General features: G+C 33.2%; 113 protein-coding genes (1 of these 113 running past the window's edge). 33 read left to right on the plus strand and 80 right to left on the minus strand.

Annotated features, from left to right (window positions below; translation table 11 throughout):
* From hemC to hemF, 5 genes are all read left to right on the plus strand, one after another.
* Positions 1-283, plus strand: partial view of a hydroxymethylbilane synthase gene (hemC, locus tag P7122_RS04495; RefSeq protein ID WP_278004583.1) — the end only. It extends 1,310 nt beyond the left edge of the window; 283 of the gene's 1,593 nt are visible here — the last part of the coding sequence; its start codon lies beyond the left edge, outside the window; it ends in the stop codon at positions 281-283.
* Between the two features lie 53 nt (positions 284-336).
* Positions 337-1,362 carry a uroporphyrinogen decarboxylase gene (gene hemE, locus P7122_RS04500; protein WP_278004584.1) on the plus strand — a complete coding sequence of 342 codons (1,026 nt, stop codon included), beginning with the start codon at positions 337-339 and terminating at the stop codon, positions 1,360-1,362.
* A 181-nt stretch (positions 1,363-1,543) separates the two neighbouring features.
* Complete coding sequence (locus tag P7122_RS04505) at positions 1,544-2,326, plus strand: EI24 domain-containing protein (RefSeq protein WP_278004585.1); 783 nt, start codon at positions 1,544-1,546, stop codon at positions 2,324-2,326.
* Positions 2,326-2,862 (plus strand): GNAT family N-acetyltransferase, encoded by a 537-nt coding sequence (locus P7122_RS04510; protein WP_278004586.1) that lies wholly within the window; start codon positions 2,326-2,328, stop codon positions 2,860-2,862. The genes P7122_RS04505 and P7122_RS04510 overlap by 1 nt, the downstream gene beginning before the upstream one ends.
* A 3-nt stretch (positions 2,863-2,865) precedes the next feature.
* Positions 2,866-3,768, plus strand: a complete 903-nt coding sequence (gene hemF / locus P7122_RS04515; protein WP_278004587.1) for an oxygen-dependent coproporphyrinogen oxidase — start codon at positions 2,866-2,868, stop codon at positions 3,766-3,768.
* A 2-nt stretch (positions 3,769-3,770) separates the two neighbouring features.
* On the opposite strand, the gene P7122_RS04520 is transcribed toward hemF, so the two are convergent.
* Positions 3,771-6,407 carry a DEAD/DEAH box helicase family protein gene (locus P7122_RS04520; RefSeq protein WP_278004588.1) on the minus strand — a complete coding sequence of 879 codons (2,637 nt, stop codon included), beginning with the start codon at positions 6,405-6,407 and terminating at the stop codon, positions 3,771-3,773.
* A gap of 77 nt (positions 6,408-6,484) precedes the next feature.
* On the opposite strand from P7122_RS04520, the gene hemB reads away from it, so the two are divergent.
* From hemB to P7122_RS04555, 7 genes are read left to right on the plus strand one after another with little or no spacing between them, the layout of a single operon-like run.
* Complete coding sequence (gene hemB / locus P7122_RS04525; RefSeq protein WP_278004589.1) at positions 6,485-7,474, plus strand: porphobilinogen synthase; 990 nt, start codon at positions 6,485-6,487, stop codon at positions 7,472-7,474.
* 3 nt (positions 7,475-7,477) lie between these two features.
* A complete protein-coding gene (locus tag P7122_RS04530) occupies positions 7,478-7,867 on the plus strand; it encodes a c-type cytochrome (protein ID WP_278004590.1) in 390 nt (129 codons plus the stop codon).
* A 50-nt stretch (positions 7,868-7,917) separates the two neighbouring features.
* Positions 7,918-9,036, plus strand: coding sequence for a CNNM domain-containing protein (locus P7122_RS04535; protein ID WP_278004591.1), 1,119 nt, complete (start codon positions 7,918-7,920; stop codon positions 9,034-9,036).
* Entirely contained in the window at positions 9,036-9,509 is a 474-nt protein-coding gene (locus P7122_RS04540) for a methylated-DNA--[protein]-cysteine S-methyltransferase (protein ID WP_278004592.1), read from the plus strand. Before P7122_RS04535 ends, P7122_RS04540 begins: the two co-directional genes overlap by 1 nt.
* Positions 9,509-10,036 carry a PaaI family thioesterase gene (locus P7122_RS04545; RefSeq protein WP_278004593.1) on the plus strand — a complete coding sequence of 176 codons (528 nt, stop codon included), beginning with the start codon at positions 9,509-9,511 and terminating at the stop codon, positions 10,034-10,036. Before P7122_RS04540 ends, P7122_RS04545 begins: the two co-directional genes overlap by 1 nt.
* Positions 10,037-10,040: 4 nt before the next feature.
* Positions 10,041-11,195, plus strand: a complete 1,155-nt coding sequence (locus tag P7122_RS04550) for a serine hydrolase domain-containing protein (RefSeq protein ID WP_278004594.1) — start codon at positions 10,041-10,043, stop codon at positions 11,193-11,195.
* Complete coding sequence (locus P7122_RS04555; RefSeq protein ID WP_278004595.1) at positions 11,192-11,905, plus strand: 3'-5' exonuclease; 714 nt, start codon at positions 11,192-11,194, stop codon at positions 11,903-11,905. Before P7122_RS04550 ends, P7122_RS04555 begins: the two co-directional genes overlap by 4 nt.
* Positions 11,906-11,958: 53 nt before the next feature.
* On the opposite strand, the gene P7122_RS04560 is transcribed toward P7122_RS04555, so the two are convergent.
* Positions 11,959-14,100, minus strand: a complete 2,142-nt coding sequence (locus P7122_RS04560) for a M43 family zinc metalloprotease (protein ID WP_278004596.1) — start codon at positions 14,098-14,100, stop codon at positions 11,959-11,961.
* Between the two features lie 248 nt (positions 14,101-14,348).
* Between P7122_RS04560 and P7122_RS04565 the strand changes: the two genes are divergently transcribed.
* Positions 14,349-16,040, plus strand: a complete 1,692-nt coding sequence (locus P7122_RS04565; RefSeq protein WP_278004597.1) for an ABC transporter ATP-binding protein — start codon at positions 14,349-14,351, stop codon at positions 16,038-16,040.
* Here P7122_RS04565 and P7122_RS04570 read toward each other — a convergent pair.
* The 9 genes from P7122_RS04570 to trhO all read right to left on the minus strand — a co-directional run bounded on the left by P7122_RS04570 (position 16,035) and on the right by trhO (position 24,991).
* Complete coding sequence (locus P7122_RS04570) at positions 16,035-16,160, minus strand: hypothetical protein (RefSeq protein ID WP_278004598.1); 126 nt, start codon at positions 16,158-16,160, stop codon at positions 16,035-16,037. The two genes, P7122_RS04565 and P7122_RS04570, sit on opposite strands and share 6 nt — an antisense overlap.
* 173 nt (positions 16,161-16,333) lie before the next feature.
* Positions 16,334-17,224, minus strand: a complete 891-nt coding sequence (locus P7122_RS04575) for an alpha/beta hydrolase (RefSeq protein WP_278004599.1) — start codon at positions 17,222-17,224, stop codon at positions 16,334-16,336.
* A gap of 3 nt (positions 17,225-17,227) precedes the next feature.
* Complete coding sequence (locus P7122_RS04580; protein WP_278004600.1) at positions 17,228-17,881, minus strand: 3-oxoacid CoA-transferase subunit B; 654 nt, start codon at positions 17,879-17,881, stop codon at positions 17,228-17,230.
* 2 nt (positions 17,882-17,883) lie between these two features.
* Positions 17,884-18,585: a CoA transferase subunit A gene (locus P7122_RS04585; protein ID WP_278004601.1), complete on the minus strand. Its 702-nt coding sequence runs from the start codon at positions 18,583-18,585 to the stop codon at positions 17,884-17,886.
* A 91-nt stretch (positions 18,586-18,676) separates the two neighbouring features.
* Entirely contained in the window at positions 18,677-21,034 is a 2,358-nt protein-coding gene (locus P7122_RS04590) for a penicillin-binding protein 1A (protein ID WP_278004602.1), read from the minus strand.
* A gap of 98 nt (positions 21,035-21,132) precedes the next feature.
* Positions 21,133-21,636 (minus strand): gliding motility lipoprotein GldH, encoded by a 504-nt coding sequence (locus P7122_RS04595; protein WP_278004603.1) that lies wholly within the window; start codon positions 21,634-21,636, stop codon positions 21,133-21,135.
* Complete coding sequence (locus tag P7122_RS04600) at positions 21,620-22,804, minus strand: PSP1 domain-containing protein (RefSeq protein ID WP_278004604.1); 1,185 nt, start codon at positions 22,802-22,804, stop codon at positions 21,620-21,622. The genes P7122_RS04595 and P7122_RS04600 overlap by 17 nt, the downstream gene beginning before the upstream one ends.
* Before the next feature lie 108 nt (positions 22,805-22,912).
* Complete coding sequence (locus P7122_RS04605; protein ID WP_278004605.1) at positions 22,913-23,917, minus strand: radical SAM protein; 1,005 nt, start codon at positions 23,915-23,917, stop codon at positions 22,913-22,915.
* Complete coding sequence (gene trhO / locus P7122_RS04610; RefSeq protein ID WP_278004606.1) at positions 23,918-24,991, minus strand: oxygen-dependent tRNA uridine(34) hydroxylase TrhO; 1,074 nt, start codon at positions 24,989-24,991, stop codon at positions 23,918-23,920.
* A 411-nt stretch (positions 24,992-25,402) separates the two neighbouring features.
* Here trhO and recA point away from each other — a divergent pair, with 411 nt between their 5' ends.
* The 4 genes from recA to P7122_RS04630 all read left to right on the plus strand — a co-directional run bounded on the left by recA (position 25,403) and on the right by P7122_RS04630 (position 29,075).
* Positions 25,403-26,407 (plus strand): recombinase RecA, encoded by a 1,005-nt coding sequence (gene recA / locus P7122_RS04615; RefSeq protein ID WP_278004607.1) that lies wholly within the window; start codon positions 25,403-25,405, stop codon positions 26,405-26,407.
* A gap of 99 nt (positions 26,408-26,506) precedes the next feature.
* Positions 26,507-26,944, plus strand: coding sequence for a hypothetical protein (locus P7122_RS04620; protein WP_278004608.1), 438 nt, complete (start codon positions 26,507-26,509; stop codon positions 26,942-26,944).
* 24 nt (positions 26,945-26,968) lie between these two features.
* Positions 26,969-27,514, plus strand: a complete 546-nt coding sequence (locus P7122_RS04625) for an RNA polymerase sigma factor (RefSeq protein WP_278004609.1) — start codon at positions 26,969-26,971, stop codon at positions 27,512-27,514.
* A 1-nt stretch (position 27,515) separates the two neighbouring features.
* Entirely contained in the window at positions 27,516-29,075 is a 1,560-nt protein-coding gene (locus P7122_RS04630; protein WP_278004610.1) for a hypothetical protein, read from the plus strand.
* A 99-nt stretch (positions 29,076-29,174) separates the two neighbouring features.
* Here the strand turns inward: P7122_RS04630 and P7122_RS04635 are convergent, their stop codons facing one another.
* Positions 29,175-29,921 (minus strand): lysophospholipid acyltransferase family protein, encoded by a 747-nt coding sequence (locus tag P7122_RS04635; RefSeq protein ID WP_278004611.1) that lies wholly within the window; start codon positions 29,919-29,921, stop codon positions 29,175-29,177.
* Between the two features lie 192 nt (positions 29,922-30,113).
* On the opposite strand from P7122_RS04635, the gene trpS reads away from it, so the two are divergent.
* A complete protein-coding gene (gene trpS, locus P7122_RS04640) occupies positions 30,114-31,082 on the plus strand; it encodes a tryptophan--tRNA ligase (RefSeq protein ID WP_278004612.1) in 969 nt (322 codons plus the stop codon).
* Here trpS and dprA read toward each other — a convergent pair.
* Positions 31,079-32,182 (minus strand): DNA-processing protein DprA, encoded by a 1,104-nt coding sequence (dprA, locus tag P7122_RS04645; protein ID WP_278004613.1) that lies wholly within the window; start codon positions 32,180-32,182, stop codon positions 31,079-31,081. The two genes, trpS and dprA, sit on opposite strands and share 4 nt — an antisense overlap.
* A 107-nt stretch (positions 32,183-32,289) precedes the next feature.
* On the opposite strand from dprA, the gene P7122_RS04650 reads away from it, so the two are divergent.
* From P7122_RS04650 to P7122_RS04660, 3 genes are all read left to right on the plus strand, one after another.
* Positions 32,290-33,228 carry an HU domain-containing protein gene (locus tag P7122_RS04650; RefSeq protein ID WP_278004614.1) on the plus strand — a complete coding sequence of 313 codons (939 nt, stop codon included), beginning with the start codon at positions 32,290-32,292 and terminating at the stop codon, positions 33,226-33,228.
* A gap of 122 nt (positions 33,229-33,350) precedes the next feature.
* On the plus strand, positions 33,351-33,860 hold the full coding sequence (locus tag P7122_RS04655) for an acyl-CoA thioesterase (RefSeq protein ID WP_278004615.1): 510 nt from the start codon (positions 33,351-33,353) through the stop codon (positions 33,858-33,860).
* 141 nt (positions 33,861-34,001) lie between these two features.
* A complete protein-coding gene (locus P7122_RS04660; protein WP_278004616.1) occupies positions 34,002-34,220 on the plus strand; it encodes a DUF6515 family protein in 219 nt (72 codons plus the stop codon).
* Here the strand turns inward: P7122_RS04660 and P7122_RS04665 are convergent.
* The 9 genes from P7122_RS04665 to P7122_RS04705 form a co-directional block, all read right to left on the minus strand.
* A complete protein-coding gene (locus P7122_RS04665) occupies positions 34,217-35,437 on the minus strand; it encodes a murein hydrolase activator EnvC family protein (RefSeq protein WP_278004617.1) in 1,221 nt (406 codons plus the stop codon). The two genes, P7122_RS04660 and P7122_RS04665, sit on opposite strands and share 4 nt — an antisense overlap.
* A gap of 5 nt (positions 35,438-35,442) precedes the next feature.
* Positions 35,443-36,240 carry a lipoprotein insertase outer membrane protein LolB1 gene (lolB1, locus tag P7122_RS04670; protein WP_278004618.1) on the minus strand — a complete coding sequence of 266 codons (798 nt, stop codon included), beginning with the start codon at positions 36,238-36,240 and terminating at the stop codon, positions 35,443-35,445.
* 32 nt (positions 36,241-36,272) lie between these two features.
* On the minus strand, positions 36,273-37,634 hold the full coding sequence (locus P7122_RS04675) for a tetratricopeptide repeat protein (RefSeq protein WP_278004619.1): 1,362 nt from the start codon (positions 37,632-37,634) through the stop codon (positions 36,273-36,275).
* A 161-nt stretch (positions 37,635-37,795) separates the two neighbouring features.
* Positions 37,796-38,413, minus strand: coding sequence for a hypothetical protein (locus tag P7122_RS04680; protein ID WP_278004620.1), 618 nt, complete (start codon positions 38,411-38,413; stop codon positions 37,796-37,798).
* Positions 38,414-38,470: 57 nt separating this feature from the next.
* Positions 38,471-39,490, minus strand: coding sequence for a sugar phosphate nucleotidyltransferase (locus P7122_RS04685; protein WP_278004621.1), 1,020 nt, complete (start codon positions 39,488-39,490; stop codon positions 38,471-38,473).
* Between the two features lie 19 nt (positions 39,491-39,509).
* Complete coding sequence (locus P7122_RS04690) at positions 39,510-40,691, minus strand: tetratricopeptide repeat protein (RefSeq protein WP_278004622.1); 1,182 nt, start codon at positions 40,689-40,691, stop codon at positions 39,510-39,512.
* Between the two features lie 9 nt (positions 40,692-40,700).
* A complete protein-coding gene (dut, locus tag P7122_RS04695; protein WP_138432478.1) occupies positions 40,701-41,135 on the minus strand; it encodes a dUTP diphosphatase in 435 nt (144 codons plus the stop codon).
* The gene (locus tag P7122_RS04700; protein ID WP_278004623.1) at positions 41,132-42,562 is read right to left on the minus strand and encodes an oligosaccharide flippase family protein; all 1,431 of its coding nucleotides are present in this window, start codon (positions 42,560-42,562) and stop codon (positions 41,132-41,134) included. Before P7122_RS04700 ends, dut begins: the two co-directional genes overlap by 4 nt.
* A gap of 110 nt (positions 42,563-42,672) precedes the next feature.
* Positions 42,673-43,206 carry a hypothetical protein gene (locus tag P7122_RS04705; RefSeq protein WP_278004624.1) on the minus strand — a complete coding sequence of 178 codons (534 nt, stop codon included), beginning with the start codon at positions 43,204-43,206 and terminating at the stop codon, positions 42,673-42,675.
* A gap of 174 nt (positions 43,207-43,380) precedes the next feature.
* Here P7122_RS04705 and P7122_RS04710 point away from each other — a divergent pair, with 174 nt between their 5' ends.
* On the plus strand, positions 43,381-43,704 hold the full coding sequence (locus P7122_RS04710) for a hypothetical protein (RefSeq protein WP_278004625.1): 324 nt from the start codon (positions 43,381-43,383) through the stop codon (positions 43,702-43,704).
* A gap of 52 nt (positions 43,705-43,756) precedes the next feature.
* On the opposite strand, the gene P7122_RS04715 is transcribed toward P7122_RS04710, so the two are convergent.
* From P7122_RS04715 to P7122_RS04790, 16 genes are all read right to left on the minus strand, one after another.
* Positions 43,757-45,400 carry a hypothetical protein gene (locus P7122_RS04715; RefSeq protein WP_278004626.1) on the minus strand — a complete coding sequence of 548 codons (1,644 nt, stop codon included), beginning with the start codon at positions 45,398-45,400 and terminating at the stop codon, positions 43,757-43,759.
* Between the two features lie 164 nt (positions 45,401-45,564).
* Entirely contained in the window at positions 45,565-46,425 is an 861-nt protein-coding gene (atpG, locus tag P7122_RS04720; RefSeq protein ID WP_278004627.1) for an ATP synthase F1 subunit gamma, read from the minus strand.
* 90 nt (positions 46,426-46,515) lie between these two features.
* On the minus strand, positions 46,516-48,096 hold the full coding sequence (atpA, locus tag P7122_RS04725) for a F0F1 ATP synthase subunit alpha (RefSeq protein ID WP_278004628.1): 1,581 nt from the start codon (positions 48,094-48,096) through the stop codon (positions 46,516-46,518).
* Between the two features lie 33 nt (positions 48,097-48,129).
* On the minus strand, positions 48,130-48,666 hold the full coding sequence (gene atpH, locus P7122_RS04730; RefSeq protein ID WP_278004629.1) for an ATP synthase F1 subunit delta: 537 nt from the start codon (positions 48,664-48,666) through the stop codon (positions 48,130-48,132).
* A gap of 6 nt (positions 48,667-48,672) precedes the next feature.
* Positions 48,673-49,173: a F0F1 ATP synthase subunit B gene (locus P7122_RS04735; protein ID WP_278004630.1), complete on the minus strand. Its 501-nt coding sequence runs from the start codon at positions 49,171-49,173 to the stop codon at positions 48,673-48,675.
* Between the two features lie 103 nt (positions 49,174-49,276).
* Positions 49,277-49,465 (minus strand): ATP synthase F0 subunit C, encoded by a 189-nt coding sequence (gene atpE / locus P7122_RS04740; RefSeq protein WP_004569351.1) that lies wholly within the window; start codon positions 49,463-49,465, stop codon positions 49,277-49,279.
* Positions 49,466-49,505: 40 nt separating this feature from the next.
* Entirely contained in the window at positions 49,506-50,624 is a 1,119-nt protein-coding gene (gene atpB / locus P7122_RS04745) for a F0F1 ATP synthase subunit A (RefSeq protein WP_278004631.1), read from the minus strand.
* Positions 50,625-50,713: 89 nt separating this feature from the next.
* A complete protein-coding gene (locus P7122_RS04750) occupies positions 50,714-51,106 on the minus strand; it encodes a DUF6168 family protein (RefSeq protein ID WP_278004632.1) in 393 nt (130 codons plus the stop codon).
* Positions 51,103-51,351 carry an AtpZ/AtpI family protein gene (locus P7122_RS04755; RefSeq protein ID WP_278004633.1) on the minus strand — a complete coding sequence of 83 codons (249 nt, stop codon included), beginning with the start codon at positions 51,349-51,351 and terminating at the stop codon, positions 51,103-51,105. The genes P7122_RS04750 and P7122_RS04755 overlap by 4 nt, the downstream gene beginning before the upstream one ends.
* On the minus strand, positions 51,305-51,736 hold the full coding sequence (locus P7122_RS04760; protein WP_278004634.1) for a bactofilin family protein: 432 nt from the start codon (positions 51,734-51,736) through the stop codon (positions 51,305-51,307). The genes P7122_RS04755 and P7122_RS04760 overlap by 47 nt, the downstream gene beginning before the upstream one ends.
* Before the next feature lie 18 nt (positions 51,737-51,754).
* A complete protein-coding gene (gene porW / locus P7122_RS04765) occupies positions 51,755-54,367 on the minus strand; it encodes a type IX secretion system periplasmic lipoprotein PorW/SprE (RefSeq protein ID WP_278004635.1) in 2,613 nt (870 codons plus the stop codon).
* A gap of 192 nt (positions 54,368-54,559) precedes the next feature.
* Positions 54,560-55,279: an ABC transporter ATP-binding protein gene (locus P7122_RS04770; RefSeq protein ID WP_278004636.1), complete on the minus strand. Its 720-nt coding sequence runs from the start codon at positions 55,277-55,279 to the stop codon at positions 54,560-54,562.
* A 15-nt stretch (positions 55,280-55,294) separates the two neighbouring features.
* Positions 55,295-56,773 (minus strand): DUF5687 family protein, encoded by a 1,479-nt coding sequence (locus P7122_RS04775; protein ID WP_278004637.1) that lies wholly within the window; start codon positions 56,771-56,773, stop codon positions 55,295-55,297.
* 51 nt (positions 56,774-56,824) lie between these two features.
* Positions 56,825-57,517: a hypothetical protein gene (locus P7122_RS04780; protein ID WP_278004638.1), complete on the minus strand. Its 693-nt coding sequence runs from the start codon at positions 57,515-57,517 to the stop codon at positions 56,825-56,827.
* On the minus strand, positions 57,517-58,152 hold the full coding sequence (locus P7122_RS04785; protein ID WP_278004639.1) for a hypothetical protein: 636 nt from the start codon (positions 58,150-58,152) through the stop codon (positions 57,517-57,519). Before P7122_RS04785 ends, P7122_RS04780 begins: the two co-directional genes overlap by 1 nt.
* 2 nt (positions 58,153-58,154) lie before the next feature.
* Positions 58,155-58,487: a PadR family transcriptional regulator gene (locus P7122_RS04790; protein ID WP_278004640.1), complete on the minus strand. Its 333-nt coding sequence runs from the start codon at positions 58,485-58,487 to the stop codon at positions 58,155-58,157.
* Between the two features lie 114 nt (positions 58,488-58,601).
* On the opposite strand from P7122_RS04790, the gene P7122_RS04795 reads away from it, so the two are divergent.
* Positions 58,602-59,660 carry a ferredoxin--NADP reductase gene (locus P7122_RS04795; protein ID WP_278004641.1) on the plus strand — a complete coding sequence of 353 codons (1,059 nt, stop codon included), beginning with the start codon at positions 58,602-58,604 and terminating at the stop codon, positions 59,658-59,660.
* A 34-nt stretch (positions 59,661-59,694) separates the two neighbouring features.
* On the opposite strand, the gene P7122_RS04800 is transcribed toward P7122_RS04795, so the two are convergent.
* Positions 59,695-60,729, minus strand: coding sequence for a glycosyltransferase family 9 protein (locus P7122_RS04800; RefSeq protein ID WP_278004642.1), 1,035 nt, complete (start codon positions 60,727-60,729; stop codon positions 59,695-59,697).
* Between the two features lie 43 nt (positions 60,730-60,772).
* Positions 60,773-61,381, minus strand: a complete 609-nt coding sequence (locus P7122_RS04805; protein WP_278004643.1) for a DUF4254 domain-containing protein — start codon at positions 61,379-61,381, stop codon at positions 60,773-60,775.
* Between the two features lie 74 nt (positions 61,382-61,455).
* On the opposite strand from P7122_RS04805, the gene upp reads away from it, so the two are divergent.
* Positions 61,456-62,115 (plus strand): uracil phosphoribosyltransferase, encoded by a 660-nt coding sequence (upp, locus tag P7122_RS04810; protein WP_278004644.1) that lies wholly within the window; start codon positions 61,456-61,458, stop codon positions 62,113-62,115.
* Here the strand turns inward: upp and P7122_RS04815 are convergent.
* A complete protein-coding gene (locus tag P7122_RS04815) occupies positions 62,104-63,021 on the minus strand; it encodes a DUF6427 family protein (protein WP_278004645.1) in 918 nt (305 codons plus the stop codon). The two genes, upp and P7122_RS04815, sit on opposite strands and share 12 nt — an antisense overlap.
* A 116-nt stretch (positions 63,022-63,137) precedes the next feature.
* On the opposite strand from P7122_RS04815, the gene P7122_RS04820 reads away from it, so the two are divergent.
* Positions 63,138-63,365: a DUF6341 family protein gene (locus P7122_RS04820; protein WP_278004646.1), complete on the plus strand. Its 228-nt coding sequence runs from the start codon at positions 63,138-63,140 to the stop codon at positions 63,363-63,365.
* Here the strand turns inward: P7122_RS04820 and purD are convergent.
* Positions 63,360-64,631, minus strand: a complete 1,272-nt coding sequence (gene purD, locus P7122_RS04825) for a phosphoribosylamine--glycine ligase (RefSeq protein ID WP_278004647.1) — start codon at positions 64,629-64,631, stop codon at positions 63,360-63,362. The two genes, P7122_RS04820 and purD, sit on opposite strands and share 6 nt — an antisense overlap.
* An 84-nt stretch (positions 64,632-64,715) precedes the next feature.
* Between purD and P7122_RS04830 the strand changes: the two genes are divergently transcribed.
* A complete protein-coding gene (locus P7122_RS04830; protein WP_278004648.1) occupies positions 64,716-66,026 on the plus strand; it encodes a phenylacetate--CoA ligase family protein in 1,311 nt (436 codons plus the stop codon).
* A gap of 4 nt (positions 66,027-66,030) precedes the next feature.
* A complete protein-coding gene (locus P7122_RS04835) occupies positions 66,031-67,191 on the plus strand; it encodes a glycosyltransferase family 4 protein (RefSeq protein WP_278004649.1) in 1,161 nt (386 codons plus the stop codon).
* On the opposite strand, the gene P7122_RS04840 is transcribed toward P7122_RS04835, so the two are convergent.
* Together P7122_RS04840 and P7122_RS04845 are read right to left on the minus strand one after the other, a co-directional pair.
* Positions 67,188-68,543, minus strand: a complete 1,356-nt coding sequence (locus P7122_RS04840) for an exopolysaccharide biosynthesis polyprenyl glycosylphosphotransferase (RefSeq protein WP_278004650.1) — start codon at positions 68,541-68,543, stop codon at positions 67,188-67,190. The two genes, P7122_RS04835 and P7122_RS04840, sit on opposite strands and share 4 nt — an antisense overlap.
* Positions 68,544-68,655: 112 nt before the next feature.
* The gene (locus P7122_RS04845) at positions 68,656-69,159 is read right to left on the minus strand and encodes a hypothetical protein (RefSeq protein WP_278004651.1); all 504 of its coding nucleotides are present in this window, start codon (positions 69,157-69,159) and stop codon (positions 68,656-68,658) included.
* 91 nt (positions 69,160-69,250) lie between these two features.
* On the opposite strand from P7122_RS04845, the gene P7122_RS04850 reads away from it, so the two are divergent.
* Together P7122_RS04850 and P7122_RS04855 are read left to right on the plus strand one after the other, a co-directional pair.
* Entirely contained in the window at positions 69,251-70,336 is a 1,086-nt protein-coding gene (locus tag P7122_RS04850; protein ID WP_278004652.1) for a glycosyltransferase family 4 protein, read from the plus strand.
* A gap of 6 nt (positions 70,337-70,342) precedes the next feature.
* On the plus strand, positions 70,343-71,146 hold the full coding sequence (locus P7122_RS04855) for a glycosyltransferase family 2 protein (RefSeq protein WP_278004653.1): 804 nt from the start codon (positions 70,343-70,345) through the stop codon (positions 71,144-71,146).
* A 196-nt stretch (positions 71,147-71,342) separates the two neighbouring features.
* On the opposite strand, the gene P7122_RS04860 is transcribed toward P7122_RS04855, so the two are convergent.
* The 22 genes from P7122_RS04860 to P7122_RS04965 form a co-directional block, all read right to left on the minus strand.
* Positions 71,343-71,615 carry a hypothetical protein gene (locus P7122_RS04860; RefSeq protein ID WP_278004654.1) on the minus strand — a complete coding sequence of 91 codons (273 nt, stop codon included), beginning with the start codon at positions 71,613-71,615 and terminating at the stop codon, positions 71,343-71,345.
* A gap of 53 nt (positions 71,616-71,668) precedes the next feature.
* Positions 71,669-72,001, minus strand: a complete 333-nt coding sequence (locus P7122_RS04865) for a sulfotransferase domain-containing protein (RefSeq protein ID WP_278004785.1) — start codon at positions 71,999-72,001, stop codon at positions 71,669-71,671.
* A 62-nt stretch (positions 72,002-72,063) separates the two neighbouring features.
* Positions 72,064-73,287 carry an O-antigen ligase family protein gene (locus tag P7122_RS04870; RefSeq protein WP_278004655.1) on the minus strand — a complete coding sequence of 408 codons (1,224 nt, stop codon included), beginning with the start codon at positions 73,285-73,287 and terminating at the stop codon, positions 72,064-72,066.
* Positions 73,271-74,374 (minus strand): DUF1972 domain-containing protein, encoded by a 1,104-nt coding sequence (locus P7122_RS04875; RefSeq protein WP_278004656.1) that lies wholly within the window; start codon positions 74,372-74,374, stop codon positions 73,271-73,273. The genes P7122_RS04870 and P7122_RS04875 overlap by 17 nt, the downstream gene beginning before the upstream one ends.
* Complete coding sequence (locus P7122_RS04880) at positions 74,371-75,657, minus strand: O-antigen ligase family protein (RefSeq protein WP_278004657.1); 1,287 nt, start codon at positions 75,655-75,657, stop codon at positions 74,371-74,373. Before P7122_RS04880 ends, P7122_RS04875 begins: the two co-directional genes overlap by 4 nt.
* On the minus strand, positions 75,645-76,511 hold the full coding sequence (locus P7122_RS04885; protein WP_278004658.1) for a sulfotransferase family protein: 867 nt from the start codon (positions 76,509-76,511) through the stop codon (positions 75,645-75,647). The genes P7122_RS04880 and P7122_RS04885 overlap by 13 nt, the downstream gene beginning before the upstream one ends.
* Complete coding sequence (locus P7122_RS04890) at positions 76,498-77,070, minus strand: acyltransferase (protein WP_278004659.1); 573 nt, start codon at positions 77,068-77,070, stop codon at positions 76,498-76,500. The genes P7122_RS04885 and P7122_RS04890 overlap by 14 nt, the downstream gene beginning before the upstream one ends.
* Positions 77,067-78,380 (minus strand): flippase, encoded by a 1,314-nt coding sequence (locus P7122_RS04895; protein WP_278004660.1) that lies wholly within the window; start codon positions 78,378-78,380, stop codon positions 77,067-77,069. Before P7122_RS04895 ends, P7122_RS04890 begins: the two co-directional genes overlap by 4 nt.
* 24 nt (positions 78,381-78,404) lie before the next feature.
* A complete protein-coding gene (locus P7122_RS04900; RefSeq protein ID WP_278004661.1) occupies positions 78,405-78,956 on the minus strand; it encodes a hypothetical protein in 552 nt (183 codons plus the stop codon).
* 18 nt (positions 78,957-78,974) lie between these two features.
* Positions 78,975-80,228: a sulfate adenylyltransferase subunit CysN gene (cysN, locus tag P7122_RS04905; RefSeq protein WP_278004662.1), complete on the minus strand. Its 1,254-nt coding sequence runs from the start codon at positions 80,226-80,228 to the stop codon at positions 78,975-78,977.
* A 63-nt stretch (positions 80,229-80,291) separates the two neighbouring features.
* Positions 80,292-81,197, minus strand: a complete 906-nt coding sequence (cysD, locus tag P7122_RS04910) for a sulfate adenylyltransferase subunit CysD (RefSeq protein WP_129759766.1) — start codon at positions 81,195-81,197, stop codon at positions 80,292-80,294.
* Positions 81,190-81,792 carry an adenylyl-sulfate kinase gene (cysC, locus tag P7122_RS04915; protein WP_278004663.1) on the minus strand — a complete coding sequence of 201 codons (603 nt, stop codon included), beginning with the start codon at positions 81,790-81,792 and terminating at the stop codon, positions 81,190-81,192. Before cysC ends, cysD begins: the two co-directional genes overlap by 8 nt.
* 1 nt (position 81,793) lies before the next feature.
* Entirely contained in the window at positions 81,794-82,222 is a 429-nt protein-coding gene (locus tag P7122_RS04920; protein WP_278004664.1) for a DUF2061 domain-containing protein, read from the minus strand.
* Between the two features lies 1 nt (position 82,223).
* Positions 82,224-83,018: a 3'(2'),5'-bisphosphate nucleotidase CysQ gene (gene cysQ / locus P7122_RS04925; RefSeq protein WP_278004665.1), complete on the minus strand. Its 795-nt coding sequence runs from the start codon at positions 83,016-83,018 to the stop codon at positions 82,224-82,226.
* On the minus strand, positions 83,011-83,868 hold the full coding sequence (gene rfbD, locus P7122_RS04930; protein WP_278004666.1) for a dTDP-4-dehydrorhamnose reductase: 858 nt from the start codon (positions 83,866-83,868) through the stop codon (positions 83,011-83,013). The genes cysQ and rfbD overlap by 8 nt, the downstream gene beginning before the upstream one ends.
* Positions 83,865-84,410, minus strand: coding sequence for a dTDP-4-dehydrorhamnose 3,5-epimerase (gene rfbC / locus P7122_RS04935; protein ID WP_278004667.1), 546 nt, complete (start codon positions 84,408-84,410; stop codon positions 83,865-83,867). Before rfbC ends, rfbD begins: the two co-directional genes overlap by 4 nt.
* A 3-nt stretch (positions 84,411-84,413) precedes the next feature.
* The gene (rfbA, locus tag P7122_RS04940; RefSeq protein ID WP_278004668.1) at positions 84,414-85,274 is read right to left on the minus strand and encodes a glucose-1-phosphate thymidylyltransferase RfbA; all 861 of its coding nucleotides are present in this window, start codon (positions 85,272-85,274) and stop codon (positions 84,414-84,416) included.
* Positions 85,271-86,323 carry a dTDP-glucose 4,6-dehydratase gene (rfbB, locus tag P7122_RS04945; RefSeq protein ID WP_278004669.1) on the minus strand — a complete coding sequence of 351 codons (1,053 nt, stop codon included), beginning with the start codon at positions 86,321-86,323 and terminating at the stop codon, positions 85,271-85,273. Before rfbB ends, rfbA begins: the two co-directional genes overlap by 4 nt.
* Positions 86,313-87,368, minus strand: coding sequence for a YveK family protein (locus tag P7122_RS04950; RefSeq protein WP_278004670.1), 1,056 nt, complete (start codon positions 87,366-87,368; stop codon positions 86,313-86,315). The genes rfbB and P7122_RS04950 overlap by 11 nt, the downstream gene beginning before the upstream one ends.
* Before the next feature lie 4 nt (positions 87,369-87,372).
* Positions 87,373-89,064, minus strand: a complete 1,692-nt coding sequence (locus P7122_RS04955; RefSeq protein WP_278004671.1) for a DUF6909 family protein — start codon at positions 89,062-89,064, stop codon at positions 87,373-87,375.
* A 26-nt stretch (positions 89,065-89,090) separates the two neighbouring features.
* Positions 89,091-90,593: a GH3 auxin-responsive promoter family protein gene (locus tag P7122_RS04960; RefSeq protein WP_278004672.1), complete on the minus strand. Its 1,503-nt coding sequence runs from the start codon at positions 90,591-90,593 to the stop codon at positions 89,091-89,093.
* Positions 90,593-91,462: a M23 family metallopeptidase gene (locus P7122_RS04965; RefSeq protein WP_278004673.1), complete on the minus strand. Its 870-nt coding sequence runs from the start codon at positions 91,460-91,462 to the stop codon at positions 90,593-90,595. Before P7122_RS04965 ends, P7122_RS04960 begins: the two co-directional genes overlap by 1 nt.
* 113 nt (positions 91,463-91,575) lie before the next feature.
* Between P7122_RS04965 and tatA the strand changes: the two genes are divergently transcribed.
* Positions 91,576-91,761, plus strand: coding sequence for a twin-arginine translocase TatA/TatE family subunit (gene tatA / locus P7122_RS04970; RefSeq protein ID WP_278004674.1), 186 nt, complete (start codon positions 91,576-91,578; stop codon positions 91,759-91,761).
* A gap of 54 nt (positions 91,762-91,815) precedes the next feature.
* Here the strand turns inward: tatA and P7122_RS04975 are convergent, their stop codons facing one another.
* The 5 genes from P7122_RS04975 to P7122_RS04995 all read right to left on the minus strand — a co-directional run bounded on the left by P7122_RS04975 (position 91,816) and on the right by P7122_RS04995 (position 98,989).
* Positions 91,816-92,796, minus strand: coding sequence for a DUF4837 family protein (locus tag P7122_RS04975; RefSeq protein ID WP_278004675.1), 981 nt, complete (start codon positions 92,794-92,796; stop codon positions 91,816-91,818).
* 24 nt (positions 92,797-92,820) lie between these two features.
* Positions 92,821-94,347, minus strand: a complete 1,527-nt coding sequence (locus tag P7122_RS04980) for a lytic transglycosylase domain-containing protein (RefSeq protein ID WP_278004676.1) — start codon at positions 94,345-94,347, stop codon at positions 92,821-92,823.
* A gap of 80 nt (positions 94,348-94,427) precedes the next feature.
* The gene (locus P7122_RS04985) at positions 94,428-96,800 is read right to left on the minus strand and encodes a hypothetical protein (protein ID WP_278004677.1); all 2,373 of its coding nucleotides are present in this window, start codon (positions 96,798-96,800) and stop codon (positions 94,428-94,430) included.
* Positions 96,772-97,806: a hypothetical protein gene (locus P7122_RS04990; RefSeq protein WP_278004678.1), complete on the minus strand. Its 1,035-nt coding sequence runs from the start codon at positions 97,804-97,806 to the stop codon at positions 96,772-96,774. The genes P7122_RS04985 and P7122_RS04990 overlap by 29 nt, the downstream gene beginning before the upstream one ends.
* Entirely contained in the window at positions 97,799-98,989 is a 1,191-nt protein-coding gene (locus P7122_RS04995; protein ID WP_278004679.1) for a phosphoglycerate kinase, read from the minus strand. The genes P7122_RS04990 and P7122_RS04995 overlap by 8 nt, the downstream gene beginning before the upstream one ends.
* Before the next feature lie 154 nt (positions 98,990-99,143).
* On the opposite strand from P7122_RS04995, the gene P7122_RS05000 reads away from it, so the two are divergent.
* The gene (locus tag P7122_RS05000; protein WP_278004680.1) at positions 99,144-100,301 is read left to right on the plus strand and encodes a DNA polymerase III subunit; all 1,158 of its coding nucleotides are present in this window, start codon (positions 99,144-99,146) and stop codon (positions 100,299-100,301) included.
* 13 nt (positions 100,302-100,314) lie between these two features.
* Here the strand turns inward: P7122_RS05000 and P7122_RS05005 are convergent, their stop codons facing one another.
* The 9 genes from P7122_RS05005 to P7122_RS05045 form a co-directional block, all read right to left on the minus strand.
* Complete coding sequence (locus P7122_RS05005; protein WP_278004681.1) at positions 100,315-101,160, minus strand: DUF4249 domain-containing protein; 846 nt, start codon at positions 101,158-101,160, stop codon at positions 100,315-100,317.
* A 4-nt stretch (positions 101,161-101,164) separates the two neighbouring features.
* Complete coding sequence (locus P7122_RS05010; RefSeq protein ID WP_278004682.1) at positions 101,165-103,540, minus strand: TonB-dependent receptor; 2,376 nt, start codon at positions 103,538-103,540, stop codon at positions 101,165-101,167.
* Between the two features lie 206 nt (positions 103,541-103,746).
* Positions 103,747-104,310, minus strand: coding sequence for a LytTR family DNA-binding domain-containing protein (locus P7122_RS05015; protein WP_278004683.1), 564 nt, complete (start codon positions 104,308-104,310; stop codon positions 103,747-103,749).
* A 79-nt stretch (positions 104,311-104,389) separates the two neighbouring features.
* Positions 104,390-104,641: a hypothetical protein gene (locus P7122_RS05020; protein WP_278004684.1), complete on the minus strand. Its 252-nt coding sequence runs from the start codon at positions 104,639-104,641 to the stop codon at positions 104,390-104,392.
* Positions 104,642-104,733: 92 nt separating this feature from the next.
* Positions 104,734-105,264 (minus strand): OmpH/Skp family outer membrane protein, encoded by a 531-nt coding sequence (locus tag P7122_RS05025; RefSeq protein WP_278004685.1) that lies wholly within the window; start codon positions 105,262-105,264, stop codon positions 104,734-104,736.
* Between the two features lie 214 nt (positions 105,265-105,478).
* On the minus strand, positions 105,479-106,339 hold the full coding sequence (locus P7122_RS05030; RefSeq protein ID WP_278004686.1) for a class I SAM-dependent methyltransferase: 861 nt from the start codon (positions 106,337-106,339) through the stop codon (positions 105,479-105,481).
* 122 nt (positions 106,340-106,461) lie between these two features.
* The gene (gene mnmG / locus P7122_RS05035) at positions 106,462-108,333 is read right to left on the minus strand and encodes a tRNA uridine-5-carboxymethylaminomethyl(34) synthesis enzyme MnmG (protein WP_278004687.1); all 1,872 of its coding nucleotides are present in this window, start codon (positions 108,331-108,333) and stop codon (positions 106,462-106,464) included.
* Between the two features lie 83 nt (positions 108,334-108,416).
* Positions 108,417-108,827, minus strand: coding sequence for an rRNA maturation RNase YbeY (gene ybeY, locus P7122_RS05040; RefSeq protein WP_278004688.1), 411 nt, complete (start codon positions 108,825-108,827; stop codon positions 108,417-108,419).
* Positions 108,820-112,458 carry a succinate dehydrogenase/fumarate reductase transmembrane subunit gene (locus P7122_RS05045; RefSeq protein WP_278004689.1) on the minus strand — a complete coding sequence of 1,213 codons (3,639 nt, stop codon included), beginning with the start codon at positions 112,456-112,458 and terminating at the stop codon, positions 108,820-108,822. Before P7122_RS05045 ends, ybeY begins: the two co-directional genes overlap by 8 nt.
* 156 nt (positions 112,459-112,614) lie before the next feature.
* Between P7122_RS05045 and P7122_RS05050 the strand changes: the two genes are divergently transcribed.
* Both P7122_RS05050 and gltX read left to right on the plus strand, forming a co-directional pair.
* Entirely contained in the window at positions 112,615-113,658 is a 1,044-nt protein-coding gene (locus P7122_RS05050) for an alkane 1-monooxygenase (RefSeq protein WP_278004690.1), read from the plus strand.
* Between the two features lie 160 nt (positions 113,659-113,818).
* Positions 113,819-115,336, plus strand: a complete 1,518-nt coding sequence (gene gltX, locus P7122_RS05055) for a glutamate--tRNA ligase (RefSeq protein ID WP_278004691.1) — start codon at positions 113,819-113,821, stop codon at positions 115,334-115,336.
* The last annotated feature ends 7 nt before the right edge of the window (positions 115,337-115,343 follow it).

The following is a 115,343-nucleotide window of genomic DNA, read 5'->3' on the forward strand; positions in this document are numbered from 1 at the left end:
ATCTGAAAATAACATTACAGTTAACGAAGTTGAAGCCTACCAAACCAAGTTTGATGCTGATAAAGTTGAAGCTAATGTAGATGGAGTCATGTTTTATAGTCCTTCAACAGTAGAAAGCTATTTAAAACAGAATAAAGCCACTTGTATTGCTTTTTGTATAGGAGAAACCTCCGCAAAAGCGGCAAGTCAGTATTTTGAAGATGTTCGCATTGCAAAAGCACCGACTGTTGAGAGTGTTATTGAGTTGGTGAATGATTATTTCCTGCAAAAGCAGGAATCTTAAAAAATTAAGTTACAATTAAACCAAATTCCTTCCATATAAGGAATGACAGAACTATGATAAAGAACGACCTATACCTAAGAGCATTAAAAGGAGAAACTGTAGAACGTCCACCAGTTTGGATGATGCGTCAAGCTGGTAGATACCTTCCTGAGTTTATGGAAATTAAGGCTAAATACGACTTTTTTACGCGTTGTCGCACTCCAGAATTGGCAAGTGAGATTACCGTACAACCTATTCGTCGTTATGGTATGGATGCTGCTATTTTGTTCAGCGATATTTTGGTGATTCCACAAGCCATGAATATTGAGGTAGAAATGAAACCTAATTTTGGTCCTTATTTACCAAATCCTGTGCGTTCTCAGAAAGATGTGGATAATGTTATTGTTCCAGATGTTCATGTTGAGCTAGATTATGTAATGCAAGCTATAAAAGCTACCAAAGAATTACTTAACGACGAAATTCCACTTATTGGTTTTGCAGGTTCGCCATGGACAATTTTATGCTACTGCGTACAAGGACAAGGTTCTAAAAACTTTGATAAAGCTAAAGAGTTTTGTTTTACAAATCCTGTTGCGGCTCATAATTTACTTCAAAAAATAACAGACACTACTATTGCTTACTTAAAAGCGAAAGTAGCTGCTGGTTGTAATGCCGTTCAGATTTTTGATTCTTGGGGAGGCATGCTTTCTCCTGTGGATTATCAGGAATTTTCTTGGCAATACATTAACCAAATCATTGAAGCTTTAAAAGACGATGCTCCTGTAATCGCTTTTGGTAAAGGCTGTTGGTTTGCTCTAGGTGAAATGGCAAACTCTAATGCGTCTGCTTTAGGAATTGACTGGACATGTTCTGCTAAAAACGCACGTTACTTAACTGGTGGAAATATTACATTACAAGGTAATTTTGACCCAACACGTTTATTTTCACCTCCTAGTGAAATTAAGAAAATGGTGCACCAAATGATTGATGAGTTTGGAAAAGATAAATACATTGTAAATTTAGGCCATGGAATTTTACCAAATATTCCGCTAGATAACGCCAAGGCTTTTATTGATGCTGTGAAGGAATATAGAAGCTAACCCATAACCTTCCCTAAAGGAAGGAAAAGAAATGCACCTTAGCTTGGTAAGTTGCTTTAATGTAACAAATTAGGTAAAAAAACGTCTATTGTTTTGAGATTAAAATCAATTGAAAATTAATATCTTCATTTAAACAATCAACAAATTCCCTTTCCGAAGGAAAGGGTTAGGGATAGGCTTTATGATACAAGACATATTTAGAGGACTTCAGGTTTATACAGGAGCTTACGGATTAATTTCAAAATTAAAATTGTGGAAATACTTCGTTATTCCTGTAATAATAAGTGTTGTTGTATTTGCTATGATTTTTATTTCGGCTTACGGATTGTCAGATAATCTTGGAGAATGGATGGCTGGCATTTGGATTTGGGAAACCGGAAAAGTAACATTTAAAGCCATTTCAACATTTATTGGTGGCATTGTCATTTTTGCAATAGGCCTAATCCTCTACAAGCACATTATAATGGCATTGTCTTCGCCTTTTATGAGTCCTGTTTCAGAAAAGATTGAAGCTTACTTTACTGGCAAACCTGCCAAGAATTATGTGAGTACTAATTTTAGCAAACAGCTTGTTAGAGGTATTAGAATTGGTTTACGAAACCTATCTAAAGAACTGCTTTATACACTGCCAATATTAATACTTAAGCTTATTCCTGTTGTAAATATTTTTTCAACCGTTTTACTCTTTTTAGTTCAGGCGTATTATGCCGGTTTTGCCAATATGGATTACACACTCGAACGTCATTTTAAGTATAAAGAAAGCGTTGCATTTATAAGACAGCATAGAGGTTTAGCTATTGGCAATGGTATTGGGTTTTTACTATTATTACTCATTCCTGTGGTTGGTGTTATTTTAGTGCTGCCTTTGAGCGTAACCTCAGCGTCAGTTATTGCAGTAGATTTATTGTTTGATGATGACGAAGAGATTGGTTTTGAACCTTTTGACAAAATAGATCTTAGCTAATGATATTACGTTTTAACGATTTTGAAATTAGTGCTGTACACGAAGGTGATGCCTGGAAGATTTGCGACTTTTGCGTTACAAATTCAGATCGATTAAAACACTTTTTTCCATTAACGTTGCAACAGAATTTAAACCCAACTTTATCACAATTATTCGTAGATAAAAAGGTGAAACAATTCAGAAATAACGAAGAGTTTTTATTCACCTTAAAGCATTCTGAAAGCCGAAAACTAACAGGTCTTATCTATATTAAAGAGCTCAACTGGGACACAAAACAAGGAGAATATGCTTATTGCATCGACTACAACCTAAAAGGCAAAGGATTGATGTCAGAAGCCATTGCAGAACTCAATAAATACGCGTTTAACACACTAGGTTTAAAAACCCTTCAAATTATAACGCACAAAGACAATATTGCCAGTGCAAATGTTGCTATAAACAATAATTTTGTGTGGCAAAAAACACTCATAAATGAATATACTCCTCCTGGTGAACAACCTTTAAATATGGAGTTATATGAATTATATAAATCATAGATTTTGAAAGACAAATTTTACAACTACATACAAGAATTACAAGATACCATAACCTCTAAACTTGAAGCTATTGATAGCAAAGCAAAATTTCATGAAGATCTTTGGAAACGACCAGAAGGAGGTGGCGGCAGAACTCGTGTGATAGAAAATGGTAATGTATTTGAAAAAGGAGGAGTTAATATTTCTGCTGTTCATGGTGCGTTACCAAAAAGTATGCAAGCCTATTTTGGTGTAAAAGATGCTGATTTTTTTGCTTGCGGATTGAGTTTAGTCTTACATCCAAAAAACCCTATGGTGCCAACAGTACATGCTAATTGGCGCTATTTTGAAATGTACGACCAAGACGGCAATATTGTAGATCAGTGGTTTGGTGGTGGTCAAGATTTAACGCCTTACTATTTGTTTGAAGAAGATGCCAAACACTTTCATCAAACCTGCAAAACTGCCTGTGATAAGCACAACACAGACTTCTACCCAAAATACAAAGCACGTTGCGATGAGTACTTCCATAATGCACACCGAAATGAAGCTCGAGGCATAGGTGGATTATTTTTCGATTATTGTAAAGCAACTAATGAGATGACCATGGAAAATTGGTACGATTTCGTTACTGAAGTTGGTGATAGTTTCTTAGAAGCTTATGTCCCAATTGTTGAAAAGCGTAAAGATTTACCATACACTCAAGAACAACGCGATTGGCAAGAAATACGTCGTGGTCGTTATGTGGAATTCAATTTAGTACACGACAAAGGCACACTTTTCGGACTTAAAACCAACGGACGAATTGAAAGTATTTTGATGAGTTTGCCACCACATGTACAATGGGTTTATGACCATCACCCTGAAAAAGGAAGCGAGGAAGAAAAATTGATTGATGTTTTACAAAATCCTAAAGAGTGGGTTTAGTTCTACTGCCAAACTGTAGAAGTATCTAAATTATTTTTTAGTTCGTTAGATCTATGAAATAATCTGGCTTTTAATAGCAATCGCCTACCTTCAGGTTGCCTTGTGTAAACCAGTTTGGTTTTTCCCATATGTTTTACCCAATGCTTCAGAAAACACTTTGCGTCCTCTTTGTTTTTACCAAAGACTTCTGGAACTGGATAGAAATTTTCAATATTAAATCCCTTTTTGAAAAAATTGGTGTTGATAATAATATATCTTGGTGATGCTACTGGCTCTAAAAGTTCAGTTAAGGTCTTAACAAAAAAGGCTTCTTCATAATTACTAGCACCTTTTAAATTACAAACCACAGCATTAGAGACTAATTTGTGCGTGTAAACTTTAATCCTATTTCGATCTGTATTCAAGAGTTGCATCTCATTCATGGTATCTACAATTGCTAATCCTATATTTTTGATTTTTCTGTGCAAAAATCCATGTCTTAAATAGTAAACTGTAGCCTTGTAAAGTTTATAACCAAAGTATGCCAAGGCGATACAACCAACAACCTTTAATCCTGAAATGACCTTTGGCGGAGCTATAAGATTAAACGCCAACAAAATACTACCAGAAAAGAATATTATTAAGGCCAAAGCCATTTCTATAGCTATTAACTGTGATGCTTTTGCAAAATAGAATTGTCGTTGTGCTTTAAACTGAGGTGTTTTAAAATCTTGAAGTTGTACTTGTCGAGTTAATTTATTGCCTTCACCTATGGAGTTTTTCCAATTCAAAAAGGTCTGCGCTCTTCCCACAGAATTGGTTACACTTGATGCATTTAAAGTCTCTAAATCTTCCTCAGATATTTCATTTGGTATACCCAAACGTTCAAAACCATTTGTGATGTATGGTAATTTTGTGTTGGTAATACCAACAAAGGCCTCAAACCTTCGTTTTAATAATTCTAACTCTTTTCCTCCATATTTATCCGTAGGATCAATGCAAGCCAAATGCCAAATGTTGCTGGTTTTTTGAGGGTTATTTGCATCTCTTCTAATGGCTCTTCCTCGCATTTGGTTAGACGACACAAAAGACCCAACAAAGGAAGCCAATATTAAACTGTTTATAGATGGTGCATCCCAACCTTCTCCAAGCAAGGCTTTTGTGCCTATTAAAACTTTAAAAACACCATCTTCAAAAAGCTTGGTAATGATGCCTACAAGGGCTTTTCTCGCTTTATCAGAACCTGATACTAAGACAAAATTATCGTCTCCTTTTAAGGTTGTAAACACATACGAATTTTCATTGCCATAGGCTTCAATAGCGTGCATTTTTGAGTAATGAATTACAACAATAGTACCTGTAAGCACTGCCAAATCTTTATTATCTACAGAGCTCGTTCTCAGATAATGAAAAATAGGAACAACACCTATCTTATTAATTTGCTCAAAATCCTGATCTGAAGTGTTTAAGAATTCTTTCCGAACATAGTCCGTTAACACCACACAGCGTAAATCATCTTTAAGCGATAGTCGTTCTGAGTTTACAATTTCTACAATACTTTCAATCTTACTAGGACTAAAAGCTAATGATTTGTAAACTGTATCATTACCTGATAAATTAACCTTGTTTTTTTCTAAAAGATTAAGTTGTCTTAATTGTTTTTCGAGTTTTGAAAGATATTCTTCATAATCTTCAAGTTGCTCTCTGTCTTCAACTAAAAGGTTTTGCAACAGAATTTCTAACCATTCAATATCTAACTGTGGAAAACTAACATTATCCGTTTTACTCAATCCTAAAATGCTCAACCTATAATTATCTACAGGAATATTAACCGCATTAAGCGTTATTAGTAGTGATGAAAAAAACGTGGTATTGGTATAAACGGCATCTTCATAATCTTCTGGATTGGTGTAAAACCGATGATTTTCAATAAGCGAAATAAACCTCTCATCGCTTAACAAATCTGCTCTTAGCGTTTCAATATTATCTCTATATTCCTGAATGTGATGCAATTCAGAATCATACGGTTTTGAGAAGTAAACAAAATCTTGATGTGGACTCAAATCCTTTTCCCTTATAAGACTTGGTACTGAGATTTCATCATCTACATCACCACAAAGCGTAAAATATTTACTCACCTCTAAACTCGAACTATCATAAGGTGGTGTTGCTGTTAATGCCACAATAAAATAAGGTTTGCTCTTTTTTAGAGCAATTAAACAGTTCCACCACGCATTTTTTAAATGATGTGCCTCGTCTAAAACGAGTGTTTCAATATTGTGCGTTTTAAAAAATTCAAGAAAGTCCGTTTTATCCTCAAATGATTTGTAAAATGAATGTAGAGACTGGTAGGTAGAGAAAGTAATATCACTTGGATTTTTCACATCAAACGAAAAGGCTTCAAACGCCTTTTTATCTGTAAAAAACGACTGCAGTCTATCTTGCCATTGATCTCTAATGGTTAATGTTGGCGCAAGCACAAGCGTCTTTTTTCCTATTCGCCTTAAAATTTCAATACCTAAAATAGTCTTACCGGAACCTGGTGGCGCAATAACATGAAAATGCTGATCTGAAATGTGTGTCTCAAAATTATCTAATAGTTGCTTTTGGTAGCTTCGCCAAGGAAATTGAAATTGTAAAAGACTGAGACGTTCTGACACTCTTAAATGGGTTATATTGATTAACTTTGTATTTGCTAAAAATAAGCATATTCACTTTTATATTCAGAATAACAATTATGTTCCCAATACGAAGAAACCGAAGATTAAGAACAAGCGAAGCCATTAGAAGTTTAGTTAGAGAAACCTATATAACACCAAATGATTTTCTGGTACCGCTTTTTGTGGTTGAAGGCAATGGTGTAAAAGAAGAAATTGCTTCTATGCCTAATTACTATCGTTTTAGTCTGGACTTACTTAAAGACGAAGTAAAAACACTTTGGAGTTTAGGATTAAAATCGGTTTTATTATTCGTAAAAGTTGATGATAAATTAAAAGACAATAAAGGTACTGAAGCATTAAACCCAAATGGATTGATGCAACGTGCCATACAAACTGTAAAAGCCGTTTGCCCAGACATGTTGGTAATGACAGATGTGGCTTTAGATCCGTTTTCATCTTATGGACACGATGGTATTGTAGAAAATGGAAAAATTATCAATGACGCAACCGTTGAAGTTTTAGCCGAAATGAGCATTTCTCATGCTGAAGCTGGAGCCAATTTTGTAGCACCAAGCGATATGATGGATGGTCGTATTCTTGGTATTCGTGAGGCATTAGATCAATCTAACCTAATCGATGTTGGGATTATGAGCTATTCTGCAAAATACGCCTCAGCTTTTTATGGGCCTTTTAGAGATGCTTTAGATTCTGCTCCTGTAGATATGGTAGATGTGCCAAAGGATAAAAAGACGTATCAAATGGATTTTGCTAATCGTGAAGAAGCGCTTAGGGAAACCGAAATGGATATTAACGAAGGAGCAGATATTGTTATGGTAAAACCAGGACTTTGCTACTTAGATATTGTAAGAGATATTAAGAATAATTTTGACGTGCCATTAGCTGTATACCAAGTATCTGGAGAATATGCTATGCTAAAAGCCGCAGCAGAAAAAGGCTGGTTAGACCATGATGCTGTAATGCTAGAACAAGTTACTTCAATAAAGCGTGCTGGTGCTGATATTATAGCAAGCTATTTTGCTAAAGATGTTGTGAAATTAATACAATAAAACTTGAAACGGTTTGCCTTCATATCAATTTTTATAATCGTTGGAGGTTTATTTGTTTTATTTTTTTCTTTAACCACTTCTTATCAACAACCTGGTTGTGGCGTAAAAGAGTTTGAACCATTTTGCGGTACTACAAATCCATCTGAAAATGCTTCTAAAGGCAAACAAATATTTAACACCAACTGTGCTGTTTGCCATAAACTAAATAAGGATATGACTGGACCAGCTTTATCCAAAAAGGCTAAATTTTATGATTCTATAAGTTTTAGTTCATTTATAAAACAAAATACTCGCGTTCATCCTATTGATAGTTTATATAATTCAAATTGTATGAAATTTCCAAATTTATCAAATGAAGATAGCTATAGGCTATTCGAGTATATTTCTAAGTAAATTTCTTATTTCATTTCGTAACTTAGCATTAACTTAAACCAAAAAAATTAATGGGCTTACTCATATTCTACGCTATAATTTCTATTTTCTTTTCCTTTTTGTGTTCTATTCTCGAGGCTGTTTTACTCAGTATAACACCAACATTTATTAATGTAAAAAAGAAAGAAGGCAAAGCTTATGCTGCAGATTTAGAAGAGTTAAAAAAAGATGTAGACCGTCCGTTAATTGCCATTTTAACACTAAATACTATTGCGCATACAGTAGGCGCAATATTAGTAGGTGTGCAAGCTAAAGTGGCCTATGCAGAACTCTACGGAAACACCAAAAGAAGTATTCTTGGTATCGAATTAACTGAAGATGTTATGGTAGGTTTGGTATCTACGGTAATGACGATACTAATTTTAGTAGCTTCAGAAATTATTCCAAAAACCATTGGAGCAACCTTTTGGAAACAACTTGCCAACTTTACAGCAAAAGCGCTTAATGTCCTAATATTTCCATTAAAATGGACTGGGATTTTGTGGGTATTACAACTTACCACAAAACTAATTGGAGGCAAAGGTCACGGCAGTGTTTTGAGTCGCGAAGGATTTGTTGCCATGGCAGATATTGCTCACGAAGAAGGTGTTTTTGAAGAAAACGAAAGCAAAGTCATTAAAAACCTGCTTAACTTTAAAGAAGTACAAGCTAAAGACATTATGACGCCTCGTACGGTCTTAAAAACTGAAAACGAAACCATGACAGTTAGAGACTTTTTTGAAGCCAACTCTAATATTCGTTTTTCAAGAATTCCTGTGTACACTGAAAATCCTGATAATATTACTGGTTTAGTTTTAAAGGATGAAGTGTTTAAAGAAATGGGATTGGGTAATGGTGATAAATTACTGTCTGAAATTAAGCGAAGCATCATCATTGTAAACCGAAGTTTGCCAATTCCAACATTGTTTGAACAGCTTGTTGAAAGCCGAAACCACATGGCTCTTGTAGTAGATGAATATGGCTCTGTAAGCGGCATCGTAACTATGGAAGATGTTATTGAAACACTTCTAGGACTAGAGATTATGGACGAAAGTGATAACGTATCTGACTTACAAATGCTTGCCAGAAAAAGTTGGGAAAGCAGAGCAAAGCGTCTTGGCTTAATAGACAACGAGAATCCTGAAAATTAATGGACACCTGCTATATTGAAACTCCGCTTGGTATTGCCAAAATTGTTGGTGACAAAGATGGCATTACTCACGTTTCAATATTAGATAACTCTGAAAACACTTCCGATAGTATTCCTGAATCGCTTTTAGAATGCGTAACTCAGCTTAAAGCGTATTTCAACAGTCAGCTTAAATCTTTCGATTTAAAATTAAATCCTGAAGGCACAGATTTTCAGAAAAAAGTCTGGAAACAACTCTCTAAAATCCCTTACGGAAAAACCATTTCTTACCTCGACCTCGCCAAACAGCTTGGTGATGCCAAAACCATACGTGCTGCAGCAAGTGCAAACGGCAAAAATCCGCTTTGGATTATTGTGCCTTGCCATCGTGTTATTGGTACAGACGGAAGTCTAACGGGTTATGCTGGTGGTCTGCACCGCAAACAATGGCTACTAAACCATGAGAGCGAATACAAGCAACAATCTCTATTTTAATGTATAAATCTGGCACAAAATTTTTAAAACGCTTTTTTAAAGTTTCAACCATTTATAAATATGGTTTTAATTGGTCTCCAATGTATCGCAGATCAACAGCTAAACTTATTGAAGTAAGCGACGATTTGCATTATGTAAAAATTAGGATAAAACTCAACTGGAAAAACAGAAATTACGCAGGTACTATTTTTGGAGGTAGTATGTTATCTGCTACAGATCCGATTTATATGATTCAGCTAATTCAGATTCTTGGTGAAGATTATGTTGTTTGGGATAAAGCTGTAGAAGCACGCTACAAAAGACCAGCAAAAACAACTATATACGGAGAGTTTAAGTTTACTAAAACCGAAATAGAAATACTAAAAACTAATGTTAACAGAGATAAAGAAGTTGATATTGCAAAAACCATGCATCTTGTTGATGATAAGCAAAATATAATCGCTACTTTTAATAAAACACTGTACATCGCAGAAAAAGCATATTACAAACAAAAACTAAAAAATCGCAAACAAAACACCAACTTATAACCACATGAAATTCTTTAAAAAATTACTCAAATTCCTTGTCATATTTTTTGGGCTACTTATTGCCATACTATACATTACAGATACCGATTACTTACTAAAAGCTGTACGCACTATTTATTTAAATGGCCATAGCACAGCCTTCCTTGAAGACTACAAGTACTTTGATAATAAAGAAGTAAAAGCCAGCGATAATCCAGAGCCTTGGCCAAACCACAAAGATTATAATTCTATAAAGCCAACAGATGAACTCTCTAAAGCCAACAAAGATTGGGGAACTATAGCGTATGTGATCATTAAAAATGATAGTATTTGGTTTGAAGAGTACTACGATGGTTTTGGCGAAGACTCTAAATCTAACTCATTCTCTATGGCAAAAAGCTATGTGTCTGGCTTGCTCGGCAAAGCTATAATAGATGGTTATATTAAAAGTTTAGATCAGCCTGTTTGTGATTTTCTTCCTGCATTTTGCGATGATAAAGCAAAAAAAATGACTGTCGGAGACTTAAGCAGTATGGCATCTGGCACTAACTGGGATGAAGCATATTATTCACCATTATCTATTACAACTCGCGCCTATTTTGATGATGATTTAGCCAAAGTAATGAATGGCCTAAAAATGGATACAGAACCAGGACAAGCCTTTAAATATGCTAGTGGTGACACACAAATGTTAGCTATGGTGATAGAAAAAGCTACAGGCAAAAAACTATACAAATATTTAGAAGAAAGCTTCTGGAAACCTCTGGGAAGCGAAAACGATGTACTATGGCAAGTTGATAGCGAAGACCACGATTTGGTAAAAGCCTATTGCTGTATTGCCGGAAATGCAAAAGATTTTGCGCGTTTTGGAAAGCTATATAAAGACCATGGCAAATGGAATGGAAAACAAATCTTAGACTCAGCCTTTGTGGCTAAATCCATTACTCCTCGTTTTGCTGAAAGCCCAGAATATGGTTACGGATGGTGGATAAAAGATGTTGATGGAAAAAGTTTTAAAATGATGCGTGGTCACTTAGGGCAGTATGTTATCGTACAACCAGAAGACAATGTAATTATTGTAAGACTAGGACACCAAAAATCACCAGATGCAGGTGTTGGTGCGTTTACATCAGACATTAGCTTATATATTGATGAGGCTTATGAAATGTTAGGTTTATGATTTCAAAACTCAATCTTGAAAACATATTATTCTTAGATATTGAAACCGTTCCAGAGACGGAACACTTTTCAGATTTAGACACTACCAAACAAAGTCTTTGGGAAGCTAAATCTAGATACCAACGTAAAGAAGAGTTCTCGGCAGAAGAATTTTATGACAGAGCTGGCATTTGGGCAGAGTTTGGTAAAATCATTTGTATTTCGGTTGGTTATTTTAAAATGGAAGGTGATATCCGAAATTTTAGAGTGACTTCTTTCTATGGTGAAGAAGATAAGATTCTTAAGGACTTTAAAAACCTTATCATTTCTCATTTCAGCCAAAACAAGCATATGCTATGTGCTCATAATGGAAAGGAATTCGACTTTCCTTACATAGCAAGACGTATGATTATTCACAATATAGAATTACCATACAAACTCAATTTATTTGGCAAAAAACCTTGGGAAGTACCTCATCTAGATACTCTAGAGTTATGGAAGTTTGGTGATTATAAAACCTACACTTCTCTAAAACTACTAACCAATGTATTGGGCATTCCTTCACCTAAAGATGATATTGATGGTAGCGAAGTTTACCGCGTATATTATGAGGAAAATGACATTGACCGCATCATTACTTATTGCGAAAAAGACACTGTTGCCGTGGCACAAATTTTCTTGCGCTTAAGAGGTGATGAGTTGCTTCATGACAATGAGATAAAGCATATATAAAAAAAGCTCTGATTTTTATCAGAGCTTTTCTTTACATTAATTTATGAATACCACTATTCTTTTATAAACTTTCTTGTCATTACATCTTCACCATCATTTACTTCTAAGAAGTACATTCCTGATTTTAATTCTGAAACATTAATTTCAGAAGATGTTTTACCAGAAGATACAATTTGTCCTAACATATTTATTACCTTATAAGAAACCGCAGAATTCTCGTTAAAAGTCTTGATATAAAGCGTACTTCCTTTTACAGGATTAGGATACATTAAGAAATCATATTCAGAATCTAACGTTTCCTCACTAAGAGTTCTAAGAGGTCTTATACTATTCTCAGTGGTTCTTGTCCCAACGCCTATTCCAGTAATTGTAACTTGATCTATATATATATGATCTGCATTAGCGCTGGCATCACACTGAAATCTAAATTGAGAGTTGCTCGCAAAATTATACTGATTAGCATCTAAAGTTACTGTAGCAGTATAGAATGTATTATTATTAAAATTAGTACCTCTTGCGTAGGTTGCTACTGTTGTCCATGAAGATCCGTTGTAAAAACGTAACCAGAAATCTTCACCATTTTCCATACTATACGCATAGAAATAGAATTCAACTTCTACTTGGTTATAGCCAGTTAGATTAAATGTTGGTGAAGTCATCGCTGATGCTGTACCAGAGTTGTCTCTGATTCTTATAGAGTAATTACCTTCATAAGAACGCGATCCTGAGTAACGTGCACAATCACTTCCTCCATCAGACCAGCCATCCCAGCCAGTTTCAAAATAACCTTCATGTAATATCTCTGTTCCACCTGTAGAGCAAGGCGCACAAGATCCTCCACAATCTATTCCGGTTTCATCTCCATTTTGAATACCATCTGTACAAGTTGGCTCTGGAGTAGTATTACCAAGACATATTTCTGTTGACTCAGAACCACTAAAAGAACCACCTGACGCTAGCACACCTGAAGCATCTGTAACAGAATAAGAACCGTTGCCATAAGAACAACAAATACCATCACCATAAGCATCGGTTATTGTAAATGTATAACAGCCATCTGGTAAACATAAATCTTCAGATATAGTAGAACCGTCTGCTTGAGAACCGTAGGTACCACCAGAAGCTACCGTTTGACCACTACTGTTAGTAACTGTCCATGCAGTTTCCTCTGGATAGTTATCTAAAGTAATAGAAACATTAACTAAATTATCGCTACACTCTGTTTGGCATGGTGCGCAAGATCCACCACAGTCTACTCCAGTTTCATCTCCATTTTGAATACCATCTGTACAGCTTGGCGTAGTACCACCACCTCCATCGCATTTATCTGACAATGCAAGGCTTCTTCTTACACCTCCTGGCTCTAATACTGCGCGCATTCTATCTTTTTGTCCTTGAGTAAACAAGTTCATACAAGAGTCATCACTATAATCCATGTAGTTTTGAACCATATCTGTACTTCCGCATGACACATGACCTGTAGCACATCCATAGTTAGCACCATCAGATGTTGGTGTATCGCTAACAAAATCATCTACAGAGCAGCCACCATCTCCCCAAATATGTCTAAGATTTAGATAATGCCCTACTTCGTGTGTTGTTGTTCTTCCTAAGTCAAAAGGTGCAGACAAATAAAATCCTGAACCTCCAGCACTACTTCCAAAGTATTGCGGACTCATTACTACTCCATCTGTAGCTGCACTACCACCAGGAAACTGAGCATAACCTAAAATTCCGCCACCAATATTACACACCCACATATTAAGATATTGTGAAGTATCCCAAGGGTCTACACCACCTTGAGATGAACTCTTCATAGCATCATTAGTTCCCCAAGATGTTCTGGTAGATGATTTTCTTGTAATACCATTGGTTGCATTTCCATTAGGATCTACACTAGCCATACAAAACTGAATTTGAGTATCTGCTGCCTGAGACCAAGTATTATCTGCATCTGAATTTAGTCTTCTAAAATCATCATTCAGTACTTGTATTTGAGACAAAATCTGAGCGTCGCTGATATTCTCATTAGAATTTCTGTAAATGACATGCACCACTACAGGTATGGTAATAATATCCCCCTCTACTCTATTTTGAGTCATTTGAGATACTTTGTTTTGAGTATATTGCTCAATTTCTTGCATTCTTTCTTCAAGATCTGGATCTAATTGTTTTCGGTATTCCAGGTTTTCCATGGTTGAACATTCCCTTTGTTGGGCTAACAAGCTTCCAAATAATAAGAAGCACACAAAAACTAATGTAATTTTGCTTTTCATGTTAATAATTTAAATAGTTAGTAATTTTTTAGTTAAAAACTGAACGAAACTATTAATTTTTTGTTAAAATAAAAATATTACGAAAACGTTTTCGATAAAAAACGATGAGTTTAAATATTATTACGTTTTTACCGTAAAGCCTTTAGAGAAAATGACTACATTTACTTATGGCAAATAAAAAATTGTTGAGTGTAAAAGACTTAAACATTTCTGCTTTTAAGTCTAATCTAGAGCATAAGATTATCCACAACATATCTTATGACTTATTTGAAAATGAAATTGTAGCGGTTGTTGGTGAGTCTGGCTCAGGAAAATCGGTTTCTTCTCTAGCTGTAATGGGCTTATTGCCAAAACAAATCCTAAAAATAACATCGGGTTCTATCACTTTTGAAAATGAAGAAATATCACAACTATCGGATAAACATTTTCAAAAAATTAGAGGCAATAAAATTGCAATGATATTTCAGGAACCCATGAGTTCTCTAAATCCATCTATGCAATGTGGTATACAGGTCGAAGAAATTTTACAACAGCACACAAACCTTTCAAAATCTGAAATTAAGACCGAAATTCTTTCACTATTTGAAAAAGTAAAACTGCCTAATCCTAAACGGATATATAAGTCTTATCCGCATGAAATCTCTGGCGGCCAAAAACAACGTGTTATGATTGCCATGGCTATAGCATGTAAGCCCAAAATACTCATTGCTGATGAGCCTACAACAGCATTAGATGTTACTGTACAAAAAGAGATTTTATTGCTTTTGAAAGAAATACAAAAAGAGACTAAAATGAGTATTTTATTTATTTCTCATGATTTATCTCTTGTTTCTGAACTTGCAGACAGCGTTGTAGTAATGTATAAAGGTGAAATTGTTGAACAAGGTAAAACGTCTTCAATTTTTAAAGAACCAAAACACATCTATACCAAAGCACTTATTAACGCAAGACCGTCTACAAAAATAAGACTCAAAAAACTACCTACAATTTCTAACTTTATGAAGGGAGAAATTGATAACAACATTATTACTAAAGAAGAGCGATCTGCAAATCATAAAAACTTATATAGCCAAAACCCTTTGCTAGAAGTTATTGATGTAAAAAAAACCTATCTTTCTAAAAAAGGTTTTTTTTCTAAAAACATCGTATTTAAAGCTGTAGATGGTGTTAGCTTTAAGGTATATCCTGGCGAAACTATTGGTTTGGTAGGTGAGTCTGGTTGTGGCAAATCTACTCTAGGAAATGCTATTCTTCAGCTAGACAAAGCCACTTCTGGAAGTATTAAATACAAAGGAAAGGACATAACCAATTTAAAAAAATCTGAATTAAGAGCATTGCGAAAAGACATTCAAATTATATTTCAAGATCCCTTTGCTTCTCTAAACCCGAGGATGACTGTCGGCAATGCCATAATAGAACCCATGACAGTTCATAATATTGGTGATTCTTTTGAAGAAAGAAAGGAAAAGGTTATGGACATCTTAACAAAAGTTGGACTAGATACTTCTAGCTTTTATAAATATCCTCATGAGTTTTCTGGAGGCCAAAGACAACGTGTTGGTATTGCCAGAACTATTGCTCTACAACCTCAACTCATTATATGTGACGAATCGGTTTCTGCCTTAGACATTTCTGTACAGGCACAGGTACTTAATCTATTAAATGATCTAAAAGCTCAGTTTGGGTTTACTTACATATTTATATCTCATGATCTTGCTGTTGTTAAATACATGGCAGACCAATTGCTGGTAATGAATAAAGGTAAAATTGAAGAAATTGGAGATGCTGATAAGATTTATGCTTCTCCTGAAAGAGAGTACACTAAAAAATTAATTCATGCTATCCCAAAAGGGTTATAGCATGAATATTTTCTTAGTTAACTTTAACACACCCGAAATAACTCTTAGTGTGTTTTTTAAGTTTGAAAACAATAAGTTTTCATTAAAAGTAGGTTCTGGTAGATTTGATTTGGTTTTCATAAGCTTTAGTTTATGCTAGATTTGGGGCAAAATCTGTAAATTAAGTTTATGGTAAATTAGGGTTAACTTGGTTGTTTTGATTTGGGATTACTAATATCTAAAAACAAAACGAATTAATCTGCTAAAATGCATTATAAATCGCTGAAATGCATTTAATTTTAACATTTAAGAGTTTATTCGCTCATTTTTAGAAGGAATCCAAACAATTTTTCAGCATATTTTTTACCTCCTGTTTCAAACAATCCATAATGTCCTCCTCCTTGTACAACAACAAATTCTTTTTCATTTGATGCTAAATTTGAAAATAAAGCTTCACCATATTCAAAACTGATATTTTTATCTGCATTACCATGAGCAATAAGCACTGGTTGCTTAATACGTTTTACAGATTCTAAAGGCTTAACTTTATTGGGATTGAAGTCTGTAAGCTCACTTGCTTTATCTAAGGTTAAATCGCAGATCCACTTTAATCCAATTCCAAAACAATATCTTGCTTGATAGTCATATACAATTTGTCTTAAATCGGTAAAGGTACTTTCTATAACACCAAATTCTAGCCTTTTATCATACTCCATAGTCTGTAAAGCTATTGCGCCTCCTAAAGAATTTCCCCATATACCAACTTTTGTATCGTGCCTTACTTTTTTAATTTCATCAATTATTATTGAAATGTCTTTCTTTTCTAAATATCCGTAAGTAGAAAATTTCCCTTCACTTTTGCCATGAGCTCTATTATCAAAAATCCAACTTTCAAATCCCAACTCAGCAAGGGAAATAGCTAAACTTGTAAAGTGCTCTTTGCAACCTCCTATTCCATGTACTAATATGATTGATGCTCTTGTAGAATCTGTTAAAGATGGCACACGATAACCCTTTAAATTAATACCATCAAAAGATTTTATATTAACTACTTCGTAAGGTATGTTATTAGAGTCTAAGTGATTTTCGCTATTTACTCTTTGAGGTTGTAAAATAGCATAAGGCAGGACATGTTGTGTTATAACATAAATAGATATGCCTATAAAAATTACGAGTCCAATTAGTATTTTGTTACGTCTTTTCAAACGTTAAATAGCCATCTCAGGAATCTCTCCTTCTATAATTAAATGTCCTTCTGTGGCTTTTTGGATCTCTTCTACTGAAACACCAGGTGCACGCTCTAGCAACTTAAAACCTTCAGCTGTAACCTCTATTACAGCAAGATTGGTTACTATTTTCTTTACACAACCAACACCAGTTAAAGGTAGAGTACAAGATTTTAAAAGTTTAGAATCACCAGCTCTATTGGTATGCATCATAGCTACAATGATATTTTCTGCACTTGCTACCAAATCCATAGCACCTCCCATACCTTTTACCATTTTTCCTGGTATTTTCCAGTTGGCAATATCTCCATTTTCAGCAACTTCCATTGCTCCAAGAATTGTTAAATCTACATGCTGTCCTCTAATCATTGAAAAACTCGTTGCTGAATCAAAAAAAGAGGCTCCAGGTAATGTTGTTATGGTCTGTTTTCCTGCATTAATAACATCTGCGTCTTCGTCGCCTTCAAAAGGAAATGGTCCCATACCAAGTACACCATTTTCACTTTGAAACTCTACTTCTATATCATCTCTTACAAAGTTAGCCACCAAAGTTGGTATGCCTATACCAAGGTTAACGTAGTAACCATCTTTTACTTCTTTTGCAATGCGCTTTGCTATTCCGTTTTTATCTAACATAACTAACTTCTTTGTCTTACCGTTCTTTGCTCTATTCTTTTTTCGTAGTGTGCTCCTTCAAATATTCTTTGCACAAATATGCCAGGAATATGAATTTGATTAGGGTCTAATTCTCCAACAGGAACAAGCTCTTCTACCTCAGCTACTGTAATATTAGCTGCTCCGCACATATTAGGATTAAAATTGCGTGCTGTACCCTTAAAAACAAGATTACCTGCGGCATCTCCTTTCCATGCTTTAATAAACCCAAAATCAGCTTTAAAAGCATGTTCTAACACATACATTTTACCATTAAACTCTCTTGTTTCTTTGCCTTCTGCTACTTCGGTACCATAACCTGCAGGAGTATAAAACGCAGGAAAACCAGCCTGAGCTGCTCTTGCACGTTCTGCCAATGTACCTTGAGGTATTAATTCTACTTCAAGCTCTCCTGAAAGCATTTGGCGTTCAAATTCGTCATTTTCTCCTACATATGACGATATCATTTTTTTGATTTGTTTTTGCTGAAGTAATAAGCCTAAACCAAAATCGTCTACACCTGCATTATTAGAGATACAGGTTAGACCTTTTACATTTAATTTTACGAGCTCTGCTATTGCATTTTCGGGTATACCAGATAAGCCAAAACCTCCAAACATAAAGGTCATATTGTCCCTTACACCTTGAATAGCTTCGGTAACATTAGCTACTTTTTTATTAATCATGATTGTTTATTTTTCCTTTCGGAAAAATACAAAACAATGCCTTAAATTAATAGCTTCTAACGAAATAAATAAGAGTGTGATTTTGGAATATTTAATCGAAATCTATGTTAATTTCTTCACCATCACTATGATCTGTCTTATCATCTAAATCGCCTTCATCTTTTGCTTTACAATCGATATTTATTGATAATTCTGAAGGTTTTTCAAATTCATCCTTAGATACATTAAGTGTTTTATCGTTATAACACGCTTTCATATACAATCCCCAAATTGGTAATGCCATTGATGCTCCTTGACCATATCTAATAGACTTAAAATGTGCAGCTCTATCCTCTGCTCCAACCCAAACACCTGTTACTAAATTTGGCACCATTCCCATAAACCATCCGTCACTTTGGTTTTGTGTAGTTCCTGTTTTACCTGCAATTGGATTGTTAAATTCATAAGGATAACCTGTCATTATTTCTCGATACATTTGGTTGTATTTATCGACTCCTTTGTGTCTTAAACGCTTACCTGAACCAGCCTGCGTTACACCTTCCATGAGGTTAACAGTAACGTAAGCCACCTCCTCACTTAATACATCTTTACTTTCTGGCGCTACTTGGTAAAGTACTGTACCGTTTTTATCCTCAATACGTGTAACCATTACTGGTGTATTATAAACGCCTTTATTAGCAAAGGTTGAATATGCTGCAACCATCTCGTATACACTAATATCTGGTGTACCTAAAGCTATTGCTGGTACTGGTAAAATATCTTGCTCTACACCCAATTTTTTAGCCATTTCTGCAACTGGTTGTGGACCAATTTCATTCATTAAACGCGCTGTAATGGTATTGGTAGAGCTTGCTAAAGCATCCTTTAAGGTTTGCTTTCCTGAGTAATTTCCATCAGAGTTTTTGGTCGTCCAAGGTTCTGGATTTCCAAATTTATTAGCCTCAATGGTGATAGGTGTTCTTGGGAAAGAATCGCAAGGTGATACTTGTAACTGGTCTATGGCTGTAGCATAAACAAATGGCTTAAAGGTAGAACCAACCTGTCGCTTTCCTTGTTTTACCATATCGTACTTAAAATGCTTGTAATTCATACCACCAACCCAAGCTTTTACATGGCCATTAGATGGATCCATAGACATCATACCAGGACGTAAAAAGGATTTATAGTATCGCATAGAATCTATTGGTTTCATTACGGTATCCACTTCACTTGGCTGACCATCAACCCATTTAAACACCGTCATTTCAACAGGTTTATGAAATGAAGCCTCGATTTCTTTATCTGATTTGCCTTGTTCTTTTAGAATTCTCCAGCGCTCACCTCTTCGCATTCCTGCTTTTAGTAAACTATTGACTTCGGATTTTGACAACTCTAAAAATGGAGCTGTAGGATTTCTATCTGGTGTGTTTTGGTGATCAAACTCTGCTTGTAATCTAGGCATGTGCAGAGCAATGGCTTCTTCAGCATATTTTTGCATGCGCGAATCAATGGTTACAAACACTTTTAATCCATCACTATACAAGTCGTATTTAGAACCATCTGGTTTTCTATTACCCTCTTCTTTAGCCCAATCTTTCATGAAAGCTCTGAGGTATTCTCTAAAATAGGTTGCTATACCTTGACTATGTGTTTCTGGAGTATAATTAAGATCTAATTCTGTGGCCTGTAAAGAGTCTTTAACCTCTTCTGTAATGTAGCCGTACTTATGCATTTGAGCTAAAACCACATTACGTCTATTTTTTACACCAACAGGATTTCTTCTAGGGTTGTATAATGAAGAGTTTTTGAACATCCCAACCAACATCGCAGATTCTTTAAGCTCTAAATCCTTTGGTTCTTTACCAAAATAAATTCTGGATGCCGAACGAATGCCATCTCCATTGTTTCCAAAATCATAGATATTGAAATACATGGCCATGATCTCTTCCTTAGTATATTGTCTTTCTAATCGGGTAGCTATGACCCACTCTTTGGCTTTTTGAATAATTCTTTTAACTATATTTCCTGAGGCTTGTTTGGTAAATAATAATTTTGCCAATTGCTGTGTTATAGTACTTGCACCACCTTTACCTCCAAGATATACAGCTGCCCTTAGTGTACCTCTTCCATCTATACCTGAGTGATCATAATATCTCGCATCTTCTGTAGCAACTAAAGCATCAACCAGATTTTTTGGCAAATCATCATAACCAACAGGTGTTCTGTTATCATTAAAATAAAACTTACCTAGTGTAACACCATCTGAAGAAATAATTTCTGTTGCAAGATTAGTTTCTGGATTTTCTAATCTTGTATGGTCTGGCATTTCACCTAGAAATCCCCAAGACGCAAAAAGAAATAACAACACTACAGCAAGAATTCCTCCTGAAAATAGTATCCAAAACCATCTTATATATTTTGAAAAATCTACTGCTTCTGTTTTAGATTTTGTTGCTTTCTTCTTTGCCATAATACGCACTCGATAATCGAGATTTATATTTTTCGACATTAATGCCGAAAGATTATTATTGTTCTAGGTTGTTCCTTGTGATTTCACTCCAAGGTGACTTAATTTTTAGCTTGCTCTACTCTAAAGCCTATATCCGTAATTCCTTCTAAATTTTCAACACCATTGACCTCTCCGTTCTTTCGCATAGCATGTTGAATATTTACGCTATAATCTCCGTTTTCTGTAAACTTAAAAGGAGATTTATAGCCTCTATACCAAAGTTTATTTTCTTTAACATCTGTAAAACCAGAACCCAAAAGCTCTCCATTTTTTGCAGCCATTTTATATTCTAAGGTATCTGTTACTGCTTTACCGTTTGGGTAATTTAATTCTACAATTAGAAACAAATTACTATACGCGTAGTCATTATTGTTTCTTAGATTAACGTAAAGATTATAATTATTTGTGGTATCTGGTGCTTTAAAATTAAAGGCTGCTATTGAATCTTTGTGCCACTGATCTGGAACAGATTTATACTCATCAAATACTGCTTTAGAATCGCAACTTGTAGCCAAAAACAAACCTACTAGCGCCAATAGTAAACAATTAGTTTTTCTTTGCATTTTGCTTTTGATTGCGATTTTTGTTTCTGTTTTTGTTTCTGTTCCTATTGTTTTTACGTTTCTTTTTAGGTTTTGGATTATCGAAGCGTGTTAAACTATCCTGACCTACAACGTTTTCAAATTCTGCTTTAGTATCTTGTATATGCTCTGCCGCGTATTCTTCCAGGCTAGCTACTTTCTCTTTTTTCTTGTTTTTAGCTATAATTTCATTGGCTTGTTCTGTAGTAATAACGTGCCAGTTCATCCATTCGCCTTCGTAAGCATACCACATAAGACCTTTAAAGATGTCTGTCTTTTGGCAAACTGCTGTTCCTTTTTCGGTATATAGCTTTGTATCGTTTTTAGGAAATGCTTTTAAGGCATCTAAATAAGCATCTAGTTCGTAATTAAGACAGCATTTTAGTTTTCCGCATTGTCCTGCTAACTTTAATGGATTTAAGGACAATTGCTGGTATCTTGCCGCTGAAGTACTCACAGATCTAAAATCGGTTAACCACGTAGAGCAACACAATTCTCTTCCGCAAGAACCAATACCTCCAAGTCTTGCTGCTTCTTGCCTAAAGCCTACTTGGCGCATTTCAATTCTGGTTTTAAACTCTCTAGCAAACACTTTAATTAGCTCTCTAAAATCTACGCGCTCTTCTGCAGTATAGTAAAACGTAGCCTTACTACCATCTCCTTGATATTCTATATCAGAGATTTTCATCTTAAGGTTTAGGTCTATCGCAAACTGACGTGCTTTAACCTTCATTGGTTCTTCTTTATCTCTGGCACTAGACCAAATATCTATGTCTTTTTGAGATGCTTTGCGGTATATCTTTAATACATTCTCTGAATCTTCGAGATTAATTTTTTTGCGTTTCATCTGTACGCGCACCAACTCACCTGTTAGTGTTACCATACCAACATCGTGACCAGATTTTGCTTGAGTGGCAACAATATCGCCAATACTCAACGTAAGGTTCTCTGTGTTTTTATAATATTGTTTTCTTCCGTTTTTATAACGTACCTCAACACCTATAAAAGGCTCTTGTCCGTTTGGAAGCGACATATTAGCCAACCAGTCAAAAACAGTGAGCTTGTTGCAGCTATCTGTGCCACAAGTTCCGTTGTTTTTACATCCTTTTGGTTGACCGTCTTTACCAGTTGCGCAACTGTTACAAGCCATATTGAACTATATATTGAATTTAAGCTATACGAGCTTAAATAAAGGATTCATAAAAATTATTTAATGAGTAAAGATACTATTATTTCTTTAGTAAACTTATTACCAAGATTAGTTAAACTCAATTTCGTAATTAAGCTTATTTGACAGCGATCTTAATTGCGATTTTGATTTAAAGATATTAGAAAATAACAGCTTACTCCAACCTATTTTCTTAGAAAAATTATTGAAGGACTCTTCTCGCCAGTTAAAACCTTCTTTCCAAAATTTATTTGGTGAGATATAGCAAAAGGTATAATCGAAAACAAAACTAGAGTCATTTTTTCCTTTTAACACAGACAGATTGTTTGGAGCCATTAGTGTAATATGATGATTAGAACACTGTTGTCTCACATTTTTTATAAGATTTATGTAATCACTTTCTAATGAAGAAACATCAAAATCATTGTACTCTGTATTTCCTATCTTTTGGATAGGTCTTAACTGAAGTATATCGAAACTTTTACCATTAAAATGCCTGAAAAAATCTTTAAGCTCGTAAAAGTTGTCTTTATTAAAGGTGTAGTTAATTCTTACTTTAAAATCGTAATCTTTTTTTAGTTCTACAAAAGCATTTAAAGCATTCTGAAATTTTTCATAGCTCGCTTTTTTCATAAAGCTCTCGTAACTTTCTTTGGTTACACCATGAAGCGAAATGGTAAACTCATTTATTCCTGCTTTTAGTAGTGGCTCAATTTTTTCTTTTGTAAGCAGATTGGCATTGGTTGTAATAGAAATATATGGCACTTTGTGCTGCTTGCCAAGCGCTACTATTTTTTCTAAATTCTTGTACAACGTTGGCTCTGTACCACAACCTATTTGCAACTTTAGAGCACGATGAAAAATAGCATTAGCTACACGCTCTAAATCGTCTTCTTTAAACTGCCCTTTTAAGGTTTTTACATAATCTGCATCTGTAAAATAGCACATTTTGCAGCGTAAATTACAAGCTAATACAGGGTCTAAATTCACAGCTAAATAACGCTTATTGAACTTATGTAATAGAAAAAGCCCTAGAAATTTAATTCTATGGCTTTTAATTTTTCTATTGAGTTGTAATAGCTTGTATATATTCATCTATTGGGTTGAGTTACCTTGATTTTCAAAAATATTTCGTAAATCTTTTTTATAAGGCAAATGATCTGCTCTACCTTTCTTAAAAATATCATTACTATTACCTTGTCCTTTTCGTAACGCTTTTTGCTCTTCGTAAGGCAACTTTATAATCTCCTGGCAATGTGTAGAACAGCAGTTATCCATTTTTTCTTTACACTCATCACACTGAATAAATAATAAATGACAAGCTTCATTTACACAATTGGTATGTGTATCTGCCGGTTTTCCGCATTGGTGGCAATTGGCAATTACATCATCGCTAATACGCTCTGAACGTCTTTGATCAAAAACAAAGTTTTTGCCTATAAATTTGTTTTCTAAGCCTTCTGCTTCAACTTGTCTGGTGTAATTAATTATTCCGCCTTCGAGCTGAAATACATTTTTAAACCCTTTATGTCTGTAATATGCACTGGCTTTTTCGCAACGAATTCCGCCCGTACAATACATCACTAGTTTTTTATCTTCCTTATGCTCTCTTAGGTCTTCCTCTATTAAATCTAAAGACTCTCTAAAGGTATCTACGTCTGGAGTAATAGCGTTTTTAAAATGACCTATTTCGCTCTCATAATGGTTACGCATATCTACCAAAACTGTATCAGGATCTTCAATAAGATCGTTAAACTGTTCTGCATTGACATGAATACCCTTATTGGTAACATCAAAAGTGTTGTCATTGAGACCGTCAGCAACTATTTTATGACGCACTTTTACTTTTAGTTTTAAGAACGCAAAATTATCATGCTCTATAGCGATGTTTAATCTTACATTTTCTAAAAATGTAATGGTGTCTAAATGATTTTTGAAAGCTTCAAAATTTTCTGCAGGCACAGATAATTGGGCATTGATTCCCTCGTGAGCAACATATATTCTACCCAGAACATCTAATGCGTCCCAAGCTATAAACATATGGTTTCTAAAAATCTGAGTGTTGCCAATTTTGGCGTACTTGTAGAAAGAGATTGTTAAGCGTTCTTTTCCCGCTTTTTCGATAAGTTCAGCTCTTTCTTTAGCACTTAAGTTGTTGTACAGTTGCATGCTATACTAAGTTTTTAAGGTTAAAGAATAAAGTAGATCATCTAATTAAACTAAGATCTATCTAGCTGCAAAGGTATTATTTTTAGCTAAGTGGCATAAAAAAAGCACTTTGAATTTATCAAAGTGCCTTTAAAACTAAAATATTATTATGAAAAAATATTTCTACTTTAGCACAAGGCCGCTAACCCTATTAACAGCCTTGTAACCAAATACCTTAAGATTCAATTGTGAACTAATTGAAATAGTTAGAGAAACTTCTGACCTAACTCTAACTTTACAATAAGATATCCATAGCAACTTTTTCCTTTTTCATTTAATAGATGTAAAAAGTGTAAAATGGTTGCGTCGTAAAATTGAAAAAATTAAAATAAGTGGTATTTTTGATATCAATTAATAAGACATAAGAAAGAAATGAGTAGTGAAAAAGATGCAAAATTAAAGGCGTTAAAGTTAACGCTAGACAAATTAGATAAAGCCTACGGAAAAGGTACCGTGATGAAGATGAGCGACCAGGCCATTGTAGATGTAGATTCAATTTCATCTGGTTCTTTAGGTTTAGATATCGCTTTAGGAGTTGGTGGTTATCCTAGAGGAAGAGTTATAGAAATATATGGTCCTGAATCTTCAGGTAAAACTACATTAACATTACATGCTATTGCAGAAGCACAAAAAGCAGGTGGTATTGCAGCTTTTATAGATGCTGAGCATGCTTTTGATCGTTTCTATGCTGAAAAGCTTGGTGTAGATCTAGAAAACCTAATTATATCTCAACCAGATAATGGTGAGCAAGCTTTAGAAATTGCCGACAATCTTGTTAGATCTGGAGCTATTGATATTGTTGTAGTAGATTCTGTTGCGGCTTTAACTCCAAAAAGTGAAATTGAAGGAGAAATGGGAGACTCTAAAATGGGTTTACATGCACGTTTAATGTCTCAAGCCTTAAGAAAGCTTACTGCTTCTATTAGCAAAACCAACTGTACAATGATATTCATTAACCAATTGCGTGAAAAAATTGGTGTAATGTTTGGAAACCCAGAAACAACAACTGGAGGTAACGCTCTTAAATTCTATGCTTCTGTTCGTTTAGATATAAGACGTTCTACTCAAATAAAAGATAGCAACGGAGATGTAATGGGTAACAAAACCAGAGTTAAAGTTGTAAAAAACAAAGTTGCACCACCATTTAGAACTGCAGAGTTTGATATTATGTATGGAGAAGGTGTTTCTAAGGTAGGTGAAGTTTTAGATTTAGCTGTAGACCACGACATCGTTAAAAAGAGTGGTTCATGGTTTAGTTATGGAGACACCAAACTAGGTCAAGGTAGAGACGCTGTTAAGTCGTTAATTAAAGACAATCCGGATTTAATGGATGAATTAGAAGAAAAAGTACGAGCCTTAGTTAATGACAATCAATAAATTATAAAAAAATCCTGCTAAAAACAGGATTTTTTTATTTTTAGACGCAACCCTTTTACACTTTCTGCATCTAATGGGTGGAATTAATTTTTTAGAGTAATGAAAAAGTACGCCTTTTTGCTCCTTATGTTTGTTGGACTATTAATGTCGTGCAGCGTAGATAACGATAATCCTGTGGTTCACACAGAGTTTATGCCTATTACCAGCGTTGAATTGCCAGAGTATTTTGTCCAAGGGCAAACTTATCAGATTAACATGTCTTATATTAAGCCTAGCTCTTGCTATGTGTTTAATAATATCATTTTTGATATTGAAGGACATGAAAGAACCGTAGCCATACTTAATACTGTATATGAAGATTCTAACTGTATTCCAGAAGAAGAACCAACTACAGTTAGTTTTGATTTAACAGTTTCTGGAGACCAAGTGTACTTGTTTAAATTTTTCCAAGGTACGGAAGATGGTGTGGATCAATATCATTTAGTAGAAGTTCCTGTTGTTGACGGCAGAGACTCTATAGTGGTAGAAGAAGACTAATTATTAATTAATTCCAACAATAATGTGAGTTTAGAACAACTCATAAAAAAATGTATAAACCAAGATGCTAAAGCTCAGAGCCAATTATACAAGCAATATGCAAGTAAATTATTTTCGCTCTGTCTTAAGTACTCTAAAAACTATGCCGAAGCAGAAGACAATCTGCACGACGCATTTATAACTGTATTTAGTAAAATAGGTCAGTATAAAAACAAAGGTTCTTTTGAAGGTTGGCTAAAACGAATAGCAATTAACACATCATTGCAACGCTACAGAGAAAACGTTGGAGTGTTTGATATTGTTAACGAAGGTAATATTGAAGATGTTACGGTAGATATTAATGATGAAGATTTAAGTTTAGATTTTTTACTCAAAATCATTCAAGAATTACCAGACAGGTATCGATTAGTATTTAATCTGTATGTTTTAGATGGATACTCTCATGTAGAAATAAGTGAGTTAATAAATATTTCATCAGGAACCTCAAAATCTAATTTGGCTAGAGCCAGAATGATTTTAAAAGAAAAAATAGAAGATTACAAAGCGAGTGTAAATTCGCAATCGTTATAAAATGAACGAAGAAAAAAACATAGACAGACTTTTTCAGGAGAAGTTTAAAGACTTTGAAGTAGCTCCTAACGATGCTGTTTGGGATCGTATAAGCGATAGTCTTCCTAAGAAAAAGAAAAAGCGAAGAGTTATTGCGTTATGGTGGCAAATTGGTGGTGTTGCGGCAGTCATTGCTTTACTCTTAACTGTTGGCAGTTCTTTATTCAATTCATCTGACGACAATGAGGTTGTACCTACAATTGTAGATACCGAAAAAACAGAAAGTAACCCTACAAAAGAGACTGAATTAAAAAGCTCTAACAGAGACAACAGCAGCTTAGGCAATAGCAAACAAGACATAAATGTTGCAGAGTCTAACGAGAAGGAATTATCTGATCCTACTGGAAATGAAAAATCTTCAACAGAGCAAAACAATAGAAAAGAATTAACCTCTTCTAAAACAAATAAATCGAATGCCGTTGCAAATTCAACAGAAAGTGGAACTAAAGCAACTTCTAATTCACACAAGAGTTTAACAGAATTAAATAAAGAAAATAACAATAGTACTGTAGCTTCAAGCAATGAAAATTCTGAAGACAAGCTAGAAGATGAAATCATTAATGATTCTGAAATGAAATCTGTTATAGAGAATGCTGTTAGCAACAAGAACTCTGTAGTAACAGATAACACATCATCTAATGGTACTGAAAATGCTTCTAATACTGAAAAGAACAAAGAAGAGTTAGAAAAAAATACTTCGATAAAAGAAGACAACGAAAAAGAATCTATTCTAGATGCAATTGCCGATAACAGCAATAGCAAGGAAAATATTGATGAAAAAGAAAAAGAAGATGAACAAAACAGGTGGAGCATTGCGCCAAATGTTGCGCCTGTTTATTACAGTTCTCTTGGTCAAGGCTCATCAATAGATCAACAGTTTAACAACAACTCTAAGAGTGGTAATGTTAATATGAGCTATGGTATTACAGGTTCTTATGCTGTTACCAGTAAATTAAAAGTTAGAGCTGGTATTAACAGAGTTAATCTTAGCCAAAGCACTTCTAATGTTTTTGCATTAAGTGGTAGTGAATTTGCCTCGAGAAATGCAGAAGTATCTATAATGGGTAACATTAACCCAAGAGATGGTTTTGAAAACATTTCATTAATGAGTACAAATATGTTTGACAGAAGTACAACTCCTGAGATTTTTAACTCAAGATCTTCTGGAAATATTGATCAACGTTTTGGGTTCATTGAAGTACCTCTTGAATTAGAATATCGTCTTCTAGACAAAAAATTTGGGATTAATGTCATTGGTGGTTTTAGTACATTTTTCTTAAATCAGAATGAAGTCTATGCAGATATCGATGGAGCTTCTACATTAATTGGAGAAGCCAACAATATGAACTCAACAAGTTTTAGTGCCAATTTTGGTTTAGGGCTTGATTACAGTTTATCAAAACAATGGAATTTTAATCTTGAACCGCAGTTCAAGTATCAAATAAACACATTTAGTAACACGTCTGGTAATTATAGACCTTTCTTTATTGGTTTGTATACCGGATTAAGTTACAAGTTTTAGGTTTAAGTTAGTTAGTTTAGGTTATTGCAAACAAACATAAAAGCAATGATGAATGCAATGATGACAAAAGCTACTCTTGGTTAGAGTGGCTTTTCTTTTTTATCTACTCTCTGGTAAATTCTTACTAAGCTCTGTTAAGATAATTTCTCTTGCTTTTTGATTTAAAGCCTTAGTGTCTGCTACCTTTAAATTTTCTGTTTTAAGAAATTGATGAATTTTCGTTCTCATTGCACCAGGACCACCACTAAAAAAAGTATAAGAAAATCGCTTTTTATTATCGTAAAACGTTAGAGGAACAATGGGAATTTGATGATTTATAGCTAATCGAAAGGCACCATCCTTAAACTCATCTAACATGATATGCTCTTCTGGCACTCCACCTTCGGGAAATATACAGATACTTAATCCTTGTTTTAACCTCCTTTGCGCTCTTAGAAAAACCGCTTGCCTACTCTTAGCGCTACTTCTATCCACCAAAATACATGTACGTTTATAGAAAAACCCAAACAACGGTATTTTTGCCAATTCTTTTTTACCAACAAATACGAAAGGATTTTTTACAGCCACCAACATTAGCATAATATCTGTCATAGAAGTATGATTGGCAATAAACATATAACTGTTCTTAGGATTAGGTACTTCCTCTTTTATAATTTTATAATTAAAGCCCATTCCAATAAGAATAAACTTTGCCCAAATACGAGCTAACTTAAAAAAGAATGGATACCACTTTTCTCTAGATATTGAAATCAAAAGAATAGGAAACATTACAATAATTGGTATGGCTACTAAAATGTAGAACCAGATGCGGTACAAAACCCAAAAAGGATACTTTACTATTGCCATGGCATCAAAACTAAGTATTTAATTCAAATCGCTTCACATAGTGTTGCTAAAAATTTATCTTTGCTTTCTATTTAGATTTAAGTTTAATTTCAAAGAGATTGCTGCTTATTACACGTTACCAGACTGAGTTTATTGAAGTCTTAGAGTAAATAGAGCAGAATTAAAAAGATACCTGCCTTCGCAGGTAATATTATGGCAAGAATATTAACAGGCATACAAAGTACAGGAACACCTCATTTAGGGAATATTTTAGGTGCAATTTTACCAGCAATAGAGCTATCTGAAAAGAGCGACAATGAATCTTATTTATTTATTGCAAATCTGCATACGCTAACACAAATTAAAAACGCAGAAGAATTAAGACATAATACTTATTCTGTAGCAGCCACATGGTTGGCATTAGGCTTAGATGTAGAAAAATCTGTGTTTTACAGACAAAGCGACATTCCGCAAGTAACTGAATTAGCTTGGTATCTCAATTGTTTTTTCCCTTATCAACGTATGAAACTCGCTCATGGTTTTAAGGATAAAGCAGATCGTTTAGACGACGTTAACTCTGGTCTATTTATGTATCCAATGCTTATGGCTGCAGATATTTTATTGTATGATGCAGAGATTATTCCTGTAGGAAAAGACCAAGTTCAACACATAGAATTCACTAGAGATGTTGCTTCTCGTTTTCATACAAAAATGGGTGAAGCTTTTGTCTTACCAGAAGAAAAATTACAAGAAAGCACAATGCTTATTCCTGGTACAGATGGTGAAAAAATGAGTAAAAGTAGAGACAACTTTATCAATATCTTTTTACCAGAAAAACAGCTTCGCAAAAAAGTAATGTCTATACAAACCGACAGCACACCTCTAGAAGAACCTAAAGACTGGAAAACTTGTAATTGTTTTGCAATCTACAGTTTACTGGCTTCAGATCAACAAATAGCAGAAATGAAAGCTAATTACGAAGGTGGAAATTATGGTTATGGCCATGCTAAGCAAGCACTATACGAGCTTATTTTAGAACGTTTTGCAGAGCCAAGAGAGCGATACAATTACTACATGAGCAATCTTAACGAGCTCGATACAATCCTAGCTAAAGGTGCTGCTAAAGCCAAATTAGTAGCTGATGATGTACTGCAACGTGTAAGAGAAAAGGTTGGGTATTAAATAACCTCAAACAATTTTCCAGGCAAAGGACGTATGATGCCTTTTAGTTCCATATTAAGTAATATTCCTGCTAATTTGTAAGTAGGAATATTACACTCTAAAGCAATAACATCCAATATCTCTTTGCCTTTGTCTTTCAAATAATTATATATAACTTTTTCGTCTTCACTTAACTCAACAAAAAGTTGCTTTTGCACAGCAGGTTTCTTCTCATCCTCTAACTGCCAGTTTAAAATATAAGGAATATCCATAGGATTAGATAACAGATGTGCTTTCTGAAATTTAATTAGATTATTGCAACCTACACTCTGACTATCGGTTACTCTGCCTGGCACTGCAAAAACCTCTCTATCGTAAGAGTTAGCTATATCTGCAGTAACGAGACTTCCGCCTTTTTCAGCAGATTCAATGACTATAGTAGCTTCACTTAGTCCTGCTATAATTCGGTTTCGTTTCAGAAAATTTTTTCTATCAAATACGTCTGTACTCCAAAAATCGGTATAAAATCCACCATGATTTTCTACTTCAACAACATACTTTTTATGAACTTTAGGGTATATTTGATTTAAGCCATGCGCCAGGCAACCAATAGTTTGCAAATTGTGCTTTATGGCTGCCTTATGTGCTGTAATATCTGCTCCATAAGCAAAACCCGAAACAATTACAGGATTATAATGCGATATTTCCTCTACCAACTTTTCGCAAAAAGCAATACCATTAGTTGTAATTTTACGAGCACCAACAATACTTATTATCGGTCTGTTATTTAAGTTTATATTTCCAGATTGAAATAACACAATTGGCCCATCAATACAATGTTTTAATCTTTCAGGATAGGTGTCTTCGGTAAAATAATGTGGTACTATATTATTGTCTCTAATAAAGCGCAACTCATTGGTGGCTTCTTCAATATGAATGGCATCGAAAAGTCCTTCTATGGTAATGGTACCAATACCATCAATTTTAAGAAGATTAGATCTCTTTTCTTTAAAAACAGCTTCAGCAGAACCACAATGATTAATTAATTTTTTAGCTGTTGTTGCACCTATTTTTGGTACATGTTGAAGCGCTAAAGCAAAAATTAAATCTTGTTCTGTCATTTAAACTACTGATTTTCAAAACCACAAGAAACTAAATTTTTATGATGTTAATAAATAAACTAGAGCAAACTTTTATCGAAAACAAAAATTTTTAACTTTGTTTCTGTATGCAATTAGAAACTTACATTAGCGACCTTTTATACCGATACGATTGTATAACTGTACCTCAACTTGGTGCTTTTTTAACAAATCGTGTTTCGGCAAGAGTACATGATACTACTCATACTTTTTATCCACCAAAAAAAGTATTGTCTTTTAACGAGCAATTACAACACAATGATGGGTTATTAGCAAATTATATTGCTGAAGTAGAAAAAGTACCATACGCAACTGCTAACGATAAGATTTCTAAGCAAGTAAAAGCCATAAAATCTTATCTTATTGAAGGTGAAACGATTCAATTTGAAAACATTGGCGAACTTGTTCTAAATACTGAAGGAAAAATTGTTTTTAACCCTTCTAGCCATATCAACTACTTAACAGATTCTTTTGGATTATCTCACTTTACGTCGGCAGATATAAAACGTGAGGTTTACAAAGAAGAAGTTGAAGTGATTGAAGAAACTGCTCCTATAGCATTTACACCAGAAAAACGTTCTAACAACAACTGGTTAAAATATGCAGCTGCAGCTGTAATAGTTTTAGGTCTTAGTGGATTTGGTGCTGCTAACTATTACAAGAATAGCATAGAAAATCATAATCAATTAGCGCAAGAGGAAGCAAATGCACAATTAGAAGCTAAAGTGCAGCAAGCAACCTTTGTTATTAGCAATCCGCTACCTGCTGCTACCCTATCTTTAGAAAAGCAAACAGGTAATTATCACATTGTAGCTGGCGCATTTAGAGTAGAAGCTAATTCTGATAAAAAGGTAGAACAGCTTAGAGGAATGGGCTATAAAGCCAGAAAAATTGGCGAAAACCGTTACGGACTTCACGAAGTTGTTTATGGAAGTTACGAGAGTAGACTTGATGCTCAATTAGCACTTAACAAAATACGACTAGAACACAATAAAGATGCGTGGTTACTAATTAAGAGATTAGACTAACCTTACCTTTTATTGTGCCTCACCAACACTCAGCGTGACATTTTCATAAAGTTGATTTAAATTCTAAAATTGTATATCTACAATCTAAAATCCCTTTATCTTTGCATAAATTTTAAAAATTTATGCAACCAAGAACCGCATTTCAGTCTAAAACTGTAGTAACAGACCTTGTTTTACCAAGTGAAACCAATCCATTAAACAACCTATTTGGTGGTGAGCTATTGGCGCGTATGGACAGAGCTGCCAGTATTGCCGCAAGACGTCACTCTAGACGTATTGTTGTAACGGCTTCGGTAAATCATGTAGCGTTCAACAGATCTGTACCTTTAGGTAGTGTTGTAACGATTGAGGCTAAAGTGTCTCGTGCTTTTACGTCTTCTATGGAAGTCTATATGGATGTTTGGATAGAAGATAGAGAATCTGGTGAAAGCATAAAAGCTAATGAAGCTATCTATACCTTTGTTGCTGTAGATGAAACTGGTAGACCAGTTAAGATTCCTGAATTAGTACCAGAAACAGATCTTGAAAAACAACGTTTTGATGCTGCGCTAAGACGTAAACAATTAAGCCTTGTACTAGCTGGTAAAATGAAGCCTGCTGATGCTACTGAATTAAAGGCGTTATTTGAGTAGTAGAATTCTGAGTCAAGTTCAGAATGACAAAACTGATTTAAAATGCATAATTGCTATGCTGAATTAATTTTTAGCATATTAATTGTAATCCTGTTAAACCTTTTTTAAAACTCTTAGTCTTATCATTAACCAAATGATTATATGATGAGATATGTAGTTTATGCCTTAGCTTTTGTTTTAACACTTAGCTTAAATTCTTGTGCCAGACGTGTAGTTGTAGCACAACCAACAACTGTAACTGTAGTTAAAAAATTACCTAGACAACATAAAGTAGTTAGAGTAAAAGGTAAACGCTATTACTTCTTTAATGGCAGACATTATAGAAAAACAAGAAGTGGCTATGTAATTGTTAGGCTTTAATTTTTTGCCAACCAATACTCTGGATTAAGCTTTTGATTGTTTTTATAAATTCTAAAATCCAGAAGACTTTCACCATTAAATTTACTGGTAAAAACCTGGCCAATAACTTGACCTGTGGTTATTTTATCTCCAGATTTTACAAATACTTTGGAAAGGTTATAATAAATTGTAAAATAGTTACCATGCCTAACCATAATTCCTGGATTTCCATTTTTAACAACTATTATCTTAGAAACCACACCATTAAAAACCGACTTTACATCAGCATTAGACTCTGTAGCTATCTTAACTCCAGAGTTATTAACCTCAACAGAATTATCTGTTAAAGATCTTGTTTTACCGTATTTAGATTTAATAATCCCACGAGAAACTGGCCAACCTAATTTTCCTTTATTAGCTTCAAAATTTGCTGCTAGTTTCTTTGCTTCAGGTGTTAGCACAAACTTTCCGGTAGATGTTTTTTTACCTGCCTTTTCATTAGACGCTGCAATGGCCTCTCTAATTAATCTATTAATTTCTTTATCTAATCGGTCTGCCTCTTGTCTTTTCTGCTTTATCTGAGCTGTAAACTTACTCATGTCTGCTTTAATAGTAGCCATTAATTCTTCACGCTCTTTAAGTTCATTTTCAAGCTCTCGTTTAGCAATTCTATTTTCTTTTATTAGCTTATCCTTGTCTGCCTTTTGTTTAGACAATTGAAGATTAAGTTGTTGAAGCTCTTTTGCTTTCTTCTTTATATTTTCTCCTTGCTCCTTCTGGTAATTAGCATACTGCCTAATATATTGTAATCTTTTATATGCTTGTTTAAAGTTATTAGAAGACAATAAGAACATTACTTTACTTTGCTCAGATTTGCTCTTATAAGACTTTACAATCATTGCTGCATAGTCGTCTTTTAATTCTTGCAGTTGCGCTCTTAGACTTGTTATTTCTTGCTGATTTACACTAATCTCTCTTGTAAGTAAGTTGGCTTGCTCATTAGTAATTCTAATAAGGTTTTGTCTGCGCTGAACTTTGTAATTAAGATCTTCTATAAGTGTAATTTCAGATTTTTGTTCTTTCTTTTTTCCTAGTAAAAACGACTGAAACTGTTTTATTTCTTTAAGTATTTGCTGACGTTGTGCTTCTAGCTTCTTTTGTTTATCGCTTTGGGCAACAACAGACATTGAGGAAAGTAAAAATCCCAGCAGGAAAATTATGTAAAATTGTTTCTTCATTTAATCTACTTAATAACTATTTCTTTATACCCTTCAGGAATTTTAAAAGGAAACCTAACGTCTTCATTAAGTTTTAATGATTTAAATTCCATAGCAATTGTAACCTCATCAGAATCTTCTACTGCAATTATTCTAATATTCTTTGGAAGCACCTCTTTATTAATCTCTTGGTACGATTTATAATCTACCTGAAGAATACGTTTTTTTAATTGCTGAAACATCTGTAGACTATCCATTTTAAAATGCGATGGGTTTATTAAATAAAATAACTCTAATAATGCATTTTGCTCTTTGGGTTGAAGCGCATAAGAATTCTCATTTACAGAAACCGTATGCGGAGCGTCTTTTAAATCGAAAATAGCTTGTCCCAGCAATATATTCTGCACTTTGTTGAAATCTAAATCTACGCCTACAAAATCACTCAACAATTTATAATCGCCATCAAAGTATTCGTTTTCTAATTTGTTGTAAAAACGTACTTTTTCTGGTGTTATCATCATACGAGCAACACCAAATGAAGCACTCAACCAAATGGTTTTATCTTTTTCAATTCTAAGATTAAAAGTGTGTCCTTGCTCTTTGTCTCCTTGTATAATATCTATTCGCACTTTACCACTTAGAGTCTTAAAGTTTGCACTACTCTTTAGATGCTGTTTTATAACTTGCTTAGCTGAAAGCTTATCACTTGCCTCACCAGAAGCAACAATACTTTGGGTAGATTTACAGCTTACAACAAACAGTAACATTGCTATGGCAAATACGATTCTAACTATTTGTTTGTTTATATGATTTTGTCTGTTCATTATATAAAGAGATTCCTGCTTTTTTAGGAATTTTATTGTTGTGCTTTTAAGTCTCTTGCTTTTTTAGCAAACGTTTCAGACTTACTAATATTATTAAGACCTTTATAAGCTAAGCTTAGTTCAGAATAAAAATCGGATTCCATTTGCGGGTTTTCAATTAGGTAATCTAGTCCCATTTCTAAGTTGTCAATCGCTTTCTTAAAATTGCCTTGTTTGTTGTTTGCTACTGCATTTACTAGATATAAAATAGGTTGTGCAGGATACAATTCTAACGCTTCTTCACTGTCCTTAATTACAGCATTATAATCCTGAAGATCTATTTGTAACAATAACACATTTTTTATAAGCTTAAAATCATTAGGGTCTTGTTTAAGCGCTTCTTTGAAATTAGAAAGTGCTTTTTCTTTGTCACCTGACTTTAAATAATATTGACCTAAGTCGCTATGTGTTTGCGCATTTTTATTATCATCTATTAAGGCTGTAATCTCAACTAAATCTGATTCGTATTCTGGATTATTAGCTACAAAACTTACAAAATCCTTTAGAACCTTTGCTTTAGCATCTGCATTGATTTCTGGGCTGGTTAGTGCTACTTTCACCGAGTTTATAGCATCCTCTACTTTGCCGTCTTGCAAATAAAATTTGTATAAAGCCAAATGCACAAACTTAGATTCTGGCTTAACTTTTAAGAGGTTTTGTGCTGCTTTGTAAGCCTTTTTTCTATCTCCGGATTGGCTGTACCTGTAAATGAGTTTAAGATGGTTTTCTTCGTTGTTTGGATTGTTAGCTACCCTTTGTTCTAAATTTTCTATTCGGTCGTCTGCATTGCCTGTAATGTTATAAATTTCGTTACGCATAGCATCTCTGGCTTCGCTAACACCTAATTCTTCATCTAACTCATCTAAAAGGTTCAACGCTTGTCTGTAGCGCTTCTCTCTAATGTATAGACTTGCTAAATCCTCTTTATAATCTGGGTGATATTTCACCAACTGTTTTATGGTCTTAATAGCATTGTCTATATCATCTTGCTGAAAATACACATCGTACAACTCATCTAAAAACCACTCGTTGTCTGGTTGCATACTAATGGCTTTTTTAAGGTTGTCCTCAGCAGCACCAAAGTTTTTGAGTTTGTTGTAGTTTTTACCAAGCTCAAAATAAATGACAGGCTTTTTAGAATCTAGATTAAGACATTTGTGAAGTGCATCCACTGCTCTTTCATAATTTTCTATCCCTTTTTGTTTTAGGGCTTCAAAAAAGTATTCTTGAAATTCGTCTTCAACATTGCCTAAGTCGTCATCTGGTCGTTTATTGGAATCGACTTGGGCCATAGCAAAGCTTGGTACTAAAAATAGTACTAGTAGAAGTTTTGTTATGTGTTGTTTTAATTTCATATTTAAATTCTTCGCTAACGCTCAGGATGATAGATTATTTTCAAAAGTTGTTCCAAACTGTTTTGGCTATGGTTTTTCGTTGTAACCGAAAGATAGCAAATTGCATTTAATTCTGATTAAAGAATTTAGTCGCAATGAGTTATACAGACTGTTGCATATTGTCATTTTCTTTTCCATTTAACTCCACTCCAAACAATTCCTAATGAAGCTAAAATTAACGCAAGATTTCCAATATTAATTTTTTCATCTGAGAATGATTTGTAAATAGCTCCAACCACAAATAGAGTCGACATAATTACCGCAAAGTAATATCCTTGTTTAGATTCGAAAAACGATTTTTTTCTTTCTATTTGTCCGTTATTATATTTCAAGAGTTTTGAGTCAATATCCTGGCATAAATTCACAAATTGCTCAGAATTGCAAAAATTATCATTTGAGCTTATTCGTAAAGTTTTTCCATTCTTAAACTTAAATTTTATTCCAGCTCCTTTCATCCAATGGATTTTATAATATTCTAAATCAGAGAAATCAATATTTTTATTACCCCATTTCAATTGGTTTGATTTTAATTCAAAATCTGAAATTTTTACTATAAACTTCTTTTTTAAGATATAGAAATAAATTCCAGCAAGAACAAAAGCCAAAGTTCCTTTAAGTAAACCAAAACTCACTATTCTATTTAACACAAATACTATTGCAAAAAAGACAGCTACTGTTGAGATAAGCAAGAATAGTAATTCAAATGGACTTGTATATTCAACATCTTCGTATTTCTTCATTATTTTGTTTAAAATTTGCCAGCTTTCAGAGATGAGATTCCTGCTTTCGCAGGAACACTATTCCATTACAGTGTAATCTCCAATACTAATTTTAGTAAACTCGCCATTATACTTTACGTGGTTACCAATCATAGCTTCGTCTAAATTAGCGTTTTTAATAGTCGTCTGATTCTGTATTAAGCTATTTTTAACGGTTGAATTTTCAATAACGCAATCTTTACCTATAGAAACGTTAGGGCCAACCGTAGCGTTCTTTAAAACCGTTCCTTTGGCGATAAAACACGGTTCTATCACTTCTGAATTCTCTAAGACGACAGAATCGTCAACTAATTGCTCTTCGCCATCTGCTTTTAAGAAGCCTAACATCTTGGTATTGGTTTCTAGCGTTACGTTTTTGTTTCCGCAATCCATCCACTCATCAACTGTACCTGTTTTGAAGACTTTACCATCTGCCATCATTCGCTTTATACCGTCGTTGATTTGGTATTCGCCACCATTCATAACGTTTTCATCTAAAACCTCTTGAAGCTTCGCTTTTAAAACTGCAACATCTTTAAAATAATAGATACCGATTACGGCTTGGTCGCTTACAAAAGTTTCTGGTTTTTCTACAAGTTCAACGATTTCTTGATTGTCGTTCAACTTTACCACACCATAAGCTTCAGGATTATCTACCTGCTTTGTCCAAATCACACTATCAGCACTTGGGTCTAAATCGAACTCTGCTCTAATCAACGTATCTGCATAAGCAATTACCGCTGGACCTGAAAGTGAAGGTTTGGCACTCATAATAGCGTGACCAGTTCCTAAAGGTTGATCTTGTCTGTAGATTGATGCTTTTGCCCCTAAATCTTCAGCCAACTCCGTTAAACTCTCAACAACATCATCTCCAAAAAATGCTGGGTCTCCGAGTACAAAAGCCACTTCTTCAATAGGTTGCTTCAATACTTTTGCTATGTCTTTTACCAAACGATGCACGATGGGTTGACCTGCTACCGGAATTAATGGTTTTGGAACTGTTAAACTATGTGGTCTAAGACGTGAGCCTCGACCTGCCATTGGTACTATTATTTTCATTTTATGAGTTTATTCTGTTTTAATCAATATTTAATTCTATATCTCGGTCTTCACAGATTTTTTTGAAACTATCTACTTTATCTTGTTCTTTGAATAAAGAGAAAAGATACTGCATAACTTTTTCTGCATCTGCCGAATATGGTGATTTAGACTCTTTATATAAGAAGTAAGCATCTATTACACTATTAAGCGATTCCTCTAGTTTGTTGTTACGCATATAAGTTAATGAAAGTCCATAATACCCTTCCGGATCTTTTGGATATGCGTCTATTAGTTTATTATACCAATACTCTGCACTTTCAAAGTCATTTTTATAGTTGTAAGCAACTGCTATATTCATTAATGGTGTTGGATTTAATGAATCTATTGCAATAGACTTTTTATAGGCATGAATTGCATTGTCGTAATCATGTAATTCTCTATAAGCCTTTCCAAGATTATCCCATGCATAGGCAAATTTATCGTCTAGCTCTTCAGCCTTTTTATAAAATTTTGAAGCTTTTTTATAATTCCCTTTTTCGCTTTCAACAACTCCTTTGTTATAAAATTCAGTTGCTTTTTTATCAGAAGAATATGCATAGAGCTTGTCTTCGTCATTAGAAAAAACAACTCTTTTTAGCGCTTCGCAGTCATCAACTAGTTTGCTCTTAGTATCTGAAATAATTCCTTTCATAGCTTCAACAGTATCCAATTTTAAACTACTAATTGCATCAGACTCAGCAATTCCTTGCGAAACACATTCTGAAATGAAATTATTCTTTTCTTCTTTAGATATTGATGTTGGTATATCGCTTATACAGTCGCAAGAAATACTGACTGTCTTGTCTAAAACTTCTAGGTACTGTTGATCACTAGCAATATGGTTCCTGTAAGTTTCACAATTCTTCTCCAATAACATCATTGCCTTTTTCTTGTCTTTTTCAGTTACCTTATCAGAAGTTCCATCAGAATTTATTGTAATGGTTGAGTCCTTATCTGTTGGAACACCAGATATTAAAGCACCCAATACACTTGCTGTATAACAATCATTGAATTTTTCATCAAAGTTTTTTGAGAGCTTTTTCGGATTTTCATTTTCTAGACATTCACAGATAATAGTTGCTATTATCTCTTCCTTTTTTTGCTTCTTATCTTGTGCTTGCGCAACACAAACTATTAAAAAGGTGCCGAAAAGAATAATTTTGGTAAAGACAGTTTTCATATTTTGAGTTTATTTTGTCCCTGTGCTTCCAAAACCACCTTCTCCTCTGTCAGTTTCAGAAAGTTCTTCGACTTCTATCCACTCTGCACGCTCGTGCTTTGCAATTACTAACTGCGCAATGCGTTCTCCGTTTTGAATGGTAAATTCTTCGTTAGAAAGATTTACTAAAATCACACCTATCTCACCTCTGTAATCTGCATCTACTGTTCCTGGTGCGTTGAGTACAGTGATTCCTTTTTTGGCTGCCAAACCGCTTCTTGGTCTTACTTGTGCTTCATAACCGATTGGTAATTCTATAAATAGGCCTGTGCCTACTATTGTTCTTTCTAATGGTTTAAGGATTCTGTCTTCGGTTAGGTTGGCTCTTAAGTCCATACCTGCGGAAGCTATGGTTTCGTAATGTGGTAAATCGTGAATGGATTTATTTATGATTTTAATTGTCATCTTCTTCTTAATAATTGTTTGAGTTCTTTTCTTTCTAATAAAGCAATACCTGCAATAAAAATAAGCATTAAAGCAACGTTGAAAAAATAGTTGCCTCTTAGATGTTTAAAAGATATGTAACATAGCACTACTGCAAATCCAATATAGCCTAAAATTCTTGACACTTGATAAGGTACTTTATAGTGTTTTTGCCCTAATACATAAGACATCATCATCATTATTGCATAGGCTAAAAGTGTTGTCCAAGCGGCTGCTATAAAACCGTATTTTGGCAATAAAATAACATTAAGTACAATGGTAATAACAGCTCCTACAATTGAAAAATACATTCCAAATCGTGTTTTGTCTGTGAGTTTGTACCAAATTGCCAGATTAAAATAGATGCCTAAAAACAAATTAGCCAATAACACAATTGGTACAATTTCTAATGCAACCCAATATGCTTCATCTCTAACAATTAAAGCTTTAAAAACATCTATAAACCCAACGATGAATAATAACATTAATGCGCCACAAATAACGAAGTATTTCATGATTAGAGCATAGGTGTTTTTAGCGTTCTTCTCTTTAGCATGATTAAAGAAAAAAGGCTCTGCTCCTAGCCTAAAAGCTTGAATGAAAATAGTCATAAACACGGCTAGCTTATAACATCCTGCATAGGCTCCATTAGTGTCTTTTCCCAACACATCTGGAATTAACCATTTATCAAAATTCTCGTTAATGACATAGGCTAGACCTGCAATCATAACTGGCAAGCCATAATTCAGCATTTGTTTGAATATCGCTTTGTCAAAAATCCATTTCGTTTTTAAAAAATACGGCAACAAAAACAGTATTGTAATTGCACTTGCAGCAAGGTTTGCTATGAAAATATATTTTACTGAATCTGTTTTATCATATCCTGAAAACTCAATATTAAACTTTGGAATTGCCCAAAGAAAAAAGAAATTAAGAATCACATACGTAAGTATGTTACTTAGCTTAATAAATGTGAATTTAATAGGCTTTCCTGTTGCTCTTAAATAAGCAAATGGTGCTACTACTAAGGTATCTAAAACCAACACTCCAATTAGATAATTAAAATAGTCTAAGCGAAGATTTACAAATTCTGCTAAAGGTTGATTAAAAATCATCACAATAGCAAAAACAATTAATGTGGAAACCAATAAACTAATTAAAGTTGTAGAGTAGACTTTACTTTGCTCTTTTTGCTTGCTAAAAAACCTAAAGAATGCCGTTTCCATACCATATGTAAGCAATACATTAAAAAATGCAGCATATACATAGAAATATGTATTGTCTGAATAGCTAGCAGTATCTAATGTGTCTGTGTGTAGCGGTACAAGTACAAAATTCATAAGCCTAGGCAACACCGTTGCTAAACCGTAAATTATAGTGTCTTTAAAAAAGGATTTGAGTACGCTCAATTGCTTAATAATGAAATCGCTTCAAAAATATTAAATATAAATGGGTCTACAGTTAGATAAACAAAAAAGCCTTACTTTTTAGTAAGGCTCTGGTATTGATTAAGATAATTCTAATTGTCGTCTATTTCTTCATCTAGAGTAGCCATGCTACTTGAAGTGCTTCTTTCATAAATAGATGGTGGACCGTTTTCGTAGTAGGTACCTGCCACTTCATTTAAAGAAATTATTTTATGATACTTGATTTGTCCGTTTTCTGAATAGCTTATTACACACTCATCATCTTTGAGATTAAATGGGTAATCTATTGATTTCTCTGCTTTTTGAAATGTATAATTAGGTGATGGATGCTTTAGTACAGCTGTATACTTACTTTCATTTTTAACAAGTTTACCTCTTAAGTTTCTAAAATAAACTTCGTTAATAGTAACTCCCTCTTCAATATTATAAACAGGAACGAAAATATTAATTCCAGTACCACCAACTTTAATCCCAGCATACCACTCTTGAAATACCACAGACTTAACAGTAAAAGGTATTTGTTTTTCAAAATTAGATGTAGCTATTTTGGTGCTAGTACATTGAAAAAAAGAAAATAGTGTTACAGCAAAAACAATGGCATAAATTGCCTTTTTTAGATTCTTCATTATAAGTAGGTTAAAATTTGCTAAAACAATATATATGAAATTATTCTATTTAATCGTTTATTACCATGTGTAATCGATAAGAAGTAATTATATGTAAGATATTATTTCCAAAAATATTTTATTGTTGTAAAGTCTTATAAATATTCTATTTTAACAGAAATAATTTTTTAATACATGATAGGTCCAGCAAAACGATTAATTACAGAAGAAAAAGTAAAAAACTCTTCGTGTTCTCATTGTGGAGAACAAAATACTCTATTGGCTAAAGTATTTTCTAAGATGTTTATTTTGAAAATATTGCCTTTTGTTTATGGGAAAACAACAGAATTATCTTGCTCTCACTGTGAGAAGGTATATGATAAAAATGATACTATTGATCCTGTTACTCAAAGACGTGTGGATATTATAAAAGACGATGCAAAGCATGTCTGGTTCTTATATTTAGGATACGTTTTTATTATAACTGCTTTTATTGTTGCCGTTTTTAAAGATAAGTAAACAAAAAACCCAACTCATATGAGTTGGGTTTTTATAGTGTAGTGATATATACTTAATTTATATTTAAAGTTCCCAATCTAGATCCTTTATTGTTAGATCCATAGATTATATATTCCTTATTGTTTATACCAAAGTTTGTTAGTGGTTGAATTACAATTTGTCTCTTCTCAAAATCTTCTGGATCAACACGCTCTAATTCGCCAGTGTGCTCATCAAAAATGAAAGCAACCGGAATCATTTTATTTACATTTCTAACTTTCTTTACGTCATCCATATCAGTAATTCCGATATTTTTTGGATCATCGTTAACAATCAAAGTAAGCTTGCCATTATGATATAATGGAATTGAACTCAAGTACTCTGGGCCACGACCTAAAACAGTTAACGGAAACATTACAGATGCCGATACTGTTACATTACCACTACTGGCAAACCCAGCAAGACCAATACTCATTTGTTGCACCGTAACTTGTTGCTCTTTTGGCACGACGTTGCTCCATTGTAAAGTTCCATCTTCATTTAAAGATGTTACGATAATCTCATTAGCTATGTAAGTAATGGGAGTGAATGCTAAAGGACCAATCCCAGAAGAACGGCCAACCACTCTTAAGTAGTATTCTGATAATATCATTATACCTCCATTGTCCTTTTCTATTAAATGCGTATTTCTATAAAATGGTTTTAAATCTTTACCCTTTTTTGCTCTTCTTTCCCCTATTAAAGTTTTCTTTACGTCAAAAGTAAATTCGTTAAATGTCTTTTTGGTAATAGTTTGATTTTTGTAGTCTGCAGCAATATCAAAAATTCCTTCAAGACCAGATTGAGCTTTACCACTAGATTTTAAATCTGAATAAAAGCCTATAAGATGAACACTATTATCTTTTGTTTCTATAAGGTTACAGTTTAAAGCCTTTTTTCCAGACAAGTTTATTGTTAGTTCTTCTTTCTCGTAGTTATTCTTAGCCTGATAGCTATGAAGTGTTATATTGTTTACTGTTGTTTTACTTTTTTTATCTCTATAACTCTCGGTTGTAGAAATAAAAACATCACCAAATTCATTGATTGCAAAGTCAGAAAAGTCAAACACTAAGTCTTTTCTATCATCAAATGTCATTGAATAATCATCGTTTAATACAGAACTTAGGTTCTTATCTAATAATGAGAATTTGTAGGTTAATTTTTCTTCTTTTTCAATGATTCCTACGTGAGAAACAAAATAATTTACATTGTCATAAGAGGTATCAAAAACAAAAACTCCTCTATTCTTCTTGTTTTTAACATCTACTGTAAGAAGTGTAATGGTTTTGCCTAACTTTAGATTATTGAGAATCTCCTTTGCTATGAATTTGTTTTGCTTATTCTTTTTGTCATAATAACTTGCCATGACATAAGCTTTATCTTCAATAACCGCAACGTCTTCAATAAACACTTTGTTTCCATTTATTTTTTCTAAATCTAATAGAACACTTTTCTGAAACTTCTTGGTCGCGTTATCAAAAGATTGTAAAAAGTATTTCTTCTTTTTATTAGCTAATCCGTAGATAGTGTTATCTACAACACCTGCTATATGTATTAGACTTCCGTCATTATTTTCTACTTTATCTCCAAAGTTTAGAGAAACATTGCCAACTGTATGTTGAGCACTAACAAAAGTAAAGGTTAAAATAAAACTTAAAATTAAGAGAGTTTTTTTCATGTTTAGATTGGTTTAATAGTATGTTTTTGTAAATAACTTCAAAATTATCCTAAAAACAAAATCCCAGACTTTTTTATGTAAAGTCTGGGATTTTATACTATTTAGTAAATGTCTTTAGCCTAGTTGCTCAATGCTTCTAAGCCAGTTTATCATTTGGCTAACAACTAATTGTTAAGTGCTTCAGCTCCACCAACGATTTCAAGAATTTCGTTAGTAATTGCTGCTTGCCTTGCTTTGTTGTATGTTAATTTTAACTGATCCCTAAGTTCTGTTGCATTATCTGTTGCCTTATGCATAGCAGTCATACGAGCACCATGTTCTGAAGCAAAAGAATCTCTAATACCTTTATACAATTGCGTTTTTAAAGACTTTGGAATAAGCGTTTCTACAATTTCTTGTTTGCTAGGCTCAAAGATGTAATCTAAATTTTCATTAGAATCGCTCTCAACAGGAATTATAGGTAAAAATTGCTCTGTCATTACAATTTGCGTTGCTGCATTTTTAAAGTGGTTGTATACCAACTCTACTTTATCGTACTCACCAGCAACAAACTTATCCATTACCATTTGAGCTATTTCTGCAACATTGTCAAACGTTAAATCATCAAAAACTTCACTTTTATTAGCAATAACGTTACCCTGTTTAGCAAAGACATCATTTACTTTTTTACCAATTGTAAGAATTGAAACATCCTTACCAGCATATGTTTCTGATAACAGTACATTAACCTGCTTAATAATGTTAGAGTTAAATGCACCAGCTAAACCTCTATTAGAAGATATAGCAACAATAAGTACCTTTTTTACTTCTCTTTGTTCTGCAAATTTACTTCCGCTATCAGCATCTAATGTAGCGCTTAAGCTCTGAAGCAATTCTGTTAACTTATTAGAATAAGGACGCATTGCAGTAATAGCATCTTGAGCTTTCTTCAATTTTGCAGCAGATACCATTTTCATAGCACTGGTAATCTGCATCGTTGAAGATACCGAAGATATTCTATTACGTATTTCTTTTAAGTTTGCCATTCTTTTATTTATCATTCCGCACTTAATGCGGAATCTTTTTTAATAATTGAACTTCAAATATTGAGATTCCTGCCTTCGCAGGAATGACAATTAAGCTTTAAACTTCGCAGAAAGGTCTTTAGCTACTTTTGTTAAAGTATCGATTACCTCATCTGTTAATTTACCAGCTTTTAATGTATCTAAAGTATCTCTATGCTTAGCATTTAAGTACTCTATATAATCTCTTTCAAATTCTTTTACTTTCTCTACAGGAACATCTTTTAATAAGTTCTTAGAACCAGCATAAATGATTGCTACCTGATCTTCTACAGTAAACGGATCGTTTTGAGCTTGTTTTAAGATCTCTACGTTACGCTTACCTTTTTCAATTACATTTAAAGTAGCTGCATCTAAATCTGAACCAAACTTAGCAAACGCTTCTAATTCACGGAACTGTGCTTGGTCTAATTTTAAAGTACCAGATACTTTTTTCATTGATTTAATCTGAGCAGAACCACCAACACGAGATACAGAGATACCTACGTTAATTGCAGGACGTACACCAGAGTTAAATAAATCTGACTCTAAGAATATCTGACCATCTGTAATAGAAATTACGTTTGTTGGGATATATGCAGAAACGTCACCAGCTTGTGTTTCAATAATTGGTAATGCAGTTAAAGAACCACCACCTTTTACGATTGGCTTTAATGACTCTGGTAAGTCATTCATGTTTTTAGCGATTTCGTCATCTGCAATTACTTTTGCCGCACGCTCTAATAATCTAGAGTGTAAGTAGAAAACGTCACCTGGATACGCCTCACGTCCTGGTGGACGACGTAATAATAAAGATACCTCACGGTAAGCAACTGCTTGCTTAGATAAATCATCATAAACGATTAAAGCAGGACGACCAGTATCTCTAAAGTACTCACCAATAGCAGCACCAGCGAAAGGCGCATATACTTGCATTGGTGCAGGATCTGATGCGTTTGCCGCTACAATAACTGTATACGCTAAAGCACCTTTATCTTCTAATGTTTTTGCGATGTTTGCTACTGTTGAAGCTTTTTGACCTACAGCAACATATACACAGAATACAGGCTCACCTGCATCATAAAATTCTTTTTGATTTAAGATGGTATCAATACAAACCGTAGTCTTACCTGTCTGACGGTCTCCAATTACCAACTCACGCTGACCTCTACCTACAGGAATCATAGCATCAATAGATTTGATACCTGTTTGCATTGGCTCATCTACTGGCTGACGGAAAATTACACCAGGTGCCTTACGCTCTAATGGCATTTCGTATAAATCACCACCAATTGGTCCTTTACCGTCAATTGGGTTACCAAGAGTATCAACAACTCTACCAACCATTTCTTCACCTACTTTAATAGATGCAATACGGTTAGTACGTTTTACTGTAGCTCCTTCTTTAATTTCTTTTGAAGGCCCTAATAATACGATACCAACGTTATCTTCTTCAAGGTTAAGTACAATACCTTCTAAGCCACCTTCAAATTCTACTAATTCTCCGTATTGTGCATTAGAAAGTCCGTAAGCACGTACGATACCATCACCTACAGTTAATACTGTTCCTACTTCGTTTAATGAAGCACCTGCTTCAAAACCTGAAAGTTGTTGTTTTAAGATTGCTGATATTTCAGCTGGTTTTACTTCTGCCATTTTATTTAGTCTTTAGCTACTAGCGTTTAGCTATTAGTTTAATGTAAATTCTCTTTTTAAATTGTTTAGTTTGTTAGCGATACTTGCATCATATTGTAAGTCACCAACTCTAAGTATAAAACCTCCTAAGATAGATTCGTCTACAGTGTTTTCTATTTCGGTAGTTTTTCCTGTAAGCTCTTTTACTTTTGCTAACACCTTTTCTTCTAATTCTTTAGATAGTGGTGTTGCTGAAGTAACTTTAGCAATTTGAGTTTCTCTTAACTGATCGTATAACTGCGTATATTTTACAGCAACATCTCCTAATAAAGAAAGACGCTTATTTGCAATTAATACATCGATTAAGTTTACAGTTGCAGTATTAGCATCTTTAAAGATAGAAACTAAAACTGATTTTTTATCTGAAGACCTTACTACAGGGCTTAACATCACTGCTTTTAACTCAATATTTTCTGCAATAGCATTTGCTATTTGTTTCATATCGGCATTCACAGCTTCAGCTGAACCATTATCGGTAGCTAAACTAAGTACTGCCTTTGCATAACGTATTGCTGCTCTAGATTCTGCCATCTATAATTAGTTTAAAGTGGTTTCGCCTAACATATCTTCAACAAGTTTTAATTGCTTGTCTTTGTTAGATAACTCTTCGCGCACTACTTTTTCTGCTATGTCAATTGATAAACCTGCTACATGACTTTTTAATTCTGCCATTGCAGCTTTCTTTTCGCTTTCTATTGCAGCTTGTGCCTGCTCAATCATTTTACCTGCTTTGTCTTGCGCTTCGTTTGTAGCTTCAGAAATGATTTTATCTTTCATCTCTCTAGCTTCTTTTAAAAGCGTTTCTCTCTCAAGACGAGCCTCTTGTAATAAACGCTCGTTATCTGCTTGTAAGTTAGCCATTTCTAATTTAGCATTTTCAGCTGCTTTTAAGGCGTCTTCAATACCGCTTTCTCTAGCGTCTAATGCTGCTAAGATAGGTTTCCAAGCAAAAGCTCTTAATAATACAATTAGTATAACTAAGATGATAAGTTGCATAAAAAACAACCCTGGTGAAAAATCATTTAATAACTGATCCATTTTTAACTATATAAAAAGTTTGTCTTTTTGTTTAATTTTTTTTAAAAAACAGTTCTGCAACCAACCGTTGCAGATACTGTTTTAGATTTGTTTCTTTTGAGAATTACTTCCCTAGGATTAATGCACCGAAAGCTAAACCTTCTAATAATGCACCGATGATGATCATCGCAGTTTGGATTTTTCCAGCTGCTTCAGGTTGACGAGCAATACCTTCCATTGCTTTACCACCAATTTGACCTAAACCGATACCACCACCGATTACGATTAATCCTGCTCCAATTAAATTGTACATACTAATTGATTTTTATAAATATTAATTAAACAAATTCTTATTAATGATGGTCGTCGTGTTCTTCGACAGCCATTCCTATAAATAACGATGATAACATCGTAAAAATAAATGCTTGTAAAAAGGCTACTAAAATTTCAATAACCGATATAAATAATGCTAAAACTAATGACATACCTGTAGATGCTACAGGACCAAAAGCTTCTTTCATTGTAATCATTAATGCTATTAAGCTCATTACCACAAAGTGACCAGCAGTCATGTTTGCAAACAAACGTACTAATAAAGAGAATGGCTTAATTACGATAAAACCAACCAACTCTATTACTGCTAATATTGGCCTTAATATTACCGGTACACCAGGCATCCATAATGTATGTTTCCAGAAATCTTTACTTCCGCTAAACATATAGATAACCATAGTAAATAATGCTAAACAAACTGTTACTGCAATTTGCCCTGTAACATTAAATCCTAATGGAGTTAATCCTAATAAATTTAAAATCCAGATAAAGAAGAATACAGTCAATAAAAAGCCCATAAACTTTCTATACTTTTTCTCACCAATATTTGGCTTAGCTATTTCGTCTCTTACGTAAATTACTAGAGGCTCTAATACTCTACCAATACCTTTAGGAACGTGTCCTCTTTTGTATCCTCTTGCCAAGGCTCCAAACCCTAACAACAATAAAAGACCAGCTAACAACATACCAAACACACTTTTAGTAATAGAAAAGTCTAACACTCTGTGAGCATTTGTTGGGTGGTGTTCTTCGTCAAAATTTACTGAAGTAGCATTTTGATCTAACTCATAGATTTTGCTATGAATCTTAGTTAACTTAACTCCTCCTTTTTCAACAACAACATGACCAGCATCATCATGGTGAAATTCTGAAGACATAAAGGTTTTTAAACCTTCACTTGTCCATACAATAACTGGCAACGGAAAACTGTAATGTGTACCAGACTCATTGTGTGTGTAAAAATGGAAGTCGTGAGAATCCTTTAAGTGATGCGCTATGTATTCTCTTATTTCCTCAGGAGTATCAACCTTTTCTCCTTCTCCATGAGATTGAGAAGGCTCTTTTGCGTAACCAAACAAAGTAGTTAACGCCATTAAAATCAGTAAGTAAGACTTGATAGGTTTTTGTGCTATCTTCATTTTTTTCTTTTGAAAAATTTTACGCTCGCTAAATTCGGCGCAAAGGTACGCATTTTATTAACAACTAAAACCTTTTTTGTTAATATTAATTAAACACTCTTTTTACTTAAGATTTTTGCTATAAAAAAAACCTCTACAGCAAGAAACACCATCATAGGTATAACAAGGGATAAGCGCTGATTTGTGTTTAATGTTATTTTAAAAATCGAATTATAAAATGTTGCTCCGAAAATGGGTAATTTTAAAAAAATTGAAGCCAAATAGTACAAACCTATCTGATTTTCCATTTTTTTAACCGTACTTAAAATATTAAGTAACAAACAGATAATTAATGAAAAAACAGCAAAAAACACATACACCTTTAACAAGGAGAATGGTAAGTTAATCTGGTATTCTTCTGTATAAAAATTATGTGTAGTAAATCCTAAAAAACCTAGAAGTGCAAAAGCTATGACGTAGGTAATACTGTTTTTTAACATCATTCTTTAGATGCTTTTATTGCTTGTTTAATGACTAAATATAACGATATAAATACAGCTATTAATGTTACGACTTGTTCGTAAAAATTGGTATTGTAATTTTTGTCTAGCCATTTGCCTAGATAATTACCTAAAAAGATAGTTGCTCCCATTTGAAATGCAACTGCTGTAAATTGTAAAAACTTATTGTTTTTTATTTTACTACCCTTGTTGTCTTTGGGCGATTTGCTCTGGTTGCTTTGTTCCATTAGGTAGTTCTTTTACTGTACCTTTCATACTACAAGTGGCATTAAATGTTGCTCCTGGCTCTACAGCTAGTTTACTGGTATGAACCTCTCCTTCTATATGCGCAGTAGATTTTAAAGACAACGTACCAGATAAAATTAATTTTCCAGAAAACTTACCTTCAAAATCAGCATTTTCACCTTGTAACGTTCCTTTTATATAACCCGATTTACCAACAACTACTTTACCAGACGTCTTTACATTACCTTCAACCGTACCATCTATTCTAAATGGTCCTTGGCTAGCTATATCACCAATTATTTTGGTGCCTTGTGCTATGATGTTTTGTTGTGTACTTGTTTCCATACTTATTGCGTATTTAGATTTTTTATTGTCTGAGGAAAACATTGTTGATTTGGTATTAATTTATTCTAATTTGAGGTATGCGTTTAAGTTTTTATGACGTTGGATAATAGCATAATTTGGAGACGAAATAGCAAAATAATCTTTTGTAATTTTTGGTTTTACTGGTCTGCCTCTGCTATCTTTTTCGTCTGATTGTAACAATTGAGCAAAGCCAGTTGCTCCTTGTATACTTGTAAGGCCATGAACTACGACAAACCTTGTGTTTTCATCATATACATCTACTGATGTCGTAAGGTCAAAATATTTTATTTTTTTCTCAATCTCTTCGTTTAGTGTTTTTACAAAAGCATCGATATCTTCTCCAGAACCGTTTTCAAATTGATATACCACATTAAAATGCTTGGCCTTATCATCTTCTACAAATTCTTTTTTTGCTAAAACAGGAATAGCATTTTGAAGCAACTCTTGGGCTTTTTTACCTTCATCTGTATTAGGATATGTTAGCGCTATATAATCTATTCCTTTTTTATACTCCTCAAACCCATAAAGACGTCCTTTGGCAGAAGCTTTTAAAATTTCGAACTTAGGCAAAAAGTCATCTCCTTCTAGGCGCTTTATTTGTTTCCCTGCCTCAGCAATAACCTCAGCATACTCCTCATTTTCAAATTTTTTGTAGAGATTAGTATAAATAACCTCTGGACTATTTTCATCTTTTGATAATTCGGATTGCGGATTAAGTATGATTTCGGCATAACGCGAATCTGGATAATTAGTAACAATATCTGCCTTCATAGCCTCTGCCTTGTTTGACAGACCTAACTCTGTATAAATCTTATACAAGTTGTATTTTGAAGGTAATATGAGCCTCTCCTCTGGATTGTTTTGCAACAAATCTTCAAATCTAGATTTTGATAGTAAAAGCTCTTTAAACTTCTCTCTGTAAATAATTCCTAATTGGTAATACGCAAAATTTCTTTCTTTAGAGATACTATCTAAAACAGTTTGCTCAGTTGGCAAAGATGCTATATAAATCTCAGGATTGTACTGATCTTCCTCGCCTGTTATGGATGTTACGTTTTCTGTTTTCTCAGAATTTTTTATTCCTGCTTTTTCTCTAGACAATCTCCAATTATCCTGAAGTTTACGGTCTCCCCAAATTTTTAAAAACTCATTTTTACCGTAAGCAACGGTTGTTGTATTGTAAAAATAAAAACTACTACCATTATCACTACCCGTTGAGGAAAAACCAGGCAATCCTCTTGGACTCATACCAGACACCACATTTTTATCTTTTGTAGAATTAAGTGCTGTACGCTGTGTGGATTCTCTGTTTTTTTTCTCCTCTTCCATACGCTGCTCTTCTTCTAGAGCCTTATCCTTTAGCGCTTCTGCATACTTAGCGTATATAGCAAGCTGCTCTTCTTTTGGCAAACTAACCATATGAAGAATACTATCGTTAACCTGAGCAACACCTTCGTAATAAATAACATCATCAAGGTTTTCTCGTTTACGTTTTAGTACTCTGTAAGGCTTCGTGTTAGGCGTCATAGCCGTAAGCGTACTATCATAGTATGCGCCTGCTGTTTTGTACACATTACGATCAAAATACATGTTTCCTACGGTCTCATAATTAAGAGCCCTTAAGTACTTATCTGATGTTACTTTTCGTAATGATTTGTTATAATAAGCTTCTGCTAAGCTATCTGAAGCTTTATAACGATGAAACTCTGCTATGCGATAATAAATCTTATCTAAGAATGGTCTGTTCTCTCGGTTTTCTTCCAAGTCAGTTAAGTACTCTAAAAACTCGACTTCGTTCCCTTTTTCAGCATCAAAATTATAGGACTTTTCAAGATGAGCGTTAATGTAGAATGCTCTGGGAATTTGTCTGTGCATATCTATAATAGCGTCAAACTCTATATTGGCACTATCTTTTTCTTCAAACTCATTGTAGAGTTGTCCTCTTATAAAATGAAAACGTGCTTTTTCGCTCTTTACCTTTGTGTTTTCTGCTGCAATACCCAATAAAGCTATAGCGCTATCCTTTGCTTTGATATTAATATAAGCCTGAGCCAACGTTGCTGTTGCATCTGCTAAATCTTGGTCTTCGAGCTCTTCTTCTTCGAGTAAGCGCTTTAATTTTTTTATAGCTCCTTCATTATTATCTAATCGCATATTAGATTTTTCGCGCCAAATCTTTACTTGGTTAATCTTATCGCTTGTAGGATACTTATTTAAAATATTATTGAAAGCCGCTAACGCAGGCACAAAACGCTGATCGTAATATCTTGCTTTTCCTAGTAGTAAATAAGCTTCGTCTATTTGCGGATTTTTTTCTTTACCACCTATATTCATTCCGTGTTTTTGAATGGCTTTTATAGCCTTTTCCTCTGCACGTTCAAAATCTGCATTTTTAGATTGTCCTGGTAAAAAAACATCTTCGTTAACTTGCATACGCTCTACTGGCAGCAACTCCCAAAAGTTCTCTGTGTATGCATCATTAATAGCAAGTTTCCCTCTATCTAAAGCAATGTTACCATTGTACAGAATATTATACTTTGTACCCAAAGCATGAAAGTTTCTGTTGATGAAAGTGTCCTTTTTTCGTGAGCAATTCTGTACAATAATTGCCAATAATAAAAAGGTGAATATGGATTTTATGCTAAGCTTCAACGTTGGTTCTATTTAATTAATAGATAACTAAATTATAGCACATTTAGTGTGCTGAGTGGTAAAAATAAGCATCTTTTTGAATTTATGATGTTATTACATTGTTTTTCGAGAAAAGACAAAGTCTGACCAAACAAAAAAGCCTGTGAAATTTTAAATCTTCACAAGCTTTTAAAAATTGATTAATTGGATAGATTATTCCTCTTCTTGAGCAGCCATGCTGCCAGAAAAATGAGCTTCTAATTCTTTTAAAGTTGTAGGATTGGTTTCTAAATCTTTTATGACATTTCCTTTTTCTAACACAACTATACGCTCACAAACATCTGTAACGTGCAATAAATCGTGGCTAGACACTAAGACTGTAACGCCTCTTGTTTCTGCCAGATCTTTTATAATCTGCTTTAAACGTATTTGCGTTGTTGGGTCTAAATTGGCAAATGGCTCATCTAAAATAATAACCTCAGGATTTCCTATAAGCGCAGCAACAATACCTGCTTTCTTTTGATTTCCTTTACTTAAATCTCGAAGGTATTTTTTCTTCCCAAGGATTTCACCGTTAAAGAAATCTTCAAACTGAGACGTTAAAGCGTCTACATCTGCTTTGTTCTGCCCTCTTAAATCTCCAATAAAATAAAAGTATTCTTCTGGAGTAAGGTAGCCTATTAAGAAACTTTCGTCTATAAATGCAGATGTAAAAGGCTTCCAGTCTTCACTTTTATCTACCACAACATTATTATTGGTTATGCTTCCTGTGGTAGGTTTTATTAAATCTAGTAAGAGACTAAAATACGTTGTTTTTCCTGCTCCGTTGTTTCCTACCAAACCAAAGCTTTGGCCTTTAGGAATGTTTAATTCTTCTATATTAAGAACAGTTGTTCCGTTGTATGTTTTTGAAAGATCTTTTGTTTGTATCATGGTTGTGTTGTGTAATTAGTTGTCTTGACTGAAAGCATCAATCATTTTGTATTTTGAATCCAAGTAGCGTTGCGTAATAGATTTCATTAGTTTTTTATGAAGCACTATACCTGTAACTCCTATTAAAATAAGCACTGCTACTCCGGCTTCGAAACCAATAAAATAGTTGGCTACCGAAAAAATTATCAATGGAATTAGCATAATAGGCAATCCTATAATCCATTGTACTGCTCCTGTACCTTGATAGTTAAATGCTGCTCGCTGATTTAGGTCTATTTTCTTTCTATTAAAAGAACCTCCGTATAACATAATGTGCGAGTTAACACCAATATTGTAGATGGCTGCTGCAAAATGCATGACTAAAATCTTCCAACCAAAATAGATGTACGGAATTCCTAAAACAAACATAATAACAACGCTAAGCATCATAAGTACAAATTTTGAACGCAAATACTGCTCGTATTTAATATTCTGGCTCATTAACATTTTGTAATAACCACTATCCCAAGCCGGAATAAACTGCCCAAAATTGATAAGAAAAATACCTGTTGAAAACACACCTACAAAAGATGCAGCATATAAAGAATCTTTGTATACTGGTTGGGTATAAGAAAACAAACCGTACAAGAGGCCAATAATCATTATAAAAGCTGAAGATTTGGTGCGCTTATTACGCCAAATTAACTTTAAATCTAATTGCATAAATGGTGCAATGTCTCCAAAACGATTGGTCCAAGATAAATCTGCGGCTTTAACTTCGGTTACTTTAGATTTTAATCCACTATCCAAGAATAATTTTGCTCTTAATGCCTTAAAATTAATGACGTAAAACAGCACCAACAACACCAATGGAATTACAATTAAAACAGGATTATTAGAAATACCCATAAAAGCATTACCTACCAAAGACGTCATTGATACAATGCCAAAATACTCTAAACCATACAGAACACCAACAATTGCTATTAATGGCAAAAATGGCAAATCGGTTTTTGAGGATAAAGCTTCAATAATAAAGTTTAAGAAATTAATAATGAGTACTACAATTATTAAAGCAAACATCCATGGCAATATCTGAGTGGTTTCGTAACCTTCTTTAATAAGCATTACACTAAATGGAATAATAGCGAAAAGCGGTAAAAAATTAAAAAACGACAATGCAGATTTACCCAACACAAAATGCACGATAGTTGAGCGCTTTATTGGCAAGGTTAACAGCGGTTTTACACTCATTACTGGCAACTTTTGCAAAAAGAAACGCATCATTAAATCTACCATAAGCCAATAGAATAAAAGTCCGTTAGCTATTACAAATGGATCTTGATTTGGATAAACTTCTTTAAAAATGGAAAGCAAACCAAAGCCTAAACTCAAAAAAATTAAAACAAACCATAATGCAAAAAAGACCAATAGTACATTTAGTCCTAAACTTTTTTGCCAATATGAGGAACGGAAATACTGTTTCCACTCTAAGTTAAGAAAGTGCTTTATCATAAGCTGGTGGTTAGTTGATTTGTAAAGTTAGTATCTAAAAGAGCAAATTTGTTACAAAGAAAACTCGGGATAGGTTTCATTTAACAATTCTTCAGCTTTATCTGGAATAAGCTGAAAACTAATATAATTGAATATAGTTAGTGCAGTAAAAACTAATGTTAAACCAAAAACAGCATAACTATTAGTTGTAAATTCTTCAGAAATATTAAAAACGTTATAAAGCTGTGATAAAAACAGAAACGAAATACCACCTGCTTGCTTAAAAATCATCTCTTCTAGCAACCATTTTTTATTAGAAACTTCTTTACGCTTTCTAAATTGTCTGTTTAACTGAATACTTTTAAAGGCACACCATAAAAAAATTAAAACGTAAAATGCTACAGAAAAAACACTAACATAACTCGAAGAAAACGCCAAATAAAACACACAAAACAAACTTAGTGTTGCTAATATTTGCGGTACTCTAAACCATTGTTTAAGCTCGTTCCAAAAATAGTATCTATAACGCTTATTCATGGCTTTTTGTCGTTCTTCAATAGCTTCCATAAAACCAAAAATGCCAAATTTTTTGAAAGCCTTATCTCTGGCATCTTCAAAACTTAGTTTTGGCTGGTCTAGCCACATGGTTTCTATATCATTTGCCAGGTGATCTACCAATTCGGTTTGTAAATCATAATGCTCTACATAATGTTTTCTTGTAAAAGCATAAAGGTCTTGTATTTGAGATTCGGCAAGTTTCATCATTACAGACATTTTAATTTCAACATCTTTTTATAAGCATATTTATAAACTTTGTAACCAGCAGCCATCATTAAAAGGTAAATCGTCATAAGGAATGGTAACCATAAATGTAAGTACGACTTAGGAAGTAATTGAAGTGGTAGGTTTATCATTATCAATCCGAAAGAAAAATAGAACAATCCATACTGCATATTTACCGACTTGCCTAACTTCTTTCTCCATGTCTTAAGAGATTCATACAAAAGCACTAAAATTGGCACAAGTAAAACCGTAAAAGCAACTAACTTTATATACTCAGAAAAAATAACAGTTATTCTATTGAACAAGAGGTAAAACGCAATAAAACCAATAAGTGTTGCTGGATTTTTGAGTAGTTTTAAAATTTCATCGAAATGCATTTTTCTGTAAATCTTGTTTGTAGATTTCCAACTTTGTATATGCACTGCCTCTAGATTTTTGCCCCAACCAGCATTAACAAGGCTGTGATTAAAAGCGGTTTCAAAATCTGTAGTATCTTCATAATTTTCAATATCAGAAACCAGATGATCCACCATTTCTAAGCGTACATCCCAATATTTAATACCTCCTTTTTTAAGGTAGTTGTCTATAAATTGTACGTCTTCCTTTGTTAATTTCATTCTTAAGCCAATTTAGGATTTACCAAAGTTTGCATGGTTTTTATATATTCTGCTAATTCTTCGAGCTTGTTTGCAGTTTCTTTAGTACCGTTTTCAGTTAACTTATAATACTTTCTAAGTCGGTTATCTACCTTTGCTACCTCAACATCTAGCAAGCCTTGCGCTTCTAATTTGTGCAATGCAGGATAGAGTGCGCCTTCTGTAATTTTAAGCTCTCCCTTGGTTAGCTCTTTTACTTTTTGGGTAATCTCGTAGCCATACATCTTATCATTCTCGTTTAATAACTTTAAAATGATGGTATTTAAACTGCCTTTATATAATTTTGAATTGCTCATAGTAAGTCAAATATACATAATTTTCTTATGTATAAGTTTCTTAGGTATTATTTTAATCTTAAAAACAGCTCTAAAACAACCATCCTTCCTTATTTTTGCTAAAATTTTTTTGCAATGGCACAATTTCATAACCTTACTATAAAATCTATTGAAAACGTTACTGAGCAATCGGTAGCTATAACTTTTGATATTCCTGCGGACTTAAAAGACACTTTTTCTTTTAAAGCAGGTCAATACATTACCCTAAAAACTGATATTAATGGTGAAGCCGTTAGAAGAGACTACTCAATTTGTGCTTCTAAAAATAGCGGAGATCTTACTGTTGCTGTAAAAGCGGTTGAAAACGGTACTTTTTCTGTATATGCAAACAACACCTTAAAGGCAGGTGATAGTATTGAAGTAGCACCACCAAATGGTCGTTTTGTTTTTGAGCCTAACGAGGTTAAAACAAGAACAGTTGCTGCTTTTGCTGCTGGTAGTGGTATTACTCCTATTCTAAGCATTGCCAAAACACTTTTAGAAGAAGAACCTTTTAGTAATTTTATATTGGTTTACGGCAACAAGTCTTCTAAAGACACAATGTTTTTTGCCGATTTAGTAGAGATGCAAGCCAAGTATGGCAACCGTTTTCATGCCCATTTTATTTATAGCCAATCTCGCGAAGAAGGTGCTCTTTTAGGTCGAATAGAAAAAAGCACAGTTAATCTTATTGTTAAAAATAAGTACCAAGGTGTTACCATCGAAGCATTTTATTTGTGTGGACCAGAAGCTATGATTCATACTATAAAAGATACTTTAGTTGAAAACGGCATTAAAGAAAAAGCCATTTTCTTTGAATTGTTTTCAGCTCCTGTTGCTACAGAAAATGAATCTGTTACTGAAGATTTGTCTGGTAATACCAAAATAAAGGTATTGTTAGATGATGAAGACTTTGAGTTTGAAATGTCTAAAGAGCAAACCATCCTTGAAGCCGCAATAAAACAAGATCTAGACGCTCCTTACTCTTGTCAAGGTGGTATTTGTAGCAGCTGTATAGCAAGAGTTACCGAAGGTGATGCTAAGATGAGACAAAACAATATTTTAACAGACAATGAAGTGGCAGAAGGCTTAATTCTTACTTGCCAGGCGCATCCTACATCTGCAACTATTGTTGTGGATTATGATGATGTATAATCTAGATACTTAGATTTTTAGACTTATTAGACTATTAGATTCCTGCCTTTGCAGGAATTGTTGTCTTTACCTTTGAGACAACAGTTGCTACAACAATGCTTCCTGCTGCGTTTTCGTAGCCTTCAGGATAGTTGTTACCGTAAATAGATGTTGGGATTTTTGGGTATTGACTTCTATCTGCTGTAAGTTGAAAATCTTCAGGTTGATGAAAAGGCACAAAACCAGCAAAAGGATGAGTAACTCCCCAAATCGTAATCACTTTTACACCAAACATTGCTGCTAAATGACCATTGCCAGAATCCATGGCAAGCATCAATTCTAAATTTGAAATTAGTGCCAATTCATCTTTAAAATCTAGTTTTCCTGCAACGGAGATAACATTGTTGTATTTGGCTTCAAAAGCATTGAGAACTTCGATCTCCTTCTCGCCTCCTCCAAATAAGATAACCTTATAATCTTTGGACAATTCTGAAATAACCGCCTCCATGTTTTCAAGCGGATACATTTTACTTTCGTAAGCTGCAAATGGAGCAATACCAACTAAAATTTCATTGCTGGTAATACCTAAATCTAAAACTGCTTTGGATAAAGGCTTTGCTTTTGGATATTTTGGCTGAGATAAATCAACTGGAAAGCCCAAAGTCTTAAAAACATCAGCATAGCGTTGATGTGTAGTTTTTAGTTGTTTTACTACTTCACCAGAAACTAAAGCCTTCTTCTCTGCTCTGCCTTTATCAATCTGGATTACTTTTCTTCCGAAGAAAAACAGCTTCAAAATTTTACTTCGTAAAACGTTGTGCAAATCTGCAACGACATCAAACCCTAACGTTCTAAGTTCTTTTGATAACTTATAAAGCCCTAAAACACCCTTGTGTTTACCTTTTAAATCTGCGACATATACCTCAACATTTGGAATACCTTCAAAAAAAGGTTTAAAAAACGCTCTGGTAACAACCGTTACTTTTACTTGCGGATGTTGTAAGGTTAATGCACGCAACACAGGCACTGTCATTGCAACGTCTCCCATTGCCGAAAATCTTATGACGAGTATGTGAGTGGCTGATGACATTTATTTCAGAATAGAGATCCTGAAACAAGTTCAGGATGACAATTTATTTTTGTCCTCTTAAAACAGGGTTAAGCTCATCGTCGTTGTACATTTTCATCTGTTTGTAAACTTTCATGTACTTATCTCCGTTAGCAATATCGTTTAGCAAATCGTCAATCGCTGTGCTAAGGTCTTTACGTTGTTCTAGTAAAACGTCTAATTTCTTTTGGCAAGCCGCTTTATGATCTTCGGTAGCATCTTCTCTCACAGTTTCTAAATGCATGTGGTAGATTTTTAATGCCAAAATAGAAAGTCTGTCTATAGCCCAAGCAGGACTTTCAGAGTTAATCTTAGCGTCTGCTTTTACAGCAACATCTTTGTATTTATCTAGGAAGTAGCTATCGATATATTCAACTGTATCAGTTCTGTCTTGGTTAGAAGCATCAATCATACGTTTTAGTTTTAATGCTGCAACAGGATCGATATTTGGGTCTCTAATAATATCTTCGTAAGCCCATTGTACAGTATCTATCCAACATTTTCTGTATAATAAATGAGCAATTACATCTTCGTTTTTATCATACTTATTTGTGAAAGGTTGGTCTACGGTATTTAAAACTTTATAGGTTTTAATAACATCTTGAAATATACTGTTTGCTTTATCTGAAAACATATCGAATTATTTAGTTTGAATATGCAAATATACTTTGAATTATTAACTTAGCCATTCAAGAAAAACACTTCATTATGCAAATTCATAACCTTTCTGAAAGCCCTTCAATTTTAAATACTTTTATGTCTGAAATTAGAGATGTGAACATTCAAAATGACCGAATGCGCTTTAGACGAAATATTGAACGCATTGGTGAAGTTTTAGGTTATGAACTGAGCAAATCGCTTCATTTTGAAGCACACAAAACAGAAACACCTCTCGGAAATCACAGTACAAGTTTGTACAAAAATGATATTGTGCTATGCTCTATCCTAAGAGCTGGTGTGCCTTTGCATAATGGCTTGTTAAACTATTTTGATGCTGCTGAAAATGCTTTTATTTCAGCTTATAGACATCACAAAAATAATCCTGAAAGTTTTGAAATTATTGTTGAATATTTAGCCTGCCCAAGTCTGGAAGGTAAAACCTTAATCCTTGCAGACCCAATGCTTGCCTCTGGACAATCTATGGTAGCAACTTACGAAGCTCTTAAACCTTTTGGAACACCAAAAGATGTACACTTGGTTAGTGTTATTGGTGCTCAAAAAGGAGTTGATTTTGTTGCTAAGCATTTTAATGCAAATGCGCACCTGTGGATTGCAGATATTGATGATACGCTAAACGAAAAAGGCTACATTGTACCTGGTTTGGGAGATGCTGGTGATTTAGCTTTTGGCAATAAATTACAGCATTAAACTTATAATAGGCGCTAATATTAACAGAGAAATAAAAACTTCTTTAAACCATTTTTCTGAAACTACTTCGATATAATTTGCCATAATTATAGAAAATGGCGCAAACAGAAAAATGAACTCACTTCCGTTTTTTACTGGTGCTATTATTGCTATTAAGATGGCTATAACAGAAGACCATGCTATGAGAAAAAAAGACGGTTTTAACTTCTTGTTTTTGTCTGGTATGCTTCTAAAAAAGTAGATAAGCGTCCACAGAAATGATGCAAACAAAACTGTGAACTTTATAATAAATGCTACGCTATTGTACACCGAATAATCTACACTTGCATAACGACTAAAATTAGTAGGCTTTATGTAAGTATCATGAACAATGATATTGTAAGCGACAAGTAGTAAGATTACAGTGGCAACACCAACAAAAGGAATAATAACATTCTTTAAATTGTTTTTTGAATGGTAGATTAATGCTACAATTACAACGGCAAAAAACAAAACAGACCAAAAGTGAAATAACGTAGCCATCATAACCCAAAAACCAGCATCGAAAAACTTTTTCTTTGTATGAAGGTTCGTTTGCAAACTAATAAGGCGTCTCAATGCAAAAAGCACAAATAAATTAGCAAAGAGTAAATCTGAATATCTTAAGGCTTCTGGAAACAATCCAAACAATAATCCAAATGTCATTATTGCATAACCATTCTTTTTGGTAAGATTATTTTTTGAAATGATAAAGTCTAAAAGAAAAACAAAAAAGACAGCTACTACCAGCTTTATAGAAGTCTTTAAAGCTGTAGTTACATCTGCAAATAGCTGGTTAAAATTAGAAACTACAAAAAGGACAATAACAAAACCAGCAACCATTATAAAGTTTATAGGCTTAGATTTACTAAAAATGCTTGTAATCATTTACTGTTTTTGTATTTTTGCTATCCAATTGAACCTTTCGTCTAATTAGTGAAGCTAAATTGGATGTGAGTATAAATATAATTTAATTCTCGCTAGCCGAGTAAATTTATAAAGTTATGAAGGATTTCTTTTACGCAATACAAGATTTATTTGTCAATGTATTATTTGCACCATTAGATTATTTAAGAGAGCTAGAGCTTTCTTCTTGGTTTGCAGCTAACACCATGTCATGGTTTTTTATGGCTATTGGTTTTGTTGCCTTTGTTTATTGGATGAAGCAATTAGCTAAATACAACGCTAACAACGAAGAAGATAAGAGTATTTCTTCGCACTCTTACCTATAGGTCAAAACCAATATCTTTTCGATAATACATCTTATCAAAATGTAGATTTTCTATATTTTGATAAGATTTTTTTATGGCTTCTTGGTACGTGTCTCCATACGACGTTACAGCCATAACACGACCACCAGAAGTTACCACCTTACCATCTGTATCTTTTGCTCCTGCATGAAATACGATAGAGTCTTCAACCTTTTCTAGTCCGGTAATTTCTTTACCTTTTTCATAAGCTTCAGGATAACCTCCAGATACCAACATTATTGTTGTTGCAGCACGCTCATCTATATCTATAGCAACGTCTGCTAAGGTACCTTTTGCCATAGCCTTAAAAATAGTTACCAAATCGGTTTTTAATCTAGGTAAAACAACTTCGGTTTCAGGATCTCCCATTCTTACGTTATACTCAATAACTTTTGGATCGTCTCCAACTTTAATCAATCCTATGAAAATGAAACCTACATATGGTAAGTTGTCTTTTTGTAAACCTTCAACTGTTGGCTTAACGATTTGATTTTCAATTTTACTTAAAAAATCGTCTGTTGCAAATGGTACCGGAGACACAGCTCCCATTCCACCTGTATTTAAGCCAGTATCACCTTCTCCAATTCTTTTATAATCTTTAGCTGTTGGAAGTATTTTGTAATCCTTTCCATCTGTAAGTACAAAACAACTCAACTCAATACCGTCTAAAAACTCTTCTATAACAACTTTAGCACTTGCATTACCAAACTTAGCATTTACAAGCATATTGCTTAATTCTGCCTTTGCTTCGTCTAAGTCATTAAGAATTAAAACCCCTTTTCCGGCCGCTAAACCGTCCGCTTTTAAAACATATGGTGCGTTTAGAGTTTCTAGAAACTTGTGTCCTTCTTCTACATTGTCTTTGGTAAAACTCTGATATGCTGCAGTTGGAATATTATGACGCGACATAAACTCTTTTGCAAACTCCTTAGAACCTTCTAGCTCAGCAGCAGCCTTTTGAGGGCCAATTACTGCAACATTTTTTAACGCTTCATCTTCCAGAAAAAAGTCGTGCACACCTTGTACTAATGGATCTTCTGGACCAACGACAACCAATTCTATATCATTAGCTATTACAGCATCTTTAATGGCTTTAAAATCGGTAACCGAAAGGTCTAAGTTAGTTGCTATTGCGCTTGTACCTGAGTTTCCTGGTGCAACATAAAGGTTAGTGCATTGGTTGCTTTGTGCAATTTTCCATGCAAATGTATGTTCTCTTCCGCCAGATCCTAAGACTAAAATATTCATGATTGTGTTTTGTTTGCGCAAAAATAATTGGTTTTACGATGAAAAAACAATTAATTTACAGAAACCTTTTGGCCTTTATTCATCTTGCAATTATTCGATTTTTCTTTAAAACTTAATGGCTTTGATATTAACAAGGCAAAATCTGCTTTGAAAGACATTACTGCGCTTAATGAAGAGGCATTTATTGCTTATTTAAACAGTAAACGGCAAGACATTTTAGATTTTCATTTAGAAAATAATGTCTTCTATAAATCATTTGTAAAATCGGCAGATGTTGCTAGTTGGAACTCTATACCTGTTATGACCAAGCGTCATTTACAACAGCCCTTAGAGCAACGCTTAAGCAAAGGTTACACTGCAAATTCTGTGTATGTAAACAAAACCTCTGGCAGCTCTGGAGATCCTTTTATTTTTGCGAAAGACAAATGGTGCCATGCACTTACTTGGGCAGAAATAATGAATCGCTTTGGGTGGTTTGGCATTGACTTTAACACATCTAAACAAGCTCGGTTTTATGGAATTCCTTTAGATAAAAAAGGCTATTATAAAGAACGATTAAAGGATTGGTTTAGTAATCGTTATCGGTTTTCGGTTTTTGATTTAAGCGATAATGCTTTTGAAAGCGTATTAGCGAAGTTTCAGTCTACGCCTTTTGACTATATCAATGGTTATACAAGTCCAATAGTGCAATTCGCCAAATTTCTTAAAAGAAAAAAGATTGTTTTAAAATCTATTTGCCCTACTTTAAAAGTCTGCATCGTTACTTCTGAAATGCTTTTTGATAATGACAAAACACTATTAGAAACACAATTTGGAGTGCCGATTGTAAACGAATATGGAGCATCTGAATTAGACCTCATTGCTTTTCAGAATACAGAAGATCAATGGCAGGTTAATAGCGAAACGCTGTATGTTGAAATTTTAGATGACAACGACAATATACTGCCCTATGGACAAGAAGGACGAATTGTAATTACCTCACTTTACAACAAAGCGCATCCTTTTATTCGATATGATATTGGAGATATTGGGATTTTAAGTGAACAAAGCACCTTACAAAAGCCTATTCTAAAAAAATTAATAGGTCGTACTAACGATATTGCTCGCTTACCAAGCGGGAAAAAAGCTGCTGGACTAACCTTCTATTACATTACAAAAAGTGTTATTGAAAATGATGGTAATGTATCTGAATTTATAATAGAACAATCAGAGTTGGATGCTTTTAAAATAAAATATGTAAGCAAAAATGCGCTCTCTAATGATGAAAAAGAAACGATTAGTAAGGCAATGATTCAATATTTAGAGCCAGAAATTTCTATTACTTTTGATCGTGTTGCAAAACTAGATCGTTCAAAATCCGGGAAACTAAAACAGTTTACATCGTTCATAAATTAAGCCTATGGAGAATATAATGATAATAACGAGTTATTTTCCACCAGAAATTGGTGCGGCTTCTAACCGTATTTTTCATTTAGCTGAAGGCTTACAATCTGATTACAACGTTACTGTTGTTACTCCTTTACCAAATTATCCTACTGGTAAAATTTTTGATGCTTACAAGGGTAAATTCAGAGTAAAGTCTCAGGAAAACGATATTAATATTGTTAGGCTTTGGCTATATGCTAGCAAATCTAAAAACAAATTTGTTAGGTTGTTTGCTATGCTATCTTACAGCATGAGTTTGGTTTGGTTTTTTATGTGGCATAAAATTCCTGATAAGGTAATTGTTCAATCTCCACCACTTTTGGTTGCTTTTACTTGCATGCTTTTTTTAAGGTCTAAAAAACGAAAACTCATCTTAAATGTTAGTGACCTTTGGCCTAGTGCTGGTTTTGAACTTGGCGCATTAAAGCAAGGTTTAAGCTATAAATTGTTGCAAAAGCTAGAACGTTTTAATTACAAATCTGCTGATTTAATCTTAGGACAGAGTAATGAGATCTTAACTCATGTCGGTAAAATTACCTCAAAACCGCAATTGTTTCTTTATAGAAACTATCCTAACATCAACCGACAAGACATTACTGAAACACCTTTGAATAATGGCACCCTACAGATTGTATATGCTGGTCTTTTGGGTGTTGCACAAGGTATTTTAAAACTCTGTCGAGAGCTTGACTATAGTGCTATAGAACTACACATCTACGGTTCTGGCGCTGAAGAAAACGATATAAAAGCATTTATTGAAAACAATAAAGACCTACCGATACACTTTTATGGAAGGGTTGATAGAGCCAAACTTCATAACGAGCTTAAAAAGTACGATATCGTGATTATTCCGCTATTAAATAGAATCTATGGCTCTGTACCTTCAAAAATATTTGAATACGCTAAATTAGGCTTACCTATGCTTTATTTTGGAGGAGGTGAGGGTGAAGATGTAATTAATGAGAATAACTTAGGATGGGTTGCTAAAGCAGGTGATTATTCTCATCTTAATTCAACAATAAAATCTATAGAAAAAGAAAAATTGAATGTTGCTCTAAAACAAAAGATTCAACAAACAGCTTATGAAAATTTTGATTTTGAAGCTCAACTAAAACTATTAAAAAAACGACTTTAATAGGCTTTATCTTCTCCCCTTATAGCGTTGACAAAGGTTTGCGCAATAATTTTTACATCTAGCAATATAGACCAGTTTTCTATGTAAAATATATCGTATTTAACTCGTCCTATAATATCCTTATCTGTTTCTACCTCTCCTCTAAATCCACTTATCTGTGCAAGACCTGTAATTCCTGGCTTAACAAAATGTCTTACCATAAACTTATCAATCTTCTTAGCGTACATATTTGTATGGCTTACCATATGTGGTCTAGGGCCAACAACAGACATATCTCCAAATAACACATTGAAAAACTGAGGGAGTTCATCTATACTTGTTTTTCTTATAAACCTACCGACTTTAGTTACACGCTGATCACCTCTGGTTGCTTGGTGCAAATGCGCTGTTTTATTAGGCGTCATAGATCTAAACTTATAACAATCGAATTCCCTAAAATTGAATCCATTTCTAGATTGCTTAAAAAACACAGGGCCTTTTGATTCTAATTTGATAAATATAGCTAAGATTGGTGTCAGCCATGATAAAATAAAAACTATGACCATGACAGAGAACAGAATGTCGAAAGTGCGCTTAATAATTGTATTCGCAGAATCTTCTAAAGGTATATTACGAAGTGTTAAGACCGGAATATAATCGTAATACTCATATCTGAGTTTTTTAGAGTAAATTTCTTTACTGTCTGGAATAAACTTTAATATTTTAAGATTATTATCAGCAAAATCTACAATGTCTGCTATTTGAGAGTTTGTTAACTCAGATATAGAGCAATATATTTCATCTATATTTTCATTAATAACATACTCAAAACACTCGCTCAAAGATTGTTGTTTATTTTTAAAACTGTATGTTTTTTTATGCAAATAGCCATACTCTGGATTTTTGTTAAAGAAATTTTCTAGTGCTAATGTTTTCTTGTTTAAACCAAAGATTACTGTAGATCTGTAATTACCTCCAAAGGAGACTCTATATTTCTGCAATAAGTAATAAATGGTAAATTTTAAAACACCTATTATAAAGAAACAGATTATTGTGTATTTAACTATAGGCCTTGGGTATATGTGTAACTCATGGTATAAGCCAGAAAAAGCGAAAACAAAAAGGGTAAAAAGAATTAATTGTCTAACAATTAAAGACAATATATTAACTGGTCTTGTGTATCTGTATACTTCATAAAAATTAGAATAAATAGAAAGTAGAATCCAGCCTATAGTAATGAAAGTAATAAAAACAAATAAGTCTTCACTTTTTAAAAGGTATAATAATGCAACACCATTTATAATAGCTAAATCTATTAAATAGGAAATAGGTCTTAAATACCCTGAATATCTACCGTGTTTAAATAAACTCAAATTACTAACCTTTGTTAAAAATGTAATTGTTTTTTAATCAGCAAATATGATAAAAATAAAAAAGATACCCGAATTTAGATAATCAATATTTGTACTATTCCTGCTCTTAGAACTAAAGCTGTAATCTCTTTACTAGCCTTTTTTTCAAACTTTCCCTTAAACCTAAATATGAATTTTCTTCATCAACTTTATGAGGATTAAAAATATAGGTGTTTGTTTTCTTATTATACTGAACATCCTTACTATTTATGAAGTACAAATAAAACATTTCTTGCTCAACAAACATTTGCCTGTTTCTGTTTTCTAACAATAAGCTCATAACCTTTAAATCAACTTTCTCAACACTTTCAGTGATATAAACTTTAAAATCTAATGGCTCTTCCTCTAAACAAAACTCTACAAATTGAGAACCTTCGGTATTAACTATCTCAGATTTAGCAACTAAGTTTTTTCCGCTTTTAGAATTATATTTAACTGTCAATAACCCACTTTTTGAGCTTTCTAACTCTAATCTTATTCTAAACATTGATTCATGATCTAGACAGTTTTCAACACATGAACTAAACGCAAATAAAGTGAAGAAAAATATTACAAATAAGTAATGTTGAAGTTTCATTTAATAAAATTGGGCTTATTATAAATTGATATCCTTTAGTGTTCTAAAATTAAACTTTAGTAATTTAGCCACCAAATTATGTGCTAAACAAATGAGAATAGGGATAGATGCCAAATGGTATTTTAATGGGCACCCAAGCGGTAAAGTCGTTGTAGAAAATATTGTTAATCATATTGTTAAACAAGACCCTACTGTAGACTTTTATATATTTTTAAGCAAAAACGACCGTCATTTAAAATTCCCTATTGATCAACCGAACATACACCTAGTATACATACCAAACCTTTTAAATGCTGTAACAAACACTTTTATTATGCCATTTTATACATCTAAATACAACTTAGATGTATGTATGTATCAAAATTACGCTCCTCTATTTGGCGCAAAAAAAATTGTAAATTACGTTCATGATGCGTTATTTATGGATTTCCCAGAATTCTTCTCTTTAAAAGAGAGAATTTACTTTTATCCAATGAAATACCTCTCTAAGCGAGCAGACCATGTCATTACTATATCCTATTCAGAAAAAGAAAGAATGCTGAAGCACGGGTTCTGTAAAGATGAAAACATTAGCGTAGTATATCATGGTTTGGGTTTAGCAAATAAAAAGCAGTCCTTAAACCAAGTAAACATCTTTAAGAAATATGATTTACCCAATAAATTTATACTCTACTTAGGAAGATTGAATGTAAGAAAAAATATTCAAAATCTTATTAAGGCATTACCTCTGATCTCAGAAGAAGTTTCCCTTGTTATTGTTGGCAAATCTGATCATAAAACATCGGATTTAGATCAATTAACTGAAAGTCTAAAGGTAAAAGACAGAGTCTTTAAAGTTGGCTATATTGAATTTGAAGATATTGAGTTTTTCTATAAAAATGCCTTGATTTTTTGTTTCCCGTCTTTTGCTGAAGGATTTGGCTTACCACCGTTAGAGGCAATGCATTATGGGACGCCTGTTGTTGTTTCTAATAAAACTTCTTTACCTGAAGTGTGTAGAGATTCTGCACTTTATATTGACCCAGATAAGCCAAGTGAGATTGCTGCTCAAATTAATCTTTTATTAGCTGACAGTAGTCTTAGGAACAAACTTATTGAAAAAGGAAAACAAAGATCATCTGAATTTAGCTGGGAAAAAGCCTCTAATCAAATTTTAAACATTTTAAAAACAATATAACAATTAATGAAACTATCTATAATAATTGTTAACTATAACGGCGAAAAATATTTAGCTGACTGTTTAGACTCCATTGAAAAGCAGTGCTGTGATTTTTTATATGAAATTATAATTTGGGATAATGCTTCGAAAGATAATTCTATAGAGTTTTTACAAAAAAATTATAGTGATAAAATTAAGCTTTTTGCTTCTGATGATAATTTAGGGTTTGCAGGTGGAAATAATGCTGCCGCTAAACACGCAAAAGGAGACTATCTGTTATTATTAAATAATGATACTATTTTACTTAATCCTTTAAAATCTATTATAGGTTTAATGGATAGAGATTCTAAAATAGGGGTTTTAGGTATAAAGATGTTAAACGGAAATAAGGATTATACTATTTCTACCGGTTTATTACCCAAGCCATATCATTTATTATATTTTAAATGGTTTTCAATAATTAACAAAGTGTTTGCTTCAGGAAATTTTTTAAGTAATCACCCTATAGAGGTTGGTTGGTTATCAGGTTCTTTTTTAGTAACTCCAAAAAAATTATGGGACGATATAGGTGGTCTTGACGAATCTTTTTTTATGTATGTTGAAGATGTTGACTATAATAAAGAAGCAGCAAAACGAGGTTATAAAAGAATGTTTGTACCCTCTGTAGAATACATACATTTTGTTGGCTTTAATGGTGCAAAAAACAACTTACTTGTGAAAGGGTATCGTATTTATATAGCGAAGCACTTTAAAGGTATCAGTAAAGTAATTGCCAGTTTATGTTTAAGTACTAATGAACTTGTAAAAAAAATAAAAGGAAATTATTGAAGATTCATTGTTTTTCCATTTTGCTTCCAACTATGCTTAAACCGTATAGTGTTTTTTCTGATCCTAAAAAATTACAATACTTAAACACCAATAAAAACCTAGATTAACTTATAAACCATTTATAACCATAACTAGTTATTTGACTTCTAATAGTTTCATTTAACCATTTCTTCTCTTCTTCACTCAAAGTGCTCCTTCAATTACCAATTTTCCCCTTATTAAACGTAGAGCTTTTAACAGAATAAATTTTATTACAGATGTCTTCCAATTGGCCCTGGTTTAACTCAATAGATATATGATTACAAATACTTTTTACAGCCTCTTCCTGTTTATGCTTATCTCCCCCTCCGTTTGGACCAATTAAATGTTCAAATTTTACACACAAAACATCATCAGACTGTGCCCAAGGTAAAAATTTATCTAAAACTTCTGAGAATGACTCTAGCACATCCTTTTTTCCTTCAATCATTGCTTTTAGTTTTTCAAACCTTGAGCCATAAGACACAGTGAATCTATGAGATTTTAGGTTGTATCCATTTTCTCTATATAATTTAAGTGAGATAATAGTACATCTCTTGGATCTCTTACTAAGTGGATGATTTTAGTATTGTTAGTATTTATAGTTTTTAAAGCCTTTTCATGATATTGCATGTGGCTAAGCAGGAACTGTCCGTTCTTAATTGAAGATAATACCTTAACTTTTGGTTCAATAGGGTTTTGAGTCTCTAACCTAAGTGTTTTTTTTCCACAATGTCTCATAAATGGCAACTGTAAAAAGAGGCTTTCTAAAAGATGTGTACCAAATTTAGGTAAAGAATTTAAGACTACTTTAGGTCCTTGCTTTCTTCCTTTAATCTGTGACTTTTTAAGGCTGTGGAAAAAAAATCTCTATTCGTTTAGAGAAATAATATCTGTATTTATCTAAGTTGTTCTTTGCTTTCATTTTGGTTATCTAATGTAAAAAGTAAAATATAAAGTGTACCAAAGAAGAGTATGCCTCTTTGTCTCCATATAACCGACTCGGTTATAAATAATGACATACTTATAATTATAAAGGGTAACAAGTATTTGATTTTAAAAGCTCTTTTTAAAGCCAGTATAAGACTTATAATAAAGATTAGTAGTCCAACAATACCAAGTTCTGCAAAAATCTGTAAATATTGATTATGAAAATTATAAGTATGAAACCTTATAGGAGTATTTAATCTTTGATGTACTTTCCTAATTTCTTTTTTTGAAGCATCTAGACCAACTCCCAATAAATAATTCTTTGGTGAGTTTATTATTTCATTAAAAACTCTTACCTGCAATAATCTCGCCTCTATACCTGTATAGACTCTACCTTTTTCAAACTTTTCTTCATTTAAAATCTCTGTATAAGACGTATTAAACTCTGAAACAAATCTATTTTTTATTGGGTTTGCAAAAACTAAAATTAATACTGAGGTTATAAAAATAAAACCAAGTAAAATCAGTCTATGTAAATTTCTTTTAATTTTAAAAAATACCATTATGGCTGATATAAAAACTGTTATGGTTAGTATCATTTTAGAAGAGAGTAGAACTAAAAAAAAACCTAGAACAACAAACTTTATCGTCTTAAGAATTACTTTACCCACATTATCCTGAAGCGTGTATAAAAAACAAAACGAAACCACATAAGACACATATATTGCGTTTAATTCTAAAGGAGATACTAATTCATGATAATACAAAAATTCTTCAAACTCGTATTTATAATATCTTAAAACAGCTAGTATAATTAAGATCGTTGCTAAGCAACACACAAAAACTGAAAACCGATTGAATATTTTTCTAACTTCTAGAAGAGATATTTTTGGCAAAAAAATACCTGAAATAGCAAAAAGAAATAATGGGGCTTGCCTACCTATACCATGTATTGTTTGCGATTTATCTACAGACCAAATCACTGAAATAATAGAGAACAGACTAAAACACAAAAATGGAATAATTGCTTTTTGAATATGAAATTGTTTTATCTTAAGAATCCATATAATGGAGAAAGCAAACCAAATTCCAAATGCAAGACTACTAAAAAAATAGCCTAGCAGAATAGAACACAATAGAACTAATGTTAGGTAACTAAATATTGTTTCCCATATGTCATTTGTTCTTCTCATTAAAACAGGTATTAAAAAACTTTAAATAGCTTTCATTTATATATTCCCAGCTAAATTTTGTTTCAATTTTATCACTATTCCTTTTAATTAAATCAAGCCTACCCTTTTTGTTTTCATTTTTAATGAGCTCTGATACATCATCGGCTGACTTAAAATAAAAAGCATCGTCTTCAAGTATAGCATAGTTAAAATCATTGTGATGAGCTGCAATGAGAGAATGAGAACCCATTGCCTCCAATAATGAAGGGTTAGTCCCACCGACAGAGTGTCCGTGAAAATATAACCTTGAGTTGAACCTTAAGTTGTCTAAAGTTTCTAAATCATATATTGCACCCAAAAATCGTATGCCCTTATATTTGCTAAATTTCTTTTTTAAATAATTTCCAAAGGATGTGGATTCCACATTTCCAATTACACAAAATGGATATTCTGAATTACTCTTTACATAGCCGTCTAAAATCATTTCAATATTGTTTTCGGGCTCCATTCTTGCGATAAGTAAGAAGTATTCATTGGTTGCTAAATCCTCGTATGTGAAACTGGATTCTTCGTTTGGTATAAAAACATTTGCCCCATAAGCAATATACTCTGAGTTCTTATTATATTTCTTTTTAATATATGATTGAATTCCTATAGAGTCTGAAATTAAGTAATCACTTGTTTTAATGGCGAGTTTTTCTGCATATAATAAAAACTTTTGTACCTTTTTTGAGTATTTGCTTCTTTTCCACTCTAAACCATCCATGTTTGTAATAATAGTAGGTTTTGAAGGTAATAGCCAACCCCAAATAGAGCTACTTGTATAGCCTAGCTGTAAAATAATGTCATAATCTCTTTTTCGTGAGTCTCTTATACAATTGAAATCATAAATAAATTGGCCAGCTGTACCTATCTTAGACTCTGGATCGTAAGCATGAATAATATGTACTCCTTTATAATTATCCTTTTTATATGGATGAAGATGAGAGTTGTAGACATATACATCATGTTCTCTTTCTTTAGCATATACTGCAAAGAAATCGGCAAATTGCTCAAAACCTCCATGATAGTTGGGTATGCCTCTTGTTCCTAAAATTCCTATTTTCATTCTATTCTTTTCATTTGAGACTCCTTACTAAATGAAGAGGTCATTGCCAACATCATACCTAAGATTACTGGCATTATTGGTCTGAAATTATAAATACCGTTAATTACAAGTGTAGAAAAAAGCAGATATAATCCAATACCCGAAACACTTACATAATATATATTTTGTTCAGCATTTAGCGGTTTCTTGTAAATATATGTATATATATATAAAATCCATAATAGCAATACCACAACTCCTATTGACCCTGTCTTAAAAAAAATATATCCATAACCATTATGAATATGTGGAATATATTGCATTCCTTCTCTATTCAGTGGAGCTACAAAATCTAAATCTACTAAAGAACCGGCACCCATCCCTATAAAAAAAGGAACGTAGCTATCTTCTTCAGCCATAGTTTCAACTGCCTTTTTTACTTCATAGGCTCTCCATTTATCCCATAATTGTGTATGGTCATTTATATCAATATCAGCATTAAAAATCTCTTGAGGGGCAATTTTAAGTTTATATAAAAATGACTCTACTCCCTTAGAATCTCTTTTTATATCCATAAATTGAAGAGATACCATAAACCCTAAAATAAAAAATAAAATGCCTAAAAAATATATTGCTTGTTTTTTTGTTACTTGGGTAACTCTATTAAATGAAATTAAAAATAGAACAATAGCAATCATCGTTGTTCTTGAAAAATAAAATAATATTGATAGCGTAACAACAACAATAAATAAGTTGGTAAACATTTTAGAAAACATTTTAAATTTCTTTTTTCTATAAAAAACTAAAAAAAGACTATATATAAATGCTTCTTCGGGACTTCCCTTACCTCCTATATTCCTAATTCCGGCTGTATTCCAATCATCATCTAAATTTAGATATACTTTAACAATATGTATAAATGAAACTAAAAAACAGTAAAGCATCAACCATTTTATAATAGTTTCTTTATTACTATGGTCTATACTTTTTATAAAATAATACCCAAAACTAATAGCAAAGACAGGTGTTGTTAAATGGACACAATCCTTTACAAAATCAATTATATTTGGTAAATAGAAAACAGAGCCAACTGTTGCCAGTAAAAAAATTAGAATTAATGGAAATAGTATGTTAATAATTCTATTGTAAAATTTAATATGTTTAAAAAAGAAATAAAAAGATAATATAACTAAAAGCACAAAGTTAAGTTCAATAGTAAATTGACTTATAGCAATTAAAATTAGAATCAAGAACAGCCCTAAATAGTTGTTTCTTGATGGTATTTTAACTATCAGTTTTTCCAAGCTTCAATATTTAAGTTAAATTTTCTTTCAAGATTATCTATTTCTTTTTTATAGTATGCTAGATATAGATTTTCCCTAGTAGGATCGGGTATTTTCTTTTTATCCGAAGCTTTTAAATTTAAACTTTCCAAATACTCTGCTATACGACGTTTAGTTTCCTTTGAACCTATTAAACTTCCTAAAGATTTTTTGACTATGCTGTCTTTGTGTATGAATTTTTGTAATATTTTAAATCTTGGTTCAGATGCTGGATTACTTACTTTCTCTATCTTATATTCAAAATCACTCAATCCAATAAAATTAGCAATATCAATTACACTATCTTTAGTATTCTCAATGAACTCCTCAAAAAGCAATACTTTTATATTTTCTCTGCCAAAATATTTTTCATATGTTAAAAGTTGTTCTGAATAAAACCCTCTAGAGCGATAGCTATAATGCATTTTATCTTTCTTATTGCTTATTCTATCACTCTCTTTGTCCATAGCATCTTCAAATGAAAGATTTTCTAATCCCCTTCTCTTTGTCATTAAATAATGGGAATATGCTCTATCTATAGGATTTCTGAGTATAAATATAATTTTAATGCGTCCAAACGTGTTAAATATTCGCTCCGCTGATTCTATGAAATAAGAATATTCTGGGTCAACTTCACCGTAAAACTCATAAGGCTTAGAATTATCAAAATATTTTAAATAATGAGATGTTCCTTTATGATAAATATCTTCATCACTAAAGAAATGTGTTTCCTTTTTTTGAGGGAGACATAATTGAGGGTGTTGTCCTAAAACATTATGCAATGTGGTTGTGCCGGCTTTTTGGACACCTACACACAAAAAATTAATTTTGTTCATTCCTGTATTTTAAAATTCTAGCTGGTACACCTCCCATAATAGCATTTTCTGGCACATCTTTCGTTACAACAGCATTTGCTGCTATTATTGAGCCCTGTCGAACAGTAACTCCCTTGGTAATTACCGCTCCATAGCCTATCCATACATTATTTTCTATAATAACATTGCCCGTAACTATACCTTGTTGAATCATTGGTATAGTTAGGTCGTCAAATCTATGGTCTGTATCTCTTATTGATACATTTTGAGCTATCATTACATTCTTACCTATCACTATTTTTGAGTTTACCCCAATAGTTGAAAAAGACCCAATAAAACTATTCTCGCCAACCTCTAATTTACCTGAGCCTTGAATTATAACATCGTGTTGAATACAGGATCCCTTCTTTAAATAAACTTTAAGTTTTGAGTTTTTAAAATTAAATGTCTTTATACTAAATCTTTTCTCTATAGAGCTTTTGTTTTCAAATTTTATAATTCCTAAAAACTTAAGTCTATAATAAATAGTATAAAATCTTTTAGATATTTTTTGTCTATATTTTTGTACAACATATATCATATTCTGAAAAAAGCATAAAAATCAAATTTTTGTTTCACAAAAATTAAACACATTATATTAATCATTAGATTAGATACTAGGCTGGCTATTGCAGCTCCTTCTATTCCATATTTATTTATTAAAAAATAATTTAAAACCACATTAATTATGGCACTTATTATTGTAAAGTTTCGAAATTGCTTCTGGTAGTTTGTCATATTTAAAATTTGCCCCACACTACCAGACATAGCATTGAATAACATTCCCAAAGAAATAATTATTAATACCATTTCTCCTGCAATAAATTCTTCACCAAACATTCTAAGTATAGGTATTCTAAATATAATTAGAAGAATAACAAAAGGCAAACTCATAAACGAAATAATCTTAGTTGCCTTATATACTTCTTTCCTAATACCATCTAGGTTATTACCTTCAAAAAAAGCGGAAATTTTAGGTGCTAATACAGTATTTACAGCGGCAATAATAACTAAAACCAAACTCCCTACTTTAAAGGCTACATTATAAACACCAACCCCTTCTTCACTCAACATTGCACCCAACATTAGCACATCGGTCCAACTAGATATAAATAAAAAAGACGAACTAATCATCATTGGTGTAGAGAGTTTTAAAATTTCCTTATAGCCTATACTAATTCCTTTTTTTAAAGGAATTTTAATTAAAGATACTAGCTGAATTAAACCAAAAATACCATAAGATAAAATATATCCAATTATTATAAAATATGGCGGCCATTTAAAATAATAGCAAAGTAAAACGAATAATAGAACACCTATATTAGGATATAAAAAGTAAAAATTACCATATCGATTAAACCTTCCCTCAACAGTTAAAAAACTTGTGAATGCCTTATGAGATAAAAATAAAATAGACAGTAAACTTACCCATATTAGGTAGTTGGACAACTCTTCTTTTTTAAATACATGAACCGTTAAACTATTTTTAAGTAAGAAAACAGTAATTGTACATAGGGCTGATGAAATTAAAATTATGTTTATCGATTTTCTTAAAAAAGCAGAATGACTAATGCCGTTAGAATAATGCTTGGTCATCGAGCCTAACTTAATTAAAGCAGTATCAACACCTAAACAAAAAAAAACACCTAAAAAACTAATTAAAACTTGACTAATAGATACAAGACCGTATACTTTAGATCCGAAAAGGTTTGTAATAGCGAAAACCCAAACAAAGCTTAATCCCATACCCAATATCCTTCTAAAAAAAACACTTCCAGAATTTTTTATTAACTTTTCTAAATCAGAATTACCTAAAAGTTTCTGTATTTGACTTGTTATTTTAAGTCTCATAAAAAGATGTTTATTCCATGGAAATTAAAGCTCTAAATGCATTTTGTCCACTAAGATTTCTCTTGACACGAAAAAGGGATCAAAAACGCCATCTTTCTCAACTGTAATAGCTGTAAAGCTTGCTCTATCATAATTCACAAACTTATTAGGGTTAAAGTTCCAGAAAAAATCTTCTTTAGTGATTAAAATTTCATTATCATTATAAGTGATTAAAATTTCATTAAAAATTATAGTTTGAGATTTTTCTGCATTTCCAAATTTAAAAATCAATCTTGTTGGTAAAATATCTTTATCTATCCTAAAAGTTAATGTTTGAAAATTTTCATTTCCTATGACAGGTATATTGACCGAGTTTTTTCTTGTTATTTTGTTTTGTCCCTCTTCTAGATAAAACAATGTTAAATCACCATCTTTTTTTACCGCAGCATCCATTGTTAAAGCAAAAAAATCTGTTTCTTCATTTTCATTGGTTTCTGCATCTACTGAATCTATTACTGTTTTATCAGTTTTACTTTTGTCCTCTTTACAACTTGAAAATGAAAGCGCTATAAATAGGTATATGTAAAATTTATTCATAATATCTGTTATTGTTTATTAAACTATCATCCCAGCCGCAACCGTCTCATTTGTTGCATCATCTACTAAAATAATGCTTCCTGTTGTACGGTTTTCTCTATAAGCATCAATCATTAATGGCTTTGTAGTACGTATTTTTACTTTAGCAATATCATTCATTGCTAAATCATTGTCTTCACTATTACGTTCTAAAGTATTGATATCGTATTTGTAAACCACTTCTTTAATCATCGCTTTTTGATCGTTAGAAGTATGCTTAATAGTATATTTTGCTCTAGGTTTAGCTGCACTATTATTTAACCAGCATAACATCACCTCAATGTCTTGAGAAGGCTCTGGTTTATTATTTGAACGCACAATCATATCACCACGACTAATATCTATATCGTCTTCTAAAGTTATAGAAACTGACATTGGCGCATAAGCTTCTTCTAATTCTTTATCATGAAAATTGATACTTTTTACTTTTGAAGTAAAGCCTGAAGGCATCACAGTAACCTCATCACCTTTTCTTAAAATGCCACTTGCTACACGACCTGCATAACCTCTATAATCTATAAAGCCTTCTCGTTGTGGTCTTATTACAGTTTGTACAGGAAAACGCGCATCTACTTTATTAATATCACTACTAATATGCATAGTTTCTAAAGTATGTAGCATTGGTGCTCCTTGATACCAAGGCATATTTTCTGATTTGTTTACCACATTATCACCTAAAAGTGCTGACATTGGTATAAAACGAATGTCTTTAACAAGCATTTTTGAAGACACTTCTTCAAATTCTGAAACAATATTATTAAATACTTCTTCAGAAAAATCGACCAAATCCATTTTGTTTACACAAACAATAATGTGTGGTATTTGCAATAACGACGCTATAAATGCATGACGTTTAGTTTGCTCGATTACACCATGTCGTGCATCAATTAGAATGGTCGCCACGTTAGCTGTTGATGCGCCAGTAACCATATTACGTGTATATTGAATATGTCCTGGTGTATCAGCAATAATAAATTTACGCTTTGGTGTTGTAAAATATCTGTAAGCAACATCAATAGTAATACCTTGCTCTCTTTCGTCTCTTAATCCGTCTGTAAATAATGCTAAATCTACACCTTCATGACCTTTTCTCTTACTTGTGTTTTCAATAGCTTCTAGTTGGTCTTCAAAAATAGATTTAGAATCGTATAACAAACGCCCTATTAATGTACTTTTTCCATCATCTACACTTCCTGCAGTTGTAAAACGTAATAATTGATTGTTGTCTAACATGTTATCTTTATATGAGATGCCAAATTGTATTTGGCATGACAGTTAATTTTTATTTAATTTTGATTAAAAGTATCCTTGACGCTTACGGTCTTCCATAGCAGATTCTGATCGCTTATCGTCACTTCTGTTTCCACGCTCTGTATTTCTCATACCAGCAACTTCAGCCGCAATTTTCTCTAATGTATCTGCGTCAGATTCTACACCACCAGTAATAGTAATATCACCTAACGTTCTAAAACGTATCTTTTTAGTCACCACTTCTTCATGGTCTTCTAATACTAAAAATTCTGAATTTGGAATCCAAGAGTCTTGTCTCCAAACTACTTCGCGCTCGTGTGCAAAGTATAATGATGGAATTGAAATGTTCTCGCGTTTTATGTAGTTCCAAACATCCATTTCTGTCCAGTTACTTATAGGGAATGCTCTAAAGTGCTCTCCTTCAAAATGCTTTCCGTTGAAGATATTCCACAGTTCTGGTCGTTGGTTTTTAGGATCCCATTGTCCAAAATCATCTCTATGAGAGAAGAAACGCTCTTTTGCTCTTGCTTTTTCTTCATCACGACGTCCACCACCAATAGCACAATCAATCTTGTTTGCCTCAATAGCATCAAGAAGTGTTGTAATTTGAAGTGCATTACGCGTAGCGTTTTTCCCTTTTTCTTCAGCAACACGACCTTCGTCTATAGATTCTTGCACAGATCCAACAATAAGTTGCGCGCCTAATTCTTTAATAATGTCATCTCTAAACTGAATGGTTTCTGGGAAATTGTGACCAGTGTCAACATGCATTAATGGAAATGGTATTTTAGCAGGATAAAATGCTTTTTTTGCTAAATGCGTTACCAAGATAGAATCTTTTCCTCCTGAAAATAAAATTACTGGGTTTTCAAATTGTGCCCAAACTTCACGCAAAACAAAAATTGCTTCACTCTCTAATTCATCTAAATAATTTAAATAATACTTACTCATTGTTGAGCTTTAATTTTGGTGTTATATAATCTATAATCCGTTGTACTGCTACATCTAAGGATTCTTCTTCTGTATTTATTTCTATTTCAGGATTTTCTGGTGCTTCGTAAGGAGCAGAAATTCCTGTCATATTTTTTATTTCTCCTGCTCTAGCTTTTTTATATAAGCCTTTAACATCTCTACGCTCGCATTCTTCAACGCTGGTATTGATGTAAATCTCGACAAAGTTAACATCTTTAACTATACTTCTTATGCTAGCTCTATCTTTTTTATACGGAGAAACAAATGCTGCAAGTGTCACTAAACCAGCATTTACCATTAAGTTAGCGACTTCGGCAATTCTACGTATGTTTTCTGTTCGATCTTCGGGAGAAAAGGTTAAGTCTTTATTAATTCCTTTCCTTATATTATCTCCATCTAGGGTAAAGGTTTTTACACCCATCTGATGTAATTTTTGCTCTACAACATTAGCAATTGTAGATTTACCAGAACCCGATAAACCTGTAAACCACAATAAAAAAGAATTGTGTTGATTACTTTGTCTCCTATCCTCTATAGAAATTTGATAATTGTGAGGTATAATATTTTTGCACATATCAACTTTTATTTCTCTTCGTTAATCCAAAATTAACTCTATACCATGCACGCTCGTGTAGATAATATAAAACCATTTTTGTTATTACCTCTACAAATCCTATTTGTATGGCGGCAAGAGGATTACCAGAAATAATCCACGCCAAGGTCATTGTGTCTATTGTACCTATAAACCTCCAAGTAATGGTTTTTGCTATATGCCTCTTTCTACTCTCTAGAAGTATTCCTTCTTTAGATAGGTTTATTTTGCACCAAACCCTCTCGTGTAAGTAGTAGAGTACTGTTTTTGTAGTTAACTCTGCTAAACCTATTTTTAAGCCATCTAAAGGGTTTCCTGTTATTATCCAAGATAGAAATATTGTATCTAATGTACCTACTAACCTCCATGTAATGGTTTTTGCTATATGTCTTTTATAAGAAACATTTGCCATGCTATTTACTTACAAGAAAGTAGCTATTTAATAAGTTTTGTTTATTGTATTGTAATGGTTGGTTGGTTTCTTTTGAAATTACTTTAATTCCTACAGCATTACAAATAGCTTGACCAGCAGCTGTGTCCCACTCCATTGTTGGTGCATAACGAGGATAAACATCGGCATTTCCTTCGGCTACCAAACAAAACTTTAAAGAGCTTCCTTTTGATACGATTTCAACTTCTTTTCCATCTGCTTTCAAGCTTTCTACAAAATCTAACGTATCTTGGTTCATGTGCGAACGACTGCCAACAACCTCAACTCTATCTGAATTATTATTCTTTGGTTGTAATGGTTTTGATTGTTTTAATATAGTTTCCACATTAACATCATGAGACTCTAAATCTGCCTTAAATGCTTTATTGTTATCTACATTAGCGAAATATATAGTTTTTACTGCTGGCACATAAATAACCCCTAAAACTGGTTTTCCGTTGGTTACTAACGCTATGTTTACAGTAAATTCTCCGTTACGCCTTATAAATTCTTTGGTGCCATCTACTGGATCAACAACCCAACAGGTTTCCCAAGTTTTTCTAATATCGTAATCCGTTTGTTTGTTCTCTTCTGAAATTATTGGAATTTCTGTAGGAATCAAATACGAATTAATAACATCATTAGCTTTTTTATCTGCCTCTGTTAAAGGTGATTTGTCATCTTTTATTTCTACATCAAAAACTGTATCATATACTTGCATGATAACTTTTCCTGCTTCGAGTGATGCTTTTATTGCCGTTTGTAATTCTTTATTCATTTTTTATGTTTTGCATTGCAGCTATTAAACTGTCTCTCCAATAAGGTGTTTTTAGCTTAAGAGTTGTTTCTATTTTTGCTTTGTCTAAAACACTGTAATGAGGTCGCTTTGCTGGAGTTGGAAATTGAGCTGTAGATATATTGTTTATTTGGATTTTAGTATTATTAATATCAAAAATAGCTTTTGCAAAATCGTACCAACTCGCTACTCCATTATTACTATAGTGATAAACTCCATAGTCAGAAATATCGTTCGCTATAATATGAAATATTGTTTTAGCTAAATCTTTAGCATAAGTAGGTGTCCCTATTTGGTCACCAACAACACCTAATTCAGTTTTATCTTTAGAAAGACGAATCATCGTTTTCAAAAAATTGCCACCATGTTCTGAGTACAACCATGAGGTCCTTAAAATAAAATACTCTTTCAAAGCTTTTGAAACCTCTTGTTCCCCTTTTAATTTAGTTTTCCCATAGGCACCAATAGGGTTGGTTGGGTCAGATTCCTTATATGGCCTATTATGCTCACCATCAAAAACAAAATCTGTAGAAACATGTATTAACTTAACGCTATACGATCTACAAGCTTCTGCTAAGTTTTTTACACCAAAAACATTAACATTAAAAGCACTATCGTAATCAGACTCTGCTTTATCAACAGCTGTGTAAGCAGCACAATTTATACACCAATCTATTTTTTGTTGTTCAAAAAAACTTTCAACCTCTTGGTTATTTGTTATATCAAGATCCGAGGAACTTACATATTTGATATCAAATTTATTATCGTCTAAATCTTTGATACATGTTCCTAACTGCCCATTGCTTCCTGTAACCAATATTCTTGGTATCATTTAAAGTACGCTTCTAAGGTTGGTAAAATAATATCTTTTTCAGAAAGTTGAGCTTCATCAGGCTTGATTTTCCAATCGATATTTAGTGTAGCATCATTATATACAATGCCTGCTTCAGACTCTTTGTTATAATAATTATCGCACTTGTACGAGAATATAGCTCTTTCACTTAATACAGAAAAACCATGAGCAAACCCTCTTGGGACAAATAACTGTCTTTTGTTATCTTCAGTGAGCTCAACAGCTATATGTTGCCCAAAAGTTGGTGAATCTTTTCTTATATCTACAGCAACATCTAAAACCGCTCCTCTAACAACTCTAACAAGCTTAGCCTGAGCAAAATTGCCTTCTTGAAAATGCAACCCTCTTATAACACCTCTAGATGAAAAAGACTCATTATCTTGTACAAAGTTAACAGGTTTGCCAATTAAGTTATTGAAGGTTTGTTGATTATAACTTTCAAAAAAATAACCTCTTTCATCCTTAAATACACTAGGCTCTATAATAAAACAACCTTTTAGTTTGGTTTCTGTAGCTTTCATTTTTTATTTTATTAGACCTAAAAGATTTTTACCATAACCGCTTTTCATTAATGGCTTTGCTAAAGCTCTAAATTTATCTTCTGAGATATAGCCCATTTCATAGGCTGCTGCTTCAATAGAACCAATCTTTAAACCTTGTCTATTCTCTATTACCTCTACAAACTGTGATGCTTGCATTAAAGAGTCAAAAGTACCTGTATCTAACCAAGCAGTACCTCTATCTAATATACTAACATTTAGTTTGTTTCTTCTAAGATATTCTTTGTTTACATCTGTGATTTCTAATTCTCCTCTATGGCTTGGCTTTATGTTTTTTGCGATATCAACAACTTCATTGTCATAGAAATAAATACCCGGAACAGCAAAGTTAGATTTTGGTTTTTTCGGTTTTTCCTCTATTGATATGGCTTGTCCATTTTCATCAAAATCTACGACACCGTATCGCTCAGGATCATGAACTCTATAGGCGTAAATAATACCACCATCAGGATCATTATTACTCTGCAATAGTTTAGCAAGACCTGTACCGTAAAAAATATTATCTCCTAGAATTAATGCAACTTTATCTTCGCCAATAAACTTTTCTCCAATTATAAAGGCTTCTGCAAGACCGTTAGGTTCTTCCTGTATTTCATACTCGAAAGTACAACCATACTTTTTGCCATCACCCAATAAATCTTTAAAAAGAGGTAAATCCTTAGGTGTAGAGATAATCAAAATCTCATTAATACCAGAGTACATTAATGTAGACAATGGATAATAAATCATTGGCTTATCATATACAGGCATTAATTGCTTACTTACAGATAATGTTAAAGGATGTAGTCTGGTTCCAGATCCACCGGCTAGTATAATTCCTTTCATTGGTATTGTTTTTTATAATAGGATTGATACTCACCACTTGTTACGTGGTTTAACCATTCTTGATTACTAAGGTACCAATCTATAGTAATTGACAAACCTTGCTCAAATGTTACAGAAGGTTCCCAATCAAGTTCTTTATTAATCTTGCTGGCATCTATAGCATATCTCAGATCATGTCCTGGTCTATCTTTTACGTATGTTATTAGCTTTTCTGAAGAGCCTTTTTCTCTACCTAGCTTTTCGTCCATTTGCTTACATAGTAGTTTAACTAAATCTATATTTTTCCACTCATTAAAACCACCAATATTGTATGTTTCTTCATTTTTACCCTCATGAAAAACTAAATCAATTGCTATTGCGTGGTCTACAACATAGAGCCAATCTCTAGTATAATTACCGTCACCGTAAACAGGTAATGGCTTATTATTTATAATATTATTTATAAAAAGCGGTATCAACTTTTCTGGAAATTGATTTTGCCCATAATTATTAGAGCAATTTGTAATAACATAAGGCATATTATATGTTTCTCCATAAGCTCTAACAAAATGATCCGAACTGGCTTTAGACGCAGAATATGGTGAGTTAGGTGAGTAACTAGTTGTTTCTGTAAACAAACCTGACTCGCCTAAAGTTCCATAAACCTCATCTGTACTTACGTGATAAAATCTTTTTCCTTTAAAATTATTGCTCCATAATTTTTTAAATGCATTTAAAAGATTGAGGGTGCCAATAATGTTTGTTTTAACAAACGCTAGCGGATCTTTTATAGATCTATCTACGTGAGACTCTGCTGCTAAATGTATAACACTATCAAACTGATACTGTTGAAAAAGATCATCTATGAGTTTTTCATCATTTATATCTGCTTTGATAAAGTGATAATTCTCTTTGTGCTCAACATCCTTTAAATTCTCTAGATTACCTGCATAGGTTAAATTGTCTAGATTATATACAGTGTAGTTTGGATACTTGTTTATAAAAAGCCTAACAACATGTGAACCTATAAACCCTGCCCCTCCAGTTATTAAAATACTCTTATCCTTCATATGAAGATACATATTTTATTAATCTATTCGATAAGTACACTACACAAAGCAATATGAAAGCAATCATCGGCATAATTAACACATAAAGATTCCAAATACTAGAATATTTTGCTCCAACATCTTGAAAACTCGAAAGCGTATCAAAATAGACATCCTCCTCAACTTTTTGAGCATCTAATTTACCCAATTCTTCACGTAATTTATTTACTTCTTGTAATAAATCATACTCTCTAGTCTTCGTTTTTTCTCTAATAAAAGACATTCCATCTTTTGTAGTGTATGATCCATCTTTCATTTTAGACTCTTCTTCCATTACTCTCAAGTAAACGTTCTGTAAAGAGTCTGCTTCTTTAATAGAAGCCAATATTCGGTTTCTTTCAATATAGATTAATGAGTCTCTTTTTTCTCTCTTCTTAACTGAATAGGTGTTAGTAAAGGTTGAGTTTAATCCTTCTTCTAGAGATCTAAAAATATCCTTTTTAAATGATTTTACATTAATTTCAAAAACATCTCCAGAATAAATACTTCTATTCTCAACAAACTCATCAAAGCTTATATTTTGAGCTCTGGTACTGTCTAATGATTTTAAAAAAGTATCGTATTGTTTTATTTTATCGTTTTCGTTTTCTGGTCCAGGATGTATTTCAAATTCAATAATTTGCTTTGCAGATTCTTCATCTATTTCAAAAATTGATGTTAATTGGGTGTAGTCTTTTTCGCCTATTAATGCATTGTAATAATTAATATTTGTAACTAACTGAAATTTAGAATCAAAATACGGTTTAACAAGCATTTGAGACTCATAGATATCTTTTTGTGTTCGTTGTAAAATAAACCCTAGAACTCCTGCAAGTAAAAGGACTATAACTATTATTTTAAAGTTGTTTACAATAGCTTTTAAGGCATATATAAAAACCGAAAAAATTGCCTTAAAAATTGAAGCTATAAAATTGAAAATGCGGTCAAAAAATTTCCCAATATACTTAAATATTTGGATTAAATCTACTTCCTCATTATGGGATCCTTGCGGTGTTGTTTGACTCATTTACTTATGAATTAAATATTTGTTCTAGTATTTTTTTTGTTATTACGTATGTTGGCTTTACTCCTGAAGTTCCTAAACCTCCTGAAGCTAGAGTACTACCTGTTTCTAATGGGTTATCACTAGCATAATAAGCGTATCTTACTTTAACATCTTCGTTTATACTACCTCGTACTTTTGATGCTGCTTGTATAGCTTTTTGGTAATGTGCTCCTTCCATCTCTAAGCCAATGACATTCCATGTAGACTTTTTAAAGAATTTTAGAATTTCCTTATTCTGCAGAGATGTTCCTAAAACAGTAATCATAGTTCCTTCATATACATCTACACCACAATCTAAAAGATCTTCTTTGCTTAGCTCATTCTTGAAAGGGTAATTATCTGCGGTACCTTCGAAAATATGAGCAGATGGTATCATAACATCTCCTTTTCCTCCTTCTAAAATACCTGCTTTACCCATTATAGAGATAGACTTAACATCTAAGTGCACTTTTTCTCCGTCTGCTTTGGTTGGTTTTAAAAACTCATCTAAAGTCTCATAAGCCTGTTCTCCAAATGCATAATCCATTACAAAAATTACAGCTTTATCTTCTTTATTAGCTTGCAAATACTCAAATTCTGTTTTAGAAAAGTCGATCTTATCTGTATCAAAAATTTGAACATCTATGTTGGTTCCGGAAGTATCTTTGATGTATATCATTCCGTTTTGCAACGCAGATTTTTCTACTTTATTGCGCATTATAGAATTTTTTGAATCACTAAGCGCTTCATAGGTCTCAAAAATATTCTTTTTAGCATCTGCTCCTTTTAGAGTTCCTTTTGCAAATAAAGAGTTCATAACACTATGCATATTTGCGCTAATGATATGAATTGGCCTTTGTAACAAACCGTTTTTGTGCAAAATAGATTTAATGTTATCTGCCCACACCTCACCATGTATATGATGCCCCAAACGCTCTCTTAAAACAGGACTAAAAGTTATAGTGCGTTTGTTACCCTTTACAACCTCTTCTATTGCTAATTTTCCTAACCAATAGACTATGTGTAACAGACGCTCTGGTTGGTTTTCGGTTGCAAATTTTTGATACGCATTTGTTAGCTCATTAAAAGTTCTTCCCAAAATATTAGCTGTATGCGTAATGGCAATTTCTCGCTCTTTTTGAGTTAACTTCTTGGTTGTTAAAACTGCGTTTTCTAGTTTTTGCCAATCTCTAACAGTTGCTCCTTCTTCATCAATTAGAACTCGCTTACTTATTTTGTGAGATTCTACAAATAAAAACGTAAGATGCGTTAAAATATCATAGATTTCTGAGCGTCCTCGAGTAATCTCAATATTCATTTGCTCATCATCTATACGATAACAATTACGTCTTCTTTTTGGTGGAATTATAGGTTTAAAATGAGAATTGGCATAACCCTCATCACTAGTTAAGTTAATGAATGTGCATTCTTCAATACCTTGAGGTAGGCGATCAATAACATAAAGTAATCCATCTATTTCTGCCTTCTCTTCACTTATAGATCCATATATTTCTGGCCTTAGAAGAAGTAAAGCTTCTCTTAAAGTTTCTCCAGAAACTCCCATTGGTTTATAAAACCCACGATTAAATAAGTGGCGCATTGTAATGTACATACGCTCAATAGCACTAGAGCTCTCTTGAGCTCTTGTTCTTTCGTGTTTTTTGTTTGTTGTACTCATACCTTTATTGGCGTGCAAATATAGCTTTATTTAGTTAATTTAAGGTCATTTAAGCCTTCTGCAATTTTTCTGTCGTTAGAAAGTCTTGGTATTTTATTTTGTCCTCCAAGCTTTCCTATTGATTTCATATAGGACTGAAAACCATCCTTTTTTACTTTCGAGATAACTAAAGGTCTTAAAACCTTCCCTTCAATTAAATCAAAGTAATAACTGTTTTGTTTTTGAAGTGAATTTTCAAGTTTTTCTATGAACGTTAACTCGTCTGTTGGTTCGTTTTCAAACTCGATAAACCACTCATGATATGGTAAGCCTTCTGGTGGGTTAATTTGTGGTGCTACTGTAAATTCATTTACAGTTACTGCTGTATTGGCTATGGCTTCTTTTAACGCTTGTTCCACTTCCTTGCCAATAACATGTTCACCAAAAGCAGAGATAAAATGTTTTATTCTTCCGCTTACAATTACTCTGTATGGCTCTTTTGATGTAAACTCTACTGTATCTCCAATATTATATGCCCAAAGACCTGCTGTTGTAGAGATAAGCATAACATAGTTAACGCCAAGTTCTACATCTTTAATTGTAATACGTTTTGGGTGATCTTCAAAAAAATCTTCTGCTTTTATAAACTCATAAAAAATACCTGAGTTTAACTGCAACAACATACCCTTTTGATCTTGCTTATCTTGAAAAGCAAAGAAGCCTTCACTTGCCGGATAAAGTTCTATACTGTCAACTTTTCTCCCTATTAAGTTTTCGAACTTTGCTCTATAAGGTTCATAGTTAACTCCACCAAAAATGAATAGATTGAAGTTTTTAAAAATTTCTCCTACTTTTTGTCCTTTCTTTTCTATCAATTTTTCAAAATACATTTGTACCCAAGATGGAATTCCGGATATGATGCTCATATCTTCATTTACCGTCTCTTCTACAATAGCATTAACCTTAGTTTCCCAATCTTCTATGCAATTAGTCTCTAAGCTTGGCATTCTGTTTTTTTGAAGATACTTTGGCACATAATGCGCTACTATACCTGAAAGTCTCCCTAATTTTATACCATGTTTTTCTTCTAAAACTGGACTCCCTTGCAGAAAAATCATTTTGCCATCTACAAACTTTGCATTTCCTGTCTCATGTATATACATTAAGATTGCGTTTCTTGCTGCCTCAACATGTGTTGGCATACTCTCTTTTGTAATAGGAATATATTTTGCTCCAGATGTTGTTCCTGAGGTTTTAGCAAAATAAATTGGCTTCCCTTTCCAAAGTATATTTTCTTCTCCTTTTACGACACGTTCTACATAAGGTCTTAAAGCTTCGTAATCTCTAACTGGTACTAACGCTTTAAAATCTTCATAAGATGTTATTGTATTAAACTTATGATCTTTACCAAAAACTGTGTTTTTTGCTTCCTTTATAAGATTTTGAAACACTTTTTCCTGGGTTTCTACAGGTTGAGAAGCCCATTTATTAATGCGCTTTGCTATTAACTTAGCAAATGGTTTTGATAGTGCTGCTTTGATTGATGGCATTATTGAAAATCAATAAAATTAGTTGGGTTTACTGGATAACCTTTACTCCATAATTCGAAATGAAGGTGTGGTCCTGTGCTTAATTCTCCTGTATTACCAGACATGGCAATAACCTCGCCTGCTTTTACCAAATCTCCCTGAGATTTTGTTATAGCAGAATTATGCTTATACACAGATATTAACTCTTGATTATGCTCTATTATAACAACATATCCTGTTTCTACCGTCCACTCAGCAAAAATTACTGTACCGTCTGCTGTAGCTTTTACAGGTGTGTTAGTTGCCACAACGACATCTACAGCGTAATGCTTGTCTTTGAGGTTGTAATTTTGCGATATAGTTCCGTTTACTGGCGGAAAAAGCACAATGTTATTTTGGTCTGAAGTATCTTCAAACAAATTGTACTTATCTTCTTTTTCAACCTTTTCTCTTAATAGCGAATCAGGTTTATTGGTTGTTATTTGTAAAACCTCTGGATCATTTTTTGCCGCTTCTATAACAGAATCTCTGTTAAACTCTACCGTAGAAACTTCTCCTGTAAGTACTTTTTTAATTGAAGCATAATAAAGCTGTTTAGACTCTATCTCTCTAACCAAAGAATCTGTTTTATAATTTAGTCTAGAGGCTTCCTTTTTTAGCTTGGCAGAAGAATAACCAGGAATATACTCTCTTAATGGCGTAAAGGCTATTAAAAGTATTGTAAAAAATATAAGCAAAATAGCAGACATAGATGTTAACACAAATACGTTGAGTCGTGTTAACTTTATTGCAAATCGCTCTTCAAAAGTATCTTCATTAAGTATGACAAGACGATACTTATGAAGCAATTTTTTGGTAAATTTCTTTTCTTTTTTCTTCTTTTTTGCCATTAAAACAAAATTAAATAAAATAGTGAAACGGTATTCGCAATAGTTATTAAAGTTGAGAATACAACGTTATATTTAAAGTTTAATTACTAACTTTGCAGTCTAAATTTGAAGTTATGATTTCTAATAGTATATTTTTAGGTGCAATAGGTCCAGGTTCTTGGGTATTAATTGCTTTAGCTGTCTTATTATTATTTGGCGGAAAGAAAATTCCTGAGTTAATGAGAGGTTTAGGAAGTGGAATTAAAGAGTTTAAAGACGCAAGTAAAGACGAGACTTCTGAAAAGAAAGAAGAACAATAGACGTTTTATTTAAAAAACATAAAAAAAGCCAACTTTTTCAAGTTGGCTTTTTTATTATTTAATCTTTATTGATTTTATCATCGACTCTAATTCAAAGACATATTCTGCTTTGCTTAATGATGGTGCATAAACGTAGCCATCTGCTATAAGGAAGCGTTTGTTTACTTTATCTTCTATAGCATAGGTTATAAATGGTCCTGCCATAGTAAAGCCTTTCATTTCCCAAATACCTCTTACCTCGTAAGCTGGTTTATTATCTATTATAGTTTCAAACATTGCAGGTGCGTATGCATCTTCTACAGCCATGTAAATACCATCTTCACCAGGTATTCTTGTCTTGGTAATATGATCTCGCATTTTTATAATGTCTACTACTGTGCTATCTCCTTGTGTAATTGTTTCTAATGGCACTTCATAGAACATTACTTCTATAGTTTTTGAATTACTTAGATTTTTTCTAATCCAGAAAAAGTCGTCTTCTGCTTTAGCGATTCTATATGCAGAAGGAATATTTACGCTAAAGCCCATTTTTTTCTGAATAGCACTAACATCTAATAGGTCTAGATTAATTCTTCTTTGCTTTTCTTTGACTTCTTCTTTATTAAATGCATCAATAATTTTTGCCTTGTTTTCTTGTAACTGACTAATTATTTCTTCATTTGTTTTACCACCAACAACGGCTACTGTTTGCGGTTTTGCAAAAGCATTATTGGCAATTTTGGTTGTCGGTGCTAAATTGGCTTTTTCTATTTTAAGGATTATTCTACTACGTGTTGCAAACCCATCAAATACTTGAGGTGGAATTTGTCGTAGCTTAAACATTGGCTCATCAACAGGTAATCCGTTAAGAGGTGCAGCAAAAATCTTCCTTACGTTTTCTCCTACACTTCCTTCCCATAAATCGTTGTCTACCACAACAGAAATACTGTTTAGATTTCCGTTAGATTCTGGAAGAAATATCTTGTTATCTTCCTCTTTTTTGTCTCCACAAGCTGTTAGCAATAAGCAAAATAAAAGTGCGTATAGCGTTCTCATAAATTAATGTTTTTTGTTGGTTTGTTACTCAGACACAATGAGTGTCGTTCCTATTTTGAGTTTACTACCACTAATATCGTTCCAATCTTTAAGATTTTGAACAGAAACTCCAGAAAATTTTTGTGAGATGCTCCAAAGAGTATCTCCAGACTGCACTATATAGGTCTTTTTTCCTTTAGTATTAACGGTTGTTTTTGGCACTTTTGGCTTTGAATCTACAACCGGTTTTCGCGGATAAATTGTTAATCGTTGTCCTATTCTTAGGTTGTTGTTCCTTAATCCATTCCATCGTTTTATCTGGCTAACCCTAACTCCATATCGCCTCGCAATTTTTCCTAAGTAATCTCCATTTTTAACACGGTATCTAATTTTTGTATCTGCATTAAATAGTTGTGGTAAGGGTTTTTCTCGTTTATCAAATTCTGCTTTAGCGAATGCATATATTTTTTCTTCGTTAGACGTAAACACACCTATGGCTTCTCTAGGTAAACGTAGTACATATGTTTTACCTTCAATCTTTGGAATAATATCTAACTTGTATGAAGGATTTAAAAACTGAAGTTCTTCTATTTTAACACCTGTAGTTTCCGAAACCTGATCTAGAGTTATCATTTGTTTAACATGTACTGTGTCTGTTTGAATCAGTTGAAAAGGTGGTCTTTCTGGCTTAAAACCGTGTTCTTCTGCATACTCAAAAATATACATAGTTGCTAAAAACGCAGGAACATAACCAGCTGTTTCACGTGGAAGATTTGGTCTAATATTCCAATAGTTTTTGTAACCTCCAGATCGTCTTATGGCTTTGTTTACATTGCCAGGACCAGAGTTGTATGCCGCTAATGCCAAATCCCAATCTCCAAATATTCCGTAGAGCCTAGATAAATATTTTGCTGCTGCGCTAGTAGAACTTATAGGATCGCTGCGCTCATCTACGTAGCTACTTACATCGAGACCATATTCTTTTCCGGTTCCAAACATAAACTGCCATAATCCTGTGGCTCCTACTCTAGATCTTGCTTTTGGTTTTAACGCAGATTCTACTATGGATAAATACTTCATTTCTAAAGGAATGTTGTAATTATCAAATTCAGCCTCGAACATTGGGAAATAGAAATGACTTAAACCCATTAAACGCTCTAAAGATGTTCTTCTATGCTTTAAATAACGCTTTATTACACTTTCTAAAGACGGGTTATACTCTACATTAAAAGGTGTTCTTGCATTGAGACGTTCTAACCTAGCTTTTAAGGTATCTGTTGATAGTTCTGGGTAATCAACAGGCTCATACGTTAACTCTGTTACGGTTTTGTAGATTGTATCATACAATGAGTTACTGTATAATTCTTCTAACCATTTTTGGTCTAATTCTGCAGCCTTAGGATGGTCTTTAAGATTTTTGATGTCTAAGGTATCTTGTTCTGCAGGAATTATCTTTCCGCTAACATTTGATTTTCCATCAATGATAGAGTCTTTTGTAGTGACCTGAACCTTCTCTTGAGTCCAGCCTAAATTAAAAAAGCACAATAAAATTAAAGTATAAACGAACCGCATGTTATAGAATTTATATAAAAAACGTAATTTTTGTAAATATGGTATCTTTTTAATGGTTTTGATATAACCCAATTAACTAATTAATAATTATCGTTATACCATCGCAACCAACTACACTGTTTTAATACCTCTTTGTAATATTTAGTCTCAGAGTAATTATCTTGTAAATCTTTAAAATGAGATTGGTGATTTTCGCAAAGGTAAAAATCATATTCATTTGTTTGATTATTCCATGTTAGATCAAAACAACTTTCAGTTTTAGCAAGCATAAAAGTAAGCTTGGCTTTTATTTCTCTATCTCCTTTGCTTTCTAAACCTTTTTTAAAGTACTCTTCTGCCCACATTAATGCGTTATCTGTTGTTTCTATGGTATTATTACCATATTCGCTTAACAACTCATTTCGGTTATCATTTCCTACATAATAAAGATTATTTACAAACCATCCTACTGCACTCATATTGTACCAAGCATTACCCAGCATATAATAATATTCTGCTGCGTTTTCTTTCTCTTGTTTTGCTAAAGTTTCGAGCTTTATAAGAGCTTTAGTTAGTGTTGTTTTATTATCTCTATAATTTTCTCTTACTCCCATTGGTTCATCATTTGAAGCATAGTTGTTGTCTAATTTCAACTCTTCTAAATATTTAATGTGAAATTGATCTGATATAGAATTAAAATCTACATTCATCCATTCTTTTATAGATCCTGAGAATAGTTCTGGTCTTACGTCATCACTCCAAAACTCTGATGTGTTTTTAATTGCTTCAAACTCTTTTAAAGCTTTATGCAATTCTTTTTCTCTTAAAAAATATGTACCTCTAAGCTCGTGTATAAAATCATTGACATCTACCTTTACTCGGTCTAAAATTGTTTGTTCAAAATGGGTGAAAGACTTTAGTTTCACAAATTCATCTAAACTATTAATAACATCTATTTTTAAAAATGAATACTTGGTTTCAAGCTCGTAATTATAAGCATAATTGTTATTAATTGTACTCCAATCAAAAGGCTGATCACGAGGATAACTGTCGTAATCTATTGCTATAAAAGCACTTAATAAGGGATTATCTTTAGAATATAATGCACTAATATGATTGAAAAATGCAGCAACTAATGGTTTGTAAGTATTAAGGTCTTTATCTTCATCTAATTGTTTGAAAACTTTATTGATTTGCTGACGATTTGGTGTCTTTATATCCATAAAATCTATTGCAAACAGTAATCGTTTTTTATGAATTTTAGAAGCATGCCATTGCAATTGCCTGTTTAGTGTAGCTTTTGCCTCACTATATTTACCATTTTTTATTTGCAATAGTGCTTTAAGCAAAGTCAAGGTACTTTTATCTTTAAGTGTTTTATTTGCTAGAATTTCATCTATAGTAATTTCACTTTCATTAGTGTAAGTATTCTTTATGCCTTCAAAATAATATCCATTGTCATTATGCTCAAAGAGCTGAGATTGTATATCATCTATAAGTCTTACTGTTAGCACTTTTAAATACGGTGAATTGGCATCGATTTCCGCTATTTTATTCATCTCTTTTAAAACATCTCCTCTGCCGTAATACGCTTTAAAAAAATGAAAAATATCTTTGTGCTTTAAATCTTTATAAAAACTGCTGTTTTCGTCTAACTGGCTCCAGTCGATAAAACGAAGACTCAAAGCACAACGCTCTCTTCTGTCTGGTAAGTTTTTGAATACTTCAAGGTAATTTTGAGCAGCTATACTGTGTTGATTGAGATTAAAATAAGCACCAGAAACTTGCTCTAACGCTCTGTAATAGATGTATCTAGAACTATTATTTAATTCTAAATACCTTTTAAAAGCACTGATAGCCAAATCATTGTCTTGTTTGTAATGTGCTAACTTTACAATTTGAAACCCAACTCTATTCTTAAAAAATTGGTCTGGTGCATCTTTAATTAGAGCAATCGCTTTTTCTAACCAAGGAGATTTATCTTCAAAACTTAATGTTTCTCCTTGATACCAACCTGAGTCGTACGTCTTATCGCTAGCTAAGCGCTCTGTGCCTTTTGCCAAAAGTAGATATCGCTTAAAAAAAGTGTACTCCTTTTTATTAATGTTGGTATACATTAATCTTTCGTTCTCATCGACATCTTCTTCTCCCTGAAGCCATTGTATTGACTTTTTGTAAACAAGTAGCCTTAATCCTTCTTTAGAAAAACTACCATTAAAGTAGTTATACCATTCATCAATATTATAATTTGTAGCATTGCTGTTGGGAAAATAATCGCAAAAAACAATATCTGGACAATTTAAAAACGACTTACTATCTTCATCAACTAATGAAAACTGATCAATAATAGGATAATACACATTGTCCCAAGACGGATCCCAACCACAAAAAGTAGGCAACTTAGAGTTGGCTTCTAAACTTGTAAACCCAAGAATTACAAGTGCGTTAATTATAACAAAACGTCTTAAGATCATGGTTTGTAAAATTTGATAACACAGGCGAACCTATGTGATAAAAAATTGTGCTATATGGCTTTTTAGATGCTGTTTTTATTAACTCTGAGAGTTTTTTTAAGTCATTTTTACTTACCATCTCAACCCTAACAACATCATCTTTATAAATAAAATTACTACTTATATAACAATCTTGATGAGCCTTGTACATATTTAACGTTTGAGTAGATCTAAAGTTCTCCCTAAAAGTCTTCAACGAATAATTATTTAAAATTGCTACAGGCTTTTCTCTTCTGTAAAGAATAGCCCATTCAAATACAGGCAAGGCCACATCATAAGGTAGTGGATATTCACTAAGACGTTGTAAATATTGACTAGTAATATTGTTGTTAATAATAGAGTTTGTCTCGTTAATATTCAAAATATCTCCAACATTATATGCCATAAGTACCACTTTATCTACAGGAGGCACTCCTGTTTTTTCTCTATATTTTACCTGATGCAATCTTAGTGTTGTAGAGAGTTCAATGTTATCAAAATAGGTTGCTAAACTTTCTAAGAAGGCAAAATACTTCGTCTTTGTGTGTTGAGACCAATCGCAATCAATCTGAATTTTAGTTAACATCTTTTGAGGCTCGAAATAACTTTTAAAAAGGCGCTTTATTTTTTGAGAAATAGGTTTTGATAACGATTTACTTTCCTCTAAGGAAATATTATTAAAAACTTCATTTTTTATGAATACAACCGGAACTATAGTGTCTACAGCGACTTCAAAATCTTTTGAAAACTGAACTGTTGCAATTGGTAAGGGTTTATTTTCTTTGGTATTAAAATCTACATCAAAAAAACGCATATACAAGATGTTACTTTGTCCATCTTGTATATGCGCTTTATCTTGTTCTGTTAAGTTAAAATTCGTTTTCCAGTGGTAAAAACTGTATTTAGAATCATTTACTTCTGTTTTGCACGACGAAATTGTTGTGCAAAAAACTATAACGAATATTAAACTTAAAAGACTTCTAATCATTAAGGATTGCGGCAATACCAGGTAGTGTTTTTCCTTCTAAGCTTTCTAGCATAGCTCCACCTCCAGTACTTACGTAGCTTACTTTTTCTTCAAAACCAAACTCTTTTACAGCTGCTACAGAATCTCCTCCTCCTACTAAAGAGAAAGCTCCGTTTTTTGTAGCGTTAGCAATAGAATTTCCAAGTGCAATGGTACCTTTTGAGAAGGTTTCCATTTCAAAAACTCCTAGTGGACCGTTCCATAAAATAGTGTTACACTTATTAACTACATCATCAAAAATCTCTAAAGATTTTGGTCCTGCATCTAAACCTTGCCATCCATCAGGAATGTGATAAACATCCACATGCTGTGTATTGGCATCGTTACTAAAAGCATCTGCAGCAATAACATCTACAGGTATATGAACTTGCACACCTTTAGCTTCAGCTTGTTTTAATATATCTAAAGCCAATTCCATTTTATCATCTTCGCAGATAGAATCTCCAACAGATCCACCTTTAGCTTTAATGAATGTAAATGTCATTCCACCACCAATAATAAGGTGATCTACTTTGTCTAAAATATTTTCTATAACGGTGATTTTTGAAGATACTTTAGCTCCACCAAGTACAGCTAAAACGGGCTTTTCACCATCTTCCAATACTTTTTTGATGCTTTCTATTTCTTTTGCCAATAAGCTCCCGAAGCATTTAGCATCTGGGAAAAATTCTGCAACAATAGTGGTAGAAGCGTGTGCTCTGTGCGCAGTACCAAAAGCATCGTTAACATAGATATCTCCCAGCTTAGATAATTGCTCTGCAAAGTCTTTATCTCCTTTTGTTTCCTCATCATGAAAACGCAAGTTTTCAAGTAATAAAATTTCACCAGGTTGTAAAGCATTTGCCATTGCTTCAGCCTCTTCTCCTACACAGTTGCTGGCAAATTTTACTTCTACTCCTAAAATGTCTTTAATTTCTGAAACAATATGTTTCAGAGAAAATTCATCTTGCACACCTTTTGGTCTGCCTAAATGCGACATTAAAATACAGCTTCCTCCATCTTCTAAAACCTTTATAATTGTTGGTTTTGCCGAAACGATTCTTGTGTTGTCTGTAACTTCAAAATTGTCATTTAAAGGCACATTAAAATCTACACGAATTAGCGCTTTTTTGTTTTTAAAATTAAAATCGTTTAATGTTTTCATAGATGTAAGAATCGATTAAAGTTTGCTTTTATTGTTTCAACAAATATAAGTGCATAATGAGCAAATGACAAGATGAAAAATAAATATGAACCAAAAAGAATTGGTCTTACAAGATATTTTTTAAAGAAGTTAAAATTATACCTAGTTTTGCGCTATGCTTTTTTCTGAAGTTTTAGGACAGACACATATTAAAAACCACCTTACCACAAGTGTAGATGCTGGTAGAATTGCCCATGCTCAACTTTTTGTTGGTCCAGAAGGTTCTGGTACTTTACCAATGGCTTTAGCCTATGCGCAATACTTATTGTGTAGCAATACAAATGGCGAAAATACAGGTGGAAACGACTCTTGTAATTTAAAGTTTAAAAACTTTTCGCATCCAGATCTTCATTTTGCTTTTCCGGTAACAACCAGCGATAAAGTAAAAAGCAAGCCTGTTTCTAACTATTATCTAGAAGAGTGGCGACAATTACTAGAGCAACAACCTTACGGAAACCTATTTGATTGGTACAAACTATTGGGAGTAGACAACAAACAAGGGCAAATTGGTGTAGATGAAGCTTTTGAAATTGTAAAATCTTTGTCTTTAAAATCTTATGAAGGCGGTTATAAGGTGATGCTTATTTGGATGGCAGAAAAAATGAACACAGCATGTGCCAATAAGCTACTAAAGCTTATTGAAGAGCCACCAGAAAAAACCATTTTTATACTTATTGCAGAAGACGAAGAACAAATTATAAACACCATTCGTTCGCGTTGCCAAATATTACACTTTCCTCCTTTAGCCGAAGAAGCAATTTCTGAAGCTTTAGTTACAAAATATCAGGTAGAAGAATCTGTGGCTATTAAAATTGCACACCAAGCCAATGGTAATTTTAATAAGGCTTGCGACCTCATTTATCAAGATAGTGAAGACATACAATTTGAACGTTGGTTTGTCCTTTGGGTACGTTCAGCATTTAAAGCCAGAGGCAATAAAAGTGCTATTCATGATTTGATATCCTGGAGTGAAGAAATTGCAAAAACCGGAAGAGAAACACAAAAGAAGTTTTTAGCATTTTGTCTTAACTATTTTAGACAAGCGCTATTGCTCAACTATAAAGCAAACGAGCTCGTATATTTAGAACCTAAAGAAGAAAGTTTTAAGCTAGAAAAGTTTGCTCCATTTGTTCATGATAACAATATTCTTGAGATTTCTGAAGAATTACAAAATGCCATTTATCATATTGAACGAAACGGTAACTCAAAAATTATCCTCACGGATTTATCTATAAGACTAACAAGATTATTACATAAAAAAAGCCAAGCATAAGCCTGGCTTTTTTTTATTGAAATGTATACGAAGTTACATTAACCTGAGTTGCTCTAAAATACCCAAAAGCATATTGATCTGGATTGGTAGGATTAATACAATTACCTCTTATCTGTGCTGAGTTAGATGAAAAAGGATTGCCTCCACTATAATATTGCTCTATCAATAATCTCATGTAGTTATAATACTGTTCGGAAATACCGTAAAGCTTAATATCTACAACATCGCCAGGTTCAAAAGGTGCTTCATTATTATCTTCATCGTCTTCCTTTTCAAAGAAATCATGAACCTCATTTCCGTTTACAAATTCGTCTGAAATGTCTTCAAAATATGGAAACAAATCTCCTGCTTCATAATAACGCATTAGATAGAAATTTTCTTCATCCGCAGGATCGTCAAAATAAACGTTAACTTCTAGTAATTCGTCATCAAATCCACCTTCAATACTTTGCGTAATGCTATTAATATCAGTAACTGACATTAATGTTTCTGTAGCTTCATAATTTTCGCCTGCATAACTAACATCTAAACGGTACGTATCTCCAATAACAGGCACAAAATTATCTACAGTATAACTGCCATCATTTTGATCATTAAACGTGAATATTGCTCCAGAGTTTGTGTTGGTAACTGTAACAATTGCTCCGCTAACACTTGTATCTTCACCTGTATTAAAATAAGGTGTAGACATGCTTAAGTTTATGGTTTGCTCATTGCCTGCTGTGCCTTTCTCCCAATCTAAAGACGCTTCTATAACCAAGCGTGGTTCTGCGTTATCTAAATCTACATCTATAACATCTTCGCACGATGCAAAAACAACAAAAGTCATTAGGATTAGTGATTTTATATAATTTTTCATGATCTTAAAATTTAAAATTATAGGTTATTGAAGGAATCATTCCAAAAATTGAAATTCGTGTGGCTTCATTCAATCCTGTTTGATTGTTTTGGTTAAAGCTAACTGAAGCCGCATTTCTTCTGTTATAAAGGTTGTAAATACCAAAAACCCATTCGCCTTTCCAACGTTTATCATTGTCTTTGTTTGGTGAATACGTTGCAGAAACATCTAATCTATGGTACGCAGACAAACGGTCTTCATTTCTGCTAGAATACGTTGCTACAGATAGGTCTTCGTAAGTGTATTGTCCGTTAGGATAAGTTACAGGACGTCCTGTTTGAAATATAAAGTTAGAACTAAACCTCCATTTATCATTCAATTTATAAGAACCTGTTAATGAAATATCGTGTGTACGATCGTAAGGTGTATTGTACCAATCTCCATTGTTAATACCTGGTCCACCAGCGTTTCCTCCAAAAGTGCGTTGTTCTGATTTTGATAGTGTATAAGCCAGCCAACCCGTAAAATCGCCTTTGTTTTTTCGTAATAAAACTTCTAAACCGTAGGCTCTTGCTTCACCGTTTAATATTTCGGTTTCAATATTATTATTTCCTATTAAATCAGAACCATCAATATAATCTATACGATTATCAACTGTTTTGTAGTAGGTTTCCAGCTCTAAAGTATAAGCATTGTCTTTAAAGTTTTTGTAATATCCTAAAGCAAACTGATTAGATATCTGAGGTTTTATGTACTGACCACTTGGTGTCCACACATCTAAAGGTGTTACCGAAGCTGTATTAGAAAGAAGATGCAAATATTGTGTAGATTTAGTATAACTAGCCTTAACAGAAGCGTCTTCGTTGAGTTGATAAGAGACTCCTAATCTTGGTTCTAAATTGCCAAATGTTTTAATACTTTCTCCTTTGCTGTAATAGGTTTCGCTTTCAGCCTCTCCTCGTTCGTAAATGCCCAAATCACTGTTATAAACCACAGGTTGGTTATTGACATAATTGGTCATATTTTGACCACCAAGTCTTGTAAATGCACTGTAACGCAAACCATAATTAAATGCCAATTTATCTGAAATTTGATGCTCTGCACTTATATACGCTGCTCCTTCAAAAGCACGTTTTTCGTCTAATTTTAGATAGTTTATCGGAGAGGTTTCAGATGAAGGTCTTACTTCACCAGGATTAAGATTATAAGTTAATCCACTGACACCAAAATCTAGTGTAATGTCATTATTTACATAATAACCTAAATCATACTTTACGTTGAAGTTGGTAATATCTGCATTCCAGTCGAGCTCAATAAAATCTAGAATAATATTATAATCGTACTTGCTGTAAATAAACGATAGATTAGAAAACAACTTATCGTTAAAAACGTGATTCCAGCGTAAGTTTCCGGTAGCATTACCGTAGTTATTTTCTATAATTTTAGATAAGTTAAAAATATCTCTTCCAAAATAACCTGATAAATACAGCCTGTTGTTTTCGTTAATCTCGTAGTTGGTTTTAAGATTAAGATCGTAAAATGAGATTTTATCGTCCTTTACGTCTTCTATAAGTGGCATAAACAAATGTGCATAAGACGCTCTACCTGCTATTAAAAACGAGCCTTTATCGTTAAAAATAGGCGATTCTGCGATCAATCTACTTGAAATTAACCCAACACCACCTGTGAGCCCAAACTGCTTGCTATTGCCGTCTTTTTGCCTTACATCTAACACTGAAGATACTCTACCTCCATATTTTGCCGGAATATCACCCTTATAAAGTTTAATATTCTTTATAGCATCTGCATTAAATACCGAGAAAAAACCAAAGAAGTGCGATGTGTTATAAATTATAGCTTCGTCTAAAAGCACCAAATTTTGATCGGCTGCTCCTCCTCGTACATGGAATCCTGCAGAACCTTCGCCATTATTGGTAACACCAGGCAATAATTGAATAGATTTTACAACATCTACCTCACCTAATACGGCTGGCATTTCTTTAATTGTATTAGCATTAAGTTTTGCCACGCTCATTTGTGGTTTTTTAATACTGACTCTTTCAGATTCCTCTGCAACGATTACAATTTCGTCTAGTGATGTTGCAGTTTCCTCAAGTTCAAAATCTAGCTTTTGATCTTTGTTTAATGTAATTTCTTGTGTTACGGACTTAAAACCTACGTAAGAAATCACCAAAGTATAGGTTCCTTCTGGCGCTGTAAGTGAAAAGAAACCGTACTCATTTGTAGTTGCTCCATAGTTGGTATCTTTTAAATAAACGGTTGCTCCCAAAAGGGTTTCACCATTTGTAATGTCTTTAATGGTTCCGCTTATACTAAATTGTTCCTGCGCTTGACACCACAAGCTTGTAAACAGGAAAATAACTAAACCTAAATGTTTCATTAGTAACTGATCTGTTTTTTTTGATTGATAAAATTATTATTTGAATGGTTTAAAAAATCGATTTTTTGGTTATGCTTTTGTTAACGCAAATAAATTTTAAATATTAGCCAAACACCTAATGAAGACGAGCTTTTGGTGCGAATTGTTACATCTACGGAGTGAAATAAAATGCAATTGTTTGAATTGAATCTTTATCAAGACTAAAATTAAGCCTTAAACTCTTGCTTAATTTGCTCTGAAAAAGACTTTGAAACAGGAATCTTTATTTTTGAATTTGAACTTTGTATCGTAAGAAACAACTTGCCATTATCTCTATTTAAGTTGTTTATTTTAAAAACATTAACTGCATAAGATCTATGACATTGTTCTATTGGCAAATCCTCTGTTTGCGCAATAATGTTTTTTAATCTGTTTCTAATAATATGCTTTTTTACCTGATCTAGCTTATTGTAATACACTACAACATACTGATTGCTCGATTCTAAGTATAAAATCTCTTCTAAGCTGAGTTTGAGGTCTGGTTGGTTATTTTCATCATAAAATACAACCTGTTTTTGCACATTAGAATTCTTAAATCGTTTTTTAAAAGCACTCAATTCGTCATCACGCTGTTGTAGCTCTGATTGCATTTTTGTAATCGCCAAATACACCACACTTCCCATAAAAGGAAAAATTAAAATCATTAAGAGTTTTGGGTACATTTTTAACTGAAACCAAACGTTTAATTCTTCTTCAAAATCATTACCTAAATCTGGAATAATAAAAGACATCCCAAAATTTATGATTTGCAATACTAAAGCTTCAAACAACAACCAAAATATGTATTTTTTATTTATAATATTTTGATAATCAAATATTTGTCTTAAAAAAAAATTGAGATAAGGATAAAGCGGTAAATGTACTAACAGCAATAGAAAAGAAGAATAAAAACTTATGAAGTGTAGGATTTTCGGGATTAGACATTTCTTCAGAAATGCCATAAGGCTGAAAGATTATAAGAAAGAAATGAGAGAAAACTACAGCACTAATAATGTAAATCCATTTGGATTTTGCATCATTAAAATAATCGAAAGGTTGCTCTAAAAACTCAGTAATTCTCATTTTAAAATTCAGATTTAAACAAGAATATTAAACAAAAAAGCCAGATGTTTATTATATCATCTGGCTTTAAAATTTTATAAAACAGTAAAGAATTACTCTTTTGTTTTACTTTCTTCTTTAGTATCACCATTTAATGCCTTAATAACATCTTCGGTAATGTCTTTATCATCTGCTCCGTACATAACGCTTCCTGCTTCATTAGCACCAAGAATAAAAGTGTATCCGTTCTTTTTTCCGTAATCCTTTACAAAAGCTTTAACTTGTTTAACCAAAGTATCTATTTCCTTTTGTCCTTCTACTTGAAGCATTTTTTCTTCATTACCTAATTGGTAGTCCTGCATTTGTTTCTTCTGACGTAAAGCCTGATATTCTTGTTCTGCTTTAGATTGATTCATTTTTTGAGCTCTCGTTTGAAAAGCTTGAGCCTCCATTTGTATTGCTTTATCTAAACTATCTGCTTTTTTATTAAAAGCGTCTATTTTAATTTGAAATTTAGCTTCGAAATCTTTTTTCTTATTAAACTCCTTTACAACTTTTGCATTATCTACAAAAGCTATTTTATCTTGTTTTTGGCAAGATGTAAAAATCGCTAAGGTTACTAAAGCAACAACTATTTTTTTCATGATATTAATCTATTATTGTTTTTTGCAAATGTAAAAAAGTTAACCTGTGATTTTCATTATTTTTTATGTATAAATAAATCTTATCGTTAGATACATCTATTATTTTAAAAATCTATAAAAAACAAGCTCAAATAAGGCGTTTTAAGCGCTTTTATAATTTTACCAACCCAATTACCTTATTCAACAAGAGATGTAAGACACAGCTTACCTAATTCTAATTATTTTTAGATTTTAGGACATAAATGTGGGAAGAATACTCCTTTGTACGATTTCCTTTGAGATTAGAACGCCATCCTATCCAAAAAGCTTTAATGGGATTCATAAAACCAGATTTGTATTTTTCTGAAAGTAGACTCACATAGTAAGCATCAAATTTCATTGGTAAGATTTTTACCAATTTTAATTGTTCCTCGTGAAACAATTTTTCAATTGCTGTTTTTGAAAAATGCCAAAGGTGTCTTGGTACATCATAAGCAGCCCAAAAGTTTTTATAATGTTGTGCATCGTAACTTTTAAAGTTTGGCACCGCAATTACCAAAATTCCATTTGGTTTTAATAAATGCTTAAAAAGCTTAACGTGCGCTTCTAAATCTGGTAAGTGTTCTAAAACGTGCCAAAGTGTAATAACGTCAAAACTGTTTTCTTTTAAAGTTTCTAAATATTGAATATCGAAAACCGAATTGTTTGTTTTAGAATTTGCAATCGCTCTTGCTTGATCGTTTGGCTCTACTCCAACAACATTCCAATTATTGTTTTTTGCGATTTCTAAAAAATCACCTGTACCACATCCAATATCTAAAAGTGTTTTTTCTTCAGATTGAAATGAATTAATCAGTTTCAATTTTCGTTTTAAAGAAATCGTTCTGACCAAATGATACACTTTTTCAAACAGATTTCGCTTGGCATCTGTGTGCGAAATGTAATCTTCGCTTTTGTAATATTCTGAAAGTTTTTCGCCTTGAGGTTGTGGAAATGTTTCTAACATATCCAATGTCTCATTATGCAATAATTGAAATTCTTCTCCAGAAACGGAATGGTCTTTTACGTTTAGATATGTTGGTTTATGTTCTTTCATTCAACGGTCATTTCGAGAGCCTCAATGACCAATTCTTGGTGGCTGAGGCTCTCGAAGCCACCAGTTGTTCCACGTGGAACATATATGTTTTGATTTTTGAGATTCCTGCTTTCGCAGGAATGTTACCTACCTAAATACACCAATAAAACTGAAATATCATTAGGCGATACTCCACTAATTCTTGATGCTTGCGAAATGGTTACTGGCTGAATTTCGGTTAACTTTTGTCTTGCTTCCATACTCATAGATTTCAGTTTTGAGTAATCAAAGTTTGATGGAATTTTTACATTTTCAAGACGGTTTAATTTATCAGCATTGTTCTTTTCCTTTTCAATATAACCAGCATATTTAACCTGAATTTCGGTTTGCTCTATAATCTCAGAATCTAATTTGTTCTCAGAAATGTAAGCATCAACAGAAGCTACTTTTTGCATATCTTCAATCGTGATATTTGGTCTCGCATACAACTTAAACATCTTGTCTTGTTGCTTCACTTTAGCAGAATCTTTTGATTCTAAAATCGGATTTATCTCATCTGGCGTTACACTAGTCTCTTTAAAAAATTGAACGAAATTTGAAGCTTTAGATTGCTTCTCTTCCATTCGTTTTAATCGTTTTTCAGACGCTAAACCAAGTTCGTATCCTTTTGGTGTTAATCTAAAATCTGCATTATCTTGTCTTAAAAGCGTTCTATATTCTGCTCGAGACGTAAACATTCTGTATGGCTCTTCTGTACCTTTTGTAATTAAATCATCAATTAAAACACCTATATAAGCTTCATCTCTTTTTAAAGTAAATGGCTCGCGTTCTTGTACCTTTAAGCTCGCATTTATACCTGCCATTAATCCTTGAGATGCTGCTTCTTCATAACCTGTTGTTCCGTTAATCTGACCAGCAAAAAATAATCCATCAACTAACTTCGTTTCCAAAGTATGTTTCAATTGAGTAGGCGGAAAATAATCGTATTCTATCGCATAACCAGGTCTAAAAAATTTCACATTTTCAAAACCAGCTACTGAACGCAAAGCATTAAATTGAACATCTTCTGGTAAGGATGTTGAGAAGCCATTCACATAAACTTCAACCGTATTCCAACCTTCTGGCTCAACGAATAATTGATGTCTGTCCTTATCTGCAAATCGATTAATCTTATCTTCTATTGATGGACAATAACGAGGTCCAACACTTTTAATTCTACCATTAAACATTGGCGACCTATCAAACCCTTCTCGAAGTAAATCGTGTACTTCTGGACTTGTGTAGGTCATATGACAAGAACGTTGTTCAGTCAAAGGTTTTGTAACATCTAAATATGAAAACTTCTCTGGATTTTCATCACCAGGTTGTTCAATCATTTTAGAATAATCTAATGATCTGCCATCTACTCTTGGTGGTGTTCCTGTTTTCATTCTCCCAGAATCGAAACCAAGTTTAATAAGGTCTTCTGTGATTCCTGTAGCAGCTCTTTCTCCTGCCCTACCTCCACCAAAGTTTTTGTCACCGATATGAATTAAACCATTTAAAAAAGTACCATTTGTAAGTACAACTGTTTTGGCTTTTACCTCTATTCCTAGAGAGGTTTTTACACCAACTATTTTATGGTTTTCTATAATTAAACCAGACACCATTTCTTGATAAAAATCGAGATTCGGTGTTTGCTCTAACAACAACCTCCAATCTTCAGCAAAACGCATTCTGTCGGATTGGACTCTAGGACTCCACATTGCAGGTCCTTTGGATTTGTTAAGCATTTTGAATTGAATTGCAGAGGTATCAGATACAATTCCGCTATAACCACCAAGCGCATCAATTTCTCGCACAATTTGTCCTTTTGCAATTCCACCCATAGCAGGATTACAAGACATCTGGGCAATATTTTGAAGGTTCATTGTAATTAACAACGTCTTACTTCCCATATTGGCAGCAGCAGCAGCAGCTTCACTTCCTGCGTGACCTGCGCCAACTACAATTACATCGTAAACTTCATTAAACATTGTTGAATATTTTTAATGTTCCACGTGGAACAATTAGAATTTCATTAAAATTAAACGTGCAAAGATACATCGAAAACACAAGACTAAGAACGCGTACTCAAATAGTAGTCTTCCTTAGAACGCATCAGCTTAGCATCTTCTTCACTCTTGTCTTTATATCCACAGTAATGTAGAATACCGTGAATCATTACGCGTGCCAATTCATCTTCAAAAGACACATCAAAATCTTTGGCATTATCTTCTACACGCTCTACTGAAATGTAAATATCTCCGTGTAGTTCTTTTCCTACCGAATAATCAAAGCTGATGATGTCTGTTAATGTATCGTGATTTAAAAAATCGACATTGATTTTATGTAAATAATCATCGCAACAGAAGATGTAATTTAGTTCTCCTTCTTTACAATTTTCTGAATTGATAGCTTTTGAAATCCACTCAGAAATCTTGGTTTCATTCTCTAATTTAAATTCGGTTTCGTAATTAAAACTAATCATTGCTTTTGAAATATTCTTGAATCTTTTTCTTAAAATGATTCTGCAAAGGTAGTGCTTGTCTATTTAATATTTCAGTAGTATTAAAGTATTGTTTTGCCGTTGGAATTTGACTAGGATTATTAGTATTGAAATCCTTCTTATTTGTTTCAGATTCACGCTTAGTATCCTGACCTTGCATAAAGGTGGCATTTTCTAATTTTAATAATTGATGCTGTACATCCATCATCTTTTGAAGCGTTTGATTTGTGAAACCATAGTTCAATAAATCCAACTCTATATCTTCCATTTGCTTTATCAATTCGCCAGCAGATTCAATCTTTCCTTCCTTAGTTAAACGGTCTTCTAGTGCTTGACGTAATTGTTGTTGTTGCTGGTAAATTTTGAATAATTCTTCATTCTGCTCTTCTCTTCCTCCTTCACCATAACCATCGTTTTGCTCTTCTCCGTTACCATCTCCATTAGAACCGTTTCCGTTTTTACCATTTTTCCCTCCTTTTCCATTTTCACCCTTGCCGCCTTTTCCGTTTTGGCCTTCACCTCCTTCTTGATTACCTTCTCCATTCTGTTGGCCATTCTTTCCGTTCTGTCCACCTTTGCCTTGTTGTTCTCCAGACTGTCCATTCTCACCACTTTGCCCACTTTGCCCTTGATTACCACTCTGTCCTTGCTCACCTTGTTGCCCTTGTTCTCCAGGTTGTTTTCCCTCTCCTTCTTTGCCTTCGCTACCTTCTTGTCCTGGTTTTTCACCTTCGCCTTGTTGCCCTTCTTCTCCTTGCTTTCCTTGCTCGTTCTTTTTTACTCCTTCTTCCATTTGCTTATTAAGCTCTTCTTGACTCATAATAATATCCGGAAGTTGCTGACCTCCTCCACCTCCGGAACCCGAAGCGGAATTCATTTGCATCTCCATATTATCTAAAACATCACTCAAAAAACTAGCCAATTCATTGCTCGCTGTAATGACATATTGCTGTGAAGACACTCCTTGATATAAACGATTTTCAGTTAATTGACCAAGCGCTTTATCTATATTAAAATACACTTCCGTGATTTGCTCATTTACCTTCTCAGAAATCTTTGGTTGACGCAAAGACAAGGCAAACAAACTATCATCAATATGCTCAAAGTGTTCTCTTAAATTACTTTGGTTAATGATGTACTTACCGTATTTGTTATTATTGATATCAATACTCTCAAAAGTATTCATCAACGCTTCTTGGTCGAAAGAAAACAATAAAAGATTCTCAAGAATTTGACGTAAAGCATCAGCGTCTTCAGAAGCTTGGTCGCCTCCACCTCCGCCTCCACCAGACATCATTTGCATCATCTGCTCACTCATCTGCTTCATCTTTTTAGCAGCTTTTTTCTGCTTTTCCTGAGCGTTTTGCTGCTGTTCTTGTGCTTCACTAGGCTTACCCTCACTTTCTTTCTCTTCCTTCTTCTCAAGCGCTTCTTTAGCTTCCTTTTGGTCAAACTTTACACCATCTTCTAAAAACTCATCTACAGGAACATTCATCGGTTTTTGCAAACGTCTGTCCTCTTGTTTTAAATCATCAATATCTTTTTGAAGCTTTTCAAATTCTTTATTTAATTCGTCTTGCTTTTCTTTTGTATTTTCTATGTCTTTATTAGAAAGTTCTTCTTGCTTCTTTGCTAAATCGTCTAACTGATTGGCAATTTTTTCAGCCTTTTTCATCACATAAAAACGCTTGGTCAACTCTAAGAGTTGTTTCATACTACGTTTTTTATTTTTGTTTTGTTTAGCTAATTCTTCAAGCTTTTGGGTAAACTCTTCTTTGTTGATTTTGTCTTTCAGCTTTTCTAGTTCTTCAAGCAACTTTTCATCTTGCTTAAGCTTTTCTTCGTTCTCTTTTAGACGTTCTTTTAAGTCTTCTTTAAATTGGTCTTCTTTCTTTTCTTCTTGAAATTCATCTAAATTATCCTGCAGCTTTTTGTTGAAATTTTTCATCAACTGTTCTTGCTGTTTTTGACGTTTTAAGAAATCTTCAAATTTCTTTTTATCGTTGAAATTAAGTTCTTGCTTTTCCTTTTGGGTTTTAGAAAATTCTTCAAGCTTTTTGTCTTGCTCTTCTAACTTTTCAAACGTCTTGCCAATATCTTTTATCGTTTCATTCTGCTCTTGTAACTGCTTCTGCTCTTCTTCGTCCTTAGTTAATTTTCGATAGCTAAACACACTACTTTTTGTGCGTTTGTAATTGTGAATAGCGTCGTTATCATAAACCTCAAAATACAATTGGTAGCTGACGCCTTCTTCTAAATTGAATTGGTTTGGAAACGCGCTTACAAACTCACTAAAATTAGATTTTGAAATGATAATCGGCTCTACAACTTTCTGAGTTTCATCTTCTGTTGGATAGTACACCAAATTCAGTTTTGACAAGCCAAAATCGTCGCTCGCCTGACCATAAAAATACATACTTTGCTGGTCTAAGGAATCGATTTGCATTTTGATGTTGAGCTCTGGATGCAAATCCTTAACCACAGAAATATTATAAGCCAGATTTTCGTAATCCTTTAAATTCTCATTACTGGTTGAAATGCTGTAATTATAATTTCTGAATAATCGCTTGGTCGCTTCAAAATTGTTATTGTCATTTTTTGAAAACGTCAAGGTATCTTCAGCATAAATATGAACCGCATTTGTGGCTTTAGTCATTGCTTTCCAAGTGACTTTTGTCCCTTCCGGAACAACAGCAGAACCTGTACTTTTTAATACCTCATCTTGCTTTTGTGTGTACGATGGATAGTCTAACAGCATTTCAAAATTGACCAAATTTGGTGTGTTTACAACCTGTAATTCATACGATTTTGAATTGACGTCGTTAGCTGATAAACTAAATTCTATATTGCTTTTCGGAAGATTGAACGTGTATTGAAATTCGCCAGGTGCAACCTGTTGCAAATAATACGATTGACCATTGAATTGAATCTGAGCATTCTCTGGAATAACATCTCCTGCGGTTTTTACCTTCAACTTAAAGTCTTTACCTTCAATAGCTTGGAAGTTTTCATTCAACACAAAAAATTGAAAAGGCGCTGGTGGCTCATAAGCTGTTTTATAGTTGACCACACGCTCGTAACTATCACTAAACCAATCGATTTTTCCTGTGATGTAAGACAACAAAATGATGACTACGGGAATAGCTGCATACTTTAAATACTTGGTATTGGTCTTAAAATTGATTGCAGATTTAAACGGAATGGGTTGAAGCTCTTGAGACTTCTGCTCTATGCTTGCCAATAATAAATCGGATTGTTGTGGACTTTGGTTCAACTGAAGTACATTCAACAATTTATCATTGACTTCAGGAAAATGATTACCTATTAATTTTGAAGCGGTTTCATAATCAATGCCTTGTCTTAGATTGAATAAATGCGCTAACGGAATGGCAATAAACTTAACAAACAAAGCGACCTCAACAGCTACAAACACCCAAAACAAAATGGTTCTTGCTGTTGGGTTGAGCCAAAACACATATTCTACAAATAGCGTAATAATGAGATATAACAAGCCAATGGCGAAAAATAAAATTGCACCTTTTAGCAGTTCATTAGTATAATATTTTTTAATGAATTGCTGTAGTTTGTTTTTTATGGTTTCGAAATTGCTCATCAATACTATTCTAACTTACTAAACTACAATTTTATTTTAATTGATGATTTCCTAAATTTGGTAAGATTGTGTTAATTTAGAGGGTTACTGTATTAAATCACAATGGTTTTTACGTAGAAATAGATTCCTGCCTTCGCAGGAATGACAAATAAGATTATGAAAGACCTTAAATATTTAGCGGCATTTTCAATCCCTATAATGGCTGTTTTAGGGCTTAGTTTTCAGAGCTATTGGGTTTGGGCTACACCTGTTTTTGCCTTTGTTTGTATTCCTGTTTTAGAGCTTATTTTTCCTGTGGATACTACGAATCTCAAATCTGAAGAGGTAGATAGCAGACTAAAACGTAAGATTTTCGATTGGTTACTTTATCTCAACTTACCCATTGTTTATGGTATTGTAATCTATGCTTTGATTTTAGTTTCTCGTCAACCTTTAGAAACTTATGAATTTGTCGGACTCATTTTTTCTGTTGGTATTGTTTTAGGCGTTAACGGCATTAATGTTGGTCACGAGTTAGGCCACAGACAACAAACCAACGAACGCTTTTTGGGTAAGGCTTTGCTTCTACCCTCTTTTTATATGCATTTTTATATTGAACATAATTTTGGGCATCACCTTCACGCTGCAACACCAGAAGATCCTGCAACCGCAAAATACAATCAAAGTGTATATTCGTTTTGGTTGACATCTACGATTAGACAGTATTTTAATGCGTGGAACATTCAGAAAAAACTATTGAAGAATAATAAACAATCCTTCTTTTCTTTTAAGAACGATATGCTTTGGTATACTGTTTTTCAACTTTTGTATTTAGTGTTAATTACTATCCTTTTAGGAACTACAGCCTTATTATTTGCTGTTTGCGCAGGTGTAGTTGGCTTCATTCTACTAGAAACTGTCAACTATATTGAACATTATGGTTTACTGCGTTTAAAAACCAAGTCTGGTCGTTACGAGCGTGTAAAAGAAATACACTCTTGGAACTCCAATCACGTTATCGGTCGTATTGTACTATATGAATTAACACGACATAGCGACCACCATTTTAAGTCTTCAAAAAAATATCAAATCTTAGATTGCCACGATGATAGTCCGCAAATGCCTTTTGGCTATCCAACTTCTATGGTATTAGCAATGGTGCCACCTCTTTGGTTTAAGATTATGAATAAGCGTGTGCCGAGAAGTATGGTGTTAAATTAGTTTTCAGTCTCAGTCTTCAGTTCGCAAAACTTTGAACTTTAAACTTTGAACTTTGAACTTCAAAAATTTATCTTTGCCGCTGTTCTGGTTAGCACTTGCTTTTGAAGACACTTCGACTACGCTCAGTGTGACAATCAGACTTAATTTTTGAAATTATATTATGTCAAAAAAAGTACGTGTGCGCTTTGCGCCTAGTCCAACAGGACCTTTACATATTGGTGGTGTAAGAACTGCTTTATTCAATTATTTATTTGCCAAAAAACATAATGGCGATTTTGTGTTGCGTATAGAAGATACCGACCAAAACCGTTATGTGGAAGGTGCAGAAGATTATATTGTAAAATCTTTAAACTGGTGTGGTATTCCGTTTGATGAAGGTCCAGGTAAAAACGAAAAATTTGGTCCTTACAGACAAAGCGAACGCAAGCATTTGTACAAACAATATGCTGATCAATTGATTGCTGAAGGTAAAGCTTATTATGCTTTTGATACTTCTGAAGAACTTGATGCTCACAGAAAACAACACGAAGCCGAAGGCAAAACCTTTATATACAACTGGCATAATCGTGAAAAAGGACGTTTGGTAAATTCTTTAGTACTTTCTGAAGAAGAAACCCAAGCAAAAATTGATGCTGGCGACGATTATGTAGTGCGTTTTAAATCGCCACAAGATGAAACTTTGCAACTAAAAGATATTATTAGAGGCGATATTTCTATAGATACTAACATACTTGATGACAAGATTTTGTTTAAAAGTGATGGAATGCCAACCTATCATCTTGCTAATATTGTAGATGATCATTTAATGGAAATTACACACGTTATTCGTGGTGAAGAATGGTTACCATCATTGGCTTTACACAAATTATTATACGATGCTTTTGGTTGGGAAGCACCAGAATTTGCACATTTGCCTTTAATCCTTAAACCAACAGGAAAGGGAAAATTAAGCAAGCGTGATGGTGATAAATTAGGTTTTCCTGTATTTCCATTAGCTTGGACAGACCCAAAAACCAACGAAGTTTCCAGAGGTTATAAAGAAGATGGCTATTTTGCTGAAGCTGTAGTGAATTTCTTAGCATTTTTAGGTTGGAATCCTGGCACTGAACAAGAAATTTTTAGTTTGGAGCAATTAGTTAGTGATTTTGATTTAGCAAGAGTTAACAAAGCTGGTGCTCGTTTTGATCCTGATAAAACCAAATGGTTTAACCATCATTATATGCAACAGCAGTTAGACTTGGAATTAGCAACGGAATTTCAAGCAAAAAACATTTTGTTGAAAGATATTGATGTCAATTATATTGCTTTGGTTGTTGGGTTAATTAAAGAACGTGCAACGTTTGTAAGCGATTTTTGGGAATTGAGTCACTTCTTCTTTGTGTCGCCTACAGATTATGACGAAAAAGCGTCTAAAAAGGCTTTAAAAGAAGGTACTGATGAGATTTTAAATAAAGTGATTGAATTAGTGAATTCAACTGAAGACTTTACGGTAGAAAATCTTCAAACCAATATAAAAGGCTGGATTACTGATAACGACATTGGCTTTGGTAAAGTGATGATGCCATTACGTTTAGCACTTGTAGGTGCTTTACAAGGACCAGATGTGTTTGATATTATGTATATGATTGGTAAAGCCGAAACCGCTAAGCGTATTGAGGCTTTGGTGAAGACGATTTAAATTAAGA

The organism is Winogradskyella marincola (assembly GCF_029624125.1).
Classification (GTDB): domain Bacteria; phylum Bacteroidota; class Bacteroidia; order Flavobacteriales; family Flavobacteriaceae; genus Winogradskyella; species Winogradskyella marincola.

What these genes read in the sequence shown, in the direction of transcription:
- P7122_RS04950 (WP_278004670.1), bottom strand. Translation starts at nt 87,368, where the DNA reads ATGAGTCAAACAACACCGCAAGGATCCCATAATGAGGAAGTAGATTTA.
- P7122_RS04790 (WP_278004640.1), bottom strand. Translation starts at nt 58,487, where the DNA reads ATGAGCAATTCAAAATTATATAAAGGCAGTTTAAATACCATCATTTTA.
- P7122_RS04565 (WP_278004597.1), top strand. Translation starts at nt 14,349, where the DNA reads ATGGCAAATAAAAAATTGTTGAGTGTAAAAGACTTAAACATTTCTGCT.
- P7122_RS04590 (WP_278004602.1), bottom strand. Translation starts at nt 21,034, where the DNA reads ATGGCAAAGAAGAAAGCAACAAAATCTAAAACAGAAGCAGTAGATTTT.
- P7122_RS04660 (WP_278004616.1), top strand. Translation starts at nt 34,002, where the DNA reads ATGATGAGATATGTAGTTTATGCCTTAGCTTTTGTTTTAACACTTAGC.
- P7122_RS05050 (WP_278004690.1), top strand. Translation starts at nt 112,615, where the DNA reads ATGAAAGACCTTAAATATTTAGCGGCATTTTCAATCCCTATAATGGCT.
- atpE (WP_004569351.1), bottom strand. Translation starts at nt 49,465, where the DNA reads ATGTACAATTTAATTGGAGCAGGATTAATCGTAATCGGTGGTGGTATC.
- P7122_RS04985 (WP_278004677.1), bottom strand. Translation starts at nt 96,800, where the DNA reads ATGATCTTAAGACGTTTTGTTATAATTAACGCACTTGTAATTCTTGGG.
- P7122_RS04675 (WP_278004619.1), bottom strand. Translation starts at nt 37,634, where the DNA reads ATGAAATTAAAACAACACATAACAAAACTTCTACTAGTACTATTTTTA.
- tatA (WP_278004674.1), top strand. Translation starts at nt 91,576, where the DNA reads ATGATTTCTAATAGTATATTTTTAGGTGCAATAGGTCCAGGTTCTTGG.
- P7122_RS04895 (WP_278004660.1), bottom strand. Translation starts at nt 78,380, where the DNA reads ATGAGACTTAAAATAACAAGTCAAATACAGAAACTTTTAGGTAATTCT.
- P7122_RS04995 (WP_278004679.1), bottom strand. Translation starts at nt 98,989, where the DNA reads ATGAAAACATTAAACGATTTTAATTTTAAAAACAAAAAAGCGCTAATT.
- P7122_RS04705 (WP_278004624.1), bottom strand. Translation starts at nt 43,206, where the DNA reads ATGAAGAATCTAAAAAAGGCAATTTATGCCATTGTTTTTGCTGTAACA.
- P7122_RS05000 (WP_278004680.1), top strand. Translation starts at nt 99,144, where the DNA reads ATGCTTTTTTCTGAAGTTTTAGGACAGACACATATTAAAAACCACCTT.
- P7122_RS04580 (WP_278004600.1), bottom strand. Translation starts at nt 17,881, where the DNA reads ATGTTAGATAAAAACGGAATAGCAAAGCGCATTGCAAAAGAAGTAAAA.
- dut (WP_138432478.1), bottom strand. Translation starts at nt 41,135, where the DNA reads ATGACAATTAAAATCATAAATAAATCCATTCACGATTTACCACATTAC.
- P7122_RS04570 (WP_278004598.1), bottom strand. Translation starts at nt 16,160, where the DNA reads ATGAAAACCAAATCAAATCTACCAGAACCTACTTTTAATGAAAACTTA.
- hemE (WP_278004584.1), top strand. Translation starts at nt 337, where the DNA reads ATGATAAAGAACGACCTATACCTAAGAGCATTAAAAGGAGAAACTGTA.
- P7122_RS04960 (WP_278004672.1), bottom strand. Translation starts at nt 90,593, where the DNA reads ATGCCATCAATCAAAGCAGCACTATCAAAACCATTTGCTAAGTTAATA.
- P7122_RS04655 (WP_278004615.1), top strand. Translation starts at nt 33,351, where the DNA reads ATGCAACCAAGAACCGCATTTCAGTCTAAAACTGTAGTAACAGACCTT.
- P7122_RS04920 (WP_278004664.1), bottom strand. Translation starts at nt 82,222, where the DNA reads ATGGCAAATGTTTCTTATAAAAGACATATAGCAAAAACCATTACATGG.
- P7122_RS04560 (WP_278004596.1), bottom strand. Translation starts at nt 14,100, where the DNA reads ATGGAAAACCTGGAATACCGAAAACAATTAGATCCAGATCTTGAAGAA.
- P7122_RS04510 (WP_278004586.1), top strand. Translation starts at nt 2,326, where the DNA reads ATGATATTACGTTTTAACGATTTTGAAATTAGTGCTGTACACGAAGGT.
- P7122_RS04760 (WP_278004634.1), bottom strand. Translation starts at nt 51,736, where the DNA reads ATGTTTTCCTCAGACAATAAAAAATCTAAATACGCAATAAGTATGGAA.
- ybeY (WP_278004688.1), bottom strand. Translation starts at nt 108,827, where the DNA reads ATGATTAGTTTTAATTACGAAACCGAATTTAAATTAGAGAATGAAACC.
- P7122_RS04900 (WP_278004661.1), bottom strand. Translation starts at nt 78,956, where the DNA reads ATGAATAAATTTTACATATACCTATTTATAGCGCTTTCATTTTCAAGT.
- P7122_RS04800 (WP_278004642.1), bottom strand. Translation starts at nt 60,729, where the DNA reads ATGTCATCAGCCACTCACATACTCGTCATAAGATTTTCGGCAATGGGA.
- P7122_RS04835 (WP_278004649.1), top strand. Translation starts at nt 66,031, where the DNA reads ATGGAGAATATAATGATAATAACGAGTTATTTTCCACCAGAAATTGGT.
- P7122_RS04550 (WP_278004594.1), top strand. Translation starts at nt 10,041, where the DNA reads ATGAAATTCTTTAAAAAATTACTCAAATTCCTTGTCATATTTTTTGGG.
- P7122_RS04535 (WP_278004591.1), top strand. Translation starts at nt 7,918, where the DNA reads ATGGGCTTACTCATATTCTACGCTATAATTTCTATTTTCTTTTCCTTT.
- P7122_RS04990 (WP_278004678.1), bottom strand. Translation starts at nt 97,806, where the DNA reads ATGATTAGAAGTCTTTTAAGTTTAATATTCGTTATAGTTTTTTGCACA.
- cysC (WP_278004663.1), bottom strand. Translation starts at nt 81,792, where the DNA reads ATGTGCAAAAATATTATACCTCACAATTATCAAATTTCTATAGAGGAT.
- P7122_RS04845 (WP_278004651.1), bottom strand. Translation starts at nt 69,159, where the DNA reads ATGAAACTTCAACATTACTTATTTGTAATATTTTTCTTCACTTTATTT.
- P7122_RS04750 (WP_278004632.1), bottom strand. Translation starts at nt 51,106, where the DNA reads ATGATGTTAAAAAACAGTATTACCTACGTCATAGCTTTTGCACTTCTA.
- P7122_RS04955 (WP_278004671.1), bottom strand. Translation starts at nt 89,064, where the DNA reads ATGAGTACAACAAACAAAAAACACGAAAGAACAAGAGCTCAAGAGAGC.
- trhO (WP_278004606.1), bottom strand. Translation starts at nt 24,991, where the DNA reads ATGCAACTGTACAACAACTTAAGTGCTAAAGAAAGAGCTGAACTTATC.
- P7122_RS04890 (WP_278004659.1), bottom strand. Translation starts at nt 77,070, where the DNA reads ATGATATATGTTGTACAAAAATATAGACAAAAAATATCTAAAAGATTT.
- P7122_RS05025 (WP_278004685.1), bottom strand. Translation starts at nt 105,264, where the DNA reads ATGAAAAAAATAGTTGTTGCTTTAGTAACCTTAGCGATTTTTACATCT.
- P7122_RS04975 (WP_278004675.1), bottom strand. Translation starts at nt 92,796, where the DNA reads ATGAGAACGCTATACGCACTTTTATTTTGCTTATTGCTAACAGCTTGT.
- atpA (WP_278004628.1), bottom strand. Translation starts at nt 48,096, where the DNA reads ATGGCAGAAGTAAAACCAGCTGAAATATCAGCAATCTTAAAACAACAA.
- P7122_RS04770 (WP_278004636.1), bottom strand. Translation starts at nt 55,279, where the DNA reads ATGATACAAACAAAAGATCTTTCAAAAACATACAACGGAACAACTGTT.
- P7122_RS04630 (WP_278004610.1), top strand. Translation starts at nt 27,516, where the DNA reads ATGAACGAAGAAAAAAACATAGACAGACTTTTTCAGGAGAAGTTTAAA.
- P7122_RS05010 (WP_278004682.1), bottom strand. Translation starts at nt 103,540, where the DNA reads ATGAAACATTTAGGTTTAGTTATTTTCCTGTTTACAAGCTTGTGGTGT.
- P7122_RS04505 (WP_278004585.1), top strand. Translation starts at nt 1,544, where the DNA reads ATGATACAAGACATATTTAGAGGACTTCAGGTTTATACAGGAGCTTAC.
- P7122_RS04805 (WP_278004643.1), bottom strand. Translation starts at nt 61,381, where the DNA reads ATGTTTTCAGATAAAGCAAACAGTATATTTCAAGATGTTATTAAAACC.
- P7122_RS05030 (WP_278004686.1), bottom strand. Translation starts at nt 106,339, where the DNA reads ATGAAAGAACATAAACCAACATATCTAAACGTAAAAGACCATTCCGTT.
- P7122_RS05015 (WP_278004683.1), bottom strand. Translation starts at nt 104,310, where the DNA reads ATGTCTTTTATTATTCCAGATTTAGGTAATGATTTTGAAGAAGAATTA.
- P7122_RS04855 (WP_278004653.1), top strand. Translation starts at nt 70,343, where the DNA reads ATGAAACTATCTATAATAATTGTTAACTATAACGGCGAAAAATATTTA.
- P7122_RS04875 (WP_278004656.1), bottom strand. Translation starts at nt 74,374, where the DNA reads ATGAAAATAGGAATTTTAGGAACAAGAGGCATACCCAACTATCATGGA.
- P7122_RS04870 (WP_278004655.1), bottom strand. Translation starts at nt 73,287, where the DNA reads ATGAGAAGAACAAATGACATATGGGAAACAATATTTAGTTACCTAACA.
- P7122_RS04965 (WP_278004673.1), bottom strand. Translation starts at nt 91,462, where the DNA reads ATGGCAAAAAAGAAGAAAAAAGAAAAGAAATTTACCAAAAAATTGCTT.
- P7122_RS04680 (WP_278004620.1), bottom strand. Translation starts at nt 38,413, where the DNA reads ATGAAGAAATACGAAGATGTTGAATATACAAGTCCATTTGAATTACTA.
- P7122_RS04885 (WP_278004658.1), bottom strand. Translation starts at nt 76,511, where the DNA reads ATGAACAAAATTAATTTTTTGTGTGTAGGTGTCCAAAAAGCCGGCACA.
- P7122_RS04980 (WP_278004676.1), bottom strand. Translation starts at nt 94,347, where the DNA reads ATGCGGTTCGTTTATACTTTAATTTTATTGTGCTTTTTTAATTTAGGC.
- atpH (WP_278004629.1), bottom strand. Translation starts at nt 48,666, where the DNA reads ATGGCAGAATCTAGAGCAGCAATACGTTATGCAAAGGCAGTACTTAGT.
- P7122_RS04685 (WP_278004621.1), bottom strand. Translation starts at nt 39,490, where the DNA reads ATGAAAATAATAGTACCAATGGCAGGTCGAGGCTCACGTCTTAGACCA.
- purD (WP_278004647.1), bottom strand. Translation starts at nt 64,631, where the DNA reads ATGAATATTTTAGTCTTAGGATCTGGCGGAAGAGAACATACATTTGCA.
- atpG (WP_278004627.1), bottom strand. Translation starts at nt 46,425, where the DNA reads ATGGCAAACTTAAAAGAAATACGTAATAGAATATCTTCGGTATCTTCA.
- P7122_RS05045 (WP_278004689.1), bottom strand. Translation starts at nt 112,458, where the DNA reads ATGAGCAATTTCGAAACCATAAAAAACAAACTACAGCAATTCATTAAA.
- P7122_RS04620 (WP_278004608.1), top strand. Translation starts at nt 26,507, where the DNA reads ATGAAAAAGTACGCCTTTTTGCTCCTTATGTTTGTTGGACTATTAATG.
- gltX (WP_278004691.1), top strand. Translation starts at nt 113,819, where the DNA reads ATGTCAAAAAAAGTACGTGTGCGCTTTGCGCCTAGTCCAACAGGACCT.
- P7122_RS04710 (WP_278004625.1), top strand. Translation starts at nt 43,381, where the DNA reads ATGATAGGTCCAGCAAAACGATTAATTACAGAAGAAAAAGTAAAAAAC.
- P7122_RS04775 (WP_278004637.1), bottom strand. Translation starts at nt 56,773, where the DNA reads ATGATAAAGCACTTTCTTAACTTAGAGTGGAAACAGTATTTCCGTTCC.
- P7122_RS04595 (WP_278004603.1), bottom strand. Translation starts at nt 21,636, where the DNA reads ATGCAAAGAAAAACTAATTGTTTACTATTGGCGCTAGTAGGTTTGTTT.
- trpS (WP_278004612.1), top strand. Translation starts at nt 30,114, where the DNA reads ATGGCAAGAATATTAACAGGCATACAAAGTACAGGAACACCTCATTTA.
- lolB1 (WP_278004618.1), bottom strand. Translation starts at nt 36,240, where the DNA reads ATGAACAGACAAAATCATATAAACAAACAAATAGTTAGAATCGTATTT.
- P7122_RS04635 (WP_278004611.1), bottom strand. Translation starts at nt 29,921, where the DNA reads ATGGCAATAGTAAAGTATCCTTTTTGGGTTTTGTACCGCATCTGGTTC.
- hemB (WP_278004589.1), top strand. Translation starts at nt 6,485, where the DNA reads ATGTTCCCAATACGAAGAAACCGAAGATTAAGAACAAGCGAAGCCATT.
- P7122_RS04860 (WP_278004654.1), bottom strand. Translation starts at nt 71,615, where the DNA reads ATGATTGAAGGAAAAAAGGATGTGCTAGAGTCATTCTCAGAAGTTTTA.
- P7122_RS04600 (WP_278004604.1), bottom strand. Translation starts at nt 22,804, where the DNA reads ATGGCTTGTAACAGTTGCGCAACTGGTAAAGACGGTCAACCAAAAGGA.
- P7122_RS04585 (WP_278004601.1), bottom strand. Translation starts at nt 18,585, where the DNA reads ATGATTAATAAAAAAGTAGCTAATGTTACCGAAGCTATTCAAGGTGTA.
- rfbC (WP_278004667.1), bottom strand. Translation starts at nt 84,410, where the DNA reads ATGAAAGCTACAGAAACCAAACTAAAAGGTTGTTTTATTATAGAGCCT.
- rfbA (WP_278004668.1), bottom strand. Translation starts at nt 85,274, where the DNA reads ATGAAAGGAATTATACTAGCCGGTGGATCTGGAACCAGACTACATCCT.
- dprA (WP_278004613.1), bottom strand. Translation starts at nt 32,182, where the DNA reads ATGACAGAACAAGATTTAATTTTTGCTTTAGCGCTTCAACATGTACCA.
- rfbB (WP_278004669.1), bottom strand. Translation starts at nt 86,323, where the DNA reads ATGAAGGATAAGAGTATTTTAATAACTGGAGGGGCAGGGTTTATAGGT.
- P7122_RS04715 (WP_278004626.1), bottom strand. Translation starts at nt 45,400, where the DNA reads ATGAAAAAAACTCTCTTAATTTTAAGTTTTATTTTAACCTTTACTTTT.
- atpB (WP_278004631.1), bottom strand. Translation starts at nt 50,624, where the DNA reads ATGAAGATAGCACAAAAACCTATCAAGTCTTACTTACTGATTTTAATG.
- P7122_RS04820 (WP_278004646.1), top strand. Translation starts at nt 63,138, where the DNA reads ATGAAGGATTTCTTTTACGCAATACAAGATTTATTTGTCAATGTATTA.
- P7122_RS04555 (WP_278004595.1), top strand. Translation starts at nt 11,192, where the DNA reads ATGATTTCAAAACTCAATCTTGAAAACATATTATTCTTAGATATTGAA.
- P7122_RS04665 (WP_278004617.1), bottom strand. Translation starts at nt 35,437, where the DNA reads ATGAAGAAACAATTTTACATAATTTTCCTGCTGGGATTTTTACTTTCC.
- P7122_RS04540 (WP_278004592.1), top strand. Translation starts at nt 9,036, where the DNA reads ATGGACACCTGCTATATTGAAACTCCGCTTGGTATTGCCAAAATTGTT.
- P7122_RS04795 (WP_278004641.1), top strand. Translation starts at nt 58,602, where the DNA reads ATGGCACAATTTCATAACCTTACTATAAAATCTATTGAAAACGTTACT.
- P7122_RS04780 (WP_278004638.1), bottom strand. Translation starts at nt 57,517, where the DNA reads ATGATGAAACTTGCCGAATCTCAAATACAAGACCTTTATGCTTTTACA.
- cysD (WP_129759766.1), bottom strand. Translation starts at nt 81,197, where the DNA reads ATGAGTAAGTATTATTTAAATTATTTAGATGAATTAGAGAGTGAAGCA.
- P7122_RS04735 (WP_278004630.1), bottom strand. Translation starts at nt 49,173, where the DNA reads ATGGATCAGTTATTAAATGATTTTTCACCAGGGTTGTTTTTTATGCAA.
- P7122_RS04815 (WP_278004645.1), bottom strand. Translation starts at nt 63,021, where the DNA reads ATGATTACAAGCATTTTTAGTAAATCTAAGCCTATAAACTTTATAATG.
- rfbD (WP_278004666.1), bottom strand. Translation starts at nt 83,868, where the DNA reads ATGATACCAAGAATATTGGTTACAGGAAGCAATGGGCAGTTAGGAACA.
- P7122_RS05020 (WP_278004684.1), bottom strand. Translation starts at nt 104,641, where the DNA reads ATGAGAATTACTGAGTTTTTAGAGCAACCTTTCGATTATTTTAATGAT.
- P7122_RS04755 (WP_278004633.1), bottom strand. Translation starts at nt 51,351, where the DNA reads ATGGAACAAAGCAACCAGAGCAAATCGCCCAAAGACAACAAGGGTAGT.
- mnmG (WP_278004687.1), bottom strand. Translation starts at nt 108,333, where the DNA reads ATGTTTAATGAAGTTTACGATGTAATTGTAGTTGGCGCAGGTCACGCA.
- P7122_RS04650 (WP_278004614.1), top strand. Translation starts at nt 32,290, where the DNA reads ATGCAATTAGAAACTTACATTAGCGACCTTTTATACCGATACGATTGT.
- P7122_RS05005 (WP_278004681.1), bottom strand. Translation starts at nt 101,160, where the DNA reads ATGAAAAATTATATAAAATCACTAATCCTAATGACTTTTGTTGTTTTT.
- recA (WP_278004607.1), top strand. Translation starts at nt 25,403, where the DNA reads ATGAGTAGTGAAAAAGATGCAAAATTAAAGGCGTTAAAGTTAACGCTA.
- cysQ (WP_278004665.1), bottom strand. Translation starts at nt 83,018, where the DNA reads ATGAATAAAGAATTACAAACGGCAATAAAAGCATCACTCGAAGCAGGA.
- P7122_RS04850 (WP_278004652.1), top strand. Translation starts at nt 69,251, where the DNA reads ATGAGAATAGGGATAGATGCCAAATGGTATTTTAATGGGCACCCAAGC.
- P7122_RS04545 (WP_278004593.1), top strand. Translation starts at nt 9,509, where the DNA reads ATGTATAAATCTGGCACAAAATTTTTAAAACGCTTTTTTAAAGTTTCA.
- upp (WP_278004644.1), top strand. Translation starts at nt 61,456, where the DNA reads ATGCAAATTCATAACCTTTCTGAAAGCCCTTCAATTTTAAATACTTTT.
- P7122_RS04605 (WP_278004605.1), bottom strand. Translation starts at nt 23,917, where the DNA reads ATGAATATATACAAGCTATTACAACTCAATAGAAAAATTAAAAGCCAT.
- P7122_RS04690 (WP_278004622.1), bottom strand. Translation starts at nt 40,691, where the DNA reads ATGAAAACTGTCTTTACCAAAATTATTCTTTTCGGCACCTTTTTAATA.
- P7122_RS04785 (WP_278004639.1), bottom strand. Translation starts at nt 58,152, where the DNA reads ATGAAATTAACAAAGGAAGACGTACAATTTATAGACAACTACCTTAAA.
- cysN (WP_278004662.1), bottom strand. Translation starts at nt 80,228, where the DNA reads ATGTTAGACAACAATCAATTATTACGTTTTACAACTGCAGGAAGTGTA.